The 112,034-nt window shown below is 72.4% G+C and carries 106 protein-coding genes (2 of these 106 cut by a window edge); 53 read left to right on the forward strand and 53 right to left on the reverse strand.

What is annotated here, in order from left to right:
• The 3 genes from H4J02_RS00280 to H4J02_RS00290 all read left to right on the forward strand — a co-directional run.
• Positions 1–1,061: the 3' portion of a M13 family metallopeptidase gene (locus H4J02_RS00280; RefSeq protein ID WP_187675160.1), read on the forward strand. 913 nt of this gene lie to the left of the window's left edge; 1,061 of the gene's 1,974 nt are visible here — the last part of the coding sequence; its start codon lies off the left edge, out of view; its stop codon occupies positions 1,059–1,061.
• Positions 1,062–1,093: 32 nt separating this feature from the next.
• Positions 1,094–1,963 (forward strand): serine hydrolase, encoded by an 870-nt coding sequence (locus H4J02_RS00285; RefSeq protein WP_262406146.1) that lies wholly within the window; start codon positions 1,094–1,096, stop codon positions 1,961–1,963.
• A gap of 299 nt (positions 1,964–2,262) precedes the next feature.
• Positions 2,263–4,707, forward strand: a complete 2,445-nt coding sequence (locus H4J02_RS00290) for a hypothetical protein (protein ID WP_187675162.1) — start codon at positions 2,263–2,265, stop codon at positions 4,705–4,707.
• A gap of 69 nt (positions 4,708–4,776) precedes the next feature.
• Here the strand turns inward: H4J02_RS00290 and H4J02_RS00295 are convergent, their stop codons facing one another.
• On the reverse strand, positions 4,777–5,955 hold the full coding sequence (locus H4J02_RS00295) for a glutamyl-tRNA reductase (protein ID WP_262406147.1): 1,179 nt from the start codon (positions 5,953–5,955) through the stop codon (positions 4,777–4,779).
• 107 nt (positions 5,956–6,062) lie between these two features.
• Between H4J02_RS00295 and hemE the strand changes: the two genes are divergently transcribed.
• From hemE to H4J02_RS00350, 11 genes are all read left to right on the forward strand, one after another.
• A complete protein-coding gene (gene hemE / locus H4J02_RS00300; RefSeq protein ID WP_187675164.1) occupies positions 6,063–7,136 on the forward strand; it encodes a uroporphyrinogen decarboxylase in 1,074 nt (357 codons plus the stop codon).
• Positions 7,123–8,394, forward strand: a complete 1,272-nt coding sequence (locus H4J02_RS00305) for an NAD(P)/FAD-dependent oxidoreductase (protein WP_187675165.1) — start codon at positions 7,123–7,125, stop codon at positions 8,392–8,394. The genes hemE and H4J02_RS00305 overlap by 14 nt, the downstream gene beginning before the upstream one ends.
• A gap of 56 nt (positions 8,395–8,450) precedes the next feature.
• Positions 8,451–8,807, forward strand: a complete 357-nt coding sequence (locus H4J02_RS00310; protein ID WP_187675166.1) for a YtxH domain-containing protein — start codon at positions 8,451–8,453, stop codon at positions 8,805–8,807.
• 10 nt (positions 8,808–8,817) lie between these two features.
• The gene (locus H4J02_RS00315; protein ID WP_187675167.1) at positions 8,818–9,243 is read left to right on the forward strand and encodes a phage holin family protein; all 426 of its coding nucleotides are present in this window, start codon (positions 8,818–8,820) and stop codon (positions 9,241–9,243) included.
• Positions 9,236–9,475, forward strand: a complete 240-nt coding sequence (locus H4J02_RS00320) for a DUF3618 domain-containing protein (protein WP_187675168.1) — start codon at positions 9,236–9,238, stop codon at positions 9,473–9,475. Before H4J02_RS00315 ends, H4J02_RS00320 begins: the two co-directional genes overlap by 8 nt.
• 145 nt (positions 9,476–9,620) lie before the next feature.
• On the forward strand, positions 9,621–10,316 hold the full coding sequence (gene hemQ / locus H4J02_RS00325; RefSeq protein ID WP_187675169.1) for a hydrogen peroxide-dependent heme synthase: 696 nt from the start codon (positions 9,621–9,623) through the stop codon (positions 10,314–10,316).
• A 2-nt stretch (positions 10,317–10,318) separates the two neighbouring features.
• Positions 10,319–11,485, forward strand: coding sequence for a ferrochelatase (locus H4J02_RS00330; RefSeq protein ID WP_187676356.1), 1,167 nt, complete (start codon positions 10,319–10,321; stop codon positions 11,483–11,485).
• Positions 11,428–12,396 (forward strand): hydroxymethylbilane synthase, encoded by a 969-nt coding sequence (gene hemC / locus H4J02_RS00335; RefSeq protein ID WP_187675170.1) that lies wholly within the window; start codon positions 11,428–11,430, stop codon positions 12,394–12,396. Before H4J02_RS00330 ends, hemC begins: the two co-directional genes overlap by 58 nt.
• Positions 12,393–13,181 (forward strand): uroporphyrinogen-III synthase, encoded by a 789-nt coding sequence (locus H4J02_RS00340; RefSeq protein ID WP_187675171.1) that lies wholly within the window; start codon positions 12,393–12,395, stop codon positions 13,179–13,181. Before hemC ends, H4J02_RS00340 begins: the two co-directional genes overlap by 4 nt.
• 11 nt (positions 13,182–13,192) lie before the next feature.
• Entirely contained in the window at positions 13,193–14,161 is a 969-nt protein-coding gene (hemB, locus tag H4J02_RS00345) for a porphobilinogen synthase (RefSeq protein WP_262406149.1), read from the forward strand.
• Positions 14,162–14,166: 5 nt separating this feature from the next.
• Positions 14,167–15,528: a glutamate-1-semialdehyde 2,1-aminomutase gene (locus H4J02_RS00350; protein ID WP_187676357.1), complete on the forward strand. Its 1,362-nt coding sequence runs from the start codon at positions 14,167–14,169 to the stop codon at positions 15,526–15,528.
• A gap of 571 nt (positions 15,529–16,099) precedes the next feature.
• Here H4J02_RS00350 and H4J02_RS00355 read toward each other — a convergent pair.
• From H4J02_RS00355 to H4J02_RS00370, 4 genes are all read right to left on the reverse strand, one after another.
• Positions 16,100–16,516, reverse strand: a complete 417-nt coding sequence (locus tag H4J02_RS00355) for a DUF1304 domain-containing protein (protein WP_187675173.1) — start codon at positions 16,514–16,516, stop codon at positions 16,100–16,102.
• Positions 16,517–16,521: 5 nt separating this feature from the next.
• Positions 16,522–17,499 (reverse strand): MDR family oxidoreductase, encoded by a 978-nt coding sequence (locus H4J02_RS00360; protein WP_187675174.1) that lies wholly within the window; start codon positions 17,497–17,499, stop codon positions 16,522–16,524.
• A gap of 692 nt (positions 17,500–18,191) precedes the next feature.
• A complete protein-coding gene (locus tag H4J02_RS00365) occupies positions 18,192–19,589 on the reverse strand; it encodes a serine hydrolase (protein WP_187675175.1) in 1,398 nt (465 codons plus the stop codon).
• Between the two features lie 3 nt (positions 19,590–19,592).
• Positions 19,593–20,618, reverse strand: coding sequence for a 6-phosphofructokinase (locus H4J02_RS00370; protein WP_187675176.1), 1,026 nt, complete (start codon positions 20,616–20,618; stop codon positions 19,593–19,595).
• 110 nt (positions 20,619–20,728) lie between these two features.
• On the opposite strand from H4J02_RS00370, the gene H4J02_RS00375 reads away from it, so the two are divergent.
• From H4J02_RS00375 to H4J02_RS00390, 4 genes are all read left to right on the forward strand, one after another.
• Positions 20,729–21,073, forward strand: coding sequence for a DUF4190 domain-containing protein (locus tag H4J02_RS00375; RefSeq protein WP_187675177.1), 345 nt, complete (start codon positions 20,729–20,731; stop codon positions 21,071–21,073).
• 201 nt (positions 21,074–21,274) lie between these two features.
• Positions 21,275–21,541: a DUF4190 domain-containing protein gene (locus tag H4J02_RS00380; protein WP_187675178.1), complete on the forward strand. Its 267-nt coding sequence runs from the start codon at positions 21,275–21,277 to the stop codon at positions 21,539–21,541.
• 90 nt (positions 21,542–21,631) lie between these two features.
• Positions 21,632–22,540 (forward strand): DNA-3-methyladenine glycosylase, encoded by a 909-nt coding sequence (locus tag H4J02_RS00385; RefSeq protein ID WP_187675179.1) that lies wholly within the window; start codon positions 21,632–21,634, stop codon positions 22,538–22,540.
• 124 nt (positions 22,541–22,664) lie between these two features.
• Entirely contained in the window at positions 22,665–23,222 is a 558-nt protein-coding gene (locus tag H4J02_RS00390) for a thioesterase family protein (protein ID WP_187675180.1), read from the forward strand.
• Between the two features lie 89 nt (positions 23,223–23,311).
• Here the strand turns inward: H4J02_RS00390 and H4J02_RS00395 are convergent, their stop codons facing one another.
• From H4J02_RS00395 to H4J02_RS00410, 4 genes are all read right to left on the reverse strand, one after another.
• Positions 23,312–24,859, reverse strand: coding sequence for an NAD(P)/FAD-dependent oxidoreductase (locus H4J02_RS00395; protein ID WP_187675181.1), 1,548 nt, complete (start codon positions 24,857–24,859; stop codon positions 23,312–23,314).
• Positions 24,860–24,954: 95 nt separating this feature from the next.
• Positions 24,955–25,560, reverse strand: coding sequence for an SDR family NAD(P)-dependent oxidoreductase (locus H4J02_RS00400; protein WP_187675182.1), 606 nt, complete (start codon positions 25,558–25,560; stop codon positions 24,955–24,957).
• Positions 25,557–26,966, reverse strand: coding sequence for a DUF6421 family protein (locus H4J02_RS00405; RefSeq protein ID WP_187675183.1), 1,410 nt, complete (start codon positions 26,964–26,966; stop codon positions 25,557–25,559). Before H4J02_RS00405 ends, H4J02_RS00400 begins: the two co-directional genes overlap by 4 nt.
• Positions 26,967–27,340: 374 nt before the next feature.
• Positions 27,341–27,838, reverse strand: coding sequence for an ASCH domain-containing protein (locus H4J02_RS00410; protein WP_187675184.1), 498 nt, complete (start codon positions 27,836–27,838; stop codon positions 27,341–27,343).
• Between the two features lie 53 nt (positions 27,839–27,891).
• Between H4J02_RS00410 and H4J02_RS00415 the strand changes: the two genes are divergently transcribed.
• Entirely contained in the window at positions 27,892–28,815 is a 924-nt protein-coding gene (locus tag H4J02_RS00415) for an AEC family transporter (RefSeq protein ID WP_187675185.1), read from the forward strand.
• 121 nt (positions 28,816–28,936) lie between these two features.
• Here the strand turns inward: H4J02_RS00415 and H4J02_RS00420 are convergent, their stop codons facing one another.
• The 7 genes from H4J02_RS00420 to H4J02_RS00450 form a co-directional block, all read right to left on the reverse strand.
• Positions 28,937–29,758: an alpha/beta fold hydrolase gene (locus tag H4J02_RS00420; protein ID WP_187675186.1), complete on the reverse strand. Its 822-nt coding sequence runs from the start codon at positions 29,756–29,758 to the stop codon at positions 28,937–28,939.
• Positions 29,759–29,797: 39 nt separating this feature from the next.
• Entirely contained in the window at positions 29,798–31,258 is a 1,461-nt protein-coding gene (locus tag H4J02_RS00425) for an APC family permease (RefSeq protein ID WP_187675187.1), read from the reverse strand.
• A gap of 137 nt (positions 31,259–31,395) precedes the next feature.
• Entirely contained in the window at positions 31,396–32,760 is a 1,365-nt protein-coding gene (locus H4J02_RS00430; protein ID WP_262406150.1) for an LLM class flavin-dependent oxidoreductase, read from the reverse strand.
• Positions 32,757–33,941, reverse strand: coding sequence for an acyl-CoA dehydrogenase family protein (locus H4J02_RS00435; RefSeq protein WP_187675188.1), 1,185 nt, complete (start codon positions 33,939–33,941; stop codon positions 32,757–32,759). Before H4J02_RS00435 ends, H4J02_RS00430 begins: the two co-directional genes overlap by 4 nt.
• Positions 33,941–35,170, reverse strand: a complete 1,230-nt coding sequence (locus tag H4J02_RS00440) for an acyl-CoA dehydrogenase family protein (protein WP_187675189.1) — start codon at positions 35,168–35,170, stop codon at positions 33,941–33,943. The genes H4J02_RS00435 and H4J02_RS00440 overlap by 1 nt, the downstream gene beginning before the upstream one ends.
• A 180-nt stretch (positions 35,171–35,350) precedes the next feature.
• Entirely contained in the window at positions 35,351–36,388 is a 1,038-nt protein-coding gene (locus tag H4J02_RS00445; RefSeq protein ID WP_187675190.1) for a Ca2+-dependent phosphoinositide-specific phospholipase C, read from the reverse strand.
• Positions 36,389–36,447: 59 nt separating this feature from the next.
• On the reverse strand, positions 36,448–37,290 hold the full coding sequence (locus tag H4J02_RS00450; protein WP_187675191.1) for a helix-turn-helix transcriptional regulator: 843 nt from the start codon (positions 37,288–37,290) through the stop codon (positions 36,448–36,450).
• Between the two features lie 102 nt (positions 37,291–37,392).
• On the opposite strand from H4J02_RS00450, the gene H4J02_RS00455 reads away from it, so the two are divergent.
• Together H4J02_RS00455 and H4J02_RS00460 are read left to right on the forward strand one after the other, a co-directional pair.
• Entirely contained in the window at positions 37,393–38,157 is a 765-nt protein-coding gene (locus H4J02_RS00455; RefSeq protein WP_187675192.1) for an SDR family NAD(P)-dependent oxidoreductase, read from the forward strand.
• Positions 38,158–38,217: 60 nt separating this feature from the next.
• Entirely contained in the window at positions 38,218–38,607 is a 390-nt protein-coding gene (locus H4J02_RS00460; protein ID WP_187675193.1) for a RidA family protein, read from the forward strand.
• 10 nt (positions 38,608–38,617) lie between these two features.
• Here the strand turns inward: H4J02_RS00460 and H4J02_RS00465 are convergent, their stop codons facing one another.
• Entirely contained in the window at positions 38,618–39,454 is an 837-nt protein-coding gene (locus H4J02_RS00465) for an exodeoxyribonuclease III (RefSeq protein WP_187675194.1), read from the reverse strand.
• Between the two features lie 131 nt (positions 39,455–39,585).
• Between H4J02_RS00465 and pyrE the strand changes: the two genes are divergently transcribed.
• Positions 39,586–40,140, forward strand: a complete 555-nt coding sequence (gene pyrE / locus H4J02_RS00470; protein WP_187675195.1) for an orotate phosphoribosyltransferase — start codon at positions 39,586–39,588, stop codon at positions 40,138–40,140.
• Positions 40,141–40,152: 12 nt separating this feature from the next.
• Complete coding sequence (locus H4J02_RS00475) at positions 40,153–41,898, forward strand: septum formation family protein (RefSeq protein WP_187675196.1); 1,746 nt, start codon at positions 40,153–40,155, stop codon at positions 41,896–41,898.
• A gap of 36 nt (positions 41,899–41,934) precedes the next feature.
• On the opposite strand, the gene H4J02_RS00480 is transcribed toward H4J02_RS00475, so the two are convergent.
• The 7 genes from H4J02_RS00480 to H4J02_RS00510 all read right to left on the reverse strand — a co-directional run bounded on the left by H4J02_RS00480 (position 41,935) and on the right by H4J02_RS00510 (position 48,756).
• Positions 41,935–42,720, reverse strand: a complete 786-nt coding sequence (locus H4J02_RS00480; RefSeq protein ID WP_187675197.1) for an HAD-IIA family hydrolase — start codon at positions 42,718–42,720, stop codon at positions 41,935–41,937.
• A 66-nt stretch (positions 42,721–42,786) separates the two neighbouring features.
• Positions 42,787–44,001 (reverse strand): cobalamin-independent methionine synthase II family protein, encoded by a 1,215-nt coding sequence (locus tag H4J02_RS00485; RefSeq protein ID WP_187675198.1) that lies wholly within the window; start codon positions 43,999–44,001, stop codon positions 42,787–42,789.
• 152 nt (positions 44,002–44,153) lie between these two features.
• On the reverse strand, positions 44,154–45,068 hold the full coding sequence (locus tag H4J02_RS00490; protein ID WP_187675199.1) for a site-specific DNA-methyltransferase: 915 nt from the start codon (positions 45,066–45,068) through the stop codon (positions 44,154–44,156).
• Positions 45,069–45,103: 35 nt separating this feature from the next.
• Complete coding sequence (locus tag H4J02_RS00495; RefSeq protein ID WP_187675200.1) at positions 45,104–45,577, reverse strand: SRPBCC family protein; 474 nt, start codon at positions 45,575–45,577, stop codon at positions 45,104–45,106.
• On the reverse strand, positions 45,574–45,942 hold the full coding sequence (locus tag H4J02_RS00500) for a helix-turn-helix transcriptional regulator (RefSeq protein ID WP_187675201.1): 369 nt from the start codon (positions 45,940–45,942) through the stop codon (positions 45,574–45,576). Before H4J02_RS00500 ends, H4J02_RS00495 begins: the two co-directional genes overlap by 4 nt.
• 89 nt (positions 45,943–46,031) lie before the next feature.
• On the reverse strand, positions 46,032–46,715 hold the full coding sequence (locus H4J02_RS00505; protein ID WP_262406151.1) for a response regulator transcription factor: 684 nt from the start codon (positions 46,713–46,715) through the stop codon (positions 46,032–46,034).
• Positions 46,708–48,756 carry a sensor histidine kinase gene (locus H4J02_RS00510; RefSeq protein ID WP_187675202.1) on the reverse strand — a complete coding sequence of 683 codons (2,049 nt, stop codon included), beginning with the start codon at positions 48,754–48,756 and terminating at the stop codon, positions 46,708–46,710. Before H4J02_RS00510 ends, H4J02_RS00505 begins: the two co-directional genes overlap by 8 nt.
• 169 nt (positions 48,757–48,925) lie before the next feature.
• Here H4J02_RS00510 and H4J02_RS00515 point away from each other — a divergent pair, with 169 nt between their 5' ends.
• The 3 genes from H4J02_RS00515 (at position 48,926) to H4J02_RS00525 (ending at position 51,442) form a co-directional block, all read left to right on the forward strand.
• Positions 48,926–49,537: a hypothetical protein gene (locus tag H4J02_RS00515; protein ID WP_187675203.1), complete on the forward strand. Its 612-nt coding sequence runs from the start codon at positions 48,926–48,928 to the stop codon at positions 49,535–49,537.
• Positions 49,534–50,694 carry a hypothetical protein gene (locus tag H4J02_RS00520; protein ID WP_187675204.1) on the forward strand — a complete coding sequence of 387 codons (1,161 nt, stop codon included), beginning with the start codon at positions 49,534–49,536 and terminating at the stop codon, positions 50,692–50,694. The genes H4J02_RS00515 and H4J02_RS00520 overlap by 4 nt, the downstream gene beginning before the upstream one ends.
• Positions 50,695–50,785: 91 nt before the next feature.
• The gene (locus H4J02_RS00525) at positions 50,786–51,442 is read left to right on the forward strand and encodes a TrmH family RNA methyltransferase (RefSeq protein WP_262406152.1); all 657 of its coding nucleotides are present in this window, start codon (positions 50,786–50,788) and stop codon (positions 51,440–51,442) included.
• Between the two features lie 118 nt (positions 51,443–51,560).
• On the opposite strand, the gene H4J02_RS00530 is transcribed toward H4J02_RS00525, so the two are convergent.
• From H4J02_RS00530 to H4J02_RS00540, 3 genes are read right to left on the reverse strand one after another with little or no spacing between them, the layout of a single operon-like run.
• Positions 51,561–53,276, reverse strand: coding sequence for a YhgE/Pip family protein (locus tag H4J02_RS00530; protein ID WP_397420141.1), 1,716 nt, complete (start codon positions 53,274–53,276; stop codon positions 51,561–51,563).
• Between the two features lie 11 nt (positions 53,277–53,287).
• Positions 53,288–53,878, reverse strand: a complete 591-nt coding sequence (locus tag H4J02_RS00535; RefSeq protein ID WP_187675206.1) for a hypothetical protein — start codon at positions 53,876–53,878, stop codon at positions 53,288–53,290.
• The gene (locus tag H4J02_RS00540; protein ID WP_262406153.1) at positions 53,875–54,516 is read right to left on the reverse strand and encodes a TetR/AcrR family transcriptional regulator; all 642 of its coding nucleotides are present in this window, start codon (positions 54,514–54,516) and stop codon (positions 53,875–53,877) included. The genes H4J02_RS00535 and H4J02_RS00540 overlap by 4 nt, the downstream gene beginning before the upstream one ends.
• 200 nt (positions 54,517–54,716) lie before the next feature.
• On the opposite strand from H4J02_RS00540, the gene H4J02_RS00545 reads away from it, so the two are divergent.
• Together H4J02_RS00545 and H4J02_RS00550 are read left to right on the forward strand one after the other, a co-directional pair.
• Entirely contained in the window at positions 54,717–56,000 is a 1,284-nt protein-coding gene (locus H4J02_RS00545) for an adenylosuccinate synthase (RefSeq protein WP_187675208.1), read from the forward strand.
• Positions 56,001–56,028: 28 nt separating this feature from the next.
• Entirely contained in the window at positions 56,029–56,319 is a 291-nt protein-coding gene (locus H4J02_RS00550) for an acylphosphatase (RefSeq protein WP_187675209.1), read from the forward strand.
• Between the two features lie 200 nt (positions 56,320–56,519).
• On the opposite strand, the gene H4J02_RS00555 is transcribed toward H4J02_RS00550, so the two are convergent.
• The 4 genes from H4J02_RS00555 to H4J02_RS00570 are packed head-to-tail and all read right to left on the reverse strand — an operon-like array spanning position 56,520 to position 60,329.
• Positions 56,520–57,977, reverse strand: coding sequence for a cation acetate symporter (locus tag H4J02_RS00555; RefSeq protein ID WP_187675210.1), 1,458 nt, complete (start codon positions 57,975–57,977; stop codon positions 56,520–56,522).
• The gene (locus H4J02_RS00560; protein WP_262406154.1) at positions 57,974–58,390 is read right to left on the reverse strand and encodes a hypothetical protein; all 417 of its coding nucleotides are present in this window, start codon (positions 58,388–58,390) and stop codon (positions 57,974–57,976) included. The genes H4J02_RS00555 and H4J02_RS00560 overlap by 4 nt, the downstream gene beginning before the upstream one ends.
• The gene (locus H4J02_RS00565) at positions 58,387–59,139 is read right to left on the reverse strand and encodes a LytTR family DNA-binding domain-containing protein (protein ID WP_187675211.1); all 753 of its coding nucleotides are present in this window, start codon (positions 59,137–59,139) and stop codon (positions 58,387–58,389) included. Before H4J02_RS00565 ends, H4J02_RS00560 begins: the two co-directional genes overlap by 4 nt.
• On the reverse strand, positions 59,136–60,329 hold the full coding sequence (locus tag H4J02_RS00570) for a sensor histidine kinase (protein WP_187675212.1): 1,194 nt from the start codon (positions 60,327–60,329) through the stop codon (positions 59,136–59,138). Before H4J02_RS00570 ends, H4J02_RS00565 begins: the two co-directional genes overlap by 4 nt.
• Before the next feature lie 172 nt (positions 60,330–60,501).
• Here H4J02_RS00570 and H4J02_RS00575 point away from each other — a divergent pair, with 172 nt between their 5' ends.
• Both H4J02_RS00575 and H4J02_RS00580 read left to right on the forward strand, forming a co-directional pair.
• Positions 60,502–60,852, forward strand: coding sequence for a DUF485 domain-containing protein (locus H4J02_RS00575; protein WP_187675213.1), 351 nt, complete (start codon positions 60,502–60,504; stop codon positions 60,850–60,852).
• Positions 60,849–62,462 carry a cation acetate symporter gene (locus H4J02_RS00580; protein ID WP_187675214.1) on the forward strand — a complete coding sequence of 538 codons (1,614 nt, stop codon included), beginning with the start codon at positions 60,849–60,851 and terminating at the stop codon, positions 62,460–62,462. Before H4J02_RS00575 ends, H4J02_RS00580 begins: the two co-directional genes overlap by 4 nt.
• A gap of 48 nt (positions 62,463–62,510) precedes the next feature.
• On the opposite strand, the gene H4J02_RS00585 is transcribed toward H4J02_RS00580, so the two are convergent.
• Positions 62,511–62,810, reverse strand: a complete 300-nt coding sequence (locus tag H4J02_RS00585) for a hypothetical protein (RefSeq protein ID WP_187675215.1) — start codon at positions 62,808–62,810, stop codon at positions 62,511–62,513.
• 46 nt (positions 62,811–62,856) lie between these two features.
• Here H4J02_RS00585 and H4J02_RS00590 point away from each other — a divergent pair, with 46 nt between their 5' ends.
• Together H4J02_RS00590 and H4J02_RS00595 are read left to right on the forward strand one after the other, a co-directional pair.
• Positions 62,857–63,510: a GNAT family N-acetyltransferase gene (locus H4J02_RS00590; RefSeq protein WP_397420142.1), complete on the forward strand. Its 654-nt coding sequence runs from the start codon at positions 62,857–62,859 to the stop codon at positions 63,508–63,510.
• Positions 63,511–63,606: 96 nt separating this feature from the next.
• Positions 63,607–64,626, forward strand: a complete 1,020-nt coding sequence (locus tag H4J02_RS00595; RefSeq protein ID WP_187675217.1) for an alpha/beta hydrolase — start codon at positions 63,607–63,609, stop codon at positions 64,624–64,626.
• On the opposite strand, the gene H4J02_RS00600 is transcribed toward H4J02_RS00595, so the two are convergent.
• The gene (locus tag H4J02_RS00600; RefSeq protein WP_187675218.1) at positions 64,550–66,157 is read right to left on the reverse strand and encodes a DHA2 family efflux MFS transporter permease subunit; all 1,608 of its coding nucleotides are present in this window, start codon (positions 66,155–66,157) and stop codon (positions 64,550–64,552) included. The two genes, H4J02_RS00595 and H4J02_RS00600, sit on opposite strands and share 77 nt — an antisense overlap.
• Before the next feature lie 59 nt (positions 66,158–66,216).
• Here H4J02_RS00600 and H4J02_RS00605 point away from each other — a divergent pair, with 59 nt between their 5' ends.
• From H4J02_RS00605 to H4J02_RS00615, 3 genes are read left to right on the forward strand one after another with little or no spacing between them, the layout of a single operon-like run.
• Complete coding sequence (locus tag H4J02_RS00605) at positions 66,217–66,657, forward strand: MarR family winged helix-turn-helix transcriptional regulator (RefSeq protein WP_187675219.1); 441 nt, start codon at positions 66,217–66,219, stop codon at positions 66,655–66,657.
• A 9-nt stretch (positions 66,658–66,666) separates the two neighbouring features.
• The gene (locus H4J02_RS00610; RefSeq protein WP_187675220.1) at positions 66,667–67,014 is read left to right on the forward strand and encodes a chorismate mutase; all 348 of its coding nucleotides are present in this window, start codon (positions 66,667–66,669) and stop codon (positions 67,012–67,014) included.
• Positions 67,011–67,940 (forward strand): SDR family NAD(P)-dependent oxidoreductase, encoded by a 930-nt coding sequence (locus H4J02_RS00615; protein ID WP_187675221.1) that lies wholly within the window; start codon positions 67,011–67,013, stop codon positions 67,938–67,940. Before H4J02_RS00610 ends, H4J02_RS00615 begins: the two co-directional genes overlap by 4 nt.
• 177 nt (positions 67,941–68,117) lie before the next feature.
• On the opposite strand, the gene purL is transcribed toward H4J02_RS00615, so the two are convergent.
• Positions 68,118–70,469, reverse strand: coding sequence for a phosphoribosylformylglycinamidine synthase subunit PurL (gene purL, locus H4J02_RS00620; protein ID WP_187675222.1), 2,352 nt, complete (start codon positions 70,467–70,469; stop codon positions 68,118–68,120).
• An 82-nt stretch (positions 70,470–70,551) separates the two neighbouring features.
• Between purL and H4J02_RS00625 the strand changes: the two genes are divergently transcribed.
• Positions 70,552–71,112, forward strand: coding sequence for an alpha/beta hydrolase (locus tag H4J02_RS00625; RefSeq protein ID WP_187675223.1), 561 nt, complete (start codon positions 70,552–70,554; stop codon positions 71,110–71,112).
• Here the strand turns inward: H4J02_RS00625 and H4J02_RS00630 are convergent.
• Complete coding sequence (locus tag H4J02_RS00630; RefSeq protein ID WP_187675224.1) at positions 71,109–71,651, reverse strand: PadR family transcriptional regulator; 543 nt, start codon at positions 71,649–71,651, stop codon at positions 71,109–71,111. The genes H4J02_RS00625 and H4J02_RS00630 overlap by 4 nt on opposite strands.
• Before the next feature lie 52 nt (positions 71,652–71,703).
• Between H4J02_RS00630 and H4J02_RS00635 the strand changes: the two genes are divergently transcribed.
• The 4 genes from H4J02_RS00635 (at position 71,704) to H4J02_RS00650 (ending at position 74,777) form a co-directional block, all read left to right on the forward strand.
• On the forward strand, positions 71,704–72,105 hold the full coding sequence (locus H4J02_RS00635) for a hypothetical protein (protein WP_187675225.1): 402 nt from the start codon (positions 71,704–71,706) through the stop codon (positions 72,103–72,105).
• A gap of 105 nt (positions 72,106–72,210) precedes the next feature.
• Positions 72,211–73,155 (forward strand): GlxA family transcriptional regulator, encoded by a 945-nt coding sequence (locus H4J02_RS00640; RefSeq protein WP_187675226.1) that lies wholly within the window; start codon positions 72,211–72,213, stop codon positions 73,153–73,155.
• A 117-nt stretch (positions 73,156–73,272) separates the two neighbouring features.
• On the forward strand, positions 73,273–74,271 hold the full coding sequence (gap, locus tag H4J02_RS00645; RefSeq protein WP_187675227.1) for a type I glyceraldehyde-3-phosphate dehydrogenase: 999 nt from the start codon (positions 73,273–73,275) through the stop codon (positions 74,269–74,271).
• A gap of 101 nt (positions 74,272–74,372) precedes the next feature.
• Positions 74,373–74,777, forward strand: coding sequence for a DUF1801 domain-containing protein (locus H4J02_RS00650; RefSeq protein ID WP_187675228.1), 405 nt, complete (start codon positions 74,373–74,375; stop codon positions 74,775–74,777).
• Between the two features lie 34 nt (positions 74,778–74,811).
• Here the strand turns inward: H4J02_RS00650 and purQ are convergent, their stop codons facing one another.
• The 6 genes from purQ to purD form a co-directional block, all read right to left on the reverse strand.
• On the reverse strand, positions 74,812–75,516 hold the full coding sequence (gene purQ, locus H4J02_RS00655) for a phosphoribosylformylglycinamidine synthase subunit PurQ (RefSeq protein WP_187675229.1): 705 nt from the start codon (positions 75,514–75,516) through the stop codon (positions 74,812–74,814).
• Positions 75,516–75,761: a phosphoribosylformylglycinamidine synthase subunit PurS gene (locus H4J02_RS00660; protein ID WP_187675230.1), complete on the reverse strand. Its 246-nt coding sequence runs from the start codon at positions 75,759–75,761 to the stop codon at positions 75,516–75,518. Before H4J02_RS00660 ends, purQ begins: the two co-directional genes overlap by 1 nt.
• A gap of 38 nt (positions 75,762–75,799) precedes the next feature.
• Positions 75,800–76,576, reverse strand: coding sequence for an SGNH/GDSL hydrolase family protein (locus H4J02_RS00665; protein WP_187675231.1), 777 nt, complete (start codon positions 76,574–76,576; stop codon positions 75,800–75,802).
• A gap of 35 nt (positions 76,577–76,611) precedes the next feature.
• Positions 76,612–77,496, reverse strand: coding sequence for a VOC family protein (locus H4J02_RS00670; protein ID WP_222942195.1), 885 nt, complete (start codon positions 77,494–77,496; stop codon positions 76,612–76,614).
• 387 nt (positions 77,497–77,883) lie between these two features.
• On the reverse strand, positions 77,884–78,777 hold the full coding sequence (locus tag H4J02_RS00675; protein WP_187675232.1) for a phosphoribosylaminoimidazolesuccinocarboxamide synthase: 894 nt from the start codon (positions 78,775–78,777) through the stop codon (positions 77,884–77,886).
• A complete protein-coding gene (purD, locus tag H4J02_RS00680; protein ID WP_187675233.1) occupies positions 78,774–80,060 on the reverse strand; it encodes a phosphoribosylamine--glycine ligase in 1,287 nt (428 codons plus the stop codon). Before purD ends, H4J02_RS00675 begins: the two co-directional genes overlap by 4 nt.
• Positions 80,061–80,261: 201 nt before the next feature.
• Between purD and H4J02_RS00685 the strand changes: the two genes are divergently transcribed.
• Both H4J02_RS00685 and H4J02_RS00690 read left to right on the forward strand, forming a co-directional pair.
• The gene (locus H4J02_RS00685) at positions 80,262–80,627 is read left to right on the forward strand and encodes a sterol carrier family protein (protein WP_187675234.1); all 366 of its coding nucleotides are present in this window, start codon (positions 80,262–80,264) and stop codon (positions 80,625–80,627) included.
• 227 nt (positions 80,628–80,854) lie between these two features.
• Complete coding sequence (locus H4J02_RS00690; RefSeq protein ID WP_187675235.1) at positions 80,855–81,259, forward strand: hypothetical protein; 405 nt, start codon at positions 80,855–80,857, stop codon at positions 81,257–81,259.
• 75 nt (positions 81,260–81,334) lie between these two features.
• On the opposite strand, the gene purF is transcribed toward H4J02_RS00690, so the two are convergent.
• Positions 81,335–82,792, reverse strand: a complete 1,458-nt coding sequence (gene purF, locus H4J02_RS00695; RefSeq protein WP_187675236.1) for an amidophosphoribosyltransferase — start codon at positions 82,790–82,792, stop codon at positions 81,335–81,337.
• A gap of 173 nt (positions 82,793–82,965) precedes the next feature.
• On the opposite strand from purF, the gene H4J02_RS00700 reads away from it, so the two are divergent.
• Together H4J02_RS00700 and purM are read left to right on the forward strand one after the other, a co-directional pair.
• A complete protein-coding gene (locus H4J02_RS00700; protein ID WP_187675237.1) occupies positions 82,966–84,999 on the forward strand; it encodes a cadherin-like beta sandwich domain-containing protein in 2,034 nt (677 codons plus the stop codon).
• 74 nt (positions 85,000–85,073) lie between these two features.
• Entirely contained in the window at positions 85,074–86,201 is a 1,128-nt protein-coding gene (gene purM, locus H4J02_RS00705; protein ID WP_187675238.1) for a phosphoribosylformylglycinamidine cyclo-ligase, read from the forward strand.
• Positions 86,202–86,327: 126 nt separating this feature from the next.
• Here the strand turns inward: purM and H4J02_RS00710 are convergent, their stop codons facing one another.
• On the reverse strand, positions 86,328–86,531 hold the full coding sequence (locus tag H4J02_RS00710; RefSeq protein WP_187675239.1) for a DUF3073 domain-containing protein: 204 nt from the start codon (positions 86,529–86,531) through the stop codon (positions 86,328–86,330).
• Between the two features lie 98 nt (positions 86,532–86,629).
• Positions 86,630–87,031 (reverse strand): PGPGW domain-containing protein, encoded by a 402-nt coding sequence (locus H4J02_RS00715; RefSeq protein ID WP_262406156.1) that lies wholly within the window; start codon positions 87,029–87,031, stop codon positions 86,630–86,632.
• A 71-nt stretch (positions 87,032–87,102) separates the two neighbouring features.
• Here H4J02_RS00715 and H4J02_RS00720 point away from each other — a divergent pair, with 71 nt between their 5' ends.
• Together H4J02_RS00720 and H4J02_RS00725 are read left to right on the forward strand one after the other, a co-directional pair.
• A complete protein-coding gene (locus tag H4J02_RS00720) occupies positions 87,103–88,203 on the forward strand; it encodes an FAD-dependent oxidoreductase (RefSeq protein ID WP_222942196.1) in 1,101 nt (366 codons plus the stop codon).
• Positions 88,204–88,343: 140 nt separating this feature from the next.
• Complete coding sequence (locus tag H4J02_RS00725; protein WP_187675241.1) at positions 88,344–89,462, forward strand: glycosyltransferase family 4 protein; 1,119 nt, start codon at positions 88,344–88,346, stop codon at positions 89,460–89,462.
• Positions 89,463–89,484: 22 nt separating this feature from the next.
• Here H4J02_RS00725 and H4J02_RS00730 read toward each other — a convergent pair whose 3' ends face one another.
• The 3 genes from H4J02_RS00730 to H4J02_RS00740 all read right to left on the reverse strand — a co-directional run bounded on the left by H4J02_RS00730 (position 89,485) and on the right by H4J02_RS00740 (position 94,242).
• Positions 89,485–91,371, reverse strand: coding sequence for an amylo-alpha-1,6-glucosidase (locus H4J02_RS00730; RefSeq protein ID WP_187675242.1), 1,887 nt, complete (start codon positions 91,369–91,371; stop codon positions 89,485–89,487).
• A gap of 112 nt (positions 91,372–91,483) precedes the next feature.
• Positions 91,484–93,529 carry an APC family permease gene (locus H4J02_RS00735; RefSeq protein WP_187675243.1) on the reverse strand — a complete coding sequence of 682 codons (2,046 nt, stop codon included), beginning with the start codon at positions 93,527–93,529 and terminating at the stop codon, positions 91,484–91,486.
• A 32-nt stretch (positions 93,530–93,561) separates the two neighbouring features.
• Positions 93,562–94,242: a GntR family transcriptional regulator gene (locus H4J02_RS00740; protein ID WP_187675244.1), complete on the reverse strand. Its 681-nt coding sequence runs from the start codon at positions 94,240–94,242 to the stop codon at positions 93,562–93,564.
• Positions 94,243–94,394: 152 nt separating this feature from the next.
• Between H4J02_RS00740 and H4J02_RS00745 the strand changes: the two genes are divergently transcribed.
• Positions 94,395–95,126, forward strand: a complete 732-nt coding sequence (locus H4J02_RS00745) for an alpha/beta fold hydrolase (RefSeq protein ID WP_187675245.1) — start codon at positions 94,395–94,397, stop codon at positions 95,124–95,126.
• 87 nt (positions 95,127–95,213) lie between these two features.
• Positions 95,214–95,855 carry a hypothetical protein gene (locus tag H4J02_RS00750; RefSeq protein WP_187676364.1) on the forward strand — a complete coding sequence of 214 codons (642 nt, stop codon included), beginning with the start codon at positions 95,214–95,216 and terminating at the stop codon, positions 95,853–95,855.
• Between the two features lie 7 nt (positions 95,856–95,862).
• On the opposite strand, the gene H4J02_RS00755 is transcribed toward H4J02_RS00750, so the two are convergent.
• The 3 genes from H4J02_RS00755 to H4J02_RS00765 all read right to left on the reverse strand — a co-directional run bounded on the left by H4J02_RS00755 (position 95,863) and on the right by H4J02_RS00765 (position 99,025).
• Positions 95,863–97,503: a hypothetical protein gene (locus H4J02_RS00755; protein WP_187675246.1), complete on the reverse strand. Its 1,641-nt coding sequence runs from the start codon at positions 97,501–97,503 to the stop codon at positions 95,863–95,865.
• A gap of 83 nt (positions 97,504–97,586) precedes the next feature.
• Entirely contained in the window at positions 97,587–98,228 is a 642-nt protein-coding gene (locus H4J02_RS00760) for a PadR family transcriptional regulator (protein WP_187675247.1), read from the reverse strand.
• On the reverse strand, positions 98,225–99,025 hold the full coding sequence (locus tag H4J02_RS00765) for a DUF4097 family beta strand repeat-containing protein (protein WP_187675248.1): 801 nt from the start codon (positions 99,023–99,025) through the stop codon (positions 98,225–98,227). The genes H4J02_RS00760 and H4J02_RS00765 overlap by 4 nt, the downstream gene beginning before the upstream one ends.
• Positions 99,026–99,179: 154 nt before the next feature.
• Here H4J02_RS00765 and H4J02_RS00770 point away from each other — a divergent pair, with 154 nt between their 5' ends.
• Complete coding sequence (locus H4J02_RS00770; protein ID WP_187675249.1) at positions 99,180–99,923, forward strand: TipAS antibiotic-recognition domain-containing protein; 744 nt, start codon at positions 99,180–99,182, stop codon at positions 99,921–99,923.
• A gap of 165 nt (positions 99,924–100,088) precedes the next feature.
• Here H4J02_RS00770 and H4J02_RS00775 read toward each other — a convergent pair whose 3' ends face one another.
• The gene (locus H4J02_RS00775) at positions 100,089–100,736 is read right to left on the reverse strand and encodes a YitT family protein (RefSeq protein ID WP_262406157.1); all 648 of its coding nucleotides are present in this window, start codon (positions 100,734–100,736) and stop codon (positions 100,089–100,091) included.
• A 62-nt stretch (positions 100,737–100,798) separates the two neighbouring features.
• On the opposite strand from H4J02_RS00775, the gene H4J02_RS00780 reads away from it, so the two are divergent.
• Positions 100,799–102,217 carry a PLP-dependent aminotransferase family protein gene (locus tag H4J02_RS00780; protein ID WP_187675251.1) on the forward strand — a complete coding sequence of 473 codons (1,419 nt, stop codon included), beginning with the start codon at positions 100,799–100,801 and terminating at the stop codon, positions 102,215–102,217.
• A gap of 201 nt (positions 102,218–102,418) precedes the next feature.
• On the forward strand, positions 102,419–105,541 hold the full coding sequence (locus H4J02_RS00785) for an efflux RND transporter permease subunit (RefSeq protein WP_187675252.1): 3,123 nt from the start codon (positions 102,419–102,421) through the stop codon (positions 105,539–105,541).
• 2 nt (positions 105,542–105,543) lie between these two features.
• Here H4J02_RS00785 and H4J02_RS00790 read toward each other — a convergent pair whose 3' ends face one another.
• Both H4J02_RS00790 and H4J02_RS00795 read right to left on the reverse strand, forming a co-directional pair.
• On the reverse strand, positions 105,544–106,119 hold the full coding sequence (locus tag H4J02_RS00790; RefSeq protein ID WP_187675253.1) for a hypothetical protein: 576 nt from the start codon (positions 106,117–106,119) through the stop codon (positions 105,544–105,546).
• 65 nt (positions 106,120–106,184) lie between these two features.
• Positions 106,185–107,162 carry an alpha/beta hydrolase gene (locus tag H4J02_RS00795; protein ID WP_187675254.1) on the reverse strand — a complete coding sequence of 326 codons (978 nt, stop codon included), beginning with the start codon at positions 107,160–107,162 and terminating at the stop codon, positions 106,185–106,187.
• A gap of 259 nt (positions 107,163–107,421) precedes the next feature.
• On the opposite strand from H4J02_RS00795, the gene H4J02_RS00800 reads away from it, so the two are divergent.
• Complete coding sequence (locus H4J02_RS00800; protein ID WP_187675255.1) at positions 107,422–109,443, forward strand: DEAD/DEAH box helicase; 2,022 nt, start codon at positions 107,422–107,424, stop codon at positions 109,441–109,443.
• A gap of 328 nt (positions 109,444–109,771) precedes the next feature.
• On the forward strand, positions 109,772–112,034 hold the 5' portion of the coding sequence (locus tag H4J02_RS00805; protein ID WP_187675256.1) for an ExeM/NucH family extracellular endonuclease. 1,736 nt of this gene lie beyond the right edge of the window; the window shows 2,263 of its 3,999 coding nt (coding positions 1–2,263); it begins with the start codon at positions 109,772–109,774; the stop codon falls past the right edge of the window.

Raw genomic sequence — 112,034 nt, forward strand, 5'->3', positions numbered from 1 at the left:
CCAACTTCGACTTCTACGGCACGACGCTCACGGGCCAGCCCGAGATGCGCGCCCGCTGGAAGCGCGGCGTCTCGCTCGTCGAGGGTGCGATGGGCGAGGCCGTCGGCAAGGTCTACGTCGAGCGCCACTTCAGCCCCACCGCGAAGACCGCGATGGACGAGCTCGTCGCCAACCTCGTCGAGGCGTACAGGCAGTCGATCGAGACGCTCGACTGGATGACGGATGCGACGCGGCAGCGCGCGCTCGAGAAGCTCGCGAAGTTCACGCCCAAGATCGGCTACCCCGCGAAGTGGCGCGACTACTCCTCGCTCACCGTGGTCGCATCCGACCTCGTCGCGAACGTGCGGGCGACCGCGGCGTTCGAGTTCGCGCGCGAGCTCGGCAAGATCGGCAAGCCGATCGACCGCGACGAGTGGTTCATGACGCCGCAGACGATCAACGCGTACTACAACCCCGGTTTCAACGAGATCGTGTTCCCGGCGGCGATCCTGCAGTACCCCTTCTTCGACGAGAACCGGGATGCGGCGGCCAACTACGGCGCGATCGGCGCGGTCATCGGCCACGAGATCGGGCACGGCTTCGACGACCAGGGCTCGCAGTTCGACGGCGACGGTCGCCTCACCGACTGGTGGACCCAGGAGGACCGCGCGGCGTTCGAGGAGCGCACCTCGAAGCTCATCGCGCAGTACGACGCGCTCGAGCCGGCGCAGCTGCCCGGGCACCACGTCAACGGCGCGCTCACGATCGGCGAGAACATCGGTGACCTCGGCGGCCTCGGCATCGCGTGGAAGGCGTACCTGCTGTCGCTCGACGGTGCGGAGCCGCCCGTCGTCGACGGGCTCACGGCCGCGCAGCGGTTCCTCCTGAGCTGGGCGCAGTCGTGGCAGATCAAGCTGCGCGACGAGGAGGCCCTCCGCCTGCTCTCGATCGATCCGCATTCGCCGAACGAGTTCCGCTGCAACCAGATCGTCCGTAATCTGGACGTGTTCTTCGATGCCTTCGGAGTCACCCCCGACGACGCTCTCTGGCTCGAACCCGACGACAGGGTCACCATTTGGTAGATACCCCCGTGCTCCCCGGACGGCGCGCGCGTGTGCAGCAGGCACGAGCGCCGCGCCACCGCGCGGAGCGCCCGGAGCCGAGCTTCGCGGGGGCCTTCCAGGCCCTCGGCGAACTCGCCTACGGGGGGGCGCAGGTGTCGGCGTCGGTCATCGACCTCGACTCCGACGAGCGCGTGCTCTCCATCGACGACCGGATCGTGCTGCCCACGGCATCCGTCGGCAAGATCCTGCTGCTCATCGAGGTGTCGGCGCGGCTCTCGGAGCAGGCGGTGCCGGCGATCGAGGTGCTCGACAAGACCCCGAAGGACTCGGTCGGCGACTCGGGACTGTGGCGGCACCTGCAGGCGCGGTCGCTTCCGCTCGCCGACGTCGCGACGCTCGTGGGTGCCACGAGCGACAACCTCGCCACGAACGTGCTGCTGCGCGAGGTGGGGCTGGATGCCGTGCGCGCCCGCACCGAGGAGCTCGGCCTCCTGCGCACCGCCCTGCTCGACCTCGTGCGCGATACGCGCGGACCGGATGACGCCCCCCAGCTCTCGGTCGGCTCGACCGCCGAGCTCGCGTGGCTCTTCGCGGCGCTCGCGCGCGGCCGCGTCGTGGATGCGCTGACCTCGTCGCGCGTGCTCGGCTGGCTCTCGCTCAACACCGACCTCTCGATGGTCGCGAGCGCGTTCGGCGTCGACCCGCTCTCGCACCGCGGCGTCGACCACGGCCTGCAGCTCGTCAACAAGACGGGGACGGATGCGGGGGTGCGTTCCGAGGTCGGCATCCTCCGCGGTCCCCGCCGCGGCGTCGCCTACGCCGTCTCCGTGCAGTTCGCGGACCGCTCGATCGCGGCGCGGTTGCGGGTGCTCGACGCCCTGCGGGCGGTCGGGTTCGACCTGCTCGAGTACGTGTACTGAGGCGGAGGCTCCGCTCGTTCAGAGTGGTCGGTCTACCCCTCTTATCCACAGATCGCACTGAGGGTCTTGCGCCCCCCATATGGGGGCCCCTATCTTCATGAGCACCACGCAGGTTCGAGCCGTACCCGCGGATCCCACCTCGTCCGGCGTGACACCCCCGCAACACCCCCCACCCCCCACATCCGGATCGTCCCCCGATTCGTTCGCTTCCCACACCGGTACGTCCGGCGCGCCCGAATCGTGGGTCGTCCTTGCCCGCGCGCCGCCATACGCGCGGGTCCCCCTGCAAGGACCCCACCGTGCTGAAGAAGTTCCTCGCGACGTTCGTCGCCGTCCTGCTCACCCTCGGCCTCTCCCTCGTGGCCACGTCCCCCGCGGTCGCCGCATCCGACGGCAGGCCCAGCCCCGGCAAGGGCTCGAGCGACCATCGCTCGGGCGACAACCGCTACGGCGGGTCGAACGACGGCACCAAGTCGTCGACACCGCCGAAGCAGACTCAGGCACCTGCACCGGCACCCGCTCCGACCCCGGCGAAGTTGAGCCCCGCGCCCGCGCCGAGCCCGACGAAGAGCACGCCGCCCGCGCAGCAGAAGTCGACCGGGCCGTCGACGCAGCGGAAGTCGACGACGTCGACCCCTCAGAAGTCGAGCACCTCGACGAAGTCGACGACGCCGACGAAGCTCTACGGCGTCGCGATCTACGTCTACAAGAAGCTCGACCCGACGAAGGATGCGTCGTGGTCGAACTCGGGTCCGCAGAAGCTCCTCCTCCAGGACGTCGACAACACGAGCAAGGAGACCAACACCTGGTACACCTCGCTCGACCCGGCGCTCCTCGGTGACATCTGCGGCCCCGGCTGGGCCGTTCAGCAGGACAAGGTGTCGTTCACCGGCTCCTTCTCCTTCCCGTCGGCGATCACCCCGCCGGCCGACAACATCGGCTGGCCGCCGCTCTACGACGCCAAGCACCAGAACCTCGAGAAGCTCGTCCAGGTGCCGACCTGCGCCCCGCCGCCGGCGCCGTGCATCGACACGTCGGCCGTGAGCTACACCTACGACGCGGCGACCAACAGCGGCGTCATCACCGTCGCCCCGCGAGACGGGTCGAACGGCCGGCTCTGCAAGCCCTTCTACGTGACTGCCACGAGCTGGAAGTACCTCACGGCCGCGGCCTGGCCGCAGAAGCTCGACCAGGTGCAGAAGCTCGGCCCCATCTCGGAGCCCGGCAGCTACCCCTACTCCGCACCGGTGACGTGCGGCCAGGGCGACATCTACGCCTCGTGGTCGGCCGACGACCCGACGCTCGACCCCACGCCTTACCTCTACGGACCCGACAGCCCCTTCGACGAGAAGTTCCTGCACGACATGGGCTTCACGGGCACGAAGCCGACGTACATGAACACGCAGTTCGGCTGCAACGTGCTCACGGTCGACGTGCCGAGCACTCCCCCGAGCTGCGAGGCCGACGGCGGCTACACGCTGCCCGAGGTCGAGCACGTCACCTGGCACGTGGGCGGCGCGGCGGTCGAGCCGGGCGACTACACGGCGAGGGCGGGCGACGAGGTCGCGATCACGGCCGTCGCCGACGAGACGTGGGTGCTCAAGGGTGGCAAGAAGGACAAGACGTCGAACCTCTGGACGCTCACCTGGACCCTCGACTTCCCCGAGCCGGAGTGCGAGCAGGCGCGCGCGGTCGTGCCGAAGTTCGAATGGGAGAACCTCTCGTGCGACGCCGAGGCGGGCGGCAGCTACACGCTGCCCGACATCTCCGGCGTGACCTGGCTCGTCGACGGCCTCCAGGCAGACCCCGACACCTACACGGTGACCGGGCCCCGCACGGTGAACGTCCAGGCGGTGCCCGACCAGTCGAACGGTCCCGTGGTCTTCCCCGGGGACGCGAAGACCACCTGGACTCTCAAGTTCACGGCCTCCTCCGACTGCCTCACCCTTACGGGCTCGAGCGTCACCGGCACGTGCGAGGCGGACTCCCCCTGGATCCACTACACGGTCACCCTCACCGACCCGTATGACCAGAGCACGACCCGCGACGCGCGCCTCATTCTGGCCGCGAACGGTGAGAGCGTCACGCTCGACCTCGGCACGATCCCCGACGGCGCGACGACGCTGACCGGCAAGGTGCTCTGGCCCGGTGCGAGCGTCGACCCCGACACGGGTGCGGCCAACGGCTGGCCCGGGTGGGAGCTCGTGGGCGGCGAATGGCGGCCGACGCCGGGCAACTACGCGTGGACGCGCGTCATCACCGACGCGACGCTCGAGGTGAACCCGTCGCTCGTCGTCTCACTCACCTACCCGCCGGCCACACCCGACTGCGACACGCAGCCGCCGCAGGACCCGCCGACCCTCGGCTCGTTCCCGACCAACGCACAGCTCGCCGAGCAGTGCACGGCCGACGGCCGCGCCGTGCTCACCCTCGGCCTCCTCGACGGGGTCTCGTTCTTCGAGGACGTGAACTACTTCATCGACGGCGTGCCGGCCGCGAGCTCGACGGTGGCCCTCTCCCCCGGCACCTACCGGGTGACGGTGACCGTCAAGAACCCGAGCGACGGACTCGACGGCCCCACGGCGTGGAACGTCACCGTCCGCGGCGGCGACGTCTGCGGTGAGCTCGAGACCCTCGCGCTCACCGGCTTCGACGGCGGCTACCTCGTGGCGCTCGCGGCGATGATGCTCGCTGCAGGCGCGGCGATCCTGGTCACCGGCCGCCGCCAGCGAGAGGCCGACTGAGACTCCGGATCCCGTCCGCTGCAGGGGCGGACGGGGTCCGGGCCCTCCGGTGAGAGCCCGGAGGCGCGGTCAGGCAGTCGACGCCTCGTCGGCAGCCGCGGACCGCGGCTCCGGCTCGACTCCGTAGACAGCGGCAAGACCCGCGACGAAGTCGCTCAGGCGACCCTCCGCCGCCAGCTCGCGCGCGCGCTCCGACGGACCGTGCATGAGCACCCCCGCGAAGTGACGCAGCGCCGACTCGACGGAGCCGTCATCGCCACGGGCGCGCGCGCGGGCGACCTCCGCCTCGAGCATCGCGTCCACATGGCGGCGCAGGGCGACGATCGCGGGAGCGGCCGCGGCATCCGCGGCGAAACCCGCAGCCGCATCGCCCACCACGGCGTGCGCGGGGCCCGCGAGCTCCGGCAGCGGCGCGTGCAGCGCCAGCAGCTCGAGGTCGATGAGCTCGACGCCCGGCACGGCACCCACCGCCGGGTCGACGTTGCGCGGCAGCCCCAGATCGATCACGAGCAGCGGATGCCCCGCGGTCACATGCTCGGGCGAGATCGTGTAGCGGGCCGTGCAGGTGACCACGACATCCGCGCCGGTGAGCGCCTCACGAAGCTCCCCCTCCGCGCGCACGCCGTACTTCGCGGCGAACATCTCCGCGCGGCCGGTCGCCGAGAAGACGCTCACGTGCTCCGCCCCGCGGCTGCGGAGGGATGCGATGGTCGTCGCCGCGTAGCGGCCCGTACCGACGAGCAGCACGCGCACCTGCGCCCAGTCGGGAACGCGCGACGACGCGAGGTCGAGCGCGAGCCGCGCCACGCCGCGGTCGACACGGCTCTGATCGGCCACCCCCCGCACGACGCGCGAGGTGCGGGCCGCCTGCTGGAACAGCCGGTCGAGCGCACCCGTCATGGTGCCGGCAGCGCGCGCCTCCCGAGCCGCGCGCTGCACCTGTCCCGCGATCTCCTCCTCGCCGACGACCATCGACTCGAGGCCCGCCGTCACCGCGAAGAGGTGACGCACGGCGCTCACCCCGAGGTGCGTCGCGGCGACGGCCCGCAGCTGCTGCGCGTCGTCGGGCGAGTCGGAGGCGATCGCCGCGGCCACCGCCTCGGCCGCCACAGCATCCGGAGCGGCGAGCGGGTCGTCGAGGTCGAGGTAGGCCTCGAAGCGATTGCACGTCGACAGCACCACGACCCCGCGCACGAAGTCGTGGCGGGCGAGCCGGTGCGCCGCCTCGGCGGCCGGGATACGGGACACCCGGTCGAGGAGATCGAACCCGGCGTTGCCGTGATTCGCCGTCAGACAGAACAGCACGCAGACCATGGTACGAGGTGCCTCCCTAACGGGGGCCGACAGCCCGGGACATGGGGGAGGATGGAGGAGTGCTTCCCCCGTCCCACCCCCTGACCGACGGCCGTACCTCGGCATCCGCCTTCATCCGCGCCGTGCGCGGCGAGCGGCCCGAGCGCACCCCCGTGTGGTTCATGCGGCAGGCGGGGCGCTCGCTCCCCGAATACCGGGCGTCGCGTGCCGGCGTCGACATGCTCGACGCCTGCCTCACGCCCGAGCTCGCCGCTGAGATCACGCTGCAGCCCGTGCGCCGGCACGGCGTCGATGCCGCGATCCTGTTCAGCGACATCGTCGTGCCCGTGCTGCTCGCGGGCGTCGACGTGCGCATCGTGCCGGGCCGCGGACCCGTGCTCGACGAGCCGATCCGCACGGCGTCCGACGTTCTGAAGCTCCGCCCCATCGACCCGGATGTGCTCGCACCCATCTCGGAGGCGGTGCGCCTCACGGTCGCGGAGCTCGGCGAGACACCCCTCATCGCGTTCGGCGGCGCACCCTTCACCCTCGCGTCGTACCTCGTCGAGGGCGGCCCGTCGAAGGACCAGCTGCGCGCCCGCTCGCTCATGTACTCCGACCCGCACACCTGGGCGGCGCTGCTCAACTGGTGCGCGGATGTCACGGGCGCCTTCCTGCGCGCCCAGGTCGAGGCCGGCGCGAGCACCGCCCAGCTGTTCGACTCGTGGATCGGCTCGCTCTCGCGCCGCGACTACCAGCGCCGCGTCGCCCCGCACTCGAAGCGCGCGCTCGACGCCCTGCGCGGCCTCGAGGTGCCGAAGCTGCACTTCGGCGTCGGCAGCGGCGAGGTGCTCGACCTCCTCCCCGGGCTCGGGGCGGATGCGATCGGCATCGACTGGCGCATCCCGCTCGACGAGGCGAGCGCGCGGCTCGGCGGCGGCATCCCGCTGCAGGGCAACATCGACCCCGCGCTGCTCGCGGCGCCCTGGTCGGTGCTGCACGCGCACGTCGAGGACGTACTCGACCGCGGCCTGGCCGCGCCCGCACACATCGTCAACCTCGGCCATGGCGTGCCACCCGAGACCGATCCCGACGTGCTCACCAGGATCGTGGAGCTCGTGCATGCCCGCCGCTGAGCGCGTCGTCATCGTCGGCGGGGGAGTAGCGGGTCTCGTCGCCGCGCGGGCCCTCGTGCTCGCCGGATGCGAGATCGAACTGCTCGAGAAGAGCGAGCGGCTCGGCGGTCAGCTGACATCGCATTCCGTCGCCGGAATCGAGCTCGACGCGGGCGCGGAGGCGTATGCCGTCCGCGGCGATGCGGTGCCCACGCTCCTGCGTTCGCTGCATCTCGCCGACGACATCGTGCACCCCGCGAGCACGCCCGCGTGGCTCCACCGCGCCGACGGCAGCGCCGTGCCGCTCCCCGCGACGAGCCTTCTGGGCATCCCCGGCGTGCCCCTCGCGCAAGACGTGATCGATGCCATCGGCATGGGTGCCGCCCTCCGCGCGCAGCTCGACAACCTCCTGCCCGGGCTCGTCGCGTCGAAGGCGCAGAGCGTCGGCGAGCTCGTGCGCCGCCGGATGGGGCAGGCCGTGCTCGACGGCCTCGTCGCCCCCGTCGTGCGTGGGGTGCATTCCGTGTCGCCCGACGAGCTCGACCTCGACCGCGCGGCGCCGGGGCTCCGCGGGGCGCTCCTCCGGCAGGGCAGCCTCGCCGCCGCCGTGCGCTCGCGCCGCGAGTCCGCACCGGCGGGCGCCGCGGTCGCGTCGCTGCGCGGCGGCCTCCACCGCATGGTCTCCGCGCTCGTCGCCGACCTCGACCGCTTCGGGGTGCGCGTGCGCACGGGTGTGGAGGTCACCGAGGTCGACGCCGACGGCGCGAGAACCGCGGCCGGCGAGCGCGTCACCGGCGAGGTGCTCCTCGCGGCCCCGCTCCGCGCCGACGCACCCCGCACGCGCGTCACCGTCGCGACGATCGCGGTCGACGCGCCCGAGCTCGCGGATGCGCCGCGCGGCACGGGAGTGCTCGTCGCGGCGGGCGCTCCGGATGTCGCGGCTCGCGCGCTCACGCACCTCACCGCGAAGTGGGAGTGGATCGCCGAGAGCACCCCCCTGCAGTTCCTCCGCCTCTCCTACGACGAGGGAGTCGAGGTGACACCCGAGCTCGCGCGGCGCGACGCCGAAGCGCTGCTCGGCCGCCGCATCCCCGCCCCCGTCGACTCCGCGGTCGTGCACTGGGAGCGTGTGGGGCGACGCGTCGACGCAGAACATGCCATTGACGGAATGCGTCGGGTGGGGGAGGCTGAATCCGGAACCGGGCTCGCCACGGTGATCCCTTACGCCCTCGACGTCGCGAACGCAATCCCCTCCGACGCCGACGGGCGCCAGGACTAGTCTGAACGCAGCCCCCGAGATCACCGCGTGTCGGGACGTGGAGAACGGAGCATCGCATGAAAGGCAAGATCCTCTTCGTCGCCGGACTCGGCGTCGGATACGTGCTCGGAACGCGCGCCGGACGCGAGCGCTACGAGCAGATCAAGTCGGCCGCCGCCAACCTCTGGAACGCGCCCGTCGTGCAGCAGCGCGTCGACGACGTGCAGGAGTTCGTGAAGGACCACGCGCCCGAGGTGGCCGAGTTCGTCACCGACGGCGCCAAGAAGGTCGTGGCGCAGGTGTCGGGTCGTGGCAGCACGACCAGGAAGTCGACGTCGCGGTCGAACTCGAGCACGGGCTCCAAGTCGTCGAGCTCGTCGAGCTCGTCGGGGTCGTCGGGCACGAAGAACTCCGCGTCCGGCTCCAAGTCCTGAGGGAGGGGTCATGACCGACCCCCGCACCGGAGCGAAGCCGCGCAAGCGCTCGCTCATCGAACTCATCACGAGCCTGCCCGATCAGGTGCAGGAGCTCGTGCGCCGCGAGATCGAGCTCGTCAAGACCGAGCTCGTCGAGAAGCTGAAGGCCCTCGGCGTCGGCGCCGGCCTCTTGCTCGGCGCCGTCATCACGCTCATGTTCTTCATCGGCGTGCTGCTGACGCTCGCGATCATCGGCCTCAGCTACGTCATGCCCGACTGGGCTGCGGCCCTCGTCGTCGCGGGCGTGCTCCTGATCGTCGCGGTCATCCTCGCCCTCGTGGGCTACCGCATCCTCAAGACCGGCATCCCCCCGGTGCCGACCGAGGCCATCGCATCCATCCAGAAGGACATCCTCGCCGTGAAGGGCGAGGGGAGACGAGGCACTGATGTCTGACGCAACCGAAGCCGCCAAGGCCGCCGCCCGCAAGGCCCGCCACCAGCTCGCCGACACCCTCGACGAGCTCGAGGGCAAGTTTGACGTGCCGAAGCGCACGGGTGAGCTCGTGGAGAAGGCCAAGGTCGCCTACGAGAAGAACCCCGTGCCGTGGATCGTGGGCGGCGCCGCCGTCGCGATCATCGCCGTGGGCCTCGTCGCCTGGGCGATCTTCGGCGGCGACGACGACTGAGCCCTCTGGCGCGGCGATAATCCGCCGCGCGCGCCGAGATCGCGCACGAGCGCGGTCGCGCGCGATCTCGAGTGCGCACACCGCCGCGTAGCACGAGCGCTGATCTCGATTCGCGGGTAACCCGTTTGAGGGAGAGGATGGGGTGGTGACGTACGCCCCCACCGTCCCGTCCGACAACAGCAGCGAGAGCCCGAGCGGGTTCGCGCTCTGGGCCGTGTGGCGCCGCGACCCCGGCGCCCGCGGTGCCGCCGACACGAGCGGGCTCGCGGATGCCGTGGCCGCCGTGGAGGCGGACGGCGTGAGCGTCCGCGGCTTCTACGACGTCTCGGGTCTCCGCGCCGATGCCGACCTCCTCGTGTGGCTCACGGGCGACACGGCCGAGGGTCTGCAGGCGGCCGTGCGCAGCATCCGCCGCGTACCCGCGATCGCCGGGCTCCTGCCGACGTGGAACGCCCTCGGCGTGCACCGCGAGGCCGAGTTCAGCCGCGCCCACGCCCCCGCCTTCCTGCGCGGCCTGCCGCCGAAGGGCTGGGTCACCGTCTACCCCTTCGTGCGCAGCTACGACTGGTATCTGCTGCCCGACGACGAGCGGCGCGGCATGCTCGCCGATCACGGCCGCAAGGGCTCGGAGTACCCGGGCGTGCAGGCGAACACGGTCGCGAGCTTCGCGCTCGGCGACTACGAGTGGATCCTCGCCCTCGAGGCCGACGAGGTGACCGAGCTCGTCGACCTCATGCGCCACCTGCGCAAGACGGATGCGCGCCTCCACATCCGCGAGGAGGTTCCGTTCTTCACAGGGCGGCGCATCGAGCTCGACGAGGTCGCGGAGGTGCTCGCGTGACGATCACGAACGGCGAGGCGCCCGGCATCCTCGCGGCCACCCCTGCCGCGGCGAGCGGGGCCGAGCACGTCGAGCAGCCCGTCGCGTACGACGCGATCGTGCTCGCGGGCTTCGGCGGACCCGAGGGGCAGGACGACGTCATCCCCTTCCTCCGCAACGTCACGCGCGGACGCGGCATCCCCGACGAGCGCCTCGAGGAGGTGGCGCACCACTACCGCCACTTCGGCGGCGTGAGTCCCATCAACCAGCAGAACCGCGAGCTCAAGGCGGCGCTCGAGGCGGAGCTCGCCGAACGCGGCATCGACCTGCCCGTGCTGTGGGGCAACCGCAACTGGAGCCCCTACCTTGCAGAGGCGCTGCAGGAGGCGCACGAGCGCGGCTACCGCACCCTCATCGGGCTCGCGACGAGCGCATACTCGAGCTTCTCGAGCTGCCGCCAGTACCGCGAGGACTTCGCGATCGCCCTCGAGCAGACGGGCCTCGGCGACGAGCTGCGCATCGACAAGGTGCGGCAGTTCTTCGACCACCCGGGCTTCGTGACGCCGTTCGTCGAGGGGGTGCGCGACGCGCTCGCCGACCTCGTCGAGCGCGGTTTCGCCGACGACGAGATCCGCGTGCTCTTCGCGACCCACAGCATCCCGACCGACGACGCCCTGCGCTCGGGCGACCGCACGGTCGACTACGGCCCCGGCGGCGCCTACGCGGCGCAGCACCTCGCGGTCGGCGAGGTCGTCATGCGCGAGGTCGGCTCGCACGTCGCGTGGGAGCTCGTCTACCAGAGCCGCTCGGGCCCGCCGACGCAGCCGTGGCTCGAGCCCGATGTCAACGACGTCATCGAGGGCCTGCCCGCGCAGGGCGTCAAGGCCGTCGTGATCGTGCCGCTCGGTTTCGTCTCCGACCACATGGAGGTGCTCTGGGACCTCGACACGGAGGCCACCGAGACCGCCGAGGAGCACGGCCTCGTCGCGATCCGCACGCCCACGCCGGGCACGCATCCGGCGTACGTCGCGGGACTCGTCGACCTCGTGCTCGAGCGCGTGAACGGCACGGCGACCGCCGAGCGGCCGGCGCTCACGCCCTACGGACCGTGGTTCGACGTGTGCCGCCCCGGATGCTGCGAGAACGTGCGCGCGGGGTTCAAGCCCGCCATCGCGGGGGTGGCACCGTGACGCTCCGGCTGGGAACCCGGGGCAGCGCGCTCGCGCTCGCCCAGGCGGGCGCCGTCGCCCAGCGGCTCGGTGCCGAGCTCGTCGTCATCGAAAGCGAGGGAGACCGCACGAGCGCGCCGCTCGCCGATCTCGGCGGTGCCGGTGTGTTCGCCGCGGCCCTGCGCGAGGCGCTCCTCGCGGGCGAGGTCGACGCCGTCGTGCACTCCTACAAGGATCTGCCGACGACGCCGCTCGACGGGCTGACGGTCGCGGCCGTGCCGAAGCGGGCGGATGCGCGCGACGTCGTGTGCGCCGCGGGCGGTCACGACCTCGACAAGCTCCCCGCGGGCGCGCGCGTCGGCACCGGTTCGCCGCGGCGCCGGGCACAGCTGCTGCGGCGACGTCCCGATCTCGACGTGGTCGACATCCGGGGCAACATCGACACCCGGCTCGGGCGCGTCGGCGCGGACGACCCGGAGCGCCGCCTCGACGCCGTCGTGCTCGCGGCGGCCGGCCTCGACCGCCTCGGGCGCACCGACGCCGTCACCGAGTGGCTGAGCCTCACCTCGTGGCCGACGGCGCCCGCCCAGGGCGCGCTCGCCGTCGAGACCCGCACGGGCGACGCGAAGACCGTCGCGAAGCTCGAGCACAAGCCGAGCCGCCTCGCCGCCGAGGCCGAGCGCGGCGTGCTCGCGCGGCTCGAGGCCGGATGCGCGGCGCCCCTCGGCGCATCCGCTCTCTTCGAGGACGGGCTGCTCTTCCTCTCGGCGCGCGTGTACTCGCTCGACGGCTCGGAGCACCTGACCTCGTCCCACGCCCTGTACCCGGAGGACTCCCGCGACCCCGCGGGCGAGCTCGCGGCGCGCGTCGCCGACGAGCTGCTCGACGCGGGTGCGGCGGACCTCGCCCCGCTCGGAGGGAGGCGCCTGTGAATCCCGACGCAGGCCGCTCAACAGAACCGAAGTCGACGAAGCCCCTCGCCGGATGGCGCGTGCTCGTGCCGCGCGGCGGCAAGTGGGGCGACTCGGTCGCCGCGACCGTGCGCAGCCACGGCGGCATCCCCGTCATCGCGCCGCTCATCAACTTCGCGTCGACCGACGACCCGACGACGCTCGCGAACGCCCTGCACGAGCTGCAGGACGGGCAGTTCGCGTGGCTCGTCGTGACGAGCGCCACGACCGTCGACGTGCTCAACGCGCAGCGGGTGAAGGTGCCCGAGGGCACGCGTATCGCCGCCGTCGGCGAGACGACCGCGGCGGCGCTGCAGCTCGCGGGCTACCGGGTGGACTTCGTGCCGGGCTCGGACAACTCGGCGCGCGGGCTCGTGAAGGAGTGGCCCGACTCGGGCATCCGCGGCCGCGTGCTCATCCCGCAGTCCGACCTCGCCGAGCCGACGCTCGTCGCGGGGCTGCAGAAGCTCGGCTTCGATGTCGAGTTCGTGCAGGCGTACCGCACGGTCGGGGTTCCGGTGTCGCCGGATGTCGCGCGCGACGTGGCCTCCGGTCGCATCCGGGCGATCCTCGTGACCTCCGGCTCGGTCGCCCGCCAGGTGGCGGAGCAGCTCGCGCCCCTGCCGGATGACACGGTCGTCGCGTGCATCGGCCCGCGCACCGCGTTCGACACCCGCGCGGCCGGTCTCACGGTGCACGTCATCGCCGAGGAGCGCAGCGCCGACTCGCTCATCGACGCGCTCGTCGAGTACGCGGAGGCGGAATGAACGGCCGACCGATGATCCGCCCCCGCCGCCTGCGGCAGAGCCCCGCGTGGCGTCGGCTCGCGCAGGAGACGCGCATCGCGCCCGCCCAGCTCGTGCTGCCCATGTTCGTGGCGGAGGGCGCCGACGAGCCGCGACCCATCGCATCCATGCCGGGCGTCGTGCAGCATTCGCTCGACTCGTTCCGGGCTGAGCTGCAGCGCGCAGCCGAGGCGGGCATCGGCGGCGTCATGCTCTTCGGCGTGCCGCTCGAGAAGGACGCGAGCGGATCGGGCGCGACCGACCCCGACGGCATCCTCAACGTCGCGACGCGCATCGCCGCCGCCGAGGTGGGCGACGCGCTCGTCGTGCAGACCGACCTGTGCCTCGACGAGTTCACCGACCACGGCCACTGCGGCGTGCTCGACGCCGACGGCCGCGTCGACAACGACGCGACGCTCGTGCGCTACCGCGAGATGGCGCTCGCGCAGGCGCGCGCGGGCTCGCAGCTCGTGGGCCTCTCGGGCATGATGGACGGCCAGGTCGCCGCCGTGCGCGCGGCCCTCGACGCCGACGGCGCGTACGACGTGCCGATCCTCGCCTACGCGGCCAAGTACGCATCCGCCTTCTACGGGCCGTTCCGCGAGGCCGTGCAGTCGTCGCTCGTGGGCGACCGCCGCAGCTACCAGCTCGACCCCGCCAACCGCCGCGAGGGGGCGCGCGAGGTGGAGCTCGACCTCACCGAGGGCGCCGACATCGTCATGGTGAAGCCCGCCATGAGCTACCTCGACGTGCTCGCGGATGCCGCGGCCGCGTCGCCCGTGCCGGTGTGGGCGTACCAGGTGTCGGGGGAGTACGCGATGATCTCGGCTGCCGCAGCGAACGGCTGGATCGACCGCGACCGCGCGATCGACGAGTCGCTCGTGTCGATCGTGCGCGCGGGGGCGGATGCCGTGCTCAGCTACTTCGCCGTCGAGGCGGCCGAGCGCTGGGCGCGCGCGTGAGCGGCGTGGGTGCTGGGGGCGCGGGCGGCAACGAGGGCGCGTTCGCGCGTGCGCAGGCGGCGCTGCCCGGCGGGGTCAACTCGCCCGTGCGCGCCTACGGCTCGGTCGGAGGCACGCCCCGGTTCCTCGTGTCGGCCCGCGGGCCGTACGTGACGGATGTCGAGGGCCGCGAGTACGTGGACCTCCTCGCGTCGTGGGGTCCTGCGCTGCTGGGGCACGCGCATCCGGAGGTCGTCGCCGCCGTGCAGGAGGCCGCCGCGCGCGGGCTCTCGTTCGGGGCCTCTACGCCCGCCGAGACGGAGCTCGCCGAGCTCGTGCGCTCGCGGCTGGGGGTGGCGAGCGGCGTCGAGAAGGTGCGGCTCGTGTCGACCGGCACCGAGGCGACCATGACCGCGATACGCCTCGCGCGCGGCGCGACCGGGCGCGACCTCGTCGTGAAGTTCGCGGGGCATTACCACGGGCACTCCGACGGGCTGCTCGCTGAGGCCGGATCGGGCGTCGCGACGCAGGGTCTGCCGGGCTCGGCCGGCGTGCCGGAGCCCGTCGCGGCGCAGACGCTCGTGCTGCCCTACAACGACCTCGACGCCGTGCGTGCGGCGTTCGTCGCGCATCCGGGCCGCATCGCCGCCGTCATCACGGAAGCCGCGGGCGCCAACGCGGGCGTGCTCGCGCCCGAGCCCGGCTTCAACCGCGCGCTGCGCGAGCTCGTGCGGGCCGAGGGCGCGCTGCTCATCCTCGACGAGGTGCTCACCGGCTTCCGCGTCGGCCCCGCCGGCTGGTGGGGGCTCGAGGGCGCCGCCGAGGGTTGGGCGCCCGACCTCTTCACCTTCGGCAAGGTCGTCGGCGGAGGGATGCCGCTCGCCGCTCTGGGTGGGCGCGCGGAGCTCATGGACCTGCTCGCGCCGCTCGGGCCCGTGTACCAGGCGGGCACCCTCTCCGGGAACCCGCTCGCCGTCGCGGCGGGGCTCACGACGCTGCGCCTCGCCGACGCGGCCGTGTACGCGCACGTCGACGCGGCAGCGGATGCGGTGGCCGGCTGGGTCTCCGAGGCGCTCGCCGCCGAGGGGGTCGCCCACGTCGTCTCGCGCGCGGGCAGCCTGTTCTCGATCGCGTTCCGCGCGCGGCCTGTGCGCGACTACGCGGATGCGAAGGACCAGGAGGCGTGGAGGTACGCGCCGTTCTTCCACGCGCTCCTCGATGCCGGCGTCTCGGCGCCGCCGAGCGTGTACGAGGCGTGGTTCCTCACCGCCGCGCACGACGACGCGGCGCTCGCCCGCATCCGTGCGGCGCTGCCCACGGCGGCGCGTGCGGCGGCTCGCGCTACCGCGCCCACCTCCACCCCCGCCGCCCCTCCGTTGGTTGAGTAGCGCCGCGCGCGAAGCGCACGACCTCTCCATCGCTGGTTGTAGCGCCGCGCCGCGCGCCCGCGCGGCACGACGCGTATCGAAACCCTCGCACCACGTATCAACAGCGGGTCAAGGGATGCGAAACCTCCGCACGTCATCCGTCCCTCGGGTTTCGATACGCCGTGCGTCACGCCCTGCGGGCGCGGCGCGCGGCACTCAACCAGCGGTGAACACGCACCGAGCGTGCCGCTCCCCGCTTCCCGCCTCTCGCTGGTTGAGTAGCGCCGCGCGCGAAGCGCACGACCTCTCCATCGCTGGTTGAGTAGCGCCGCGCCGCGCGCCCGCGCGGCACGACGCGTATCGAAACCCTCGCACCACGTATCAACAGCGGGCCAAGGAATGCGAAACCTCCGCACGACATACGCCCCTCCGGTTTCGATACGCCGTGCGTCGCGCCCTGCGGGCGCGGCGCGCGGCACTCAACCAGCGGTGAACCCGTTTCCCGCTGGTCGAGTGCGCGCGGCCGCGCGCAGCGCGACCACGCGTGTATCGAGACCCCACGTCTGATGACCTGCGGAAGCGTCAGCGGCGCTCAACCGGCGGTGACGCGCGTCAGCGCGAACCCGAGTGCCACGACCGCGACGAGCGGCACCGCGCCCTGCACGAGGGCGGCGCGCAGCATCCGTCGGTCGGAACTGACGAGCACGAGCGCCGCGAGCACCATGCTGATGCACGCGAAGAGGGTGAGCACGAGGCCGGCGAGGTCGAGCCCCGACCACAGCAGCACGAGCCCGACGACGACGCCGAGCGCGAGGAACAGGTTGTAGAACCCCTGGTTGTAGGCCATGACGCGCATCGTCTCGGCGTCGGCCTCGCTGCGGATGCCGAAGGTGCGGCGGGTGGAGGGTCGCATCCAGAGCACGCTCTCGAGCACCCAGATGTAGACGTGGATGGCCGCGGCGATGCCCGCGAGCACGGACCCGATGGTGACGACCGCGGTGACGTCCATGCGGGTCAGTCTTGCACGCGCACCGCGATCCGCCCCCGGGTGTCGCCCGCGAGGATGCGGCTCGCCCAGCCGGGCACGTCGTCGAGGCCGATCTCGGTCGTGAGGCTGTCGAGCAGCCCCACGTCGAGGTCGCGCTCGAGGCGCTCCCACACGCGGGTGCGCGTCACGAGCGGCGCCTCGACCGAGTTGATGCCCAGCAGGTTGACGCCCCGAAGGATGAAGGGCATGACGGTCGTGGCGAGCTCGGGACTCTCGACGAGGCCGCACGCGGCAACCGATCCGCCGTAGCGGGTCTGCGCGAGGAGGCTCGCGAGGGTCGTGCCGCCGACGACGTCGACGGCGCCGGCCCAGCGGCTCGCCTGCAGCGGCTTGCCGGCCTGCTGCAGCTCGGCGCGGTCGAGGAGGTCGGATGCGCCGAGTCGCTCGAGGTAGCCGCGGTCGTCGGGGTGGCCGGTCGCGGCGACGACGCGACGTCCGGATGCGGCGAGCAGCATGACGGCGATGGAGCCGAGTCCGCCGGTCGCCCCGGTGACGACGACGTCGCCGTCGGGGATGTCGTTGTGCTCGAGCGCGAGCACGGCCTGGGCTGCGGTGAAGCCGGCGGTGCCGATCGCGGCGACGCGGCGCATCCCGAGCTTCTCGGGCACGCGCACGAGGTCGTCGCCCTCGACGCGGGCCCGCGTGCTGTAACCGCCATTGCGGGTTTCGCCGAGCCCGCCGCCCGTGAGCACGACCTCGTCGCCCGGCTTCCAGCGGGCGTCGCCCGACTCGACGACGGTGCCGACGACGTCGATTCCCGGGATGAGCGGCGAGATGCGCGCCACCCCGCGATCACCGCGGAGGGCCAGGCCGTCCTTGAAGTTGAGGCTCGAGTAGGCGACGTCGAGGAGCACCTCGCCGTCACCGAGCTCCGACTCGTCGACATCGACGAAGCGGGCCTCGGCGCCCTGGTCGTTGCGGGTTACCTGCAGTGCGCGCACCATGCACGAGAGCCTACGGGGCGTCGCCGCTTCCGCCGGTTGAGTGGCGCCGGGCGCGGAACGCACGACGCGTATCGAAACGCACCCCTTCTCCGTTGGTCGAGTAGCGCCGCGCCGTGCGCAAAGCGCGCGGCACGACGCGTATCGAAACCCTCGCACCCGCGTATCGAGAGCGGGGCATGGATGCGAGACCTCCGCACGTCATACGTCCCTCGGGTTTCGATACGCCGCGCGTCGCGCGCTGCGCGCGCGGCGCGCGGCACTCAACCAGCGGTGAACGCGCGCCCCCTCTCCCGCTGGTCGAGTGCGCGCGGCCGCGCGGAGCGCGACCACGCGTGTATCGAGACCCCACCTCTGATGACGTGCGGAAGCGCCCTCCTTCTGCTGGTTGAGTAGCGCCGCGCGCGAAGCGCACGACGCGTGTCGAAACCCTCGCACCGCGTATCGACAGCGGGTCTGGGGATGCGATCCCTCCGCACGTCATACGTCCCTCGGGTTTCGATACGCCGTGCGTCGCGCCTCCGGCGCGGCGCGCGGCACTCAACCAGCGGTGAACTCGCCCCCGGACGCAACCAGCGGTGAAGCGCTTGGTGTGCGCGGGGTGAACCGTGGACGCGGCTCACGCTCCCACCGGGAGAGAGCGCGCCGCGGGGATCGCGGCGCCAATGCGCGGTCGGACCGGGACGACGCGGCGGTCAGTCCGCCGCCACCACGTCGAGCTTCTGCACTACGGGGGCCGCGTGCGGGGTCATCAGCAGGCGGCAGCGCAGGGCGCCGCGGGGGCCGCGGAGCTCCCAGGTGGCGTGGGCCGGCGACTCGTGCGTGAGAGGCCCCGCATCCGTCACCCCGCCGACGTCGGCGAGCAGCGCACGCAGCGACGCCTCGCGACGCGCGAACGGCACGTCGAGGTCGACGCACGCGTCGAACATCGCCGGGTCGCCGAGCGAACCCTCGACGAGCGAGGTGCGCAAGGCGGATGCGGCCGCGACGGTCTCGGGCCACGGAGCGAAGGCGGGCGGCTCGGGGGCGGCGGGCATCGCATCCGTCACCCCGAAGGCGTCGTCGAACACGGCGTCGACGGCGGGCGTAAGCGCCGTGTAGGTCGCGTTCTCGAACACGACCGCACCGACGCCGGAGCCCTGCTCCCACTGCATGCGCGTCGTGAAGCCGGGGTAGCCGCCGCTGTGGCCCACGAACACCCGCCCGAACGAGTCGCCGCGCAGCGTGAGCCCGAGGCCGTACGCGCTCCACACTCCACCGCCCGCGGGGTCGCCCGCGATCGGGGTCTGCGGATGCCGCATCCGCTCGACGAGGCCTGCGGGCAGCACCGCGCCCGCGTCGATCGCGCCCGACAGCACGCCGCACCAGCGAGCGAGGTCGGTCGCGGTGCTGAACAGGCCGCCGATGGGCGAGAACGCGCCGGGCGTGCTGAACGGCAGCGGCTCCCAGGTCTGGGTTCGAGCGTCGCGTCCGCTGTCGGCCCCGGGCCGGTAGCCCGTGACCACCCCGCCGACGCTCTCGTCGAAGCCCGTGCCGGTCAGGCCGAGCGGCTCGAGCAGGCGCGACTCCACGACACGGCGGAACGGCATCCCCGCGCGAGCCGCGACGATGCGCCCCACGATCGCGTAGCCGAGGTTCGAGTACTCGAAGCGCTCGCCCGCGGGCCAGATCGCCCGCACGCCCTCGCCGAGCAGCGCCGCGAACACGTCGTGCGGCAGCGACTCCTGCCGGTCGGCCCAGGGGTCGTCGGTCGGGAAGCCCGCGCGCATCGCGAGCGCGTCGAGCACCGTCGGCTGCCGCGCATCCGGCCCCAGGATGCGCAGGGGCACGTCGAGCGCGTCGGCGAGCGGCTCGTCGAGGTCGAGCAGGCCGTCGGCCTCGAGCAGCAGCGCGGTCGCCGCCGTGAAGCTCTTCGTGCAGGAGGCGATGCGGAACGCCGTGCGCTCCGCCGCCACCGGCAGGTCACCGGATGCGACGACCGCCTCGAGCGCGCCCCCCGCGAATACTCCCCGCACCTGCGCAGGCGCGGTCACGCCGACGCGCGCGTCGAGTCCCCGCGCGAGCGCCTCCTGGAGACGCGCCGTCGACGTCACGGCTCAGCCGAAGAGGATCGCGGCCTCGTCGTACCGCGACTGCGGGACGGTCTTGAGGCGACCGAGCGCATCCTCGAACGGCACCGTGACGATCTGGGTGCCGCGCAGGGCGACCATCTTGCCCCACGCCTCCTCGAGCACGATGTCGACGACGGCCATGCCGTAGCGGGTCGCGAGCACGCGGTCGTACGCCGTCGGGGTGCCGCCGCGCTGGATGTGGCCGAGCGTCGTCGCGCGCGTCTCGATGCCCGTGCGCTCCTCGATCTCGGGGGCGAGCATGTCGCCGATGCCGCCCAGGCGGGGGCGTCCGAAGGCGTCGAGTCCGCGCTCCGAGTGGGCGTCGTCCATCGTGTCGAGCTTGAAGCCCTCCGCGACGACGACGAGCGGGGCGCGGCCGCGGGCGCGGGCCGAGTTCATCCACTCGCAGATCTCGTCCATGCTCGTCTTGCGCTCGGGGATGAGGATCGCGTGCGCGCCGGCCGCCATGCCCGAGTGGAGGGCGATCCAGCCGACGTGGCGGCCCATGACCTCCGCGACCATGCAGCGACCGTGCGAGTCGCCCGTCGTGCGGAGGCGGTCCATCGCCTCGGTCGCGATCTGCACCGCGGTGTCGAAGCCGAACGTGTAGTCGGTGGCCGAGAGGTCGTTGTCGACCGTCTTGGGCACGCCCACGATCTGCACGCCCTCATCCGTGAGCCGCTTCGCGGCCGCGAGGGTGCCCTCGCCGCCGATCGCGATGACGGCGTCCATGCCCGTGTCGGACATGACCTCCTTCACGCGCTCCACGCCCCCGTACTCGAACGGGTTCGTGCGCGAGGTGCCGAGGATCGTGCCGCCCTGCTTGCCGATGCCCATGACCTGGGGGCGGCCGAGGGGGTGGATGTCGGCATCCACGAGGCCCTTCCATCCGTCCTTGATGCCGACGAACTCGATGTCGTCGTGCTGAGTCAGGCCCTTGAGGACGGCGCCGCGGATGACCGCGTTGAGTCCGGGGCAGTCGCCACCGCTGGTGAGGATTCCGATCTTCACCCGCCCATCATGCCCTGTTTCCGGGCACGCCTCGCACTCGGCGGCCGTCGCCGTCGCTAGAGTTCCCCTGTCCGATCCGTCCGGGCATCCACCACACCCCAAGGAGCGTCATGACCGACCCCAACGTCCCCGACCCCGCCGCTCAGCCTGCGCCCGCCGCGCCGGCCGCGCCCGCAGCCGCCCCGGCCCCGGGCACCAGCTACCCCGGCAAGACCCTCGGCATCGTGGGCCTCATCGCGAGCTTCCTCGTCGCGATCGTCGGCCTCATCCTGAGCGCCATCGCCCTCTCGCAGTCGAAGAAGGCCGGCTACAAGAACACGCCTGCCAAGGTGGGCCTCATCCTCGGCATCATCTTCTCGATCCTGTGGATCCTGTTCTGGGTGCTGTGGGGCGCGCTGTTCGCGGCGATCGTCTCGAACTGCCCGGAGGTCGCCCCCGGTCAGTACGTCTGCTGATCTGAGCCACCCCGAAGGGGCCGGTGCGGAGCGATCCGCCCGGCCCCTTCGTCGTCGTCCGTCGTGCGGCGTCATGCCGGCGTCATCCCGCGACATGGGGAGTTCTGACGGGTCATTCCACTTCCTCCTGTACCCCGCGGCTCGCTAGGCTGCCCCAGTGGTCGATAACCCGACCCACCACCACCTTCTTCAAGGAGCGAAATGTCCAACCTCCAGCAGGCCCCCGCGGGTACCGACTACCCGGGCAAGACCCTCGGCATCGTGGGCCTCATCCTGGTGTTCTTCACGAACATCATCGGCCTCATCGTGAGCGCGATCGCGCTCAACCAGTCGAAGCAGGCCGGCTACAAGAACACCCCCGCCAAGGTCGGCGTGATCCTCGGCATCATCTTCGTCGCGCTCGGCGTGCTGTTCCTCATCCTGTGGTTCGGTATCTTCGCCGCCGCGTTCTCGGTCAGCAGCTACTGAGCCCTTCGCGAGAGGCCCGCACGGTTCGCCGTGCGGGCCTCTCCGCGTTCCTGGGAGGGCGGGTCGGCGCCCGGGGTTAGCCTGGCCCGGATGGATCCCGTCGTCACGCGCTACGCCCCGCCCCGGAGGCTCGAGCTGCGGCACGCCATCAAGCCCCTCGCCCAGGGCCGCACCGACCCCACCATCCGGCACGACGCCGACGGATGGTGGCTCACGCTGCGTCTCGCGAGCGGCATCGCGACGCTCCTCTTGCGCCAGCGGACGGATGCCGTGGAGGCCCACGCGTGGGGCCCGGGCGCCGACGAGGCGGTCGCGGGGGTGCCGGCGCTGTTGGGCGACGGAGACGACGACTCCGGGTTCGAGGCGGGGCGGCATCCGCTCGTCGCACGCCTGCACCACGAGACCCCCGGCCTGCGCCTCGCCCGCACGGGGCGCGTGCTGCCGGCGCTCATCCCGAGCGTGCTCGGGCAGAAGGTGACGGGCATCGAGGCGAAGGCCGCGTGGCGTCAGCTCGTGACGCGGCACGGCGAGGCGGCGCCCGGGCCCGCGCCGCTCGGCATGCGCGTCGTGCCGACCGCGGCGGTGTGGCGCCGCATCCCGTCGTGGGAGTGGCACCGGGCGGGGGTGGGCCCGCAGCGCTCCGACACGCTCATGCGCGTGTTCGCGGTCGCGGAGGGGCTCGAGCGCTGTGCCGGGCTCGCGACCGACGACGCCGCCCGTCGACTGCGCACGGTCGCCGGCATCGGCCCGTGGACGATCGCCGAGACGCTGCAGCGCAGCCACGGCGACCCCGACCGGGTGAGCGTCGGCGACCTGCACCTGTGCAAGCGCGTCGGAACCGCGCTCGCGGGACGCCGCGTCGACGACGACGGCATGTTCGAGCTGCTCGAGCCGTGGCGCGGCCACCGACAGCGCGTCGTGCGGCTCATCGAGGCGGCCGGCATCGGCTACGAGCGCCACGGCCCGCGGCTGGCGATCCCCGAGCACCGCACCCGCTGAGCACGCCGCCCCCTCGCTGGGTGAGTGGGCGTCCGCACGACGGCGTATCGAAACCCCGCGGCCCCGTTGTCGCGCGCCGACAACGGATTCGGTGCCCCGCTCACGAAAGGTCTAGCGTTCCCGGGTGGGAATCATCCGCCGTCTCTCTCGTCTCGCCTGGCTCTCGACCCGCGGCCCGAAGCTGCCGCCGCTCGGCCTCTACGACGTGTGCCACTCGCCGCGTCGCGTCATGCCGGGCGATCTCGACGAGCTGCGTCACATGAACAACGGCGCCTACCTCACCAACCTCGACCTCGCGCGCGTCGAGCTCGTCGTGCGCACGGGTCTGTGGGACCGCCTCAAGGAGGCCGAGGTCTACCCGGTCGTGTCGGCGCAGACGATCTCGTACCGCAAGTCGCTCGAGCTCGGCCAGCGCTACGTCATCGAGTCGCGGTTCCTCGGGCTCGACGAGCGCTCGGTGTACGTCGAGCAGCGCTTCGTGGTCGACGGCGAGGTGTACGCGCGCGCCCACATCCAGGCCCGCTTCCTCTACCGCAAGGGCGGCACCGTGCCCATGGACGAGCTCGGCCGCATCACGGGCATGGACCCGGCCGCCCACCCCATCCCGGAGTGGCTGCACGACTGGGCCGCCCAGGTGCGCATGCCCTCGACGCGCACCCCGGCGCCATCCACCTGGGAGTAGTCACCCTTCGCTGAGTGGTCGGTTTCTGGCCTCAAACCGCCGGTTTGAGGCCAGAAACCGACCACTCAGGGGATGCGGGCGCGCACACCTCAGCGGTCGAGCACGGCCATCGCGGCGTGGTAGCCGCCGAGGCCCGAGACCGCGCCACCGCGGCGGGAGCCGGAACCGCACACGAGGATGCGCTCGTGCTCGGTCGCGACGCCCCAGCGCTCGGCGGGCGTCGAGAGCGACTCGTCGTCCTCCGCCCACGGCCACGAGAGCGGCCCGTGGAAGATGTTCCCGCCCGGCATGTTGAGGCTCTGCTCGAGGTCGCGCGTCGTCGCCGTCTCGATGCACGGTCGCCCCTCCGCGTCGCGCAGCAGCACGCCGTCGATCGGCTCGGCGAGCACCGAGTCGAGCGAGCGCACCACGGCGGCCTGCAGCTCGGCGCGCGCGGCATCCGGGTCCCGTCCGTCGAGCAGGCGGTCGGGAGCCTGCAGCGCGAACACCGTGAGGGTCTGCGCCCCCGCCGCCTGAAGCTCGGGCGACAGGATGCCGGGGTCGGTGAGCGAGTGGCAGTAGCTCTCGAGGGGCATCGGGTCGGGGATGCGGCCCGCGGCCGCCTCGGCGTGGGCGCGGTCGAGTGCGGCGAAGCCCTCGTGCACGTGGAAGGTGCCGGCGAACGCGGCGGTCGGGTCGGCGGCGGTGTCGCGCAGCCGGGGGAGGCGCTCGAGCAGCAGGTTGACCTTCACCTGGGCGCCCTCGGGGCGCGCGCCCTCGCGCCCGAGCAGACGGTCGAGCACGTACGGCGCGACGCCCGAGAGCACGACGTCCGCCACGACACGGTGCTCCTCGTCGCCGTGGCGGTAGGCGACCTCGCCGTCGGGGGTGACGGAGGTGACCTCGGCATCCGTCAGCAGCTCGGCGCCGGCCGCGCGGGCCGCGCGCGCGAGCGACCCCGACACGGCGCCCATGCCGCCCACGGGCACGTCCCAGTGCCCCGTGCCGCCGCCGATCACGTGGTACAGGAAGCAGCGGTTCGCGGCGAGCGTGGGGTCGACGGAGGGCGCGAAGGTGCCGATGAGCGCGTCGGTGAGCACGACGCCGCGCACGAGGTCGTCGGCGAAGCGGCGCTCGACGGTCTCGCCGATGGGCGCCTCCACGAGCTCCGCCCACACGCGGTCGTCGCCGACGGCGCGTCGGGCCTCCGAGCGGGTGAGCAGCGGATCGGTCACCGTCGGCCAGACGGCGGCCGCGAGTCGAGCCGTGTCGTCGCCGAACGCGCCCCAGGCGTCCCAGTCGGATGCTGCGCCGATCGCCGCGAAGCTCGCCGCGGTGGCATCCGCGTCGCCCGTGTCGACGAGCAGGCCGCGGTCGGTGCCGGGCAGCGGCGTGTAGGAGGAGTAGCGGCGACGCGCGAGCTCGACGTCGAGCTTCAGGTCGCGGCGGATGCGCTCGGGCAGCAGGCTCACGAGGTAGGAGTAGCGCGAGAGGCGTGCGCCGACGCCCGGGAACACCTCGGCCGAGATCGACGCGCCGCCCAGGTGGTGCTGGCGCTCGAGGAGCAGGACGCTGCGGCCCGCCCCCGCGAGGTAGGCGGCCGCGACGAGCGCGTTGTGGCCGCCGCCGATGATGACGACGTCGTGCTTCGGGGTCATGTCAGCAGTATGTCTTGCGCGAGGTGGTCTCGAGACGCGTCGCTTCGCGGCGCTCCTCGACCACCTTGGAACCCACGTGGCCGAGGAACGCGGCGTCAGACCACGACGCGGGCGCCGTTGACGGCGGCGGCGGGGGAGTCGATCCAGTCGACGAGCCGGTCGGCGAGCACCGCCGGGGGTGTGCCGTCCTCGCCGATCGAGCGCACGACGAAGACGGTCGCGGCGCCGTCGGCCTCCGCGAGCCGGTCCGCGAGCTCCGCGACGAGCTCCTCGGCATCCGCCTTCGCGCGCGCGTACGAGCTCGTGGGCTCCGCATCCGGATCGACCGCGGTCGAGCTCACGATCGCGAGCCGCCCCTCGGATGCCGCGAGCTCGGGCTCGAAGGCCGCGATGACGTTGTCGAGCGCGTCGACGAGCCGCGGCCGCAACCACGCGTCGGCCTCGGGGGTGTCGCCCGGCTTCCAGCCTCCGACGAGGTGCAGCACGGCGTCGACCCGGCGGTGCGCCGAGACCACCTGGGCGGCGAGCTGCCGCGCGGCCCCCGCATCCGTGAGGTCGGCGACGTGCCGGTCGGATGCCGCGACGGTGTCGAGGCGGCCCCCGTCCGTGCCCACCGCGATCACGGTGTCGCCGCGGTCGCGGAGCCGGGCGCACGCCGCCCGCCCCGCGGCGCCCGTGGCGCCCGTGACGACGACGATCACCCCGTGATGCCCTTCGTCGACTCGATGACGTCGGTCATCTTCTTGCCGAGCGCCTCGTAGAACATCGAGAGCGGGAACTCGTCGTCGAGCACCGCATCCGTGTAGCCCTTCGGCGGGCCCGCGAGCACCTCGTCCGACAGGCCGCGAGCCCAGACGGATGCGGGATGCGGCTCGAGCGTCGACCGCACGAGCTCGTACGCGGCGAGCCAGTGGGCGGTCTTCGGGCGGTCGATCGAGCGCCAGTAGAGCTCGTCGATCTTGTCGGAGAGCGCGATGACGGCGGCGGGCACCTGGTCCCAGTCGAAGGCGAGCTGGGTGTCGGTCCAGTGCAGCACGCCGCGCTGGTGCAGCCAGGCGAACAGCAGCTGGCCGCCGAGCCCGTCGTAGTTGCGCACGCGCGAGCCGGTGAGCGGGAAGCGGAACAGGCGGTCGAAGAGGATCGCGTGCTGCACATGCCGGGCGCGGTCGCGCGTGCGCTCGTCGGCCGTCTTGTCGGCCTCGAGCTTGACGCACTCGCGGAACGCCGTGAGGTCGCAGCGCAGCTCCTCGAGCGAGTAGAGGAAGAACGGCATCCGCTGCTTGATCATGAACGGGTCGAACGGCAGGTCGCCGCGCATGTGCGAGCGGTCGTGGATGAGATCCCACATGACGAAGACCTCCTCCGCCAGGTGCTGGTCGGCGACGAGGTCCTGCTGCGAGGGCAGCAGCTCGAGCTTCGTGATGTCGGCCGCCGCCTCCGTCACGACGCGGAAGCGCGCGCCCTCGCGGTCCTGGAAGATCGCGCCCCACGTGAACGCGGGGATCTCGCGCATCGCGACCGTCTCGGGGAACAGCACCGCCGAGTTGGTGTCGTAGCCCGCCGTGAAGTCGATGAGCCGCAGCGAGATGAACAGCTTGTTGCCGTAGCGCTCCGCCTCGAGCCGCTCGATGAACTCGGGCCAGATGACCTCGACGATGAGCGCCTCGACGTGGCGGTCGGGCGAGCCGTTCTGCGTGTACATCGGGAACACGACGAGGTGACGCAGGCCGTCGACGCGGTGGTTCGCGGGGTCGAACGCGACGAGCGAGTCGAGGAAGTCGGGCACGCCGAATCCGCCCTCCTCCCACTTCGCGAAGTCGCCGGGCAGCGCCGCGAGGTACGCGGCGTCGTGCGGGAAGGCGGGCGCGAGCGCGCGGATGGCGGCCACGATCGCGGCGACGTGGTGGCTCGCCGCGGCGTGGTTCGCGGGGTCGGGGATCGAGCCGTCCTTCTCCTGCAGGGCCTGGATGGCGGTCGCGGCCTCCTTGAGCTGCGTCCATGCGGCGCTCTGCTCGGCGGTGGAGGCGTCCCCTTCGACGAGCTCAGGACAGCGCTCGACGACCTCCGGTTCTCCGATGATGGACGGGGTCTGGGCGATCGTGGTCATGGCGCCTCCTCTCGGGTTCGAGCCTAGGAACGATGGTTGTGCGGAGGGGTGCAAACGGCGCTCGTTTCTTGCGTCGACGCACGATTCCGCGCAGGTCTGAACAGTTTCGGCCGATCAGGGCGCGGCGAGGGATGCCGTGAGCCGCTTCGCGAGGTCGCGTACGGCATCCGAGAGCTCGGCGGGCTGCTCGATGGCGAATGGCCGGTCGACGGCGGCGATGGCGGCCGCCACCCAGTCGAGCGATCGGCCACGTGTCGACGACGGCCGCGTTCCCGGATGCCGCGCCCCGGCCCGGGAGCGGATCGACCGTCATCGTGGAGTTCCTCGTCTACACGCCGCCCGCCGCGGAGTGAACGGCGACGCGGTCTGGTGGCTCAGCCCTCCGAGCGCCAGACCACGTCGAAGCGCTCGAACACGATGTCCATGTGCTCGGTCCACGTGAAGCCGAGGCGCTCGCCCGCCCGGGTCCAATAGCGGCTGTGGCCGGCGCGCCACGACTCGAGCGTGCGGTCGTCCTCGCCCTCGTCGTACGCGAAGCGCTCGTCGACGCTCGTGAACGGCCCGATCCGCAGTTCGGTGCTGCGCAGGATGGCGCGCGGGGCGCCCGTCGAGTCGCACGCGATCCAGTGGCTGCCGACGCGGGGCAGCGGCTGCCCGTCCGCGAGGTACTCGGCGACGAGGCCCGCGGTCGCGCGCTTGGGCCCGTTGAGCACGAGGTCGAGCAGCTCGTCCGTGAGCTCGGGGTGGTCGCCGAACTGCTCGACCGACGGCGGCTCGGTGTCGAGCGCCGTCTCCGGATGCGCGGCCGCGTACTCCGCCCAGAGGGCGGCTGCAGCGTCGTGGTCGACGGGGGCGTTCTCGGTGCGCGACATGGCGGGAATCGTACTCGCGCGAGCGCGGCCGGGGCGGACCGTAGGCTGGCGGCGTGGGTGGCGTGCTGATCGGTTTCGCGATCATCGCCGTCGTCATCCTCACGGGCTACCTCGTCGCGCGCTTCCGCGTCATCGGGCCCGAGGCCCACCAGGTGCTCAGCCGCCTCGCGTTCTTCGTGCTGTCGCCCGCGCTGCTCTTCACGGTGCTCGCCGAGGCCGACCTGCATGCGCTGTTCTCGCGCCAGCTGCCGGTCGCCGCGGTGGCCGCGGTCGTTCCGATGGCGGTCTTCCTCGTCGTCGCGCTCGTCGTGTGGCGCCGGAAGGTGCCGGATGCGACGATCGGCGCCCTCGCATCCGGGTACCTCAACGCGAACAACATCGGCATCCCGGTGGCCGCGTACGTCGTGGGCGACGCGGCCGCGTCGGCTCCCGTGATCCTGCTGCAGCTCATCGTGTTCGCGCCGATCGCGCTCACGGTGCTCGACGTCACGACGTCGGGGCGCGCGTCGCTCGGCCGGATCCTGAGTCAGCCCGTGCGGAATCCGCTCATCATCGGCTCGGTGCTGGGCCTCGTCGTGGCGCTCGCCGACATCGAGCTGCCGGAGCCCGTGCTCGCGCCGTTCGAGCTCGTCGGGGCGGCGGCCGTGCCGATCATCCTCATCAACTTCGGCATGTCGCTGCACGGCCGCAAGCTGCTCGACGCGCCGGGGTCGCGGCGGGACGTCGTGCTCGCGGTCGCGCTCAAGCTCGCCCTCATGCCCGTGGTGGCGTGGGCGGCGGCGCGATTCCTGTTCGGGCTCGAGGGGCACGACCTGTTCGTCGCGGTCGTGCTCGCGGCCCTCCCGACGGCGCAGAACGTCTTCAACTACGCGCAGCGCTACCGGCGCGGCGAGGTGCTCGCGCGCGATGCCGTGCTGCTCTCGACCCTGCTCTCGCTCCCGGTCATCGTGATCGTGGCGGCCCTCCTCGCCGCCTGAGCCGCCCCGCGGCGCGAGTCAACCCGCCCCGGGGGCGCGAGTCACCCTCCGCTGAGTGGTCGGTTTCTGGCCTCATTCGGTCGGTTTAGGGCCAGAAACCGACCGGTCAGCGCATGGGGCGTCAGAGGTGGTGGCGGGCGAGGAAGTCGCGCAGGTGGGCGGTGAAGCGCTCGGGGTGCTCGACGCTCGGCAGGTGGGCCGAGTCGGCGTAGCGGCACTCCTCCGCACCCGGGATGCCGGCGAGCAGCAGCCGCGCGGCGACCCTCGCATCCGTCACGTCGTGGTCGCCGATCACGACGAGCGACGGAACCGCGATCTCGGCGAGGCGGTCGATCGCCGGATGCGCGGGCGGCGTCGCCGTGCCCGCGAAGTCCCAGTGCGCGGCGCCAACGTTGAGCTCGATCGCGCGCTCGACGAACGCCGGGTCGACATCGTCGAGGTCGCGGTCGGGGCCGAGGTCCCACAGCTGCACCTCGATGCGCACGAGCGCGTCGACGTCCTCGGCGGCCTCCGCCTCATCCATCGCCTTCTCGAGCTCGCGCTCGTTGGGCGTGTACTCGATGTCGTCGTCGGTCATGCCGCTCGGATTCGCGCCGATGACGACGAGGCCCGTGACGCGGTCTGGATGCGCGAGGGCCGCGTCGATCGCGAACCTCCCGCCGCGCGACGCCCCCACGAGCACCGCGCGCTCGACCTCGGCGGCGTCGAGCACGCGCAGCAGGTCGTCGGTCTCCGAGTAGGCGACGGCCTCGCCGGGGGAGCCGCCGTAGCCGCGCGTGTCGTAGCGCACGACGCGGTGGTCGGATGCGAGGTCGTCGAACTGCGGATCCCACATCGCGCGCGTGGCGACCCCCGCGTGGACGAACGCGACGGCGGGCGCAGAGGGGGCCCCTGCGACGTCGAAGGCGAGCGTCGCACCCGGAACCGACACGGCGGGGGGCATGTCGCCACACTAAGCGACATGCCCCCCGGAGGCCAGGGCTCAGTCGAGCTCGACGCGCTTCCGCACGCGGCCGACGATCGGGCCCGCGATGAACGCGAGGGCGAGCAGCGCGAGCACGCCGAACGAGAACGGCCCGTAGCTCTCCTCGCCGACGAGCACCGGCAGGTTGATGAGGATGATGGTGAGGAACCCGAGCAGCGCGACGAGCGCGAGCAGCGGCGCGACGAGGCGGCGCCACAGGCTCACGTCGTGCTGCTCGCGCCGGAAGATGCCGATGACGGATGCGGTCGTCAGCACGAGCAGCAGCACGAAGCCGACCGACGAGATGCCGCCGAGCCACGTGTAGAACTGCGTGATCGGGTCGAGCTGCAGCAGCACGGCCGCGACCGTGAGCGCGCCGACGATGGCTGCCGTGACGAGCGAGGCGCGCGACGGCGAGCCGTGACGCTCGTGCGCGATCCCGAGCTTCTGGGCGAGCACGCCCTTGCGGGCGAGCGAGTAGAAGTAGCGCGTCGAGATGTTGTGGAACGACAGAATGCACGCGAAGAGGCTCGTGACGAAGAGCACCTGGATGATGTGCCCGCCCACGACGCCGAGGTACTGCTCGGTCGTGTCGGCGAGGATCCCGCCCGGGTTGTTCGCGGCCTCCTCGACGACGGCGCTCTGCCCGACGCCGCTGATGAGCGCCCAGCTCGAGATCGCGTAGAAGACGCCGATCGAGATGAGGGCGATGTAGGTGGCGCGTGGGATGGTGCGGTCGGGGTCCTTCGCCTCGTCGCGGAACACGGCGGTCGCCTCGAAGCCGATGAAGCTCAGGATGGCGAACAGGATCGCGAAGCCGGGGGCACCCGACACGATCTCTGCGGGGTTGACGAGGCCGTTCGAGAAGCCCTCGGGGCCGCCGCCCGAGAAGATCACGGCGGCGTCGAGCGCGAGCACGATGAGCACCTCGCCGATGAGCAGCACGGCGAGCACGCGGCCCGAGAGCTCGATGTTGAAGTACGCGAGCACCGAGACGATGACGAAGCCGACGGCCGCGTAGGCCCACCACGGCACGGCAGGCAGGCCGTACGACTGGAGGAGGCTGTCCAGCCCCGGGCCGAACAGGCCGAAGACGCCCGCCTCGAGCACGAGGTACGACAGCAGCGCCGAGAACGCCGTGCCGAGGCCCGCACCGCGGCCGATGCCCTTGTCGACGTACGCGTAGAACGCGCCGGCGCTGCGCACGTACGGCGTCGCGGCGGTGAAGCCGACGGCGAAGAGCAGCAGCACGCCCGTGACGACGAGGTAGGTCGTGGGGAACCCAGCGCCGTTGCCGAACGCGATGCCGAGCGGCACGGGGCCGCCGATGACACCGAGCGGCGAGGCCGCCGCGACGACGATGAAGACGATGCTCGCGACGCCGAGCGAGCCTCGCAGCTTGCCGACGGATGCGCGCTCCGGGGCGCCGTCGCCCTCGGCGGCGGTCGGCTCGGCCGGGCGCGTGGTGGTCGTGGTCATGGGTGGGTCCTTCGGGGGTTTCTGCGGGTGAGCGCCGGGTTCTCCGCGACGCGATGCGGCACGCTACCGCGGCATCCGTGCTCCGCGGAGGCTGTGTGACGGGCCGCGACGAAGCGTTACGGACCGTGTCGCCTGCGTTACGCCGTGTGGCGGTGGGAGGCGCCGACGTGCTCGTCGACGAGGCGGGGTCCGCGGCCGGAGAGCTTCTCGCGGAGGGTCCCGCCGCGCGGCGTCGCGGGCCGACGACCGCGCCTGCGCAGCTCGGGGACGAGCAGCCCCGTGAGTTGCTCCCAGCCCTCCGGCGCGACCGTCGCGGCGAGGTTGAACCCGGACACGCCCGTCGTCTCGACGGTGCGCTCGAGCACGTCGGCGACCGTCTCCGGCGAGCCGACGACGACCGGCCCGTCGCCGCCGATGCGCGCGTAGTCGGCGATCTCCCGCGGCGTCCAGACGCGGCTCGGGTCGGCCGCCGTGAAGGCGTCGACGGCCGATTGGATCGCGTCGCTTCCCTGTGCCGCGAGCGGCGCATCCGGGTCGAGCTTCGAGAAGTCGATGCCGGTCCAGCCCGAGAGCAGCACGGCGGCGCCGACGGGGTCGGCCCACTCGAGGTAGTCACGGTAGAGCGCCTCGGCGGCGGCATCCGTCTCGGCGAGGATGACGGTCTGCTGGTTGATGACGGGCACGCTGTCGGGGTCGCGCCCCGCCTCGGCGACGGCGGCGCGCACCGCGGCCACCTGCTTCGCGAGCACGGCGTCGCTCGGGGCGGCGACGAAGACCGCCTCGGCGTGACGTGCGGCGAAGCGCAGGCCACGCGGCGACGCGCCCGCCTGGAACAGGAACGGCGTGCGCTGCGGCGAGGGCTCGGCGAGGTGGATGCCGGGCACGCGGAAGAACTCGCCCGCGAAGTCGATGGGGCGCACGCGCGCGGGGTCGACGTAGACGCCGGATGCGGCGTCCGCGACGACCGCGTCGTCGGCCCACGACCCCTCCCACAGCCGGTAGCAGACCTCGAGGTACTCGTCGGCGATGTCGTAGCGCCGGTCGTGCGCGACCTGCCCCGAGACGCCGAGGTTGAGCGCGCCGCTCGAGAGGTACGAGGTGACGATGTTCCAGCCGATGCGACCGTTCGTGAGGTGGTCGGCGGTCGACATGCGCCGGGCGAACGGGAACGGGTGCTCGAACGACACCGACGCCGTCACGCCGAAGCCGAGCGTCTCGGTGACGGATGCCATGGCCGGCACGAGCTGGAGCGGGTCGCCGACCGGCACCTGCGCGCCGGAGCGGAGGGCGGCATCCGGCGACCGGCCGTAGACGTCGTAGACGCCGAGCACGTCGGCGAGGAAGAGCACGTCGATGCCGCCCGCCTCGAGCGTGCGCGCGAGGTCGAGCCAGTGGTCGAGCGTGCGGTAGCCGCGCGAGCGGTCGCGGGGGTGACGCCAGAGCCCCGAGGAGAGGTGGTTCGGGGTGTTCATGCTGAACGCGTTGAGGATGATCTCGCTCACGGCGCGGCCCCCTTCGGCGGCACGCCGACGTACCACTCGTAGGGCGGCTCGGCGTCGTTGACGACGGCGTCGCCCACGATGCGCGCCTTGAACGCGACGGGGTTGTGCGACGCGACCGTGCGGGCGTTCCGCCAGTGGCGGTCGAGGTCGCGCGCCGAGCTCGTGGCGGATGCGCCGAGCACGTCGAAGAGCGCGGTCGCCTGGCGCAGGGCGAGCTCGGTCACGGTTACCTGGGCGCGCGAGACGGCGAGCTCGGCGTCGCGCTTGCGGTCCGCGACCGTCGCGGGGTCGGCCCCGCGCGCATCCGCCGCCTCCTGCACGGCCCGCGCGGCGTCGAGCGCGATGGCGCGCGTCGCCGCGGTCGTGGCGGAGAGGCGCCCGATGACCTCGAGCAGCTGCGGGTCGCGGCGGCTCTCGGAAGCGGTGCCGTGGCTGTAGACGCGGGCGCGCGTGCGCAGCTCGTGCACGGCGTCGCGCTCGGCCTCCTGCGCGATGCCCGCGAGCACCGCGACCAGCACGAGCTGGTAGAGGGCTGTCTGGTACGGGAAGCGGTCGGCGAAGTCGAACACGTCGGCGGGGTCGACGTGCGCGCCGTCGAACACGGTCGTGCCGCTGCCCGTGAGGCGCTGGCCGAAGCCGTCCCAGTCGTCGGTGACGGTCACGCCGGGCTGTTCGCGTCGCACGAGCGCCGCCACCTCGACGCCGTCGGGCCGCACGGCGTTGGCGTCGATCCAGTCGGCGAAGATGCTGCCCGTCGTGTAGTACTTGCGGCCCGTGATCGCGTAACCGCCGTCGGGGGTCGCGTCGAGGCGGGTCGAGACGGCGCCGAGCGCCACGTTGCCGATCTCGGTGACGGCGTTGCCCACGAGCTCACCCGCCGCGAAGCGCGCGAGCCAGCGGTCGCGGTCCGGCCCGTCGGGGGCCCACAGGCGGTCCTCGACGAACGCGAGGTGACCGCGCAGCGCCTGCGGCACGTTGGGGTCGGCGGCGGCGATGTCGATGAGCGCCGCCGCGAGCGCGACGACGTCGGCACCGGCCCCGCCCGCATCCGTCGGTACGCGCAGCGCAGGGAAGCCCGCCTCGCGCAGCCAGTCGAGCTGCTCGAACGGCAGCGTGCGTTCGCGTTCGCGATCGACGGCACCCTCGCGGATGCGGGCGATCGCCTCGTCGAGGCCGGCCATCAGGTGTAGAGCGAGACGGGCTGGAGGCGGCCGTCGAGGTAGTGCGCCCCGACCTCGATCGACTTGTAGTCGACGGGATCGTGCAGCGTGTAGGTGCGGACGTTGCGCCAGAACAGGTCGAGGCCGATGCGGTTCGCGGTCGCGGATGCGCCGGTCACCTCGAAGACGCGCGAGGTCACCTCGAGCGCAGCGCGCGTCGACGCGACCTTGAGCGCGGCGATCTCGACCTCGATGCGGCCGCGGTCGTCGGCGGTCGTGTCGGCGCCGAGAGCGACCGCCTCGTCGAAGCGGCGGGCCAGCTTGTCGGCGAGGGCCTCGACGGCGACCGTCTGCGCGACGAGCTCGCCGAGCACGCGGTGCACGGTCGGGTCATCGGCGTAGCGGTCGACGCCGGCGAGGAACCACGCGTTCGGCCGGGCGAGCACGAGCTCGCGGGCCTTCTCGAGCGCCGCCTGCGCGCCCGCGAGGTAGACGTTCGCGAGCAGCAGCTGCACGCCGGGCGTCACGAGCGACGCGAAGGGCTCGTCGCGGTCGACGCCGATGACGTCGGCCTCCGTGATGCGCACATCCGTGAACCGGATCGAGCCGCTCGCCGAGGCGCGCTGGCCGAGGTGGTCCCAGTCGTCCGGGTGCTCGACGCCCGCGCGGCTGGACTCGAACGCGAACACGACGAGCTCGCCGTCGTAGCGGCCGCCCTCGGCGATCGCGCCCGAGATCACGACGTCGGTCGCGGCGGCGCCCGTCGCGAAGCGCTTGAGACCGTTCAGCAGGTAGCCGTCGCCGTCGGCGACGAACGAGAGGTCGGGGCTCACGGGGTTGAAGGCGTCGCTCCAGAACAGGTTCGCGGCGGCGGAGGCGCGGTACCAGCGCTCGCGGCCCTCCGGGTCGCCGTAGAACGCGACGCACGCCTGGTTGAGGTAGTGGTAGCCGAGGATCTGCCCGAGTGAGGCGTCGGCGCGCGACACCGTGCGGATGACGTCGAATGCCGTCTCCCAGTGGGCGCCGTGGCCGCCGTTGTCGGTCGGCACGACGAGGTTCGCGAGGCCGGATGCGCGCAGCACCTCGAGCGCCTCGCGCGGGTCGCCCGTGCGGTCGCGCTCGAGGGCGCCGGGCCGCAGCTCGTCGGCGACGCGCTCGGCCACCTCGCGCCAGTGCGCGAGCTCCTCGGCGGATGCGGTGCCCGACCAGGGCGTGCGGGCGAGTGCGGGTGGGCTGGTCGCGATGCTCATGGGTGGTGCTCTCGGGGTCGACGACGGGGTTGCCCCGTCATGCTCTCCGGTCACCGCGGGTGCCGTCGATGCGTGCCGCAACACGACGACACCGGGTGCAACATCCCGTAATCCCCGTCCATAGTTCCCGTTCCGCGTGTTCGCACCCGTTCCTTCGGGAACAAACACGCGGAACGGGAACTATGAGGGGTCAGGGGTGGCTCGCACGAGGGTTCCGCCGGGGAAGGCGGCGACGTAGTCGGTGCCGTTCTGGGGCTCCGAGGGTGGGAAGTCGGTCGAGAGGATGCCCGCGCCGGAGGCGAGCGCATCCGCGAGTCGGGCCGCGCTCGTGACGAGCTCCGCGTCGGCGCGCGTGCGCACGATGACGCCCTGCGCGGTGAGGGATGCCACGAGCGGGTCGGCGGGGTCGTCGACGATCGCGAAGCGCGCATCCGCCCCGCCCGTCTGGGAGGACGTGAAGAGACTGCGGCCCTCGAGTCCGGGGTGGCCGTCGAGGTAGACCTCGCGCACGTCTTCGTTGTTGCCGAAGTAGAGCAGCACGCGATCGCGCATGTCGCCGACCGTCGGCCACTCGCCGCCGTCGAGGTCGCCGGGCGCGAAGAGCCGCGAGCCGAGCGCGCCCGCGACGAGCTCGTCGAGCGCGTCCGCCGCATCCGCGTCGAACGCCCGCAGGCGCGGGTCGAGGAACATGTAGTCGGCCTTCACCTCGACCATGACGCTGATCGGCAGGTGGTCGGTGTTCCGCTCCGACCACAGCGCGATCTCCTCGAGCGCGAGGCCGAAGTCGGTCGCGGTGGCGCGGTTGGCGACGAGCGGCACGTGGCTCATCGTGAAGCCCGAGCCGTCCCAGCGGATGTCGAGCTCGAAGCTGCGGATGCCCGCGTCGAGCTGCTCGGTGAGGGTCGCGTGCTCGTACTGCAGCGCGGGCGCCTCGGCCGGCTCGACGAGGCGGATCACCTCGGTCTGCAGCCACGTCGGCTGCAGCACGTAGCTGTTGTGGGTGGCGATGACCTGCAGCTCGTCGAACGGAAGCGCGTCGAACTCGTGAGTGTCGCCGGATGCGGTGGACGTGGCATCCGCAGCACGCAGCTGCTCCATGCGCGAGGCCTGGTTCCGGGCCGACTCGTCGCCGAGGTAGAGGAAGTGCACGACGAGCCCGCCGAACGCGAGCACGACCACCCCGAGCACGATGCCGACGATCCGCAGCGTCTTCTTCACTCGACCCCCCCAGGTCTGCGGGCTCCGTCGCCCGCGGGTCCACCGTAGCGACAGCGGGCTCAGCCGGCCGCGAAGCTCTGCGTTCCGATCACGGCGAGCAGCTCGAGCTTCTCGGCGTCGGGCGTGCCGGGGAAGGCCGTGAACACGAGCAGCCGCTGCCCCGTGTCGGTGTCGAGCAGCGTCTGGCAGTCGAGCGTCAGCTCCCCGAGCTCCGGATGCGCGAAGCGCTTCGTGCGCGGATGCTTCGCGGCGACCTCGAGCTCGGCCCACCGCTCGGCGAACTCGGGGCTCGTCCCGAGCAGCGCCCGCACGACCTCCGCGGCCCGCGAGCGCTCGCCCGCACGAGCCGATGCCGCCCGCAGTTCGGCGACGAATACGCGCTCGTGCTCGGGGTGGTCGTCGGCGACGTAGACGTCACGCGAGGCGGGGTCGGCGAACCAGCGGTAGACGGTGAAGCGCTCGAGGCCCTCGCGGGTCTCCATGTCGCCGAGCAGCGCCTTCGCGGGCGCGGTCTGCGCGAGCGTCTCGCCGAGCTCGCTCACGACCTGGGCCGGGGTGTCGGCGAGGCGGTCGAGGATCCGCAGGAGGGCGGGCGCGACGTGCGTGCTGCCGGCGCCGCGCTCCGGGGCCGGGTGCCCCGCGAGGCGGAAGAGGTGGTCGCGCTCGTCGGTGCCGAGCCGCAGCGCGCGGGCGAGCGCGCCGAGCACTTGCGTCGAGGGCTGCGGGCCGCGCGCCTGCTCGAGGCGGTTGAGATAGTCGGTCGAGATGCCCGCGAGCTGCGCCACCTCCTCGCGGCGCAGTCCCGGCGTGCGGCGGCGCGGTCCGCGGGAGAGACCGACGTCCTCGGGGCGCAGCGCCTCGCGGCGGTGCCGCAGGAACTCGGCGAGCTGCTCACGATCCATGCCCGCCATCCTCTCCCCGCCGACGGGCGCGTGCCAGGGATCGCGGATCCCCCGATGAGCCGGGCCTGGTTGCCCGTGCGTGGCGCGCCGACGCTGGGTGGCATGAACGCATCCCGCATCACCCTCATCACGGGCGGCTCGCGCGGCATCGGCCGCTCCGCCGCGCTCGCTCTCGCCGACGCCGGCTCCGACGTCGTCATCACCTACCGCTCCGAGGCGGATGCCGCTGCCGCGGTCGTCGCGGACGTCGCCTCCCGCCGCCGCACGGCGGTCGCGCTGCAGCTCGACACGAGCGACCCCGACTCGTTCCCGACCTTCGCCGAGCGCCTGCGCGACGCGTTGCGCGAGACGTGGCACCGCGACGGATTCGACGCCCTCGTCAACAACGCGGGCTTCTCGGGCGCGACGACCCTCGGCACGATCGACCGGGCCACGATCGACGCGCTCGTCGCCGTGCACTTCACGGGCGTCGTGCTGCTCACGCAGGAGCTCACGCCCCTGCTCGTCGACGGCGGCGCCATCCTCAACGTCTCGACGGGCCTCACGCGCTTCATCGCGAACCCCACGGCATCTGTCTACTCGGCGATGAAGGGCGCGATCGAGGTGTGGACGAAGTACCTCGCGCAGGAGCTCGGGCCGCGCGGCATCCGCGTCAACGCGATCGCGCCGGGCGCGACGGCCACCGACTTCTCGGGCGGTGTCGTGCGCGACAACCCGCAGCTGCGAGCGGGGCTCGGGCAGACGGTCGCACTCGGACGCGTCGGCGAGCCCGACGACATCGGCGCGGCGGTCGCCGGCATCCTCGACCCGCGGATGTCGTGGGTCACGGGCCAGCGCATCGAGGCCTCGGGCGGGCAGCGACTCTAGGCGCTCGCGGATCCTCGCCGGGGGTGGACGGTGTCGGCGGACGGGAGCAGACTGCCCGGCATGACCGACACCGTCACCCCCGTCGACCCGCCCCAGCTCGTCACGAGCCCCGCCTTCGCGCAGGGCATGATCGTGCCGCCGGGTCCGCTGCTCTTCGTCGGAGGCCAGAACGGCATCGACGGCGAGGGAAAGCTGCTCAAGGGCCTGCGCGCCCAGACCGAGCAGGCGCTCCGCAACGTCAAGGCCGTGCTCGCCGAGGCGGGCACCGGGCCCGAGCACGTCGCGAAGCTCACGATCTACCTCACGACCGGCGTCGACCCGAACGACGCCTACGCCGCATCCGCCGCCGAGTGGACGACCCGCACGGCCGTCACCGTCATCGGCGTGCCGATGTCGCGTCCCGGCGTGCTCGTCGAGATCGAGGCGATCGCCGCGATCCCGGCCGCGTGAGACGCGCCGCCTAGAAGATCATCGGGCGGTCGTCGTCGCTGTCGCCCATGTCGAGGTCGACCACGACCGGCACGTGGTCGCTCGGACCGTCGCCCTTGCGCTCCTCGCGGTGGATGGATGCGTCGACGACGCGCTCGGCGAAGGCGTGCGAGCCGAGGATGAAGTCGATGCGCAGCCCCTCGTTGCGCGGGAAGCGCAGCTGCTTGTAGTCCCAGTAGGTGTAGCCCTCGGGACGGATGGGGCGCACGACGTCGGTGAGGCCGGCCGCCTCGAGCGCCGCGAACGCCTCGCGCTCGGGAGGCGAGATGTGCGTCGAGAGGCCCGGGATGAGCGACGGGTCGCCCACGTCGGACTCGAGCGGGGCGATGTTGAAGTCGCCCATGAGGGCGAGCGGGAGGTCGGGGTCGGCGGTGAGCCACTCGCGCACGTCGGCCGTGAGCGTCGCGAGCCAGTCGAGCTTGTAGGCGTAGTGCGGGTCGCCGAGCGCACGTCCGTTCGGCACGTAGAGGCTCCACAGGCGCACACCCTCGACCGTGGCGCCGATCGCGCGGGCCTCGATCGGCACATCCGGGCCCTCGTGCCCCTTGAGGAAGCCCGGCTGGCCGGGGAACCCGACCTCGACGTCTTCGATCGCGTGGCGCGCGGCGATCGCGACGCCGTTCCACTGGTTGAGGCCGTGCAGCACGACCTCGTAGCCGGCGTCCTGGAACGCCTCGAAGGGGAACTGCTCCTCCTTGCACTTGATCTCCTGGAACGCGACGACGTCGACGTCTTCGCGCAGCATCCAGTCGATCGCGCGGGCGTGACGGGTGCGGATCGAGTTGATGTTCCAGGTGGCGATGCGCATGCGCTCAACGGTAGCGCCCGCCGGTGTCGGTCAAACGCTGCAGCGTCAGCCCCCGCGCGGGTGTGATCTCTGCCGCGTGACGGTAAGCGCTACAGCGTTTGGGAACCGGATCGCGCTCTAGGCTGGAGGCCGTGACCGACGCCCGCACCCAGCTCATCGAGCACATCACGAACGAGGCCGTGTTCCACGGCGACTTCACGCTCACGAGCGGCAAGAAGGCCAGCTACTACATCGACCTGCGCAAGCTGAGCCTCGACCACCGCGTCGCGCCGCTCATCGGCCAGGTCATGGTCGACCTGCTCGAGCAGGTGCCGAACGTGGATGCCGTGGGCGGCCTCACGATGGGCGCCGACCCGATCGCGTCGGCCGTGCTGCACCAGGGTGCCGCGCGCGGTCTGACGTACGACGCGTTCGTCGTGCGCAAGGAGCCGAAGGACCACGGACGCGGCCGACAGGTCGAGGGCCCCGACCTTGCCGGCAAGCGCGTCGTCGTGCTCGAGGACACCTCCACGACCGGCGGCTCGCCCCTCAAGGCGATCGAGGCGCTCGAGAAGGTCGGCGCGGAGGTCGTGGCCGTCGCGGTCGTCGTCGACCGGGCCACCGAGGCGCAGGAGCGCATCGAGGCGGCCGGGTACCCGTATCTCGCCGCCATCCGTCTCTCCGACCTCGGACTCGAACCGCAGTAGTCTCATCCGGCCATGAACGACCGACCCCGCGACGACGCCGAGCAGTCCCCGAGCGACTGGCTCGCCGCCCAGTTCGGCGCCCCGGGCGACTCCGCGGACGCGCCGAGTGCGCCGCCCGTGCCGCCTGCCGCGTCGGTGCCTCCTGCGCCGCAGGGTTCGGTGCCGCCTGCGGGCTCGGTGCCGCCTGCGGGCTCGGTGCCGCCTGCGGGGCCCGCGGATGCCGCGTCGGGCTTCAACTGGAGCCTGCGTCCCGGCGCCTCGGCCGGTCCCGTGACGGGCGCCGGTGCCGGTGCGGGTGCGGGTGCCGGTGCGGGTGCGGGTGCTCCGGATGCGGCCGCGCCCGATCCCTTCGCGTCCGCCGAGCCGACGACCCCCCTCACGCCCGCGTGGCTGCCCGGTGCTGGTCCGGTGCTCCCCGATGAGCCACCGCGGTCGCGCCGCTCCGCACCCCCGACGCCGCCGGGCGTGACGCCGACGGCGAGCGTTCCGCCCACGGCACCGCCGCCCACGGCACCGCCGCCCACGGGAGCGCCGCAGACGGGAGCGCCGCAGACACCCGCCGGCACAGCCGGCCCGCAGCTGCCGCCGCCGTCTGTGGCGCCGGTGCCCCCGCCGACGTCTGCCGCGCCCGTTCCGCCCGCGTCCGCTGCGCCGGTGCCCCCGCCGACCTCGGCTGCACCGGTCCCCCCGCCGGTCTCGGCCGCCCCCGTGCCGCCGCCCGTGTCCGCTGCGCCAGTCGTGCCCCCCGCCCCCGTGCCGCCGCCCGCATCCGCCGCGCCCGTGCCGCCGCCGCTCGTCGAGCCGCCGGCACCCGAGGAGACGCCGACCGTCGCGTGGAGCCCGCCGACGTCGCCGCCTGCTTCGTCGTGGGACCAGCCCACGCAGGCGATGGCCGTGCCGACGCAGGCCACGCCCGCCCAGCCCGCGGTGCCGTTCCCCCAGCCGTCGATCCCGCCGCAGGCCGCGGCCGACCTCACGGCGACGGAGATGATGGGGTCGGCGTCGATGGCGCACGACTCCTCGACGACCTCGGCGCTCGAGGCGCTCTTCGGCGAGGAGAACTTCCGCGACTACACCGCCGAGCCCGCGCCCTCGGAGTCGCCCTTCGCGCGGCGCGAGGAGCCGGCCGCACCCGTCGACGCGGCGGCCGAGCGCGGCGAGATCAGCCGCACCCAGAAGATCCTGCTCGGCGTCGCGGGCGGACTCGTCGCGATCATCGCGCTTTTCGCCCTCTTCCTGCTCGGCACGACCCTCGGCGCGCTCGCCGAGCCGGCGCCGCAGCCGAGCGCGAGCGGATCGCCGAACCCCACGTCGAGCGCGAGCGTGCCGCCGCTCGCCGACGGACCCGTCGAGCCCGGCGTGTGGGCCTGGAACGAGCTCGCCGGCGGCGAGTGCCTCGACCCCTACGAGGGCGCGTGGGAGGCCGAGTTCACGGTCGTGGACTGCGCCGACCCGCACCCCGCGCAGCTCGCCTACCGCGGCACCGTGCCGCCCGCCGTCGAGGGCGCGCCCGACGAGGCCTACCCGGGCGCCGAGGCGCTCCTCGCCCAGGTGCAGGGGCTGTGCGCCGCCGCGGGCGTCGTCGACCTCTCGGTCGCGTGGCAGTTCACCGACCTGCAGGTCGAGGTGGCCTACCCGGCCACCGAGGAGCAGTGGGATGCGGGCGACCGCGGGTACTTCTGCTTCGTGAGCCGCGCATCCGGCGAGCCCCTCACGGGCTCTGTCGCCATCGCGCCCGCACCGCCCGCCGAGGGCTGAGCCACACCCGGAGCGCCGCCGAGGCCAGCGCAGCCGCTACGGCAGCAGCTCGTGCACGCCCGCGAGAGTCTCCGACGGGCGGAACGGGTAGCGCTCGATCTCGGCCTGATCGCTGATGCCCGTCAGCACGAGGATCGTGTGGAGGCCCGCCTCGATGCCCGCCACGACATCCGTGTCCATGCGGTCGCCGATCATCGCGGTCGTCTCGGAGTGCGCGTTGATCTTGTTCATCGCGGAGCGGAACATCATCGGGTTGGGCTTGCCGACGACGTAGGGGTCCTTGCCGGTCGCCTTCGTGATGAGCGCTGAGATCGCGCCCGTGGCGGGCAGCACGCCGTCGGACGACGGGCCCGTCGCATCCGGGTTCGTCGCGATGAAGCGCGCGCCGTTGTTGATGAGGCGGATGGCCTTCGTGATCGCCTCGAAGGAGTAGTTGCGGGTCTCGCCGACGACGACGTAGTCGGGCCGCGTCTCGGTCATGACGAAGCCGGCCTCGTGGAGGGCCGTCGTGAGCCCCGCCTCGCCGATGACGAAGGCCGAGCCGCCGGGGATCTGGCTCTTGCAGAACTCGGCCGTCGCGAGGGCCGAGGTCCAGATGCGCTCCTCGGGCACCTCGAGGCCGGATGCGCGCAGGCGCGCCGCGAGGTCGCGCGGCGTGAAGATCGAGTTGTTGGTGAGCACGAGGAACGGGGTGCCCGCCTCGACCCAGTGGTGGATGAGCTCGGGGGCGCCCGGGAGGGCCTGGTTCTCGTGCACGAGAACGCCGTCCATATCGGTGAGCCAGCACTCGATGTGGGGGCGGGCGTCGTGGCGTGGAGTCATGTGCCCAGCGTATCGACGGGCGCCGCCGCGATGACGGCGCCCGTCGCGGATCAGCCGATCAGCCGTTCAGCCGAAGAGCCGCTCGGATGCGATGCGCGCGCCCTCCGTGAGCGTCTCGAGCTTCGCCCACGCGATCTGCGGGTGCACGCGGCCGCCGAGGCCGCAGTCGGTCGACGCGATGACGTTCTCGGGGCCGACGAGCGCGGCGAAGGCCTCGATGCGGTCCGCCACGAGCTCGGGGTGCTCGACGACGTTGGTCGAGTGGCCGACGACGCCGGGGATGATCTTCTTGCCCGCGGGCAGCTCGACGTCGCGCCACAGCTTCCACTCGTGCTCGTGACGCGCGTTCGCCGCCTCGAACGAGTACGCGCCCGCGTCGACCGAGAGCATGAGGTCGATGATGTGACGGAACTCGAGGTCGGTCGTGTGGGGTCCGTGCCAGCTGCCCCAACAGAGGTGGTAGCGGATGCGATCCTGCGGCAGGTCGCGCAGCGCCCAGTTGAGCGCCTCGATGTTCTCGCGCGAGAACGCGCGGTAGTCCTCGATGCTCGGCTCGGGGTTGATCTGGTCCCAGTTCTCGGCGAGCGAGGGGTCGTCGATCTGCAGCACGAGGCCCGCCTCGATGATCGCGACGTACTCCTCGCGCAGCGCCTCGGCCCACGCCCACACGTAGTCCTTCTCGGTGGCGTAGTGCTGGTTGAGCACGCGCGCGGCCGAGCCGGGGGCGATGCTCGTGATGAAGCCCGTCTCGAGGCCGTTGGCGGCGAGTGCGGCTTGGAGGTTGGACACGTCGGCGGCGACGGCCTCCTGGCCGATGTAGCTGAGCGGTCCGGTGGCGCTCGGGAAGGGGGTGGCGACCCGACCCGTGGGGATCGTCTCGGCATCCGCGTAGGCCTCGGCGAAGGCGTGACGGTCGCGGCGGTCGGTGAACGAGGTGAGGCGGATGTGCCCCGGCTCGGAGTGCACGGGCGCCTGGTTGAACGCGTTCTCCTCGGTGAGCGAGAGGCCCGAGACGCGCTGGAACGAGTACGACCACCACGCGCCGTAGTCGACGGCGCTCGACATGGCCTTGCCGAACTCGCCGTCGCCGACGAGCGTGAGCCCGACCTCCTTCTGCCGCGCCACGAGCCCGCCGACGGCGTCGGCGACGAGCGCGTCGAACTCGGGCGTGCGCTGCAGGGTGAAGCCGTCGTCGGCGAAGGTGCGGGCCTGGTTGGCCGCGATGAGCTCGGGCGTGCGCGGGAGGCTGCCCGCGGTCGTGGTCTCGATGCGCCCTGTCATGAGCGACTCCTTTTCGTGTGCGGCTGACGCCGTGTCGGATGGGAATCGCAGGCGGTGCCCGGTTCGGTCCCGGACGCGAGGCTTCGCTTGATGCTCTGCGTGCCTCCATCCTGCGCCTCTTGCGGGATGCGGGGAACCTCGATGACGCAGTGCTACGCGGGCGAGGTGGCGGGCGACGCGGATGCGGCGGCCTCGGCGCGCAGGAACCGCGCCCCCGCGAGCCGCGTGCGCATGACGCCCACGGCATCCGGGTTCGCGTCGACGAGCAGGTAGCGCCGTCCGAGGGCGGATGCGACGGCGCCGGTCGTGCCGGACCCCGCGAAGAGGTCGAGCACGGCGTCGCCCGGCGCGCTCGACGCCTGCACGATGCGCCGCAGGATGCCCTCGGGCTTCTGCGTCGGGTAGCCGGTGCGCTCGGCGCCGCCGGTCGCGACGATCGTGTGCCACCACACGTCGGTCGGCAGCTTGCCGCGCTCGACCTTCTCGGGCGTCACGAGGCCGGGCGCCATGTAGGGCTCACGGTCGACGGTCTCGTTGTCGAAGTAGTACGCGGCCGGATCCTTGACGTAGACGAGGATCGTGTCGTGCTTGGCGGGCCAGCGCCGCTTGCTCTTGCCGCCGTAGTCGTAGGCCCAGATGAGCTCGTTGAGGAAGCAGTCGCGGCCGAAGAGGGCGTCGAGAGCCACCTTCGCGTAGTGCGCCTCGCGGTAGTCGAGATGCAGGTAGAGGGTGCCGCGCGCGTCGAGCAGCCGCCACGCCTCGGCGAGGCGCGGCTCGAGGAAGCCCCAGTAGTCCTCGAAGCGGTCGTCGTAGCCGTAGAGGGTGCGCGTGACGGTGCGGTAGCGCTCGCCGCCGTAGCCCGTGCGGTCGCCCTCCGGGTCGCGCACGGTCTGCACGGCACGGTGCCTCTGGGTGCGGCCCGTGTTGAACGGGGGGTCGAGGTAGACGAGGCGGAAGCTCTCATTCGGCAGCGTGCGGGCCACCTCGAGGTTGTCGCCGAGCACGACGGTGTCCGGGCTCGTGGCATCCCACGAACCCGGACCCCAGGTGTCGTCCGCGGCGGGCATGGGCCGAGATTAACAGCCCGGATGCCGAGGTCGCGTCAGGCGGTGACGATCGCCTCGAGTCGGTCGTAGCCCTCGCTCATGCCCGTCTCCATGCCGGAGGCGACCATGCCGTCCCGGGCCTGGAGGGTTGGGTAGACCGCGTGGCCGCGGAGGCGCGTGCGGCCGTCGCCGAGGTCCTCGAAGGTGAGCGACTCGATGCTCACGACGTCGGGGAAGCCGAGGAACTCGAACGTCTGCACGGCGTACTCGTTCTCGCGCACGGTGTGGAACGTGCCGCGGAAGCCGTACTCGTTGCCCTCGGGGTCGCGGTGCACGTAGTGCCACGTGCCGCCCGAGCGGAAGTCCCACTCCTTCATGTCGGCGACGTAGCCGTCGGGCCCCGACCACTGCGCGACGAGCGCGGGGTCGCGGTGGGCGGCGAACACCCTCGCGACGGGCGCGTCGAACTCGCGCTCGAAGTCGATGTACGGCAGGCCCTCGGGGGCCGTGACCGTCAGTGCGTTGCTCATGATTCCTTCTCCTCAGTGGCGCCGGGGGCGCCGTCGGCGGATGCGAGCAGGGCGTCGAGGCTGCGGAAGCGCCGCTCCGTCTCGAGGCGGTAGCGGTCGATCCATGCGGTGAGCCGCTCCAGTGCGGCGGGTTCGAGGTGCACGGGCCGACGCTGCGCGTCGCGCGTGCGCGTCACGAGCCCCGCCTGCTCGAGCACCTGGATGTGCTTCGACACGGCCTGAAGGCTGATGTCGAAGGGCTCCGCGAGCTCGTTGACCGTCGCCGCCCCGCGGCTGAGGCGCGCGATGATCGCCCGCCTCACGGGGTCGGCGAGGGCGAGGAACGCGCGATCGAGCCGTTGGTCGGCACCTGTCTCGTCATCCACTATTCAACTATATCATTGATCAACCGATCTGTTGAACAAGATAGGAGCGCGGATCGCATCCGTCAACCCTCGATTCGGGCAGACGGATGTCAGAGCTTGCCGAGACCCGCCTCGCGCGCCATCACGACGGCCTCGCCGCGGTCGTCGACGTGGAGCTTCGTGAAGATCATCGACACGTGGTTGCGCACGGTCTTGGGGGAGAGGAAGAGGATCTGCGCGATCTGCGGATTGGTGCGGCCCGCGGCGATGAGGTCGAGGATCTCGCGCTCGCGCGGCGTGAGCTGCGGGAAGGGCGTCGCGGATGCGGGGGCCGAGGCGCGCGCGAAGAACTCCGCGACGCGACCCGCGAGCGCCGCGCCGAAGATGACGCCGCCGCCCGCGACCGAGCGGATCGCCTGCGCGATGTCCTCCTGGCTCGCCGCCTTGAGCAGATAACCGCGCGCCCCGGCGCGCATGGCCTGCAGCACCGACTCGTCGTCCTCCGACATCGTGAGCACGATGATGCCCGCGCCCGGGTCGTCGGCCACGATGCGCCGCGTCGCCTCGACGCCGTCCATGACGGGCATCTGGATGTCCATGACGATGACGTCGGGCCCGTGCTCGCGGGCCGCCTCGACCGCCTCTGCGCCGTCGCCCGCCGCCGCGACGACCTCGAAGCCCGGGATCGAGCCGAGCAGCAGCTCGAGCCCGTCGCGGTAGATCGGGTGGTCGTCGACGAGCAGGATGCGGATGCGCGATTCCGACTCGGATGCCGCGGCTGAGCGCTCAGGCACGGGCTGCCTCCTTCAGGGCCCCGCGACGCGGGATCGTCGCGCGGATGGTGGTGCCGGCGCGGCCGCTCGAGACGACGAGCTCGCCGCCGAGCTCGGCCGCGCGCTCGCGCATCGAACGCAGGCCCACACCCGCGGGCGCGTTGCGCGGGATGCCGCCGCCGTCATCGACGATCTCGACGACGACCGACTGCTCGTTCTCGGAGACCGCGAGGCGCACGGTGCGTGCGGCCGCGTGGCGGCGGGCGTTGTTGACCGCCTCGCTCGCGATCCGGTACACGGCGACCTCGATCGCGGGCGGCGGCGTGCCCTCGAGCGCGTACCCGAGGCTCACGATGGGCCCCGTCTCGTCCCACGAGTCGCACACGCGCTCGAGCGCGGCGCGGAGGCCCAGGTCGTCGAGCGTCGGGGGGCGCAGGTCGTGCACGATCCGGCGGATGTCGCCCACGGCATCCGTCACCGTGCGCGAGGCGACCTCGAGGATGCGGTCGGCCTGCGCGGGGTCGTCGGCGGCCACGTTGCGGGCCGCGTCGATGCGCACCTTGACGGCCGCGAGGGCGGGGCCGAGGCCGTCGTGCACGTCGCGGCGCAGGCGGCTGCGCTCCTCCTCGCGCGCGAGCACGAGCTCCTCGCGGCTGCGCTGCAGCTCGACGTTGAGCACCGTGGCGCGCACGGCGGCGGCGGCCTGGCGCACGACATCCGCGAGCAGGCGCTCGTCGCGGCGCGAGAGGCGCGAGCGCCGCGGGGGTGCCATCTCGAGCTCGCCGATCGCCTCGCCGCGGTAGGTGAGCGGCAGGATCGTCGTCTCCGCCTGCGGCGTGCCATGGCTGGCCGAGAGCAGCGAGCCGTCGGGCTGGTCGACCCGCACGGCGACGAACGGCGACGCGAACGCGCGGGCGACGGAGCGCACGACGTGATCGAGCTGGTCGTCGGCGTCGTCCGAGTGCTCGAGGCTGTCGGCGAGACCGGCGACGACGCCGTACGGGTCACCGCGGCGCCCGTAGACGATGCGCGTGATCCACGCGAGCAGCGGCTCGCGCAGGGGCGCGGATGCGATGAGCACGATGATCGCGGCGACGAGCGCGACCGTGTTCTCGCCGAGCACACCGCCCACGACGGCGAGCAGCGCGACGTCGACGAGCACGACCGCGACGAGCAGCAGGCCGTAGAGGATCGTCCAGCCGATGACACGGTCGATGCTTTCGAGGCGGTAGCGCAGGATCGCGATCGCGACGGCGACGCACATGACCGCGACGGCGCCGACGAGCGCCATCTGCCACACCGCCCACGGCGCCACGAACGGCACCCCGACGAGCACGATCACGAGCAGCACGCCCGCCCAGGCGATCCACCGCAGCTGACGGCGCAGCTCCTCGCCGGCGCCGAAGCGCCGTCCGATGAGCACGAGCACACCGAGCACGGGGGCCGTGAACATGCACACGTCGAGCACGCGATCGATCGCGATCCAGGTGTCGAGGTCGAGCGGGAGGCCCCAGCCCGGGCGGAACCACGGGCGGATGTCGGGGTCGGCTCCGCCGTAGGTGGCGGCGAGCACCTCCCATGGCTTGAGCACGTTGCCGAGGAGCGGGAGCACTCCGGCGACGATCGCGACCGATCCCACCGCTCGGAGGGGGCGGCTGCGGGGCAGGCGGCCGTCGGGGAAGAGCACGAGCACGAGCGGTACGGCGACGATCGTCGAGTCGAAGAGCCGCTGGTTCACGAAGAGCGCGGCCTCGGCGAGCGGCGCATCCGTCCACAGGCGCGCAGCGATGCCCACCCACGCGGATGCGAGCGCGCCGACCGAGCCGAGCACGCCGAAGCCGAGCAGCACGATCGCGATCGGATGCCACGCGACCCGCATGAGCAGCACGGCGCCGGTGATCGCCATGGCGAGGTGCGAGAGGCCGGTCCACCCGGGCGCGACAGGACCCACCTCGCCCGCGTCGGCGAGCACGAGGTCGAGGGCGATGCCCCCCGCGACGCACGCGATCGAGACGACGAGCCCGACGGCGCCCGTGAGGCGGGCGGCGGCGCGGGCGGTCATGCGGTCCATCGTGGCAGAGGGGTGTCCCACGAGACCCGCGACGAACGTCCCATTTCACCCGGGACACGACTCGTGAGACGTCGTGATGAGGGCCCTTCGCACCTGGGACGGGTGCTCGGGAGTCTCGGAGGGCCGGAGAGACCGGCTCCCCTGACTCGAGGAACCCATCATGACCACCACCACTACAGCGACGCCGCTCCCCGAGCGCGCGTCCGCGACCCCCGCATCCGGTGCGGCGGGCCTCGTCCGCGCCCTCGGCGCCGGCTCGGCCCTGCTCGTCGCCGCCCACCTCGTCATCGCGATCATGTACGTGCCGCGCTGGCCCGAGAACCTCGCCCTCGTCTCCTGGTCGGCCGTCGCCGTGCCGCTCGCGCTGCTCGCGATCGGCGTCGCGATGTGGCTCACGGGGGCGGCGTCGCGCCTGCTGCTCGCCGTGCAGCTCGTCGGCGCGCTCGCCATGACGGTCGTCTACGTGCTGGGCGCCGCCACGAACGACCGGATCTTCGCCGAGGATCTCGAGATGTGGGTGTCGATCGCGGCGCTCACGGGTCAGTACCTCGCGGCTCTCGGCGTGCTCGCGCGCGGCGCGTGGCGCGGCGTGCAGCGCGTGCTCCCCGTGCTCGGCGCCAGCTGGGCGACCGTCGTGCTGCCCGTCGCCGTCGCCTTCAGCGACTTCGAGGCCACCTGGTGGCCCTTCATCGTGTACGTGTGCGCGGGGCTCATCGTCAACGGCGTGGCGCTCGCGATCCGTCCCTCGGGCGGCGCGGAGGCGGCCCGATGACCCGTGGGATGCGCCGCGCGGCGCTCACGGGTGTGCTCGTCGCGGCGATCGCGGCGGCCCCGGCGACGGCGGCCCGCGCCCTCGATGAGGTGCCGGAGGTCCAGCCCGAGGTGACGGTCGTGGCGGATGCCGCGCTCGCCGAGGGCGACGACGACATGACGCCCCCCGTCATCACCGTCGGCGGCCTCGACACCTCGTGGGTGTACGAGCTCGGGGCCGAGTTCGCCCTCGAGTACACATGCACCGACCCCGAGTCGGGCATCGTGAGCTGCACCGAGGCCGACGGCCACCTGTCGGGCGACATCGTGCGCCTCTCGGTCGACGGACTCAACGTCTTCACCGTGACGGGCGTCAACGGCGCCGGCATCAGCTGGTCGGGCACCCTCCACGTGTGGGCGCAGATCCCCGAGCTCGTCTCGGTGCGCGCCATCTACGACCCGCACCGTCAGAGCCTCAACGGCTGGTTCGACGCCCCCATCTACGGCACCATCCGCGCGTGGCGTGACGACGAGCTCGCGATCCGCGACATCCACTACCGCGTCGACGGCGGCGAGTGGATCGTGACGAGCGGCTCGGAGGTGGCGGTGCCGTTCACCACCGAGGGCCGCTACCTGCTCGAGTACCTCGCGTTCGACGCCGACATGGGCTTCTCGACCCTCATCCGCCGCTGGATCGCGCTCGACTTCACGGCGCCCGCGATCTGGTACCCCGAGGGCATCGACGGAGGCGAGTTCCCCCGCGGGTACGAGCAGGCGCTGTGGGCGTCGTGCGAGGACCTGCTCTCGGGCGTCTACACGTGCGCGTTCGACGAGGGCGAGTGGCTGCCGACCGACGTGCCCGGCGAGCACACCGTGACCGCGCGCGGCACCGACGACGCGGGCAACGAGGTCGTGCGCGTGCTGCGGTACACGGTGCTCGGCGCCGAGGGCGAGGAGCCCGGCGACGACGAGCAGCCCGGCGGCGAGCAGCCCGGCGACGGCGGCGGTGTTTCGGGCGGGGTGTCCGGCCAACCCGCGCGCCCCGCGACCGGTGCGGGCGTGCTCGCCTCGACCGGAGTCGACTCCGGCGTCTGGATGCTCCTCATCGGCGGGCTCGCGCTCGTCGGCCTCGGCGCGGGCGCCACGATCCTCACCCGCCGGACCCGGCTGTCCTCCTGATACCGGCGGCGTGAGCGGGGGGAGGCGGTGTGGAGGCCGCCTCCCCCCACCCTTTTCTGCGGGCCGGATCTGCGTGCGGGACGATGGATGCGTGGAGTCACCCGTGGACGATGAGCGCGATCGCACCGACCGCACCGACCGCGCCCCCATCGGCGTCGGCCCGTGGCCGGGCGGCCGCGCGGCCTGGCCCGACGACCCTCGCTACGACCCCGAGCTGCTCGAGGGCGGCGACGCCCGCAATGTCGTCGACCGCTACCGCTACTGGCGCCTCGAGGCGATCGTCGCCGACCTCGACGCGCGGCGGCATCCGTTCCACGTCGCGATCGAGAACTGGCAGCACGATCTCAACATCGGGTCGATCGTGCGGAGTGCCAACGCGTTCGGCGCGGAAGCGGTGCACATCGTCGGGCGCCGCCGCTGGAACCGCCGCGGGGCGATGGTGACCGACCGCTACCAGCACGTGCTGCAGCATCCGACGGTCGACGATCTCGTCGCGTGGGCGCGCGAGCGCGGGCTGCCCCTCGTGGCGGTCGACAACACCGAGGGTGCCGTGCCGGTCGACGCGTTCGCCCTGCCGGAGCGCTGCGTGCTGCTCTTCGGGCAGGAGGGGCCGGGGCTCACGGATGCCGCGCTCGCCGCCGCCGACGCGCACGTCGAGATCCGGCAGTTCGGCTCGACGCGGTCGATCAACGCGGCCGCCGCCGCGGCGATCGTCATGCACGAGTGGGTGCGGCAGAACGCCGTCTGACGCCTACCCGCTGGTCGAGTGGCGTGCGGGCGCCTACCCGCTGGTTGAGTAGCGTGCGTGCGCCTTCACCGCTGGTTGAGTAGCCCGCGCAGCGGGCGTGTCGAAACCAGCCCGCGCCTCACCCCGCCAGCAGGCTCGCCTCGAGGTCGCGCAGCGTGCGGAAGTGCGTCATCCGCGTGACCCCGACACCTGCGATGACGAGCGCGCCGACCGTCCAGGCGCCGAGCACAAGCGCATCCGTGAGGGTGCGCGCGATGTCGCCGTCGTACATGAATTGCCGCACCGCATCCACGGCGAAGCCCATCGGCAGCACGTGGTGGAGCGCCGCGAGCGGCTCGGGCAGCGTCTGCCACGGGAAGGTGCCGCCGGCCGTCACGAGCTGCAGCACCATGAGCACGAGCCCGAGGAACTGCCCCGTCGACCCGAGCCACACGTTGAGCGCGAGCACGATCGCCGCGAAGCACAGCGACGCGAGCACGAGCGTGCCGAGCACCGCCCACGGCATCGCCATCGAGAACCCGAGCACGACGTTCAGCACGAGGAACAGCGCCCCCATCTGCAGCGCCCCGAACAGCCCCGGCGTGAGCCAGCCCGCGAGCGTGACCTTGACGGGCGAATGCAGCGCCGTGATCGCCCGAGGCGACACGGGCTTCACGATGAGGAAGAGCGCGTACATGCCGATCCACGCGGCGAGCGCCGCGAAGAACGGGGCGAGGCCCGCGCCGTAGCTGTCGGCCGCGGCGACGTTCGAGGTCTCGAGCGCGACGGGGTCGGCGATCGCGGCGGCCTGCGCGGCGCGGAGGGTGGCATCCGGGTCGGGGATCTGCGCGAGCCCCTCGCTCAGGCCGTCGCGCAGGGTGGCGGCGCCCTCGTCGAGGCGGGTCACGCCGTCGGCGAGCGACGCGGCACCGGATGCGGCGGTCGCGGCCCCGGCGGACAGCTGCCGAGCGCCGTCGGCGAGCCGGTCGATGCTGCCGACGGTCGACTGCACACGGGCGTCGACCGCGTCGACGGCGGTCGAGATCGGCGCGAGCCTCTCGAGCACGGCGTCGATCTGCTCCTGCGTGAGCCCCTGCTCGACGAGCGCCTCCGTGAGCGCGGCCCGCGTCTCGGGCAGGGCGTTCCGCACGCGCGTCGCGGCATCCGCGACCCGGTCGGCCGTCGCAGCGAGCTGCGTGTTGCCGTCGGCCACCTGCGCGGCACCCGCTGCGAGCTGGGCCGTGCCGTCGGCGAGACGCCGGGCGCCGTCGGATGCCGTGGCGGCCCCGTCGGCGAGCGCGGCGGCGCCGTCGGCCGCATCCGCCATGCCCGAGCGGATGTCGGCGATGCCGTCGAGCAGCTGCTGCGCCGCCTCCTCGACCACCTGACGCGCGATCGTCTGCAGCATCGTCGTGGCCGCGGTCTTGCCGATCGTCGACGCGAGGTAGGAGCCGGCGTCGTTCGTCGTGAGCTCGAGGCGCGCCTGCCGCGGGTCGTCGCTCGCGACCGAGAGCAGCGCATCCGTGAAGTCGGCGGGGATCGTGAGGGTGAAGTCGTAGCGCGAGGCCTCGAGCCCCTCCGCGGCCTCCTCGGCCGACACCTCGTGCCAGTCGAACGTGCCCGAGTCGAGCAGGCGCTCGGCGACCTCCGTACCCAGGTCCACGTGCTCGCGGTCGCGCTCGCCGCCCTCGTCGTCGACGACGAGGGCGACCGGCACCCGGTCGAGGTTCGCGTACGGGTCCTGGTTGGCCCACAGGTAGAGCCCGCCGTAGAGGATCGGGATGATGCACAGCGCCGCGAGGGCGAGGATCGCCATCGGGGTGGCGGTGAGGCGGCGCAGCTCCGCCTGGATCATGGCGCGGATCTTCACTCGGCGCTCCAGGGTTCGAGGGCCGCGAGGGCGGGGCGGCCGATGATCGCGAGCACCGCGACGCCGCGTTCGGCGACCGCCGCGAGGTGGGCGCGCCACGCCGACGGCTCGCCGCCGTGGCGGTCGGGCGCCACGACCACGAGCCCCGTCACGCCGGGGCGCAGGAGGGCGAGCTCGGTGAGCACCCGGATGCGCGTCGCGGGGGCGAGGTCGCCCATGCGCGTGCGCGCGTCGGCGGATGCGCCGAGCTGCTCGAGCGTGCGGGCGGCGGCGCGACGGGAGGGGAAGCGGCCCGCGAACATGAGCTCCTCGGCGACGACGGATGCGAGCGTCACGCCGGGCGGCGGCTCGCTCACGCGGGGCGCATCGACGAGAGCGATCTCGCGGCGCAGGCGGCGCGCATCCGCCTCGCCGTCGATGCGCACCTCGCCGCGGTCGGGGCGCATCCGTCCGCTCCCCAGGAGGCCGAGCACCGTGGGGCGCTCGCTCGTCTCGGCCTCGACGAGGGTGAGCTCGCCGCTCGCGAACGCGAGCGTCGTCGGCGGGAGCGCGTGGCCCTTCGCGGCACCCGCGAGCTCGACCCTCACGAGTGCAGCTCCGGCGTCGTGGCGATGAGCTCGCGCGCGGATGCGGCGTCGAAGCCGAGGATGCCGAGCACCGAGAGCGCCACGAGGCGCTCGCCCGTCGCGGCGTCCATCGGCGAGCGGGTGGCCTCGTCGAGCACCGAGAGCACGGAGCCCTCGACGAGGCGCGCGAGCGTGGGCGCGTCGATGTCGTCGCGCACACGGCCCGTCTGCTCGCCGACCGTCACGGCGTGGCGCACGCGGTCGCGCAGCGGCTGGAGCGCGAACGCGAGCTCGTGCTGGAAGGGGCCGCGCAGCGCGAACTGCGCCATGACGCGCACCGATTCGACCTGACGCCACAGAGTCACGCCGATGAGGGCGAGCAGCGTGGGCGGGTCGGGGTGCTCGATGCGCTCGACCGCGGCGAGCACGGTGCTCACGCGGTGGGCGAGGAGCGAGCGGATGAGGTCGTCGCGCGTCGCGAAGTGGCCGTAGACGGCGCGGCGGCTGAGGCCGGCGGCGCCCGCGATGGCGTCGAGGGATGCGTCGGGGTCACGGTTGAGCACGGTGCCCGCGGCCGCGAGGAGCGCGAGACGGTTCTGCTCGGCGTCGCGGCGGCGGCCGCGCTGGACCCCGGCGTCTGCGTCTACGAACGTGTTCACGTCGCGATAGTACGCCCGAACCTGCACACGCGTGTGCAACTTACACCGCCCTCCCAGCATCCGTCGTCCGCGAAAGTACGTACTTTGCGGCGGAATCGGGCCTCGAGGGGCGAAAAGTGCGTACTCTCGCGGACCTCACGCACTCAGGCGGGGTGGATAGGCTGGGGTGTAATCCCCAACGACCCCAAGGGAGAAGAGCTATGCCCGCGATCGTGCTCATCGGCGCCCAGTGGGGCGATGAAGGCAAGGGCAAGGCGACCGACCTGCTCGGCGACCGGGTCGACTACGTCGTCAAGTTCAACGGCGGCAACAACGCCGGCCACACCGTCGTCGTGGGCGACCAGAAGTACGCCCTGCACCTGCTGCCGTCCGGCATCCTGAGCCCCGGCGTCGTGCCCGTCATCGCCAACGGCGTCGTCGTCGACATCGAGGTGCTCTTCAGCGAGCTCGAGGCGCTCAGCGCCCGCGGTGTCGACGTGTCGAAGCTGCTCGTCTCCGCCAACGCCCACGTGATCACGCAGTACCACCGCACGATCGACAAGGTCACCGAGCGCTTCCTCGGCAAGCGTCAGATCGGCACCACCGGCCGCGGCATCGGCCCCGCGTACGCCGACAAGATCAACCGCGTCGGCATCCGGATGCAGGACCTCTTCGACGAGAACATCCTGCGTCAGAAGGTCGAGGGCGCCCTCGACGTCAAGAACCACCTGCTGCTCAAGGTCTACAACCGCCGCGCGATCTCGGCCGACGAGGTCGTCGACGACCTGCTGTCGTACGTCGAGCGGTTGCGCCCGATGGTCGCCGACACCGCGCTCGAGCTCAACCGCGCGCTCGACGCCGGCAAGACCGTGCTCTTCGAGGGCGGCCAGGCGACGATGCTCGACGTCGACCACGGTACCTACCCCTTCGTGACCTCGTCGAACGCCACCTCGGGCGGCGCCGCGACCGGCTCGGGCGTCGCACCCAACCGCTTCGACCGCGTCATCGCGGTCGTGAAGGCGTACACGACGCGCGTCGGCGCGGGCCCGTTCCCGACCGAGCTCTTCGACGAGTCCGGCGAGTTCCTGCGCTCCGCGGGCTTCGAGTTCGGCACGACGACGGGCCGCCCCCGCCGCACCGGCTGGTACGACGCCCCCATCGCCCGCTATGCGGCGCGCATCAACGGCGTCACCGACTTCGTGCTCACGAAGCTCGACGTGCTCACGGGCCTCGAGCGCATTCCCGTCTGCGTCGCCTACGACGTCGACGGCACGCGCTTCGACGAGGTGCCCGTCAACCAGTCGGACTTCCACCACGCGAAGCCCATCTACGAGGAGCTGCCCGGCTGGTCGGAGGACATCACCGGCGCCCGCAGCTTCTCAGACCTGCCGAAGGCGGCGCAGGACTACGTGCTCGCGCTCGAGCAGATGTCGGGCTCGCGCATGTCGGCGATCGGCGTCGGCCCCGGCCGCGACGCGATCGTCGTGCGCCACGACCTGTTGTAGGGGCGTCGGGGCGGCTACGGTTCCCTGCATGACGCAACTCGTGCGCCGCCGCGTCGTCGTCACGGGCGTCGTGCAGGGCGTCGGCTTCCGTTGGGCCGCCGCGGCCGAGGCGGAGCGTCTCGGTGTCGCCGGGTTCGTACGCAATCTCCCCGACGGCACGGTCGAGGCCGAGGTCGAGGGTTCCGCGGATGCTGTGGAGCGGATGCTCGAGTGGCTCGCGCAGGGTCCCCCCGCCGCATCCGTGTCGCGGTGCGACGTGACGGAGGTCGCAGCGGCGGGGGAGCGCGGCTTCCGCATCCGCGGCACTTCCGTTGGTTGAGTAGCGCCGCGCGCGGAGCGCACGACGCGTATCGAAACCCTCGCACCGACGTATCAAGAGCGGGCCATGGATGCGATCCCTCCGCACGTCATCCGTCCGTCGGGTTTCGATACGCCGTGCGTCACGCCCTCCGGGCGCGGCGCGCGGCACTCAACCAGCGGGAACCGTCGGCGACGCATCCCAGCGGCGAGCCGCGACCCCTACCGCTCCGGGAGGTGGAGGCGGGCGAGGAAGCGGTCGGCGCCGCGGGGGGCGCCGCGGCGGTCGAGGCGGGAGACGAGCACCATCGTGAGGGTCGCGAGCGGCACCGTCCACGCGGCGGGCTGCTCGACGAGGGCGCTCGCGACGCCCGCATCCCGCAGGAGCGGCCCGAGCAGGATGGCGGTTCCGCACGCGACGGCACCCGCGAGCATCCCGGCGACGGCGCCGCGTGCCGTGAGCCCGCGCCACCAGATGCCGAGCAGCAGGGCGGGGCACAGCGTCGAGGCGGTGAACGCGAACACGAGGCCGACCGACCCCGCGAGCCCCGCCGACTCGGTGACGGCGGCGATGACGAGCGGCGCGATGACCGACAGCACGGCGGCGATGCGGAAGCCGCGCACCGAGCCCGCGAAGAGCTCCTGGCTCACGACGCCCGCGAGCGACACGACGAGCCCCGACGACGTGGAGAGGAACGCCCCGAACGCGCCCGCGATGACGAGCGCCGTCACGGCCTCGGCCCACGGCGACGGCAGCGTCGCCCCGGGCAGCAGCAGGAGGAGGGCGTCGGGGTCGCCGGATGCGAGCTCCGGCAGGAAGACCCGCCCGAGCATGCCGATCGCGATGGGGAAGATGTAGAACGCCGACAGCAGGCACAGCACGATGAGCGTCGTGCGCCGCGCCGCCGGCCCGTCGGGGTTCGTGTAGAACCGCACGAGCACGTGGGGTAGCCCGAGGGTGCCGAGCAGGAGCGCGACGAGGAGCGAGACCGCGCGGTACACCGTGTCGGGGTCGGCGACCGCGAACGGCGGGAACGCCTCCGCGATCGCGGCTCCCGCATCCGGCGCCGCCCCCGGCTGCAGCAGCAGCAGGAACACGACGGGCGCTGCGACGGCCGTGAGCTTGAGCCAGTACTGGAACGCCTGCACGAACGTGATCGACCGCATGCCGCCCGCCGCGACGACGATGCCCACGATGAGCGCGACCCCGACCGCGCCCATCCAGCGCGGCAGCCCCGTCGTGATGCCGACCGTGAGGGCCGCGCCCTGCAGCTGCGGCACGATGTAGAGCCACCCGATGAGGATGACGAGCACGGATGTCACGCGCCGCACCCCGCGCGACTCCAGTCGCGCCTCGGTGAAGTCGGGCACCGTGTAGGCACCCGAGCGCCGCAGCGGCGCCGCGACGAACAGCAGCAGCATGAGGTAGCCGGCCGTGTAGCCGATGGGGAACCACAGGGCCCGCTCCCCCTGCAGCAGGATGAGTCCGGCGATGCCGAGCACGCTCGCGGCCGAGAGGTACTCGCCGCCGATCGCCGACGCGTTGAGCCACGGCCGCACGGTGCGCGACGCGACGTAGAAGTCGCTCGTCGTGCGCGAGACCCGCACGCCGAAGAACCCGATGAGCACCGTCGCGACGGTCACGAGCGCGATCGACGCGTAGCCGAGGGCGGGCGTCATGCGTCGTCCGCGAGCGAGCGGTAGCGCGCCTCGTTGCGGGTGGCGGTGCGCACGTAGAGCGCCGCGACGGCGATGAGCACGGGGAAGAGCCCCGCCCCGAGCACGATCCACGACACGGGCACCCCACCCACGTCGACCGTGTCGAGCCCCGGCACGAGGGCGAACACGAGCGGCACGGCGATGAGCACGACGACGAACGCGATCGCGCACACGATGCCGAGCCGCAGCTGCGAGCGGATGAGCGAGCGGATGTAGAGCCCGGCCGGGTCGGCGGCCGTCGCCCCCGCGGGCGGTCGGCTCCCCGCCTCGTCGTAGCGCGGCGCCGTGATGCGCACGCGCGGGGGCGGCACGCGCGGTGGCGGCACCTGCGCCGGCGGCACCCGCGCGGGCGGGGTCTCCGGGGTCTCGCTCATCCGCGAGCCCGCAGCCGGCGGGCGTCGAGCGCCTCGCGGAGGGCGGGGTGCAGGCGCCGCGAGACGGGCAGCTCGACCTGGCCGATCGTGACGGTCGCGTGGCCCGGTCCGCCGCGCAGGCGCGTGACGTGGTCGAGCTGCACGAGGTAGGAGCGGTGCACGCGCAGGAACCCGGCCTCGGCCCATTGGCGCTCGAGGTCGGAGAGCGGGATGCGCACGAGGTAGCTCGACTCGTCGGTGTGGAGGCGCGCGTAGTCGCCCTGCGCCTGCACGTAGCGCACGTCGTCGCGGCGGATCATGCGCGTCGTGCCGCCGAGCGTGACGGCGACGAGCTCGGGGCGCGGCACGGGTCCCGTCGCGGGCCCCGCCCGCATCCCGTCGATGACGCGGTCGAGCGTGCGCTCGAGCCTTTCGAGCCGCACGGGCTTGAGCAGGTAGTCGACGGCGGCGAACTCGAAGGCCTCGAGCGCCTGATCCTCGTCGGCCGTGACGAAGACGAGTGCGGGCCGGTGCTCGAAGCGGCCGAGGGCGCGCGCGAGGTCGAAGCCCGAGAGGCCGGGCATGTGGATGTCGAGGAACGCCGCGTCGACGGTGCGCTCGGAGAGCAGCCGCACGGCCTCCGCCCCGGAGGAGGCGCGGTGGATGGCGGCGACGCGCGGGTCCTGCCCGAGCAGGTAGGCGAGCTCGTCGAGCGCGGGCGGCTCGTCGTCGGCGATGAGCACGCTGATGCCGGCGCGGGTCTCGGTCATCCGGCGAGTCTCCCTTCGCTCGCGTGAAGCGGCTGCGACTTGGGCACGCGCATCGTCACGAGGGTGCCGGCGCCGACGTTCGTCTCGACGACGAGCCCGAAGTCGTCGCCGTACACCTGGCGCAGGCGCGTGTCGACGTTGCGCAGGCCGACGTGCTCGCCGCCCGCGCGGCCCGCGAGCACCTCGCGGGCGAGCTCGGGGTCGATGCCGACGCCGTCGTCCTCGACGGTGATGAGCGCGCACGCCCCGGCATCCGTCGCCGTGATCGTGACGCGCCCGCCGCGCTCGGTCGACTCGAGCCCGTGCCGCACGGCGTTCTCGACGAGCGGCTGCACGGAGAGGAACGGGATGACCGTCGCGAGCAGCTCCGGCGCGATCTGAAGCGTCACGTCGAGCCGGTCGCCGAAGCGCGCGCGCTCGAGCCGCAGGTAGCCGTCGACGCTGCGCAGCTCTTCGGCGACGGTCGTGAAGTCGCCGTTGCGCCGGAACGAGTAGCGCGTGAAGTCGGCGAACTCGAGCACGAGCTCGCGCGCCTTCGCGGGGTCGGTATGGATGAACGACGCGATCGCGGTGAGCGCGTTGTAGATGAAGTGCGGGCTGATCTGCGCGCGCAGCGCCTTCACCTCGGCCTCCGCGAGCGCGGCGCGGGATGCGTCGAGCTCGGCGAGCTCGAGCTGCGTCGACACCCAGCGCGCCGCCTCGCCCGTCGCCCGCACGAGGCCGGGCCGCGCGGAGCGGGCGAACGCGACAAGCGTGCCCGCCCGCACGCCGGTCACGAGGATGGGCGCCGACACCGCGTCGACCGCCTCGCGACCCTGGCCCAGGATGGCGCGGTGCAGCTGCGGCTTGGCCCCCGAGCGCGTCGCGATCGCGCGCGCCGCGGCCTCCCGGTAGGCCTCCGCGCCGTCGACCGAGAGCACCCCGTCGACGCCCGCGATCGCGAGCCCCTCGCAGTCGAGCATCGCCCGCAGGTCGCGTGCCGCGCGCACCGTGTCGCCCTTCTCGAGGCCCGCCCGCAGGTGCTCGGCGGCGCGCGTCGCGAGGTGCAGCGTCGTGAACCGGGCGCGCTCCGCCTCGGTGCCGAGCTCGCCGTGGCCGCGGGCGAGCCGGCGCGCGATCAGGTACCCCGCAAGCGCCAGCAGCGCGACGGCTGCTGCGATCGCGAGGCCGCTCAACAGCGACTCGGCCATGCAGGCCAGGCTAACCGCTCGCTCGTCGTGGGCACAGTGCCGCTCGTCGCACGCTGACCGCCGCCCGGCGACGACGAGCGGCACGACGGCGACGTCGGGGGGAGGAGGTTCCAGAGTGATGCGCAACCGACAATGGGCGCGCGACGATGCGTGCCCGGGATGAGGAGAGATGATGGGCGACGAAGCCCCCACCTCGGTCGCGCAGACGGAAGCCGACTTCGTCGGCATCCAGGGCTCCCCCGAATTCAAGGAGCTCAAGAAGCGCCACCGTGCGTTCGTTTTCCCCGTGCTGGCCCTAGCCCTCGTGTGGTACTTCGCATACGTGCTCCTGGCCGGCTACGCCCCCGACTTCATGGCGACCCCCGTGTTCGGGCTCGTCAACGTGGGGCTCCTGATCGGACTCGGGCAGGTCGCCACGACCTTCATCGTGACGATGCTCTACGTCTGGTACGCCAACAAGAAGCTCGACCCGATCGCGGAGCAGATCCGCGATGAAGCCGCCCAGGGAGGTGCGCGCCGATGACCCCCACCGCTGTGCTCGAGACGTCCACCTCGCCGGGTGAGCCGCTGCTCAACATCGCCATCTTCGGCGCGTTCGTGCTCGTGACGATGATCATCGTGTTCCGCGCGAGCAGGAACAACAAGACCGCCGCCGACTACTACGCCGCCGGTCGCTCCTTCTCGGGCCCGCAGAACGGCACGGCCATCGCGGGCGACTACCTGTCGGCCGCGTCGTTCCTCGGCATCTGCGGCGCGATCGCGATCAACGGCTACGACGGGTTCCTCTACTCGATCGGCTTCCTCGTGGCGTGGCTCGTCGCACTCCTGCTCGTCGCCGAGCTCCTGCGCAACACGGGCCGCTTCACGATGGCCGACGTGCTGTCGTTCCGCCTCAAGCAGCGCCCCGTGCGCATCGCGGCGGCGACGACGACCCTCGTCGTGTGCTTCTTCTACCTGCTCGCGCAGATGGCGGGCGCGGGCGGCCTCGTCTCGCTGCTGCTCGGCATCCCCGACAAGGTGGGCCAGGGCATCGTGATCGCCGTCGTCGGTGCGCTCATGATCATCTACGTGCTCGTCGGGGGCATGAAGGGCACGACGTGGGTGCAGATCATCAAGGCGTTCCTGCTCATCGTGGGTGCGGGCGTCATGACGATCTGGGTGCTCGCGATCAACGGCTTCAACCTCTCGACGCTGCTCGAGAACGCCGTCGCCACGGCCGGCAGCGCCGACATCCTCGCTCCCGGCAAGCAGTACGGCCTGAGCGACATCACGCGCCTCGACTTCCTCTCGCTCGGCCTCGCGCTCGTGCTCGGCACGGCGGCACTGCCGCACGTGCTCATGCGCTTCTACACGGTGCCGACCGCGAAGGAGGCCCGACGCAGCGTCGTGTGGGCCATCTGGCTCATCGGCATCTTCTACGTGTTCACGCTCGTGCTCGGCTACGGCGCCGCCGCCCTCATCGGTGCGGAGACGATCAAGGCCGCACCGGGCGGCGCGAACTCGGCGGCGCCGCTGCTCGCGTTCGAGCTCGGCGGACCGTTCCTGCTCGGCCTCATCTCGGCCATCGCCTTCGCGACGATCCTCGCGGTCGTCGCGGGCCTCACGATCACGGCCGCGGCATCCTTCGCGCATGACATCTACGCGAGCGTGTTCAAGAAGGGCAAGTCGGATGCCACGGACGAGGTCAAGGTCGCGCGCCGCACGGTCGTGATCATCGGCATCGTCGCGATCCTCGGCGGCATCGCCGCGAACGGTCAGAACGTCGCGTTCCTCGTGGCGCTCGCCTTCGCGGTCGCGGCATCCGCGAACCTGCCGACGATCGTGTACTCGCTGTTCTGGAAGCGCTTCAACACGGCGGGCGCCCTGTGGTCGATGTACGTCGGCCTCGGCTCGGCCATCCTGCTCATCGCGTTCTCGCCGGTCGTCTCCGGCTCACCGACGTCGATGATCCCGGGTGCGGACTTCGCGATCTGGCCGCTGTCGAACCCCGGCATCGTGTCGATCCCGCTGGCGTTCCTCGCCGGCTTGATCGCGACGCTCGCGTCGCGCTCGAAGGAGGACCCGGCCAAGCAGTCCGAGATGGAGGTGCGCTCTCTCACCGGTATCGGTGCGGAGAAGGCCACCCAGCACTGAGACTCGGCGGGGTCGGGTACGTGCCTGGCCCGACCCCGCCGGAACAGCTCACGCGGATGCGGCGCCCGCGACGATCGCGCCGATGATCGCGGTCGCCGCCCACCAACCGAGGGCGGCGGCCGCGATCGGCACGCCGAGGGCGAGCAGCCAGTCGATCGCACGCGGCGGCACGGGCTCGCCGGATGCCGAGAGCGGCATGGTCGTCGACGGGAGCTTCACGACCGGCTGACGGATGGCATCCTCGTCGACCGTGAACGGCCGGTCGTCGGCCCGCGTCCAGCCGAGGAACAACACGCGCGGAGCGGCCCGAAGCGACAGCACGAACGGGCCGCTCCGAGGAATCGCCATCCGGGTCCGACGAGACGCATGGCGAAAAGGTAGCGGATGCGAGGATATGGGCGTGAGCGCCACTCGACCGCCCCGTGAGCCCCTTGTCGGCCGCTACGTGCGGCTGGATCCGCTGAGCCCCGACGACTACGCCGGCCTGTGGCACGCCATCGGCCGCCCGGAGGTGTTCGCGGGCGGTTACGGCGGCGGCCTCGCGGGCCTCCCCGCCGACGAGTCGGCCTTCGCGGCGTGGGCGCCGGGCTACTTCCCCCACGAGCGCGGCATCACCTACGTCGTGCGCGTCGCATCCGGCCCCCACTCCGGCGAGATCGTCGGAACCTCAAGCATGGCCGACTTCGACGAGCAGAAGGAGGCCGCCCACATCGGCTGGACGGCGTACGACCCGCGCGTGTGGGGCACCCAGGTCAACGTCGAGGCGAAGCTGCTCATGCTCGGCCGCCTCTTCGACCACGGCTACGGCCGCATCAAGCTGCAGGCGGATGCCGTCAACGCCCGCTCGCGCGCCGCGATCACGAAGCTCGGGGCGCGGTTCGAGGGCGTCATGCGACGCGACCAGCCGCGCGCCGACGGCACGTGGCGCGACACGGCCGTCTACTCGGTGCTCGCCGAGGAGTGGCCCCACGTGCGCGCGGGCCTCGAGGAGCGCCTCGCGGAGTGGGGCGAGCGGCCCGTGCTGTTCCGCTCCGTGCCGAGCGACTGACGCGCCGCATCCGCCCCTCGAGGGCCCCTGATCTCCCGGAACTTCGGGACACCCGCCCCTCCCGCCCGGGACGGCCGGACTGCGACCGTGGTCGGCATGGACTGGAGACCGGATGTGCTCGGCGGCTTCGAGCAGCTGCCCCTGCCGCTGCGCCGCGACGAGGAGGGCGCCGTCGTGGCGACCCTCGTGCGTCCGACGGTCGCGCGGACGACCGCGTGGGGGCGTGAGCCGCACGGCTTCGCCCACGGCGTCGACGTGCTCTACGTGCACGGCTGGTCGGACTACTTCTTCCAGGCCGAGCACGCCCTCTTCTGGACGCGTGCCGGCGCGCGCTTCCACGCCCTCGACCTGCGCAAGTACGGCCGCAGCCTGCTGCCCCACCAGACCCCCGGCTACACCGAGGATCTCGCCGTCTACGACGAGGACATCTCGGCGGCGCTCGAGGCGATGGGCCGCGACGAGAACACGCGTCGTCCGCTCGTCGTCATCGGCCACTCGACGGGCGGCCTGACGCTCGCGCTGTGGGCGGCCCGGCATCCGGGCGCCGTCGACGCGATCATCCTCAACAGCCCGTGGCTCGAGTTCCAGGCGGATGAGCTGGGTCGCCGCGCGATCGCCCCCCTCGTGGCGCTCGGGGCGCGTCTCGGCCCGCGCGCCGCCCTGCCGGGCATCGACCGCGGCTTCAACACGCAGGCCTCCTCGCGCCTCTTCGACGGGGAGTGGGACTACGACCTGAGCTGGCGCCCGGAGCGCGGCTTCCCCGTGCACAGCGGGTGGCTCGACGCGATCCTCGACGGCCACGCGCGCGTGGCGTCAGGCCTCGGCATCGAGGTGCCGGTGCTCGTCATGCTCTCGGCCCGCAGCTGGCTGCAGCAGTCGTGGTCGGCGCGCATCTACGACTCGGATGTCGCCCTCGACGTCGACGGGGTCGCCGAGCGTGCCACGCGCCTCGGCTCGCACGTCTCGGTCGTGCGCCTCGACGGTGCGCTGCACGATGTGCTGCTGTCGCGGCGCTCCGTGCGCGCGTCGGCCTACGACGTCATGGCGCGATGGACGCGGACGTACCTTCCGGAGACGACGTCCGTCGATCAGCTGCTCGGCTCCCTCCGAGGCTGAGCGAGGCGAGCAGGCCCGCCACGAGGAAGCCCGCGGCCGTGAAGGTCGCGGCGCGGGTGGCCTCCGTGAACGCGGCGCGCGCCGCATCCGCCGCCTCCGGCGACTGCTCCTCGATCGCGGGGATCGCCGAGCCCGAGGAGTCGACGGCGACGTCGATGATCTGCTGCCGCACGTCGCTCGGCAGCTTGGCGGGCAGCCTGTCGTCGAGCTGGCCGGCGAACGAGGTGAAGAGCACGGTTCCGAGGATCGCGATGCCGAGCGCGGAGCCGACCTGCCGCGAGGTCGACTGCGTGCCCGACGCCTGACCGCTCGCGGCGACGGGCACATCCGTGAGCACGACGCCCGTGAGCTGCGCGGTCGCGAGACCGACGCCGAAGCCGTAGATCGCGAGGCCGATCGCGCTCTGCCACCACGGGGTGTCGGTCGAGATGAACAGCGCGAGGATGACGAGGCCCACGAGCTCGGCGGCGAGGCCCATTCGCACGATCGCGACGGGCGCGATCCTGCCGCTCATCGAGCCCGCGAAGCCCGAGGCGAGGAACGAGCCGCCCGCGAGGGCGAGCAGCAGAAGCCCCGTCTGGAGGGCGTCGTAGCCGAGCACGTTCTGCAGCCACAGGGGCAAGGCGAGGATGACGCCGAACTCGCCGAGCGACACGATGAGCGCCGCGACGTTGCCGTTGCGGAACGACGCGATGCGGAACAGCGAGAACGCGATGAGCGTCGACCTGCCCTGCCGCTCGCGGTGCGCGCCCCACGCGATGAATGCGACGAGGGAGAGCAGCGTGAGGCCGAAGATGAACGGGATCGGCGACACGTCGAGCGTCCAGAAGTCGGGGGCGCCCTTCTCGGTCGACCACCAGCCGAAGGTGCGGCCCTCGATGAGGCCGAAGACGAGGCTCGTGAAGAGCAGCACCGAGAGCGCGGCGCCCACGAGGTCGACGCGGCGGGCCGTGTCCGCCTTGGACTCGCGCACGAAGAGCAGCGTGCCGACGATGATGATGACGCCGAGGGGGAGGTTGATGCCGAACGCCCAGCGCCACGAGAAGTCGGTCGTGAGCCAGCCGCCGAGCAGCGGGCCGACGGCCGCCATGCCGCCGATCGTCGAGCCCCACACGGCGAACGCGATGCCGCGCTCGCGGCCCGTGAAGGTCGCGTTGAGGATCGAGAGCGTCGCGGGCAGGATCATCGCGCCGCCGAAGCCCTGCACGACGCGCGAGACGATGAGCAGGTCGCCCGTGGGGGCGAGGGCCGCGACGACGCTCGAGAGCGCGAACAGCACGACGCCGATCATGAGGAGGCGGCGGCGCCCGAAGCGGTCGGCGAGCGTTCCGAACACGAGCAGGAGGGCCGCGAAGACGAGCGTGTACGACTCCTGCACCCACTGGACCTGTGTCGACGTGATCGCGAGCTCGTCGACGACGGAGGGGATCGCGACGTTGACGATGGTCGAGTCGACGATGATGAGCGACACGGCGATCGAGATGAAGACGAGGCCGAGCCAGCGGTTCTTGTCAGGGGCGGGGGCGTTCACAGAGGGCTCCAAAATTAGTAAGCGTGCTGAATATCTTACGCTTGTCGAGGAGGGAACGCATGGCGGATGAGCTCGAGCACTGGCCGACCGGCCGCCTGCTCTCCGTCGCGGCGCGCCTCGTCGAGCAGCGCTGGCGCGAGCGCCTCGACGAGCACGGGCTCACCCACGCCGGCCTCATCGTGCTCCACCTCCTCGGCGCGGGACCGCAGACCTTGGGCGACCTCGCACGCGAGGCTCGCGTCACCGCGCAGACGATGGGCCGCACCGTCGAGAACCTCTCACGCGACGGTCGCGTGCGCATCGTCGTCGACCCGGCCGACCGCCGCCGCCGCCTCGTCGAACGCACCCCCATGGGCGCCGTCGCCCTCGAGCTGCTCGGCGGCGTCGAGGGCAGCATGTTCCCCGAGCTGGACGACCCCGAAGGATTCCGCGGCCAGCTGCTCGAGATCATCCGCTACGTGGGAGGCGACCCCGACATCCGCTACGGCGACGCCCGGTAACCTCGCCGTATGACCTCCGACGCGCCCGAGGACCCGCAGGCCGAGCTGAGCCGCTACCGGCAGAGCATCGACAACATCGACGCGGCGCTCATCCACCTGCTCGCTGAGCGGTTCAAGGCAACGCAGGCCGTCGGGCGGCTCAAGGCGGCGAGCGGCATGCCGGCCTCCGACCCCGCGCGCGAGCGCGAGCAGATCGCCCGGCTGCGGGCGCTCGCCGAGGAGTCGCACCTCGACCCCGAGTTCGCCGAGAAGTGGTTCACCTTCGTCGTCGCCGAGGTGATCCACCACCACGAGCGGCTCGCCGGCAACGGCGCCGGTGCTGGCGCCACGGCGGACGCCACCGCGCAGGGCGAGTGACCGCCCCGGCGGACTGGGACCCGCGCGCCCTGCCCCGGCTCGACGGGCGCACCGTCGTCGTCACGGGCGGCAACGCCGGCATCGGCTACTTCGTCTCGGAGCAGCTCGCCTCGGCGGGGGCGCGCGTCGTCATCGCGGCGCGCTCGGCCGAGAAGGCGCGGCTCGCGATCGACTCGATCCGCTCTCGGTTCCCGGAGGCCGAGCTCGCGCACGTCCCTCTCGACCTGACCTCGCTCGCCTCCGTGCGCGCGGCATCCGAGCGCATCGCGGAGTTCCGGCCTCTGCACGCGCTCGTGAACAACGCCGGCCGCGTCGTCGCGTCGCGGCGGCGGCTCGAGACCGAGGACGGCTTCGAGCTCACGGTCGGCGGCAACTTCCTCGGGCACTTCGCCCTTACGACGCTGCTGTTCCCCGCGCTCGCGGCCGACGGTCGGGTCGTGGGACTCGGCAGCGACTCGACGCGCATGGTGCGGCTCGAGCCGACGAAGCTGTGGTCGGAGCACCGCTACGGGGCGTTCCGCGCGTACGCGTACTCGAAGCACGCCGTGACGGGGTTCCAGCTGGAGCTCGCGCGGCGGCTCGCGGCGGCGGGTGACACGCGCCGCTCGCTGCTCGCGCACCCCGGGTGGGCGACGAGCGCCTACGCGGCGCGGCGCCCCGGCATCACCGACCGCGACCCGTGGCGCGGGCGCTTCTTCGAGACCCTCACGGGCTGGGTCGGGCAGGGCAAGGACCGCGGCGCCTGGCCCGTCGTGCGCGCCGTCGCCGACCCGGATGCCGCCAACGGCAGCTACTTCGGGCCGCGGTGGGAGCTCGCCGGGCGTCCGGTGCCCACGCGCCCCGTCGCATCCGCCGCTTCGCGCGAGTTCGGCGCGTGGCTGTGGGGCGACGCGGAGGTCAAGACGGGCATCCGCTTCCCGCTGTAGGCGGCACCCCCCTACCCGCTGGTTGAGTAGCCCGCGGAGCGGGCGTATCGAAACCCCACCGACGTCATACGTTCGTCCGGTTTCGATACGCGCCCTGCGGCCGCTACTCAACCAGCGGGAAGCGGCCGCTACTCAACCAGCGGGAGAGCGGCTGTACTCAACCAGCGGTGAGCGGCGTCACGCGAACCGCGCCCGCAGCGGCTCGCGGAACGTCGCCGCGAGCTCGTCCACGGACGCCGTGAAGACTCCCTGCACCTCGAGCGCGGGCTCGGTGTCGGTCACCCCGATGCGCAGCACGGGGTAGCCGCGGCCCTCGCACAGGCGCGTGAACTTGACGTCCTCCTCGCGCGGCACGGCGACGAGCACGCGGCCGGTCGACTCCGAGAAGAGCGCCGTGGCGAGGTCGACGCCGTCGCGCTCGAGCAGCTCGTCGAGGAACACGCGCGCACCCACGCCGAAGCGCAGCACGCCCTCCGCGAGGGCGATCGCGAGACCGCCGTCGGCGAGGTCGTGCGCGGCGGCGAGTAGACCCTCGTGGGCGGCCGCGGCGAGCAGCGCTCCGAGGTTCTTCTCGGCGTCGAGGTCGACGGCCGGCGGGCGTCCGCCGAGGTGGCCGTGCACGACGCCGGCCCACGCGGAGCCGTCGAGCTCCAGAGCGGTCGTGCCGAGCAGGTAGAGGTTGTCGCCGGCGTCCTGCCAGCCCGACGGCACGCGGCGTCCGACGTCGTCGATCGTGCCGAGCACGGCCACGACGGGGGTCGGGTGGATGGGCACGTCGCCCGTCTGGTTGTAGAACGACACGTTGCCGCCCGTCACGGGGATGCCAAGGGCGAGGCAGCCATCCGCGAGGCCCTCGACGGCGCGCGAGAACTGCCACATGACCTCGGGGTTCTCCGGGCTTCCGAAGTTGAGGCAGTCCGACACGGCGGCGGGCACAGCACCCGTGACGGCGACGTTGCGGTACGCCTCGGCGAGCGCGAGCTGGGCGCCCTGGTACGGGTCGAGGTAGCAGTAGCGGCCGTTGGCATCCGTCGCGAGGGCGAAGCCGAGCCCCGAGGACTCGTCGACGCGCACCATGCCGCCGTCGTCGGGGTAGCTGAGCGCCGTATTGCCGAGCACGTACTTGTCGTACTGCGCGGTGATCCAGCTCTTATCGGCGAGGTTCGCCGAGCCGAGCAGGCGCAGCGTCTGCTCCTTGAGCTCGCCGCCGTCCGTCGGGCGCGCGAGCACGGATGCGGTGTCGTCGTTCACGTGGTCGATCCACGTGGGGTAGGCGATCGGCCGCTCGTACACGGGGCCGTCGACCGCGACCGTACGCGGGTCGACGTCGACGATTGTCTCGCCCTTCCAGTCGATGACGAGGCGGCCGGTTCCGGTGACCTCGCCGAGCACGCTCGCCTCGACATCCCACTTGCGGATCACCGCGAGGAACGCGTCGAGCTTCTCGGGCGCGACGACCGCCATCATGCGCTCCTGGCTCTCCGACATGAGGATCTCCTCGGCCGTGAGCGAGGGGTCGCGCAGCAGCACCTCGTCGAGCACGATGTGCATGCCGCCGTCGCCGTTGGAGGCGAGCTCGGAGGTCGCGCACGAGATGCCCGCGGCGCCGAGATCCTGGATGCCCTCGACGAGGCCCTCGCGATAGAGCTCGAGGCAGCACTCGATGAGCACCTTCTCCATGAAGGGGTCGCCCACCTGCACGGCGGGGCGCTTGCGGCCCGAGCCCTCGTCGAACGACTCCGACGCGAGGATCGAGGCGCCCCCGATGCCGTCGCCGCCCGTGCGGGCGCCGAACAGCACGACCTTGTTGCCGACGCCGCGCGCGTTGGCGAGGTGCAGGTCCTCGTGGCGCAGCACGCCCACGGCGAGCGCGTTGACGAGCGGGTTGGCCTGGTAGATCGGGTCGAACCACGTCTCGCCGCCGATGTTCGGCAGGCCGAGGCAGTTGCCGTAGAAGCTGATGCCGCTCACGACGCCCGGCACGACGCGGGCGGTGTCGGGGTGGTCGAGCGCGCCGAAGCGGAGGGCGTCCATGACGGCGACGGGCCGCGCGCCCATCGAGATGATGTCGCGCACGATGCCGCCGACGCCCGTCGCGGCGCCCTGGAACGGCTCGACGTAGCTCGGGTGGTTGTGGCTCTCGATCTTGAAGGTGACGGCCCAGCCCTCGCCGATGTCGACGACGCCCGCGTTCTCGCCCATGCCGACCATGAGGTTCTTCGTCATCTCGGGGCTGACCTTCTGGCCGAACTGCCGCAGGTGCACCTTGGAGCTCTTGTAGGAGCAGTGCTCGCTCCACATGACGGAGTACATCGCGAGCTCGCCGCTCGTGGGCCGGCGCCCGAGGATCTCGCGGATGCGGTGGTACTCGTCGGTCTTGAGTCCGAGCGCCGCGTACGGCTGCTCCTTCTCCGGAGTGGCGATGGCGTTCTCGACGGTGTCGACGACGTGCGTCGAGGGGGTGCTCACGGGGGATTGCTCCTCAGAACGGGGCGAGCGGGAACAGGGCCATCCTACCGGCGCTCGCATGCGCATCCTTCGGGCGGGATGTCGTGCACGCGTGGCAGCGGATGCGCGGCGGCCGCCCCCCGCATCCGGCACTCTGGGACGCATGAGCCTCCGCCGCGTCGTCGTCCTGCACGGGTACACCGCGCACCCCGGCAAGCACTGGTTCGGGTGGCTGCGCGAGCAGCTCGCCCCGCTCGGGGTCGTGACCGAGGTGCCGACCCTGCCCGACACCGAGCACCCCGAGGCCGGCGCGTGGACGGATGCCGCGGTCGCCGCGATCGGGCGCGTCGACGCGTCCACGGCGGTCGTCGGCCACAGCCTCGGCACGATCACCGCGGTGCGCGCCCTCGGCCGCGTGTTCGACGAGCAGCCGGATGCGCGCCTCGGCTCCCTCGCGCTCGTCGCCCCGTTCGTCGACCCCGTGCCGATCTACCCCGAGCTCGACCCGTTCACGGTCGGGCTGCCGGAGCTGCCGGCGCTCGCGGCGCGCATCGACCGGCGGCTCGTCATCCGGTCGGACTTCGACCCCGAGGTGCCGATCGAGCTCGCGCCGCCCGTCGCCGCGGGGCTCTCGGCCGAGGAGGTCGTGGTGCCCGGCGCGCAGCACTTCTGCGAGTCGGAGGGCGTCACGGCGCTCCCGCCTCTCGTCGACTGGCTGCTCTAGCTGTCGATCAGGTGCTCGAGCGCCGCGAGGGTCTCCTCCGCCCACGCGATCGCCGCGCGCGCCGAGTACTCCCCTGCCGAGATGGTCATGAGCTGGTAGGGCGTATGCGCATCCGCTGGCCCCGCCTCGGTCGCCCGCCGCGCATCCGCGAGCACCTCGAGCTGCCGCTCCGCGAGGGCCCGGTGCTCCTCGACGAGCTCCCGGCACGCGCGCGCGCCGATCGCGTCGCCGAAGAAGAGCCGCAGCAGCATCCCGTTGCGCGGAGGCGTGCGAATGGGCGGTTCGCGCATGAGCTCGACGAGCCGCGCGCGCCCGGACGCCGTGAGTCGGTACGTCGACGAGCCCGTGCGCGTGCCGCCGACGGCCTCCACGTGACCCTCCTCGCGCAGGCGCGCGAGCGCGGGGTAGATCTGGCCGAAGCTCTCGCTCCAGAACGCGCCGAGGTGCTCGAGGATCGCCTCGCGCAGGGCGTAGCCGCTCATGGGACCGACGCTCAGGGCCGCGAGCACCGCGAGGTCGGTCTGGGTCGCGCGTGCCATGCTCCGACTATATCTGCTAGACATATGGATGTATCTGACAGAAAGGTCACGGATGCCGTCCCTGCTCCCGCTCATCGCCGCGGTCGCCGCCGCCGCGCTCTACGCGGGCATCGTCGCGTTCCAGCTCGCGCTCGCGGCGGGCGTGCCGTGGGGCCGCGCCGCCTACGGCGGGCAGCGCGACGACCTGCCGGCATCGATGCGCGTCTCGAGCGGCGTCGCCGCCGTCCTGTGGGCGGGCTTCGCGCTCATCGTGCTCCGCCGGGTCGGACTCGTCGGCTGGGCGCCGCTCCCGGATGCGTGGCTCCCTGCCGCCGTCTGGGTCGCCGCCGCGCTCGCGGGCCTCTCCGTCGTGCTCAACGCGATCACGCGCAGCCGCATCGAGCGCGCGATCTGGCTGCCCGCATCCGTGCTCCTGCTGGCAGCGACCCTCGCACTCGCCCTGACGGCGGGCTGAGGTTGGCGGTAATCTTGCGCTGACTGGCGTTCCGGCCACTGTCTGGCGAGGCGCGGATCCGTCACCCTGAGACACGGCCGTGATCGCGGTCGGAATGGAGGCGACATGCGGCGGCATCGGGTCGTCGTGCTCGTGCTCGACGGGGCGCAGCCGCTCGACGTCGGCATCCCCGCGCAGACCTTCCAGGCGCGCGACGAGCTGCCCTACGACGTGCTCATGTGCGGTGTCGAGCCGGGCGCCGTGCGCTCGGGCGAGGGGATGTCGTACCTCGTCGAGCACGGACTCGAGGCGCTCGAGCGAGCCGACACCGTCATCGTGCCGGGCTACCGCGAGCCCACCCGCCCGGTCGACCCGCGCGTCGTCGATGCCCTGCGCGCCGCCCGCGCGCGCGGCGCCCGGATCGCCGCGATCTGCACGGGAGTCTTCGCCGTCGCCGCCGCCGGCCTCCTCGACGGTCGCCGGGCCACCACGCACTGGCGGCACGCGCCCGACCTCGCGCGGCTGCACCCGCAGATCGACGTCGACGGCAGCGTGCTCTTCATCGACGAGGGCGACGTGCTCACCTCGGCGGGGGTCGCATCCGGCATCGACCTGTGCCTGCACCTCATCCGCGCCGACCACGGCGTGCGGATGTCGAACGTCGCCGCCCGCAGGCTCGTCGCGGCGCCGTACCGCAGCGGCGGGCAGTCGCAGTACATCCCGCGCTCGGTGCCGGAGCAGCTCGGCGACCGCTTCGCGGCGACCCGCGCGTGGGCGCTCGAGCGGCTCGGCGAGCCGCTGACCGTGCCCGACCTCGCGCGGCACGCGGCCGTCTCGACGCGCACCTTCTCCCGCCGCTTCGTCGAGGACACCGGCTACACCCCGCTGCAGTGGATCCTGCGGGCGCGCGTCGACCTCGCTCGCGAGCTGCTCGAGCGTACGGAGCTCCCCGTCGACCGCGTGGCGGCGGATGTGGGCCTCGGCACGGGCGCGAACCTGCGGTTGCACTTCCACCGCATCCTCGGCACGAGCCCGAGCGAGTACCGGCACATCTTCGCCCGCGCGTCCTGAGGCGGACGCGGCGCCGCTGGCGCGAAGCTCGCGCATCGTGGCCGTCGCGCCCCTGTCGCGGCGGTGAGCGCGACGCGACCGTGGAGGGGTAGCAACCGCTCCACGGAAGGAAACACCATGACCACGCGCGTCGCCATCAACGGCTTCGGCCGCATCGGCCGCAACGTGCTGCGCGCTCTCCTCGAGCGCGACACCGATCTCGAGGTCGTCGCCGTCAACGACCTCACCTCGTCCGAGACGCTCGCACAGCTGCTGCGCTACGACTCGACGCTCGGCCGCCTCGGCCGCCCCGTCGAGGCGGGCGACGACCACCTCGTCGTCGACGGCCACCGCATCGCCGTGCTCGCCGAGCGCGAGCCCGCCGCGCTGCCGTGGGCCGAGCTCGGCGTCGACGTCGTGCTCGAATCGACCGGGCGCTTCACCTCGGCGGATGCCGCTGCCGCGCACCTCGAGGCGGGCGCCGGTCGCGTGCTCGTGAGCGCGGCATCCGCGGGCGCCGACGTGACGATCGCCTACGGCGTGAACCACGACGAGTACGACCCCGAGCGGCACCGCATCGTGTCGAACGCGTCGTGCACGACGAACGCGCTCGCCCCGCTCGCGCAGGTGCTGCACCGCGTGGCCGGCATCGAGGCGGGCTTCATGACGACCGTGCACGCCTACACGCAGGAGCAGAACCTGCAGGACGGCCCGCACCGCGACCTCCGCCGCGCCCGCGCCGCCGCCGTCAACATCGCGCCGACGACGACGAACGCCGCGACCGCGATCGGTCGTGTGCTGCCCGAGCTCGACGGCCGCCTCGACGGCTACGCCATCCGCGTGCCCGTCGCGGTGGGCTCGCTCGTCGAGCTCAACGTCACGGTCGAGCGCGAGGTGACCGTCGACGAGCTGCACGCGGCCTATCGCGAGGCCGCCGAGGGCCGACTCGCGGGCGTGCTCACCTACACCGATGACCCGCTCGTCTCGACCGACATCGTGGGCGACCCGGCCTCGTCGATCTTCGACGCGGGCCTCACGAAGGTGCTCGGCCGCCACGTGAAGGTCGCATCCTGGTACGACAACGAGTGGGGCTTCTCGAACCGCGTCGTCGACACCCTCACCCTCCTCGCCCCCTGACCCAGGTCCGCGAGAGTACGTACTTTTCCCCCGAAATGGCCCCTCAGCGCCGCAAAGTACGTACTCTCGCGGACGGTGGCTCGCGGGCGTAGCCTCGGGGCATGGCGATCAAGACCCAGCCCACGGACGCCGACGTCACCGCGTTCCTCGACGCGGTTCCGGATGCGCGGCGCCGCTCCGAGGGGCACGCCGTGCGCGAGCTCATGGAGCGTGTGACCGGCGAGAAGCCCGTCATGTGGGGGCCGAGCATGGTCGGTTTCGGCAGCTACGCCTACCAGGGCAAGGCGAGCTCGGGCGAGTGGTTCGTCGTCGGCTTCTCGCCCCGCAAGGCCGCCCTCACGATCTACGGCGTCTACGACGACTACGGCCCCGTCGATCCGCTCTTCGAGCAGCTCGGCACCCACACGACGGGCAAGGGCTGCCTCTACCTCAAGCGACTCGACGCGGTCGACACGGTCGTGCTCGAGACGCTCGTGCGGCAGGCGTGGGAGCGCGCGAAGCGCTGAGGTTCAGGCGGGCTGAGTCTCGGTGGGCTGAACCTCAGACGCGCGCGAGCACCGCGTCGATCGCCGACTGGAAGAACTTGAGGCCGTCGACACCCGAGCGCATCGCATCCGGCATGTCGGGGCCGAAGCCGGGCTCGGTCGCGTGCTCGGGGTGCGGCATGAGGCCCACGACGTTGCCGCGCTCGTTCGTGAGGCCGGCGATGTCGCGCAGCGAGCCGTTCGGGTTCGCGTCGAGGTAGCGGAACGCCACGAGGCCCTCGCCCTCGAGGCGGTCGAGCGTCTCCTCGGTCGCGATGTAGCCGCCCTCGCCGTTCTTGAGCGGGATGGTGATCTCGTCGCCGACCTCGAACGCGCTCGTCCACGCCGTCGACGCGTTCTCGACGCGCAGGCGCTGGTCGCGGCACACGAAGTCGCCGTGGTCGTTGCGGATGAGGCCGCCGGGCAGCAGCTGCGCCTCGACGAGGATCTGGAAGCCGTTGCAGATGCCGAGCACGGGCATGCCGGCGTTCGCGGCGTCGATCACCTCGGACATGATGGGCGCGTGCGCGGCGATCGCGCCGCAGCGCAGGTAGTCGCCGTAGCTGAAGCCGCCCGGCAGCACGATGGCGTCGACGCCCTGCAGTTCGTGGTCGGCGTGCCACAGCGCGACCGGCTCGGCACCGGCGAGCCGCACGGCGCGCTGCGCGTCGCGATCGTCGAGCGAACCCGGGAAGGTGACGACGCCGATGCGCACCGACATCAGGCGACCTCGACCTTCACGACGTCCTCGATGACCTGGTTCGAGAGGAACTCCTCCGCGAGGCGCTGCGCCTCGGCGAGCACGGCATCCGTGACCTCGCCGTCGACCGTCAGCTCGAACCGCTTGCCGATGCGCACGGAGCTGAACGTGGTCGAGCCCTGCTTGGCGATCGCGCCCGAGGTGGCCTTGCCGGCGGGGTCGAGGAGCTCGGGCTTCGGCATGACCTCGACGACGATGGTGGGCACGGACGACTCCCGGATGTTCGAGGGGCGGGGGAACGCCCTCAGTCTACGACGCGCGCATGCTCGAGGTCGGCGAGCCCGCGCGGCCACGCGTCCTCGATCGACCAGCGGGCCCAGTCGGAGTAGCCCGACGCCGAGGGGTGGAAGCGGTCGGATGCGAAGAAGTCCGGTCCGTAGGCGGGCGGCAGCTGGTCGGTCATCATCCAGCGCTCGTCGCGCGCGACGACCCGGCGGGCGGCCCGCTCGAGGTTGCGCGAGTGTCGGTAGAGGGTCGTGCGCAGGGGGTCGGGCAGCAGCTCGAAGCGCGCGAAGATCGGCAGGTTCGACACGAGGATGCGCGCCTCCGGCAGCCGGTCGCTGAGCGTCTCGAGCAGGCGGCGCAGGTCGCGCGCGAACGCGCCGGCGGATCGCGCGTGGAGGGCGTCGTTCGCGCCGAGGCTCACGAACACGAGGTCGGCGGGACGCGCGAGCGCGTCGGTGAGGTACCGGTCGAGGAACTGGCCCGTGTGCACGCCGTTCTCGCCGACCGCGCGCCAGATGACGCCACGGCCCGTGCGGGCGTGCAGCTCGCGCGCGAGCGCGCCCGGCAGCGCCTCGTCCTGCGTCGCGGCGCCGACGCCCGCGGCGGTCGAGTCGCCGATGACGGCGAGGCGCAGCGGGTCGGGGCCCTCGAGCTTGCCCTCCCAGGGGCGGGCGGCATCCGGCAGCTTCTCGACGTTCGCGAGCAGTGTGCGACGCTGGGCCAGGATGCGGGCCCCGTGCAGCACGAGGAACGCGCGGCTGGCGCGCAGCGCGCGGGGTTCCACGGGGTCGGTCACGGTGCGAGTGTAGGTGAGGGATCCCGCAGCTTCGCTCAGCCGCGGCCGGGCGTCGTCACGAGGATGCGGTTGGCCCACGGGTCCTCGAGCTCGACCGTGCGGCCGTCGTCGCGGGTCTCGATGCCGAAGTGCGCGAGACGCTCGCCGAGCTCTCCGAGCGCGTCGGCATCCGGCACCTCGATGTCGACGCGGCCGAGGCCGAGCGTCTGCTGGCGGCGGCCGGCGCCGCGCGAGTTCCACACGTTCATGGCCATGTGGTGGTGGTAGCCGCCCGCCGACACGAACACGGCCTGGTCGGGGATGCTGATGGTCTCGTCGAAGCCGAGGCGGTCGACGTAGAAGGCGCGGGCGCTCGCGGTGTCGCCGACCGAGAGATGCACGTGGCCGACACGCGCGTCGCCGGGGAGCGGGCCCGCGAGGCCCTCCTCGGTGAGGTTCTCCTGCAGGAAGCGGTTCGGGTCGAGGTAGACGGTGCCCATCTCGATCGTGCCGTGCACCCAGCTCCACTGCGTGCGGTCACGGTCCCAGTAGAGCTCGACGCCGTTGCCCTCGGGGTCGTCGAAGTAGAACGCGTTCGACACGAAGTGGTCGGACGAGCCCGTGAAGGTGCCCGGATGCTTCTGCGCGACCGAGTAGACGGCCGCGGCGAGCGCGGCCTTCGTGTCGAAGAGGATCGCCGTGTGGAACAGGCCCGCCTCGCGCGGCCCGGCGTGCCGCAGCTCGGGGGTGTGCACGAGGATCACGACCGGGCGGTCGCCCTCGGGCGTGCGGCGGCCGAGCACGGTGCGGGGACCGGATGCGTCGAGCTCATCGAGCCCGACGGCGTCGCGGTAGTAGCGCGTCATCGCATCGAGGTCGGCGACGTTGAGGGTCACCGCGCCCATGGCGGTGTCGTGAGCGAGGCGGGGCGTGTCGGTCATGGCACGTACAACAATACTTGATGCGACAACTATTCCGACAGTGTTGCGGGGGCGCGCACCCCCGCTGGGCGTCACCGCTCGTGACGCGGGCCGCCGCTGTACCGCTGGTTGAGTGCCGCGCGCCGCGCCCGCAGGGCGCGACGCACGGCGTATCGAAACCCGAGGGACGTATGACGTGCGGAGGGATCGCATCCCGTGGCCCGCTGTTGATACGCGGGTGCGAGGGTTTCGATACGCGTCGTGCCGCGCGGACGCGCGGCACGACGCTACTCAACCAACGGAGAGGCGCGAGTTTCGCTACTCAACCCACGGAGAGGCGCGAGTTTCGCTACTCAACCCACGGAGAGGCGCGAGTTTCGCTACTCAACCAACGGCGTGAGGGCGACGCTACGCCGTCAACCGCTCGATGAGCTCGCGGTACCGCGCCGCCGTGCGCTCCACGATCTCGGCGGGCAGCTCGGGCGGGGTGCCCGTCTTGTCCCAGTTGGCCGCGAGCCAGTCGCGCACGATCTGCTTGTCGAAGCTGTCGAGCCGGTGCTCGCCGCCGGCCGCGTAGAGCTCGGCATCCCAGTAGCGCGACGAGTCCGAGGTGAGCACCTCGTCCGCGAGCGTGATCTCGCCCGTCTCCGGGTCGCGTCCGAACTCGAACTTGGTGTCGGCGAGGATCACGCCGCGCGCCTCGGCGATCGCCGACGCATCCGCGAACACCCGCAGGCTCAGCTCGCGGATCGCCGCCGCATCCGCCTCTCCCACGAGCTCGACGGTGCGCTCGTACGAGATGTTCTCGTCGTGCTCGCCGAGCGGCGCCTTGTAGGCGGGGGTGTAGATGGGCTCGGGCAGGCGGTCGCCGTTCGACAGCCCGGCGGGCAGCGGGATGCCGCACACCGCCTGAGTCTGCTGGTACTCGGCCCAGCCCGAGCCGACGAGGTAGCCGCGAACGACCGCCTCGATGGGGAACATGTCGAGCCGCTTCACGAGCATGGCGCGCTCGGCGACATCCGGGGGCAGCGGGGTCTGCAGGGCGGCGAGCCCGCCGCGGGTCGGCTCGACGAGGTGGTTCGGCACGCCGAGCCGCCCGAACCACCACAGGCTCAGTTGCGTGAGCAGCGCCCCCTTGCCGGGGATGCCGGGCTCGAGCACGTGGTCGAACGCGCTCACGCGATCGGATGCGACGACGAGCGCGCGCCCCGGCTCGGTGTCGGAGAGGTAGAGGTCGCGCACCTTGCCCGAGTACTCGTGGCGCCAGCGCAGCGCCTCGAGCCGCGGGTCGCCGGCGCTCATCGCACGACCCGCTCGGCGATGTCGCGGCGGTAGTGGCCGCCCTCGAGACGGATGCGGCCGAGCGCCTCGTAGGCGGCGTCGCGCGCCGCGCGGAACCCGTCGCCGCGGCCGACGACGCCGAGCACGCGCCCGCCCGTCGCGACGAAGCGGTCGTCGGAGACCGCGGTGCCCGCGTGCAGGATCGTGACGCCGGGCACCTGGGCGGCATCCGCGAGCCCCTCGATCTCGCGGCCCGTGATGGGGTCCTCGGGGTAGCCCTCGCTCGCGAGCACGACGACGACGGCGTCCTCGTCGGAGAAGGTCGGATACGGCAGCCGACCGAGCCCGCCGGTCGCGGCCGCGAGCAGCAGTTGCGAGAGCGGGGTCGTGAGGCGCGGCAGCACGACCTGCGTCTCGGGGTCGCCGAAGCGGGCGTTGAACTCGATGACGCGCACGGCGCCGCCGCCCGGGCCCCCTTCGTCGGTGATGATGAGGCCGCAGTAGAGGAGGCCGATGAACGGCGTGCCTTCCTCCTCGAGGGCGCGCACCGTCGGCAGGGCGATCGTGTCGAGCACCTCGTCGACGAACGCGGCCTCGGCCCCCCAGCGGTCGGCGAGCCACGGCAGCGGCGAGTAGGCGCCCATGCCACCCGTGTTCGGGCCCTCGTCGCCGTCGTAGGCGCGCTTGTAGTCCTGGGCGGGGCTGAGCGGCACGACGTCGTGGCCGTCGGCGAGGAAGAAGAGCGACACCTCCTGGCCCGAGAGGAACTCCTCGACGAGCACGGGGCCGTGCTGCAGGTAGTACTCGCCGTGGGCGAGCGCCGCGTCGCGGTCGGTCGTCACGAGCACGCCCTTGCCGGCGGCGAGCCCGTCGGCCTTGACGACGTGCGGGGCACCCAGCTCGTCGAGAGCGGATGCGAGCTCCTCGCCCGTCGTGGCGCGCACGGCCCGGCCGGTCGGCACGTTCGCCTTCTCCATGATGCGCTTCGCGAACGCCTTCGAGCCCTCGAGCGCGGCGGCCGCCTTGCCGGGGCCGAACACCGGCACGCCCTTCGCGCGCAGCGCATCCGCCACCCCCGCGACGAGCGGGGCCTCGGGGCCGACGACGACGAGCTCGATGTCGTTGTCGAGCGCGTACTGCGTGACGATGCGGCCGTTGGTCGCGTCGAGCGCGACCGTCTCGACGCGCGCGGCGATGCCGGCGTTGCCGGGAGCGGCGGTGATCTCGTGCCCCGCGTCCTCCGCGAGGAGGGCTTCGACGATGGCGTGCTCGCGGGCACCGGATCCGAGGACGAGGATCTTCACCCGGACAGGCTACCCGGCCCGCGTCGGGTGGCCCCGCGCGGCGTCGGACGCAGCGGGCGGCGAAGTGCGCAGGTGGCGGGAGGAACTACCCCCACCCGGCGCTGCGTTCGCCGCCCGGTCGTGCGGGTGCTCCCGCCGCTCGTGTCGTTGCTCCCGCCGATGGCACGCCGCGTGCGGGACGGCGCGGGGTAGCGTCGTCCCGTGGCGGTGAAGCGGCGGATCGGCGGGGATGCGGGGCGCGCGGCCGTGCGCGCGTGGCAGGGCGGCGCGGACGACCGGCAGACGACGGCGACGGCGGTGAGGTTCCTGCTCGAGCAGCTCGCGAGCGACCACGAGGGCAACTCGGTCGAGGTGCGCGTGCCGCCGTTCGGTGCGACCCAGGCGATCGAGGGTCCGCGGCACACGCGCGGCACCCCGCCGAACGTCGTCGAGACGGATGCCGTCACCTGGCTCGAGCTCGCCACGGGCGCGCTGACATGGGATGCCGCGGTCGCGGACGCGCGCGTCTCCGCCTCGGGTACGCGCGCCGACCTCTCCGAGGTGCTCCCCATCCGCTGGGGCGCCTGAGCGGACGCGCTCTCCCGCCGGGCGGTGGCGCCGCGCTTTACCGCTGGTTGAGTAGCCCGCGAAGCGGGCGTATCGAAACCCCACGAACGTCTGACGCCGGTCGGGTTTCGATACGCGTGCGGTCGCTTCGCGGCCGCTCGCTACTCAACCAGCGGTGATGGGTGATCCGCGCGTGCGGCGGGCAGCGGGTGCGGCGGGCGCCCAGGCCCGTGCGCGACAATGGAGGGGTGAGCGAGCCCGAGAACACCGCCGACGAGACGAGCGAGAGTGCGCCCGCCGCACCCGCGTCCGCGCCCGCCGCACCCGCACCCGCATCCGCGCCCGCCTCGGCAGAGCCCGCGCCCGCCCCCGCCCCCGCCCCCGTCGACGTCGAGCGCGCGAAGGTGCGCCGCGCCCCCAAGATCGGCGTGTTCCTCGTCGTGGGGGCCGCGCTCGGCGCGCTCGTGACGCTCATCCTCACGAGCCTGTTCCCCGCCGACCCGAACGTCGGGTTCGCCGCGACGTACGCCTACTTCCTCGTCTACGGCATCCCGCTCGGACTGCTCGTCGGCGGCGTCCTGGGCCTCGTGCTCGACCGCGTCAGCCTGCGCCGCTCGCGCGAGGTCGACGTCGAGCACCAGCGCGTCGACTGACGCTCAGACGCCCCAGACGCCCAGACGCCCCAGACGCACCGGCAGCACCCACCGCACCAGCCGCATCCGCCCCCGTCAGCTGAGCTGGTTGCGCTCGACCCACTCGAGGTACTCGGGTGTCACCGAGCCGGTGATGTACTCGCCCGTGAAGCAGCTCATCTCGAGGTCGGTGATCGACGAGCCCTCGAGGATGGCCGACTTCATGTCCTCGACCTCCTGGTAGATGAGGTAGTCGGCGCCGAGGGCCGTCGCGATCTCGGGGATCTTGCGCCCGGATGCGATGAGCTCGGCCCGCGAGGGCATGTTGATGCCGTAGACGTGCGGGTAGCGCACGGGCGGGGCGGCCGAGGTGAAGGTGACCGAGTTGGCGCCCGCCTGGCGCGCCATATCGACGATCTCCTTCGAGGTCGTGCCGCGCACGATCGAGTCGTCGACGATGAGCACGTTCTTGCCCTTGAACTCGCTCGACATGGCGTTGAGCTTCTGCTTGACGCTCTTCGTGCGCTGCTCCTGGCCCGGCATGATGAACGTGCGGCCGACGTAGCGGTTCTTGTAGAACCCCTCGCGGTACTCGATTCCGAGCTTGCGGGCCACCTGCATCGCGGCGGGGCGCGACGAGTCGGGGATCGGCATGACGACGTCGATCGCGCCCGACGGCGTGTACTTCGCGATCGTGTCGGCGAGGCGGTCGCCGAGGCGCAGACGCGCGTCGTAGACCGAGATGCCGTTCATGATCGAGTCGGGGCGCGCGAGGTAGACGTACTCGAACGAGCACGGGATGAGCCGCGGGTCCTTCGCGCACTGGCGCGCGTACAGCTCGCCCGAGCGCGTGATGAACACGGCCTCGCCGGGGGCGACATCCCGCACGACCTCGTAGCCGCCGTGCTCGAGCACGAGCGACTCGGATGCGACCACCCACTCTTCGCCCACGAGCCCGGCGCTGCGGCGGCCCAGGATGAGGGGGCGGATGCCGTAGGGGTCCCGGAAGGCGAGCAGGCCGTGTCCCGCGATGAGGGCGATCGCGGCGTAGGAGCCCTCGACGCGCTCGTGCAGAGTCTCGATCGCGTCGAACACCTGGTCGGGGTCGAGCTCGGCGCCGCGGATCTGCGCCTGCAGCTCGTTCGCGAGCACGTTGACGAGAAGCTCGGTGTCGGAGCTCGTGTTGAGGTGCCGGCGGTCGGTGTGGAAGAGCGCCTCGGTGAGCTCGCGCGTGTTCGTGAGGTTGCCGTTGTGCACGAGCACGATGCCGTAGGGCGCGTTGACGTAGAACGGCTGCGCCTCCTGCTCCTTCGATGCGTCGCCGCGCGTCGCGTAGCGCACGTGGCCGAGTCCCATGTTGCCGAGCAGGGTGCGCATGTCGCGCGTGCGGTACGCCTCGCGCACCTGCCCCTTGGCCTTGAACATGTGGATGATCGAGCCCTCGGCGGTCGCGATGCCCGTCGAGTCCTGGCCGCGATGCTGGAGGAGGGACAGGCTGTCGTAGACCTGCTGGTTGACGGGGCTCGATGAGACGATGCCGACGATGCCGCACATGCTGCGGGCTGCTCCTGTGGGTCGGGGGCGCGCACCGGATTGAGGTACGCCTCATCCTCCCACACCGATTCCGGATGCCGCCCGGGAGCGGCGTCGAGGTTGTCTCACCCCGTTCGGGGGCGATAGGGCTCTTCTGCCGGATCGGGGTACACCACCGCTGCTTGTATGGGCGGATGCCGCATACACGACGCCGGCCGACGCTGAAGTCGGTTCTCGCCCTCCTGCTCGCCTCCGTCCTCTCGCTCGGCGCCGTCACCGCGGCCCACGCGGCCCCGGGCCCTACGCTGAGCGGCCTGACCGTCTCGACGGGCGCGCTCGATCCGGGCTTCGCTCCCGGCGTGACGGAGTACACGATGGAGGTGCCGTTCGGCGTCACCTCCCTCTCCTTCACCCCCACGGTCGCCGACGCGGGATCCACGCTGAGCGTGTGGAACGGCAGCGCCACCGTCGCCCCCGCGAGCGGCACACCCGTGAACGCGACCCTGCGGCTCGGGGCGAACAGCTTCTTCATCTGGGTCGTCGACGCCTCGTCGGCGTCGACGCAGTACACGGTGAACGTCACCCGCCTCGCGCCGCCCCCGCCTGCCTACGACCCGCGCCTCACCTCGCTCACGGTCTCGGTGGGCACGCTGTCGCCTGACTTCGACCCCGCCGTGACGAGCTACCAGGTCGCTGTGGCGTACGAGGAGTCGCTCGTCACGTTCTCGGCGACCTCGACCGACACGGTGACCTACTACAACCCCGCCCGCCCCATGATCGGCGGCATGACCTTCATGCAGGTCGGCGGCAACCTGGTGCAGGTCATCGTGACGGCCGGCGACGGCACCACGACGCGCACCTACGACATCTCGGTCACGCGCGACACCGCCCCGACGGCGGATGTCGACCTGGATGCGTTCGAGCTGTCGGTCGGCGAGCTCACCCCCGAGTTCGACCCTGCGATCACCGACTACACCGCGAGCGTGCCGTTCGCCGTCCGCTCGCTGCAGCTCACCGCGTCGCCCTCCGACCCGGCCACGACGATGGAGCTCAACGGGGCGGCGCTCGCCGACGGCGAGCCGGCCACGGTCTCGGTCAACTACAACGGCGGAAGCGGGTACTCCGTCCGCGTCGTCGCGGCGAACGGGGCCGAGAAGAGCTACTACGTGCACATCACGCGCGAGCCCCCGTCGGACGACGCAGACCTCACGGCACTCAGCATCTCCGAGGGCACGCTGTCGCCCGACTTCGACAACGCCGAGACGGCCTACACGGCGACCGTGCCGTACCTCACGACCTCGGTGACCGTCACGGGTGTCGTCTCGGATGCCACGGCCATCCTGCGCGTGAACGGCGTCGACGTGGCGTCGGGCGCGGCATCCGCTCCAGTGCCGCTCGCCGTGGGCTCGAACACCATCGTGGTCTCCGCAACGGCCGAGGACGGCGTCACCGAGACCTCCCGCACGATCACCGTGACGCGCGAGGCGCCGGATCTCGACCTCGAGGAGCTCGCGGTCGACGGCTTCGACCTCACCCCCGAGTTCGACGCCTCGGTCACCTCCTACGCGGTCACCGTGCCGTACCTGACGACGTCGGTCGACGTCGCGGCTGCGGCCGTGGAGTCGGCGTGGGGTGTCACCATCGCGGGCGAGACCGGCCCGACGGCGAACGTCTCGCTGCCCGTCGGCACGACGACCGTCGTCGTGCGCGTGACCGCCCTGTACGGCGAGACGCGCGACTACACGATCGTCGTCACGCGTGAGGCCGCCGCGGCGGCCGTCGTCGACTTCGACCTCGAGTTCGAGGGCGGCGACCCGGCGGCGAACGCGCGCTTCGACGTCACCGCGCAGAACCTGCTCCCGGGCAGCACCGCGACGGTGACGATGCACTCGACGCCCATCGTGCTCGCGACCGCCCTCGTGGCGGGTGACCGCACGGTCACGATCTCGTCGCGGCTGCCCGCGTCGATCGAGCCCGGTGCCCACCGCCTCGTGTTCGAGGGCACGTCCGAGGACGGCTCGGCCGTGCAGGTGACGGCGTGGTTCACGGTGCTGCGGAACGGCACGATCGGCGCCGTCTCGCTCACGGGTCCCGTCGCCTACACCGAGGCGGCCCTCGCAGCCACGGGCGCGGAGGGAACCGGTGACGCGATGCTCGCGGCCCTGCTCCTGCTGCTCGGCGGCGCGCTGCTCGTGCGCGCCTCGACTCGTCGCCGCGCGCGCATCTGACCCGCGCGCGCGTCTGACCCCGAGGATGCCGGCGGCGGAGATCCCCGCCGTCGGCACCCGGGTACGCTGGGCGGGTGACGAGCGCCCCCGCATCCGGTTCCGCACACGGCGACGCGAGCTACGCGGCCGCCGGCGTCGACACGGCGGCGGGTGACCGCGCCGTCGAGCTCATGAAGGCCTCGGTCGCACGCACCCACGGCCCCGAGGTGCTCGGCGGGGTGGGCGGATTCGCGGGGCTCTTCGACGCATCCGCTCTCACCGGCTACCGCCGTCCGCTGCTCGCGACGAGCACTGACGGCGTCGGCACGAAGATCGCGCTCGCGCTCGCGGTCGACAAGCACGACACGATCGGCCAGGACCTCGTGGCGATGGTCGTCGACGACATCGTCGTCGTGGGCGCGAAGCCGCTCTTCATGACCGACTACATCGCCACGGGCAAGGTGCACCCCGAGCGCATCGCGACGCTCGTGGCGGGCGTCGCGCGCGCGTGCGAGGCGACGGGCACGGCCCTCGTGGGCGGCGAGACGGCCGAGCACCCGGGCCTCATGGCCGCCGACGACTACGACATCGCGGGCGCCGCCGTCGGCGTCGTCGAGGCGGATGCCGTGCTCGGCCCGGAGCGCGCGCAGCACGGCGACGTCGTGGTCGCGATCGAGAGCTCGGGGCTGCACTCGAACGGATTCTCGCTCGTGCGCCACATCCTCGACCAGCGCGGCCTCGCGTACACCGACACCTCCGACGAGCTCGGCGGGGTCGTGGGCGAGGTGCTGCTCGAGCCGACGCGCCTCTACACGGCGCCGCTGCTGCGCGTCATCGACGAGCTGCCGGGGGCCATCCACGCCCTCAGCCACGTGACGGGCGGCGGCATCGCCGCGAACCTTGCGCGCGTGCTGCCGAAGGGCGCGTGGGTCGAGCTCGACCGCTCGACGTGGAGCCCGCATCCGGTGTTCCGCACGCTCGCCTCGTGGGGCGGCCTGTCGCTCGGCGAGACCGAGTCGACGTGGAATCTCGGCGTCGGCTTCTTCGCGGTCGTGTCGGCGGATGCCGCGAGCTCGGTCGTGCGCGCGCTCGAGAACGCGGGCCTGCCGGCGTGGGTCGCCGGGCGCGTGTCGACGGCAGCCCACGACCTCTCGGGTTTCGAGCAGGGTGCGAAGGGTGTCGACGGCGGCGCCGTGCGCCTCGTCTCCGAGTTCGCGCCCTGACCTCGTCCGCGAGAGTACGTACTTTTCGGCGGGATAGCCCCGCGCGCACGGAAAAGTGCGTACTTTCGCGGATGCGGGCCGCAGGCGCGCGGGGAGGCGGGCGCTTGAGCGCCAGAGATCAGCCGATCAGGCGGTCTTGATGTCGTCCTCGTCGAGGTCGTCGTCCTCGTCGTCGCCGTAGGCGTACTCGGGCCACTTCTCGAGGTCCTCCTCGAGACGGGGGTTGCCGGCGAGCTCGCGCTGGAGCGAGTCGTAGTTGGTGTCCGGGCTGAAGTACTTCAGCTCCCGAGCGACCTTGGTGTGCTTTGCCTTCTGACGGCCGCGCCCCATGCGTGACCCCCTCGTTTCAGAGCTGAGATGAATGACGGAAAAACTCCGGGGAGTCTACCACGCGCGCCCCGTTCCGCCCGGGCTGGGCGCCGGATGCATCAGCCGTCGGCTGCGCGCCGCGCGGCCTTCTTCTTCCGGGCCTCCGCGACCTTCGCCGCGGCGGCCTTCGCGGCGGCCGTCGCCTTCGCGTTGACCCTCTTGGCGCCCTCGAACTCGGTGCCGAGCATCGCGAGTCCGCCGAGCGCCACGAGCGCGCCGGGGCCGGGCAGCGGCATGAGCACGACCCCGAGGGCGACGGTCGCCCCGCCCGTCACGCCGACGGCCGTGCGGTAGGCCTTGTCGGCCCGCGGGTTGCGGCGGATGCCCTCCCGCGCACCCCTCGCGGCCTTGCCCGCGGCGCGCTTGCCGCTCGCGAGGGCCGAGCCGACCATCCGTCCCGCGGCGGCGGCCGGGGATGCGGGGGCGCCCTCGAGGTCGTCGGGTTCGGGCGTCATGGACATGCCGAAAGGGTAGGGCGGGAGGCTGAAGATCGCCTGCCCTTTCACGCGCGATGCCGGGTAACGTGAGGCGGGTGACCGAGCGCCCGACCGACACCTCCGTCGTGATCGTGGGCGCCGGCCAGGCGGGCCTCTCGGTGGCCTACTACCTGCGCAAGCTCGGCCTCGACGCGGGCAACGACTTCGTCGTGCTCGACCGCGGCCCGGGGCCGGGTGGCGCGTGGCAGTTCCGCTGGGAGGCGCTGCGGCTCGGCTCGACGCACCGCGTCAACGACCTGCCCGGCATGGACGAGCTCGGGCTGAGCTTCGACACGGCCGACCGCGCCCTGCCGGCGCGCGAGGTGATCGCCGACTACTACCGCCGCTACGAGCAGCACTACGACTTCAAGATCGTGCGGCCTGCCGACGTCACGCGCGTCAGGGCGACGTTCGACGGCTTCGAGGTGACGTTCGACGACGAGTACGGCGACCAGACCTTCTCGACCCAGGTGGTCGTCAACGCGACGGGCACGTGGGGGGCGCCGTTCGTGCCGTGGTATCCGGGCATGAACGGGTTCCGCGGTCGTCACGTGCACACGGTCGACTACCGCGACGCCGAGGACTTCCGCGGTCAGGACGTCGTGGTCGTGGGCGGCGGCACGAGCGCGATCGGGTTCCTCATGGAGCTCGAGGGCGTCGCGGGTTCGCTCACGTGGGCCACGCGCCGGCCCATCGAGTTCCTCGAGGAGCAGGAGCTCAACATCGAGGGCGGCACGCGTGCCGTGACGCTCCAGGATGCGGCGGCGCGCGAGGGACGCGCCCTCCCGTCGATCGTCTCGACGACGGGCGTGCCGCGTACGCGCCGCATCCAGTCGGCGATCGAGCGCGGTCTGCTGAACCCGAGGCCCATGTTCGAGCGGTTGGAGGCGGATGGTGTGCGCTGGGCCGACGGAAGCTCCCAGCGGGCCGACGCGATCATCTGGGCGACGGGCTTCCGCCCCGAGCTGCGGCACCTCGCGCCCCTCAAGCTGCGCGAGCAGGCGGGCGGTGTGACGGTCGCCGGGGGCGCCGCCTACCGCAACGCGAACGTGTTCTTCGCGGGGTACGGTCCGACGGCATCCACGATCGGAGCCAACCGCGCGGGCCGCACGATCGCGCGGCAGGTCGTGTCGGCGCTCAGCTCGCTCGGCTACTGAGCGACGCCCGGGCAGGCCCTGCCGCATCGGGCTTCTTGCGCGTCGAAACGCGCGTTTGCTATACGAATTGACAGACATGACGTCCATCTCGGCGTAGAGGGGCGGACATGCGTCCTCCCCTCGGAAGGGAGGAGTACCTCATGACCATCACGGCCCCCGCCGCCCCCGCCGCCCGGGCCACCACATCCGAACCGCTGCGCATCGGCATGATCGCCCCGCCGTGGTTCGAGCTCCCGCCCCGTGGCTACGGCGGAACGGAGGCGGTCGTCGCCGCCCTCGTCGACCAGCTCGTCGCACGGGGCCACCACGTGACCCTCGTCGCGAGCGGACCCGCCCGCACGCGCGCGCAGCGTCACCTCGCGGTCTACGACGAACCGCCGTCGCACCTGCTCGGGCTCAGCCCCGTGCCCGAGGTCGTGCTCGCCGCGGAGGCATCGCGCCTGCTCGAGGAGCACGAGCTCGACATCGTGCACGACAACTCGCTGGCCGGGCCGCTGCTCGCGCGCTCGCGCAGCATCCCGACGGTCGCGACCATGCACGGGCCCGTCACCGGCGACAACGGCGACTACTTCCGCCGCCTCGGCTCCGCCGTCGAGCTCGTCGCGATCTCGCAGGCGCAGCAGCGGCTCGCGCCCGATCTCAACTGGGCGGGCACCGTGCACAACGCGATCGACGTCGCGTCGTTCACCTTCAACGACCGCAAGGACGACGAGCTGCTCTGGATCGGCCGCTTCAGCCCCGACAAGGGGGCTCACCTCGCGATCGACGCGGCCCGCGCGGCCGGCCGCCGCATCGTGCTCGCGGGCAAGCTCAACGAGCGCGCCGAGCACGAGTACTTCGACGAGGCGGTGCGTCCGCGCCTCGGGGCCGACGCCGAGTACCTCGGAGAGGCGGATGCCGCGCTCAAGCGCGAGCTGTTCGCACGCGCCGCGGCGCTCGTCTTCCCGATCCAGTGGGAGGAGCCGTTCGGCATGGTCATGGCCGAGGCGATGGCGAGCGGCACGCCCGTGGTCGCGACCCGTCGGGGCAGCGTGCCCGAGGTGGTCGCGCACGGCGTGACCGGGTGGATCGTCGACGAGGCCGACGAGCTGCCGGATGCCATCGGGCGCGCCCTCGAGCTCGACCCCGCCGCGTGCCGCGAGCGCGCCGAGCGCTGCTTCGACCTGCCGGTCATGGCGGAGGGCTACGAGCGTGTCTACCGCTCGCTCGTGGAGGGCGGCTCGGCCGTCGCCCGCAGCGAGACGGAGCTCGCGGCCTGACGCCCGCGGCCCGCGCGACGCCCTAGCGCAGGGCGTGGAGCACGGCGATCGCCGCCGCCGCGCTCCACGCCTGCGGCCGGCACGCGGCCGGGTAGGGCAGCGGAGCCGGAACCTCGGATGCTGCGTCGCCCGAGTACAGCTCCGGCATCCGGAACTCGAACGCGGCCGCCGCGCGCAGCAGGCCCTCTGCGAGCTCGGCGGCGTGGTCGCGGAGGCCGTCGGCCGCGAGGCCCGCGATCGCGATCGCGGTGTCGTGCGTCCACACCGAGCCGCCGTGATACCCGAGCGGCCAGTAGCCCGCCGCGCTCGTCGCCATCGTGCGCAGGCCGAACCCGCTCGAGAGCTCGGGCGAGACGAGCCGCTCGGCCACGAGCATCCGCTCGCGCTCGTCGAGCAGGCCCGTGCCGAGCAGGTGGCCGATGTTGCTCGTGAGCGAGTCGACGGGTCGCTTGGCGCCGTCGAGCGCGACGGCGGGGTAGGGGCCGTGCTCGTCCTCGACCCAGAAGGATGCGCGGAACCGCTCCGCGAGCCCGGCCGCCCACGCACGCCACGGCTCGCCGTCGCCCCCGAGCTCGTCGAGCAGCTCGGCCCCGCCCACGGCGGCCGCGTAGGCGTAGGCCTGCACCTCGCACAGCGCGAGCGCGCCCTCGGCGAGGCGTCCGTCGCGCCACTGCACGGAGTCGGAGCTGTCCTTCCAGCCCTGGTTCGAGAGACCGTGGCCCGTGGTGTCGAAGTACTCGAGCAGGCCGTCGCGGTCGGGGTCGCCCGAGTCGCGCATCCAGCCGAGCGCCGCCTCGAGCGCGGACCGGAACGGCGCGACCTCCTCGAGCGTCGCCCCCGCCCGTCGCACGTCGACGAGCAGCCGGATCCACAGCGCCGTCGCGTCGACCGTGCCGTAGTAGGTCGGCGGCAGCGCGACGCCCTCGCCCGGGATCGTGTAGCTGCCGCGCCGCAGCTCGTGCAGGATCTTGCCGGGCTGCTCGGCGCTCGGGAGGTCGTCGCGGCCGCCCTGCCGGTTGGCGAGCACGCGCAGGGTGTCGAGCGGCAGCCGCGTGCCGAGCGGCAGCAGGAAGCGCGCCGCCCAGATCGCGTCGCGCCCGAAGAGCGTGAAGAACCACGGCGCCCCCGCGGCGAGGAACTCGTGGCGGTCGCCCGCCGTGAGTCGCAGCGCGTCGAGGTCGTCGAGCGCGCGGCGCACCCAGCGCGCGAGGCGGTCGTCGACGCCCGTCAGCTCGGGCGTCTCCCACGGGGCATCCGCGGATGCCGCCCCCACGACGGCCGCGCGGTCGCTCGCCCGCAGCTCGCACGCGACACTCGCGGTGCCGCGCGCGGGGACGACGACGCGCCAGATGAGGCGGATGCCCTCGTCGGTGCGCGTGACGATCGCGCCGGGCGCCGTCACCTCCACCTGCACGTGCTCGTCGCCCCAGCGCGCGCCGGTCTCGGTCACGTCGACGAGCACCGCGAGCGGCACCGCGGTCCCCGCCTTCACTACCTGGAGGTCGGTGAGGTCGGCGTCGAGCTCGAGCACGACGTCGACGTCGAGGTCGCGGTCGAGGCGCGTCGCGAGCGCGAACTCGTGCCGCACCCCGTCGGCACGCACGACGCGCGTGAGCGTGCCGCGCACATCGGGGTCGGCTCCCGCCGCGTCGAGCGTGCGGTGCGCGGTCGTGAAGCGCACCTTCGAGGCGGAGTCGACGAGCGTGCCGACGTGCTCGCCGGGGATGCCGGCCACCGTGAGCCGCAGCCCCCGCACGACCCGCACATCCGACACCGCGATGCCGTCGATCGGCGCGCCGCCCATCGAGCCGTCGGGCCGCGACCACGCCTGGGCGGGAGCGCGCAACGCCACGACGGCGTCGTGGAGGAAGGGCTGGAAGGGCACTCCGGTCGCGGGGTGCGGGCTCATCGGGCGTCGTCTCCTGCGCTCGTCGAACGGCTCGGATGCCTCGGGCTCGTGAGGGCGGGGGAAAAACGTTAATAGGGGCTCGCGCCGCGATCAAACCGGCGCCGACGCGGCGTCAACGCCGCGGGGGCTTCGCTGCGCGCTGCGGCGCCCGCACGGGCGGGCGGATGGGCTCGCCGCGGCGATCCTGACCGGGGAGCGGCCGCGAGCGTCGTCCGTAGACGAGGTCGGACGAGTCGAGCAGCCACGGCACGAGGGCGACCACGACGCCGTGCACGAGCAGCAGCTTGTGCCGGATGCGGCGTGCCTTGTGGTTGTGCAGCGCGTTTTCCCACCAGTGGCCCACGATGTACTCGGGCAGGTAGACGGTCACGACCTCGGGCCCGTGCTCCTCGCGGTGGCGCTTGATGTAGGAGATGAGCGGCATCGAGATGTCGCGGTACGGCGACGCGATGATGCGCAGGGGGACTCGGATGTCGAACTCCGCCCACCGCCGCTCGAGCTCCTCGCTCGCCTCGTCGTCGATCGACGCGTGCACGGCCTCGATCGACGCGTGCCGCGCCGCGATCGCGTAGTCGAGGGCCTTGAGCACGGGCTTCGACATCCGTCCGACGAGCACGATCGCGTGGTCGCCGGATGCGCCGAAGACGGTCGTCGCGTCGGCGGCGATCTCGCGGTCGACATCCCGGTAGTAGCGGTTGACGCCGATCATGAGCGTGATGAGCACGAGCATCACGACGAACACGATCCACGCACCGTGCGTGAACTTGGTGACCGTCACGATGACGAGCACGGATGCCGTCATGAGTGCACCGAGGGCGTTGATCGCGAGACCGCGCCACACCGGGCCGGCAGCCTCCGAGCGCTCGCGCAGCACGCGCATCCAGTGCCGCACCATGCCGATCTGGCCGAGCGTGAACGAGATGAACACGCCGATGATGTACAGCTGGATGAGCACGGTGACGTTCGCCTGCGCCCCGACGAGCAGCACGATCGCGACGGCCGCGAGCGCGATGACGCCGTTGGAGTAGATGAGGCGGTCGCCGCGTGTCGCGAGGGCTTTCGGCGCGTAGCCGTCCTTCGCAAGCACCGAGCCGAGCAGCGGGAAGCCGTTGAAGGCCGTGTTGGCGGCGAGCAGCAGCACGGCCGCCGTCGCGGCCTGCACGACGAAGAACAGCACGCTGTTGTCGCCGAACGTCGCGGATGCGACCTGGGCGATGAGGCTGCGCTGCGGGTCGGTCGCGCATTCCTCCCATCCGATGAGGTCGCAGGGGTTCTCGGAGTACTGCACGCCCGTGAACAGCGCGACGGCCGTGAGCCCGGAGAACAGCACGATCGCGATCGCGCCCATCGCCACGAGCGTCCGCTGCGCGTTGCGGATCTTGGGGCGCCGGAAGGCGGGCACGCCGTTCGAGATCGCCTCGACACCCGTGAGAGCGGCGCATCCGCTCGCGAACGAGCGCAGCAGGAGCAGCACGAACGCCGCCTGCGTGAGCTCGTGCGCGCGCACCTCGTAGCCGGCGCTCTCGGCGATGGGGGCGTCGCCGAGGAGCATCCGCACGATCGCCGTGACGACCATGACGGCGATCGAGACGACGAAGAGGTAGGTCGGCACGGCGAAGGCCTTCGAGGCCTCGCGCACGCCGCGCAGGTTGATCGCCGCGAGCAGCACGACGAATCCCACGGCGAGCTCCACGCGCCACGGGTTGAGCGACGGGATCGCCGAGATGATGTTGTCGACGCCCGAGGCGACCGAGACGGCGACCGTGAGGATGTAGTCCACGAGCAGCGCGGCGGCCACGACGACCCCGGCGCGCTCGCCGAGGTTGCGCGAGGCCACCTCGTAGTCGCCGCCGCCCGACGGGTAGGCCCTGATGAGCTGCCGGTACGACGCGACGACCACGACGAGCAGGAGCACGACGCACGCCGCGACCCAGGGGCCGAGCAGCACGAGGCTCGAGCCCCCGAGCAGCAGGATCATGAGCAGTTCCTGCGGGGCGTACGCCACGGAGGAGAGCGGGTCGCTCGCGAAGATCGGGAGCGCGAGGTGCTTGGGCAGCAGCTGCCCGTCGAGCTTCTCGGTGGGGAGCGGGTCGCCGATGAGCCAGTTCTTGGCGGACCTCGGCGGTTCGGGTGGGGCGGTCTCGCCCTCAGGGGTCACGGCGGGCAACTCTACGCTTCCCGCGGCGCGCGTCAATGGGGGGTTCGTGAGCCCTCGTCATCAGGGTTCTCACCGGGGAAAAGGCTGCTCCAGGTCTCCTGCGCGAGCGCGGCAGCGGCCTCCGCGTCGCCCGCCTCGATGAGGTCGATGAGCTCGGCGTGACGTGCGAGCGAGCCCCAGCCCTCGGGTGAGTCGAAGCGCAGGCGCACGGCACGCTCGATGAGCGGCGCGAACTGGTCGAGCACGGTCTCGAGGATGCGGTTGCCGGCGACGCGCACGGGCACGCCGTGCAGTCGCTCGTCGGCGGCGAGGGCGGCATCCGTGTCGTGCGCCGCGATGGCGGCCTCGAAGGCGTCGTTCGCGGCGCGCATCTCGGCGATGTCGTCGGATGCGAGAAGCGGCACCGCGGTGCGCACGGCGAGCGCGTGCATCGACGCCACGACGTCGCGCGCCTCGCGCACGCGCTCGAGGTCGAGCGTGCTGACGACCGTCGAGCGACCGGGCCGCGCGATGACGAGGCCGCTGCGCGCGAGCTGCAGGAGCGCCTCGCGCACAGGCGTGCGGCTGCACCCGAGCCACTCGGCGAGTTCGCCGTCGCGCAGCTGCTCGCCGGGCGCGAAGGTGCCGTCGATGATCGCAGCGCGGAGGGTGCCGAGAACGTCGTCGCGCAGCAGGGTGCGGTCGACGCGGGCTCGGTCGCTCGGGATCGGCATCGGCTTATCTTGCGCACACTCTGCCGCGGTGCGCCACGCGTCTTGACGGGATTGCGGACTGAATGCAATATATCGCACATCGCGCGCGTTACAGCGGGCGACACCCCGACGACGAGACCTGGAGCCGGGGGCCTGACGAAAGGAACGAAGCCATGAGCACCACCCCCCAGACGATCGTCCTCGTGCACGGAGCCTTCGCCGAGTCCGCGAGCTGGAACGGGGTCATCCCGCGCCTGCAGCAGGCGGGCCACCGCGTGATCGCCGTCGCCAACCCGCTGCGCGGCCTCGCATCCGACGCCGCGTACGTGCGCAGCCTCCTCGAGAGCATCGACGGCGACGTCGTCGTGGCTGGGCACTCCTACGGCGGGAGCGTCGCATCCGAGGCCACCGCCGGCCTGCCGAACGTCTCCGCCCTCGTGTTCGTCGCGAGCTTCCTGCTCGAGCCCGGCGAGAGCACGGGCGAGCTCGCCGGCCGGTTCCCGGGCAACCTGCTCGGCACCGCCCTCGCGCCCGTGCCGTACCGCACGGGCGAGACCTCGGGCGACGACCTCTACATCGTCGACGAGAAGTTCAACGAGATCTTCGCGGGCGACGTCGACGGCGAGACCGCGGCCCTCATGGCCGCGACGCAGCGTCCGATCGCGGCTCAGGCCCTCGCCGACACCGCGACGCAGGCCGCCTGGACGGACACCCCCTCGTGGAGCGTCATCGCGACGCAGGACCTCGCGGTGCCGCTCGAGGCGTCGCGCTTCATGGCCGAGCGTGCGGGTGCGACCGCGGTCGAGATCGACGCCTCGCACGCGATCACGGTCTCGCAGCCCGAGGCCGTCGCCGAGGTCATCCTCGAGGCCGCCCGCAGCACCGTGCGCAGCGCCGTCCGGTGAGCCGGATGCCGTCGTCGCCCGCCGCATCCCTCCGGCGGGCGACGACGACGGATGCGCGGGGCCGCGCGCTCCTATGATCGTGCGGTGATGAGTGCACGCCGCAGACGACGCTGGCCGTGGATCGCGGCCGCGATCGTCGTCGTGCTGCTCGTGCCCGCGGCGATCCTCGGGCTCCCGATCCTGCTGCATCAGGACGGCGGATCCTCCAACCAGGAGACCCCCGTCGACGAGTGGCCCACGACGGTGACGGCGCGGGGCGACGACGGCCGCACGCGCGAGCTCACGGTGCTCTCGCCCGAGCCGGGCGGCACGGTCGACACCTCGGCGCTCGCGGTCGGCGACCGCATCGTCGTGAGCGGCACGGGCTACGACGCGGGCCAGGGCATCTACGTGGCCGTGTGCGTCATCCCGGAGCCCGGACAGCGTCCGGGGCCGTGCCTCGGCGGCGTGCCCGACCAGGAGACCGACGGATCGGCCGAGAGCTCGGGCGAGATCCAGTGGGCCCCGAGCAACTGGATCAACGACGACTGGGCGTGGAAGCTGTTCGGCGCGCGCCCGTTCGACGACGTCGCGACGGGCACCTTCACGGCCTACCTCGAGATCGTGGACCCCGTCGGCGAGAACTACGACTGCACGACGCAGCGCTGCGCGATCTTCACGCGCAACGACCACACGGCGCTCGGCGACCGCGTGCAGGACCTCTACATCCCGGTGGGGTTCGCGGGCTGATTCCGGCTCAGCTGGTCGAGGAGCGCCGCGAAGCGACGCGTCTCGAGACCACCGTCAGCAGCAGCCCCAGCACGAACAGCGCCAGTCCCAGCGGGAGCACTCCCGCATCGGCACCCGTCGCCGCGAGCGCGGGCTGCGCCGTCACGGTGATGGCGATCTCGGCGACCTGCACCCCGTCGCGCAGCAGCACGACCGTGTGGGCACCCGCCGGCGTGGAGGCGGGGATGCGGAAGGTCTGCGAGACCGTGCCGGCGGCATCCGAGGTGGCGGTGCCGAGCACGACGGGGGTGGAGTGCAGCTCGACCGTGTACTCCTCGTCGAGCAGCAGGCCCCAGGCCTGCACGGTGACCGTGTCGCCGGCCTGCACGCTCGTGACGCTCGCGGCCACGGTCGGCTTCGCGATCTTGCCGGTCGGCGCCGAGGCGATGACGTAGTCGTGGTGGTCGACGGCGTGTGCGGTGGCGGCGACGTAGACCACCTCGCCCACGAGGTCGTCGGTCATGGCGAGCGTCGCCTGGTCGGCCCCGGCGATCGGCGTGCCGTCTTCGAGGAACCACTGGTACGTGAACGAGTCGGGCACGGGCGACCAGGCGCTCGTGTCGACGGATGCGGTGAGCACCCCGCCGAGGGCGTTGCGTCCGGTGACCACCGGCGCCGCCCCGGGTGTCTGGTCGGCGAGCGCGACGGTGGCCGTGTAGGCGGATCCGAGCGTCACGTAGTCCTGGTAGTCGTCGCGCTCGAGGAGGGCGGTGGCGTAGAGCGGCTGCCCGAGGAGCGCGCTCGTCGGGGCGAACGTCGCTCCCGTGCCGACGATCATGCCGTCGGTGGTCCGCCACTGGATGGTGACGGAGGTCGGGGCCGGCGTCACGCCCGAGGCGTCGTAGCCGGCGCTGAAGCTCGTGCCGAGACGACCGGCGCCGGAGACCGTGGGCACCGCGGTGACGTTCGCGAAGGAGCCGAGGTGGGCGGTCTGCGAGAAGCTCGTCGACCACGTGGCGTCGAGGTAGCCGGCCAGGTGGGCGGTGACGACGGCGTAGAAGACGGAACCGGCGGAGACGTCGGCCGAGGTGATCTGGTATCCGCCGACGACGGCGCCGGATCCGCTTCCGACGAGCGCGTTGTCGGCGACGCGCCGCCACTCCCAGTCGTAGCCCGTGGGCGTGGCGCCCCACCCGGTTCCGGAGACAGTCAGCATTCCGCCCGCGACCGCCTCACCCGGCGCCGCCAACGTCGGCTGGGTGAACTGGCGTGCCGAGACGTGCGACCAGTTGCTGGTGAGGGTCGCGATCTGACCGTCATGAGGCCCCCCGCTGACCATGACCCGCTGCACGCCGTAGAGGTCGGTGCCGATGTCGTCGATCGTCGTGGTGTACCACTGGTCGTTGCTGAGCACCGCGCCATCGCTGACTCGGATCCACTGGGTGGATTTGAAGGTGAGGCCTGACGCACCCGGCAGCAGCGCGAGCATCGACGTGAAGCTGGACGATATCTGCACCTGGGTGCCCCAGGTGACGTTGGTGGGCATCGTCCAGGTGCCGGAGGGCACGTAGTCGGCCGCCTGGGCCGGCGCCGCCCCGAGGGCGACACCCCCGAGGGCGAGCGCGACGGCGGCGACGGATGCGGACAGGCGGCGGAGGGCGCGGGGCATGGAGGTGCTTTCGGGTAGCACGAACGGGGTACCCCCACGCTAGGCGCCGGGGGACGGCCCGCGCGCCCCCCGTGAGGGGGCGATCACCGCGCGCGCAACGCCGCCGTCACCTCGCGACGCACCTCGTCGAGCCGGCGGACGAGCAGCTCCGGCCCGTCGGTGCCGAGCGTTCCGGCGGCGAACTGCGTGCGCAATTCGGAGCGGAGGTCGGCGCGGAAGCTCGCGAGCGCGGCCTCGGCCTCGTGCATCGCGGCACGGGATGCGGCGCGGGCGTCGCGATCCTGCGCCGCCTCGGGGATCGCCTCGGCGCTGCGGATGCCGTGGCTCGTGTCGGTGCGCGCCTCCCGAGCCGCGGAGGCCAGGTCGGCCTTGAGCGAGCGCATCGCGTCGTTCACCGAGCTGCGCACCTCGTCGGCGAGCCGGCGCACCGAGTCGGTGACGTCCGTTTCGATCTCCGCGAGCTCGTCCTGACGCGACGCGAGTTCGGCGCGGCCGGCATCCGTGATCGCGTAGACCGTGCGGCGGCCGTCGGACTCCTTCGTGACGAGCCCCTCCTCCTGCAGCTTCGCGAGCCGCGGGTAGATGGTGCCGGCGCTCGGCACGTAGGTGCCGCCGAAGCGGTCGCCGAGCGACTGGATGAGCTCGTAGCCGTGCTGCGGGCGCTCGTCGAGCAGGCTCAGCAGGTAGAGGCGCAGGTGGCCGTGGGCGAAGACGGGCGGCGTCATGCGCGCACCGCGTGCAGGATGCTCACGTCGCCGCCGACCGTGTTGATGCGCACGTCGGCCCAGCGGCCGTCGAGCTCGCCGTGGCGGGCGGTGTAGCGGCCCTTGACGACGCTGATGCTCTGCGCGTCGAGCTGCAGCTTGCCGCCGACGGTCTGCACCGTGTAGCTCGCGGGCGTCTCGGGCTCGAAGCGGGCGGTGACCGCTCCTGAGACGGTGTTGACGTGCACGGTGTCGGGCACCCCCGCCGCGTCGAGCATGACCTCGCTCGAGACGCCGTCGACGTCGAAGCGGCTGATGGTGCCGGATGCGATGACGTCGCCCGAGACCGTGTTGACGCCGACCGCGCCCGTGTGGTCGCGCACCGTGACCTCGCCGCTCACCGAGTTGGCGGTGAGCTTGCCGGTGAGGCCGTCGGCGACGAGGTCGCCCGAGACCGTGTTGAGCGACGCATCCGTCTCGAGCCCCGCCACGAGCGCCTCGGCCGAGACGACGCCGAGGGTGAGGCCGATGTCGCGCGGCACGAGCACGCTCACCTCGGCCTTGATGGACGAGCCGAAGTTCTTGAAGGCGTCGATCCAGTTGTCCCAGCGCAGCTGCGGGTGGTCGATCTCGAGGCGGTCGCCGTCGAGCTTCACGAGCAGGTCGCGGCCGGTCACGCTGTGCACCTCGACGCGCACGCCCGGCTCGTCGTGACCGACGATGTCGACGTGCCCGCCGACGAGGCCCACCTTCAGTCGGCGGATGTTCTCCAGGTCGATCACCTTCGGGCCGTCGACGAGCCACTTCTCCTGAGCCATCGCGACTCCTCCTCACTCGAATCGAGATATATCGCGTCTCTCGAGAACTCACGATATATCGCGTCTCTCCACTTCGCAACACGATTCTCGGTTCGGCCCTTGCAGTTGACGCAGCGTCAACGTCTAACGTCGCTGCCAAGGGAAGGAGGACGACGTGGAACGCACGATCCAGGAAGTCGCCCGGCTCACGGGCGTCACGAGCCGCACGCTGCGGCACTACGACGACGTCGGGCTCGTGCGACCGAGCAGCGTCGGCGCCGGCGGCATCCGCCGCTACGACGCGGATGCGCTCGTGCGCCTGCAGCGCGTACTGCTGCTGCGCGAGCTCGGGCTCGGCCTCCCCGCGATCGCCCGCGTGCTCGAGGGGCAGACGGATGACGCCCACGCGCTGCTCGCACACCGCGAGTGGCTGCGTCAGGAGCAGGACCGCCTCGCCCGCCAGCTGGCGAGCGTCGAGGCGACCATCGAGGCACTGGAGGGAGGTGAGGAACCGATGGCAGAGAACATGTTCGACGGCTTCGACCACACGCAGTACAAGGACGAGGTCGAGCAGCGCTGGGGCAGGGACGCGTACGCGAAGTCCGACGCCTGGTGGCGCGGCATGAGCGACGCCGAGCGCGGCGACTGGCAGGCGCGGAGCGCGCAGCTCGGAGCCGACTGGATCGCCGCGGCCGAGTCCGGCATCGCGCCGGAGTCCGACGAGGCGCAGGAGCTCGCCCGCCGCCATGTCGAGTGGCTGGCCGGCATCCCGGGCACCCCGGGCGCCGACAGGGAGTACGTCGTGGGACTCGGCGAGCTGTACGTCGCCGACCCGCGCTTCGGCGCGAACTACGGCGGCGAGCAGGGCGCGGCGTTCGTGCGCGACGCGCTGCGCGTCTACGCGGATGCCCACCTGTAGAAGGCGACCCGCCCAGGGAGAGTGCGCCCGCGCATCCGTCTTCACCCGGATGCGCGGGCGTCGCTCACTGCGGCTGTCGCGCCTCGCGTCCGTTGCGGACGACGGCGACGACGGTCGCGACGGCACCCCAGAGGGCGAGCGCGGCGAGCGCGAGCAGGAGGAGCATCATGCGATCACCTCCCCTGCGGGTGCGGCGTCCGCCACGGGACGGGGGCGGGGTGCCTCGGGCACGTGGAAGAACGGGAGCGTCAGGCCGACGAGGGGGCCGATGAGGAGGGCGAAGGCCACGGTGCCGATGCCGACCTGGCCGCCGAGCAGCCACCCGACGGCGAGCACGGTGACCTCGATGCCCGTGCGCACGGCCCAGATGGGCCAACCCCAGCGGGCGTGGATGCCGGTCATGAGCCCGTCGCGCGGGCCGGGGCCGAAGCGCGCACCGACGTAGAGGCCCGTCGCGATCGCGAGCATCACGAGACCGCCCGCGAAGACGAGGCCCTGCATCCACCACTCGTGCTGCTGCGGGATGACGGCGAGTCCGATGTCGGCCGCCGGGCCGATGAGCAGGATGTTGAGCACCGTGCCGATGCCGGGCTTCTGGCGGATGGGGATCCACAGCAGCAGCACGACGGCGCCGACCGCGACGACGACGATGCCGAACCCGATGCCGGTCTGCGCCACGATGCCCTGCGTGAGCACGTCCCACGGGCCCACGCCGATGCCCGCGCGCACCATGGCGGCGATCGCCACGCCGTAGAGGAAGAGGCCGACGAGCAGCTGCGCGATGCGGCGGGTCCAGAGCAGGGTGGCGGTCACGGTGAACATCTCATCCGGCAATTGGCCCTTGAACAAGAAGCCAATCTGGCTACACTGGCCGCATGAACACGCTGTCGGCCCGCGCATTGGCCTTGCTCATGGTGGATTGGCGCCGCTCCGGCGGGCCGGCCTACCAGGCGCTCGCCGACCGCATCCGGCTCCTCGTGCTCGACGGCCGCATCCCGCTCGGCACCCGCCTGCCCGCCGAACGCGAGCTCGCGACCCACCTCGGCCTCAGCCGCACGACCGTGTCGGCCGCCTACGCCGAGCTGCGCGACACCGGCTACCTCGAGAGCGTGCGCGGCTCGGGCAGCACCGCGCGCCTGCCGCAGGACGCGTCGATCGACCTCGACCTGCTCGCGGATGCGCCCCTCGACTTCTCGAAGGCGTCGCTGCCCGCGCTCCCCGCCGTCGCGGAGGCCGCGACCGCCGCTGCCGCGCGACTCCCGAGCTTCCTGAGCGACAGCGGCTTCGACCCCTTCGGTCTGCTCGTGCTGCGCCGCGCCATCGCCGACCGCTACACCGAGCGCGGCGTGCCCACCGACCCCGAGCAGCTCATGATCACGGTCGGCGCGCAGTCGGCCATCCACCTCGTCGCGCGCACCCTGCTCGGCCGCGGCGACCGCGCGATCGTCGAGTCGCCCGGCTACCCGCACGCCTTCGACGCCCTCAAGGCCGCCGGCGCGCGGCTCGTGCCGGTCGCCGTCACGACCGACGAGGGCTGGGACGAGCTCGGCCTCGAGCAGGCCTTCCAGCGCACGAGCCCCACGCTCGCCTACCTCATGCCCGAGTTCCAGAACCCCACGGGCCGCACGATGGATGCCGCGACGCGCGCCAAGGTGCTCGAGCTCGCGGCGCGCGAGGGCACGACGCTCGTCATCGACGAGACGATGACGGGGCTCGGCCTCGACGGTCAGCCGCGCCCCGCTCCCTTCCCCGTCGCGCCGAACGTCGTCGTCATCGGCTCGGTCGGCAAGTCGATCTGGGGCGGCCTCCGCCTCGGCTGGATCCGCGCCGAGCGCGACCTCATCCAGCGTCTCGCGCGCGTGCGCTTCGCGAGCGACCTCGGCACGCCCGTGCTCGACCAGCTCGTCGTCGCCGAGCTCGTGCCCGACTACGAGCAGATCCTCGCCGGACGCCGCGCCTACCTGCGCCAGGGTCGCGACCACCTCGCGAAGCGCATCCGTCAGCAACTGCCGGAGTGGCGGATGCCGCACGTCGAGGGCGGGATCGTCGCGTGGGTCAACATCGGCGCGCCCGTGAGCTCGCAGCTCGCGCTCGCCGCCCGCACCGAGGGCCTCGTGATCGGCGCCGGCCCCCGCTTCGGGCTCGACGGCGTCTTCGAGCGCTTCCTGCGCATCCCGTTCGGCATGCCTGCCGACCAGCTCGACCGCGGTGTCGACGCGCTCGCGGCGGCGTGGAACTCGGTCACGCGCCGCGGTCTGCGCCTCGACGACGCCAACCTCGCCCACGTCGTCTGACGCTGACCGGTCGGTTTCTGGCCTCAAACCCCGGGAATGAGGCCAGAAACCGACCAGTCAGCGGAGGGTGACCCCCAGCGGATTGGAAGTTAAGGGCCCCTCGCGGCTGAAATACTGAGCGCGGGCACGGTGCCGTGCCGCCTACCCGAGCCGCGATCGCGGCATCCGCAGCACCACTGCATCCAGCACCCCGGGGGAACCGTGTCTCTGCTCTCCGTGTTCAGCCTGCGCAACCGCGCACTGATCGCCCTGCTCACGATCGTCGTCGCGATCTTCGGGGGCTACGCGCTCACCGCGCTCAAGATGGAGCTGTTCCCCTCGCTCACGCTGCCCAACGTCACGGTCGTCACGACCTACCCGGGCGCGAGCCCCGACGTCGTCGAGGAGTCGGTGTCGACCCCCATCGAGACGGCGCTGCAGGGCATCGAGGGCCTCGAGGAGACCTCCGCCACGTCGTCGTCGGGCGTCTCCACGGTGCAGGCCTCGTTCACCTACGGCACGGACCTCACGCGCGCCGAGCAGAAGGTCGAGCTCGCGATCGGCCGCATCTCGTCGCAGCTTCCCGACGCGGTCGACCCCACGGTCGTCACCTTCTCGCTGAGCGACTTCCCCATCGTGCAGCTCGCCGTCACGAGCGACCTCGAGCCGGCCGAGCTCGCCGGCCGCCTCGCCGACATCGCCGTACCCGAGCTCGAGCAGGTCGCCGGCGTGAGCTCCGCGTCCGTCTACGGCGCCACCGGCCAGCGCATCACGATCACGCCGGATGCCGCCCTCCTCGCGGGGAACGGCCTCAGCACCCAGGCCATCCGCGACGCCCTCAAGGCGAACGGCGCCCTGCTCGCCGCGGGCCAGATCGACGAGGACGGCAAGACCCTCACGGTGCAGGCGGGCACGCGCATCGAGTCGACCGACGAGCTCGGCGCCCTGCCGCTCGTCGGCTCCGGCCTCACGATCGCCGACGTCGCATCCGTCGAGATCACCGAGAACCCGGTCACGGGCATCTCGCGCGTCAACGGCGAGCCTTCCCTCACCGTCGCGATCACCAAGACCCCCGCCGGCAACACGGTCGACGTGTCGCACGGCGTGCAGGAGAAGCTCGCCGAGCTCGAGGAGGCCCTCGGCGGCAACACGACGTTCTCGGTCGTGTTCGACCAGGCGCCCTTCGTCGAGCACTCGATCGAGTCGCTCGCGACCGAGGGCCTGCTCGGCCTCGCCTTCGCCGTCGTCGTGATCTTCCTCTTCCTCTTCTCGGTGCGCTCGACGCTCGTCGCGGCGATCTCGATCCCCGTCTCGGTGCTCATCACGTTCGTCGCGATGCTCGCCACGGGCTACTCGCTCAACGTGCTGACCCTCGGCGCCATCACGATCGCGATCGGCCGCGTCGTCGACGACTCGATCGTCGTCATCGAGAACATCAAGCGGCACCTCGGCCTCGGTGCCGCGAAGAAGGATGCGGTGCTCGTCGGCGTGCGCGAGGTCGCGTCCGCGATCACCGCCTCGACCGTCACGACGGCCGCGGTGTTCCTGCCGATCGCGCTCGTCGGCGGCCTCACGGGCGAGCTGTTCCGCCCGTTCGCGCTCACGGTGACGATCGCGCTCGCGTCGTCGCTGCTCGTCGCGCTCACGATCGTGCCGGTGCTCGCCTACTGGTTCCTCAAGGCCAAGCCGCACCACGCGCACAACGCGGCCGAGGCGGAGGCGCCCGCGCACGACGACCTCGACGCGGAGCTCGCGAGGCCGGACCGCCTGCAGAAGGCGTACCTCCCCGTCATCCGGTGGACCGTCGCGCATCCCGTCGTCACGCTCATCTCGGCCGTCGTCGTGCTCGGCATCACGCTCGCGCTCGTGCCGATCGTGCCCACGAACTTCGTCGGCAACTCGGGCCAGAACACGCTCTCGGCGCGCCAGACGCTGCCCGCCGGCACGAGCCTCGACGCACGCGACGAGGCCGCGGCCCAGTTGGAGGAGAAGCTCGGGGAGGTCGACGGCATCGAGACCGTGCAGGCCACGATCGGCTCGAGCGGCGGCCTCAGCATCGCCCTCGGCTCGCTCTTCGGCGGCGCCGAGGCCAACACCTTCTCGATCACGACCGAGGAGGGCGCCGACCAGGAGCGCATCCGCGCCGACGTGCAGGACGTCATCGACGGCATGGGCGACGACGCCGGCGAGATCACCATCTCCTCCGGCAGCACCGGCTTCTCGAGCGACATCGCGATCGAGATCACCGCGCCCGACGCCGAGACGCTCCGGGAGGCGACGGATGACGTGGTCGCCGCGATGCGCGACCTCGACGTCGCCCAGCAGGTCGAGTCGAACCTCTCCGCCACGCAGCCCTACATCGCGATCGACGTCGACCGCGAGAAGGCGGCGGCGCTCGGCCTCACCGAGGTCGCTGTCGGCGGCATCGTCGCCGAGGCGATGCTGCCCGTGCCGGTCGGCTCGGTCGAGTTCGACGGCGACAACCTCTCGATCTACATCGCCAACACCGCGAAGCCCACGACCGTTCAGGAGCTGCGCGACTTCGTGCTCTTCGCGACGCCGCTCGGCCCCGTGACCGTCGGCGACGTCGCGACGGTCGAGCAGGTCGACGGGCCCGCGTCCATCTCGACGCAGCGTGGCATCCGCACGGCGAGCGTCTCGGTGACGCCCGCGACCGCCGACGTCGGGTCCGCCTCGGCCGCGGTGCTCGCCGAGCTCGAGTCGCTCGAGCTGCCGGGTGGCGTCAGCGCCACGATCGGCGGCGTCACGAGCGACCAGGAGGAGGCGTTCACGCAGCTCGGCATCGCGCTGCTCGCCGCGATCCTCATCGTCTACACGGTCATGGTGGCGACGTTCCGCAGCCTCCGGCAGCCGCTGCTCCTGCTCGTCTCGGTTCCGTTCGCGGCGACCGGTGCGATCCTGCTGCAGCTCGCATCCGGCATCCCGCTCGGCGTCGCGTCGCTCATCGGCCTGCTCATGCTCATCGGCATCGTCGTCACCAACGCGATCGTGCTCATCGACCTCGTGAACCAGTACCGTGACCGCGGGCTCGCCGTGAACGACGCGCTCGTGCACGGTGCCAGCCGGCGTCTGCGCCCGATCCTCATGACGGCCCTCGCGACGATCTTCGCGCTCCTGCCGCTCGGCCTCGGCCTCACCGGCCAGGGCGGCTTCATCTCGCAGCCGCTCGCGATCGTCGTCATCGGCGGGCTCATCTCGTCGACCGTGTTGACGCTCGTGGTGCTCCCCTCGCTCTATTCGCTCGTCGAGGGCGCGAAGGAGCGTCGCGAGGCGAAGCGCGCGACGAAGGATGCGGAGGCCGCGGCGCCCGTGCCGGTGGGCTGAGCTCAGTCCTCCGAGTGCGGGGTGAGGGTCATCGACTCGTTCCACTCGGGAACGCTCGGATAGACGTAGTGGTACCCGATGCTCGTCACCGGCGAGCCGACGGGGGTGAGGGTGATCTCCCCCTGATCGACGCAGGCCGCGTCGTCGACCGTCTCGACGAACGTGATGGTGGTCTCGGTGCGCGCCGTCTGCGCCCACGTGAAGCCGCACAACCCGGGGTACTCGCCGACGGCGGGTGCCGTGGTGCCGTCGTCGGTGATCGTCACGACGATGCCGTACGACTGGGGGATCTGGCCGGCCCACACGCCGGCCACGGTGACGGCCGGCGTCGGCGTCGGGGTCGGGGTCGCGGTGGCGGAGGCGGCTGCGGGCGAGCAGTCGTCCGCGGCCTGCGCGGGGGCGGGAGCGCCGAGCGTGCCCACGGCCACGAGCGCGCCGATCGCGAGCAGGCCCAGCACACCGTGACGGACGCGGCCGGAACGCCAGACGACGGCGACACCGATGGCGACGAGCAGGACGGCGCCGAGCGCGATGAGCGAGGTGTCGGTGGAGCCGGTGGCGGCGAGGCACTCGGGCATGTGCGTTTTCCCCCTGTTGAGTTCGATCAGGCTCACACGAGGGGCACGGAAGTCCCCTCTGCGAATCACTGTTCGTCGTCGGCCTCGACGAGGGGGAGCACCTGCGGAGTGAGCGTGCGCTCGTAGAAGTCGAGGATGCGCTCCTTGAGCCCGTCGTCGATCATCGCGATCGAGTGCAGGCGGCCCTCGACCTGCACGAACGTCGTGTCGACCCCGACCCCGCGCAAGGTTCGCACGAGGATGCGCGCCTGCTCGAGCGGGATCATCTCGTCGGTCGAGTGGGCGACGAGGAACGGCGGGTCGGTGTCGTCGACCCACGTGTTGGGCGACGCCGCGAGGGCGAGCGGGCACTCCATCGTGGCGACGCATCCGAGGTAGGCGGCCTGCACGGGCAGGAAGTCGTCGGTCGCGGCGACGCCCGTGAGGTCGACGGGGGCCGAGAGCTCGACGACGGCCGCGACGCGCGACCCCGTGTCGAGCGGCCCCGTGCCGCGCGTGCCGAGCAGCGACACGAGGTTGCCGCCGGCGGAGCCACCGAGCGCGCCGATGCGGTCGGGGTCGATGCCGAACCGCTCCGTCTGCTCGGGCTCGCGCAGCCACTCGACGGCGGCGACGAGGTCGTCGATCGCCGCGGGGTAGGGGTTCGCGGGCGCGAGGCGGTAGTCGACGGCGAAGGTCGGGTAGCCGGATGCGCCGAGCCACTGGCACACGGCACGCCACGCGATGTCGTTCTTCGAGCCGCGGGCCCAGCTGCCGCCGTGGACCACGACGACGGCCGCCCGAGGTGGCTCGTCGAGCGGGTCGAAGTCGGGCGGCATGCACGCGTCGAGGAACAGCGGCTGCCCGTCGACGGCGCGATAGGGGATGTCGACCGTCGTCGGCACGGTCGGGTCGGTGGCGAGGTGGGGGTTGCTCGAGACGACGACCCCCTCGACCTCGACGTCCGCCTCGTCGCCGGTGGGGGCGCATCCGCCCGCCGCGAGCCCGAGCGCGCCCAGCACGAGGGCCGCGAGGGCGGCACGTGTCGGGTTCGCGGCGCGCATGATCGCACTACGGTAACCCCGCTTCGCAGCGATTCTCGGCGGATCCTCGGGTGGCACCGCTATGCTCGTGCGGTCGGCTCTCGACGAATCGCGGCTTGTCGCCGCGTCTTATGCACTGTGTAGGTCGAGCGGGCCGGATCGTCCACGCATCCGTGGACGAGGAATTCCTTGAGGAAAACGGCCCCGGCCCACCTGCGTCCGGGTTCTCGTCGCGTGCGTCTGCGCGCGGCGCACACTCATGAGCACCGGAGAGACATCCATGGCGTACAACGCCCGCGCGCCCCAGGGCGCCAAGAAGAACAACGCCCACAAGGGCGGCAAGAAGGTCGGCGGTCCGTCGGCGAAGCACCGCGGCTACCAGCCGGAGACGGATGCCGCCCGCGGCGGCAAGAAGCCCCGCTGGTCGAGCGAGCAGCGGGCCGCGTACGGCCACCCCGTCGAGCGTCCCCGCGGCAAGCGCACCGAGCGCGCCGAGGACGGTCGCCCTAACTGGGAGCCGCGCGGCAAGGATGCGCGTGCGTCCGTCGAGCGCGCCCCCGCGGCCCGCAAGCGCGACGGCTACGGCCGCGACCGCGACCGCTTCGTCCGAGAGGACGACGCGCCGCGCACGGGCGGCTACCGGGGTCGGGACGGCGCGCCGTCCTCCCGCAGCAACCACGCCGGCGATCGCCCGCACCGCCTCGCGGGCGACCGGCCGCTGCGTCGCTTCGGCGACGACCGCCCCCGCCGCTTCGAGGACGAGCGCCCGCAGCGCCGCTTCGACGACGAGCGCCCGCGTCGCAACGACGGCGAGCGCCCCCAGCGTCGCTTCGACGACGACCGTCCCCGTCGCGACGAGCGCCGACGCTACGAGTCGGACCGCCCGCGCTTCGAGCGCGACGACCGTCCGCGTCGCGACGACCGTCCCCGCTTCGAGCGCGACGAGCGTCCCCGCCGCGAGTTCGGCGACCGCCCGCGTCGCGACCGCGACGACCGCCGCTTCGACGAGCGTCCGCGCCGCGAGTTCACCGACCGCACCGACCGTCGCGACGACCGCGCCCCGCGCCACCACGTCGACGACGTTGTGCTCGAGCGCCTCGAGGCGCAGGCCGTCGAGGCGACCGAGGTCGAGAACGCGTCGTTCGCCGACCTCGGCCTCGGCCAGAACATCGTCCGCGCGCTCGCCGAGCTCGGCGCCGAGAGCCCGTTCCCGATCCAGGCGGCGACGATCCCGGATGCGCTCGCGGGTCGCGACGTGCTCGGCCGCGGCCGCACGGGCTCGGGCAAGACGATCGCCTTCGGCGCCCCGCTCGTGGAGCGCCTCCTGCAGATGCAGGCGGGCGACCAGAAGCGCCGCGAGTTCGGTCGCGCTCCGCGCGCGCTCATCCTCGCGCCGACGCGTGAGCTCGCCCTGCAGATCGACCGCACCGTGCAGCCGATCGCGCGCAGCGTGGGCCTCTTCACGACCCAGATCTACGGCGGCGTGCCCTACGCACGTCAGCTGGGCGCCCTCGAGCGCGGAGTCGACATCGTGATCGGCACGCCCGGTCGCGTGCAGGACCTCGCCGACTCGGGCCGTCTCGACCTGTCGAACGTGCAGATCACGGTGCTTGACGAGGCCGACCACATGTGCGAGCTGGGCTTCGCCGAGCCGGTCACCGCGATCCTGAATCACACCCCCGACGGCGGCCAGCGCCTGCTGTTCTCCGCGACCCTCGACAAGGGCGTCGCCGAGATCGTCGATGCGTACCTCACCGACCCCGCGGTCTACGAGGTCGCGGGCGAGGACCAGGCGAGCTCGACGATCGAGCACCGCGTGCTGCTGCTCGACCAGCGCGACAAGCAGGAGGTGCTCATCGAGCTCGCTGCGGGTCCCGGCAAGAAGCTCGTGTTCGCGCGCACCCGCGCGTTCGCGGAGCAGCTCGCCGACCTGCTCGACGATGCGGGCATCCGCGCCGAGTCGATCCACGGCGACCTCACGCAGTCGCGCCGACAGCGCGCGCTCGACAAGTTCGCGAACGGTCGCGTGCAGGCGCTCGTGGCGACGGATGTGGCCGCGCGCGGCATCCACGTCGACGACGTGTCGCTCGTGATCCAGGCGGATGCGCCCGACGAGTACAAGGCGTACCTGCACCGCGCGGGCCGCACGGGCCGCGCCGGCAAGGAGGGCACCGTCGTGACCCTCGTGCCGCGCAACCGTCGCCGCCGCACGGAGGACCTGCTCTCGCGCGCCGAGATCGTGGCCGAGTGGACGCCCGTCGTCCCGGGCGACGACATCATCCGCGAGCTCGCCGGCCGCTGATCCTGTTGTGCAGGGCTTCTGCTGTTGTGCAGGAGTCCCGCGCGGTTCTGCAGGAGATCGAAGCGCGTGGCCTGAGTTTCCAGGCCACGCGCTTTCGCGTTGGCGGGAACTCCTGCACAACAGCGAACTCCTGCACAACAGCGAACTCCTGCACAACAGCATCCGCGCGCAACCCCCGTGCGCAGATGAGCGGCGCATGAACAGCGGATGACGCGCTCGCGCGGGCTCTTGCGCGATGTCGGCGCCGCGCGATAGGGATGGAGCGGCCCCCAAACGGGGGGTAACCCGACCAACGCTGTCCCCTTCGAACAACGGAGCACCGCGCGTCATGTCAATTCAAGAACCCTCCGAGGCGTCGCGCACAGGAGCGCGCCGCCGCCTCGCAGCCGTCGCCACGGCGGCCGCAGCAGCCCTCGGGCTGACCTCCCTGAGCGCGACCCCCGCGCTCGCCGCCGACGTCACCCACACGATCGCCGAGGTGCAGGGAACGGGTGCCAGCACCCCGCTCGCCGGCCAGACGGTCACGGTCGAGGGCGTCGTCACGGGCTACTACGCCGCCCCCTCGAACTACCGCGGTCTCTATCTGCAGACCGCCGGATCGGGCGGCGACACGGACGCCACGCCCGGCGCATCCGACGGCCTCTTCGTCTACTTCAACCAGGCCTACCCGCCCGTCGCCGTCGGCGACCTCGTGCGCGTCACGGGCACGGCGGGCGAGAACGGCGGCCAGACGCAGATCACGGCGACCGTCGCATCCGCGTTCGAGCTGCTCGAGGCGGGAGCCGGCCTGCCCGAGGCCACGCCGCTGCCCGACACCGTCGTCGGGCCCGACCGCGAGGCGTTCGAGGGCATGCTCGTGCAGCCGACCGGCGACTACCGCCTCGCGTCGAGCCACGAGCTCTACAACTTCGGCTCGCTGTGGCTCTCGGCGGGCGGCGAGCTCGTCAAGTCCACGGAGACGACGGATGCGGGCCCCGCCGCCGACGCGATCGCGGCGGCCAACCTCGCGCGGCGCCTCATCGTCGACGACGGCTACTCGATCCGCGTCGACAACAGCCAGCACCTCGGCGACCAGCCGTACTTCACGGCCGACACGGTGGTCCGCAACGGCGACCGCTTCGTGGCGCCCGAGAAGGCCATGGTGCTCGGCTACGGCTTCGACGCGTGGCGTCTGCAGCCGCAGGTGCCGATCACCGACGCGAGCGACGCGTCGTACAAGCCGACGTTCGAGTCGCTCAACCCGCGTCCCGCATCCGCCCCCGAGGTCGGCGGCGACGTGCAGTTCGGCGCGTTCAACGTCTTCAACTACTTCACGACGTTCGGCGGCGACGCACGCGGCGCCGCGAACGCGGAGCAGTTCGCGAAGCAGAAGGCCAAGATCGTCTCGGCCATCAACGGCCTCGGCGCGGATGTCGTGGCGCTGCAGGAGATCGAGAACTCCGTCGAGCTGGGCGAGCCGGTCGACGAGGCCCTCGCCGACCTCGTCGCGGGTCTCAACGCCGCAGCGGGTGCCGGAACGTGGGACTACGTGCCCACGCCCGACGTGCTCGCGGTCCCGGGCGCGAACGACATCATCACGACGGCGATCATCTTCAAGCCGTCGGTCGTGACGCCCGTCGGCGACAGCTTCGCCGACACGGATGCCGTGTGGGACATCGCGCGCAAGCCGATCGCCCAGACCTTCGATGTCGGGGACGACCGTCTCGTGACGGTCGTCGTGAACCACTTCAAGTCGAAGTCGCCGCCGAGCGGCAACACGGCGCCCGAGCCGGCGGACGGCCAGGGCTTCTTCAACGCGGAGCGCGTCGTGCAGGCCGAGCGCCTCGCGGCCTTCGTCGGCGGCATCACGGCCGACCCGGAGAAGAGCTCCGACGTCATCCTGCTCGGCGACTTCAACGCGTACGGCCAGGAGGACCCGATCCAGGCGCTCACGGGCGCGGGCTTCGTGGACCTCGTGTCGACGAGGGCGGCGGGTCAGTACACCTACACCTTCAACGGCGAGCTCGGCTCGCTCGACCACGCGCTCGTCACCCCGTCGCTCGCGGCGTCGGTCACGGGCGTCGGCGTGTGGGGCATCAACTCCGCCGAGTGGAGCGACCGCGGCTACGCGTTCGGCGCCACCGACGGAACGAGCCCCTATCGCTCGAGCGACCACGACCCCGTGGTCGTGGGGGTCAGCAGCGTGCCGCCCCCGGTCACGATCGACCTGCTGAGCATCAACGACTTCCACGGTCGCCTCGAGGCCTCCTCGACGACCGCGGGTGCCGCAGTGCTCGGCGGCATGGTGCGCTCGTACGAGGCGCAGAACCCCAACACCCTCTTCGTGGGTGCGGGCGACCTCATCGGAGCCTCGACGTTCACGTCGTTCATCCAGCAGGACCAGCCCACGATCGACGCCCTCAACGCGATCGGCCTCGACGCGAGTTCGTTCGGCAACCACGAGTTCGACAAGGGACGCGCGGATGTCGACGAGCGCATCCTCGAGGAGGCCGACTGGCCCTACCTCGCGGCGAACCTCTACGACCGCGCGACGGGCGAGCCCGCCTACCAGGAGTACGAGCTGCGGGAGTTCGACGGCGTCACGATCGGCT

Source organism: Protaetiibacter sp. SSC-01 (assembly GCF_014483895.1).
Taxonomy (GTDB): domain Bacteria; phylum Actinomycetota; class Actinomycetes; order Actinomycetales; family Microbacteriaceae; genus Homoserinibacter.

What these genes read in the sequence shown, in the direction of transcription:
- hemE (WP_187675164.1), top strand. Translation starts at nt 6,063, where the DNA reads ATGGGGGAGGATGGAGGAGTGCTTCCCCCGTCCCACCCCCTGACCGAC.
- H4J02_RS00305 (WP_187675165.1), top strand. Translation starts at nt 7,123, where the DNA reads ATGCCCGCCGCTGAGCGCGTCGTCATCGTCGGCGGGGGAGTAGCGGGT.
- H4J02_RS00310 (WP_187675166.1), top strand. Translation starts at nt 8,451, where the DNA reads ATGAAAGGCAAGATCCTCTTCGTCGCCGGACTCGGCGTCGGATACGTG.
- H4J02_RS00315 (WP_187675167.1), top strand. Translation starts at nt 8,818, where the DNA reads ATGACCGACCCCCGCACCGGAGCGAAGCCGCGCAAGCGCTCGCTCATC.
- H4J02_RS00320 (WP_187675168.1), top strand. Translation starts at nt 9,236, where the DNA reads ATGTCTGACGCAACCGAAGCCGCCAAGGCCGCCGCCCGCAAGGCCCGC.
- hemC (WP_187675170.1), top strand. Translation starts at nt 11,428, where the DNA reads ATGCTGCGAGAACGTGCGCGCGGGGTTCAAGCCCGCCATCGCGGGGGT.
- hemB (WP_262406149.1), top strand. Translation starts at nt 13,193, where the DNA reads ATGATCCGCCCCCGCCGCCTGCGGCAGAGCCCCGCGTGGCGTCGGCTC.
- H4J02_RS00355 (WP_187675173.1), bottom strand. Translation starts at nt 16,516, where the DNA reads ATGGACGTCACCGCGGTCGTCACCATCGGGTCCGTGCTCGCGGGCATC.
- H4J02_RS00360 (WP_187675174.1), bottom strand. Translation starts at nt 17,499, where the DNA reads ATGGTGCGCGCACTGCAGGTAACCCGCAACGACCAGGGCGCCGAGGCC.
- H4J02_RS00375 (WP_187675177.1), top strand. Translation starts at nt 20,729, where the DNA reads ATGACCGACCCCAACGTCCCCGACCCCGCCGCTCAGCCTGCGCCCGCC.
- H4J02_RS00380 (WP_187675178.1), top strand. Translation starts at nt 21,275, where the DNA reads ATGTCCAACCTCCAGCAGGCCCCCGCGGGTACCGACTACCCGGGCAAG.
- H4J02_RS00385 (WP_187675179.1), top strand. Translation starts at nt 21,632, where the DNA reads ATGGATCCCGTCGTCACGCGCTACGCCCCGCCCCGGAGGCTCGAGCTG.
- H4J02_RS00395 (WP_187675181.1), bottom strand. Translation starts at nt 24,859, where the DNA reads ATGACCCCGAAGCACGACGTCGTCATCATCGGCGGCGGCCACAACGCG.
- H4J02_RS00405 (WP_187675183.1), bottom strand. Translation starts at nt 26,966, where the DNA reads ATGACCACGATCGCCCAGACCCCGTCCATCATCGGAGAACCGGAGGTC.
- H4J02_RS00410 (WP_187675184.1), bottom strand. Translation starts at nt 27,838, where the DNA reads ATGTCGCGCACCGAGAACGCCCCCGTCGACCACGACGCTGCAGCCGCC.
- H4J02_RS00420 (WP_187675186.1), bottom strand. Translation starts at nt 29,758, where the DNA reads ATGCCCCCCGCCGTGTCGGTTCCGGGTGCGACGCTCGCCTTCGACGTC.
- H4J02_RS00425 (WP_187675187.1), bottom strand. Translation starts at nt 31,258, where the DNA reads ATGACCACGACCACCACGCGCCCGGCCGAGCCGACCGCCGCCGAGGGC.
- H4J02_RS00435 (WP_187675188.1), bottom strand. Translation starts at nt 33,941, where the DNA reads ATGGCCGGCCTCGACGAGGCGATCGCCCGCATCCGCGAGGGTGCCGTC.
- H4J02_RS00440 (WP_187675189.1), bottom strand. Translation starts at nt 35,170, where the DNA reads ATGAGCATCGCGACCAGCCCACCCGCACTCGCCCGCACGCCCTGGTCG.
- H4J02_RS00450 (WP_187675191.1), bottom strand. Translation starts at nt 37,290, where the DNA reads ATGGATCGTGAGCAGCTCGCCGAGTTCCTGCGGCACCGCCGCGAGGCG.
- H4J02_RS00455 (WP_187675192.1), top strand. Translation starts at nt 37,393, where the DNA reads ATGAACGCATCCCGCATCACCCTCATCACGGGCGGCTCGCGCGGCATC.
- H4J02_RS00460 (WP_187675193.1), top strand. Translation starts at nt 38,218, where the DNA reads ATGACCGACACCGTCACCCCCGTCGACCCGCCCCAGCTCGTCACGAGC.
- H4J02_RS00465 (WP_187675194.1), bottom strand. Translation starts at nt 39,454, where the DNA reads ATGCGCATCGCCACCTGGAACATCAACTCGATCCGCACCCGTCACGCC.
- H4J02_RS00475 (WP_187675196.1), top strand. Translation starts at nt 40,153, where the DNA reads ATGAACGACCGACCCCGCGACGACGCCGAGCAGTCCCCGAGCGACTGG.
- H4J02_RS00480 (WP_187675197.1), bottom strand. Translation starts at nt 42,720, where the DNA reads ATGACTCCACGCCACGACGCCCGCCCCCACATCGAGTGCTGGCTCACC.
- H4J02_RS00485 (WP_187675198.1), bottom strand. Translation starts at nt 44,001, where the DNA reads ATGACAGGGCGCATCGAGACCACGACCGCGGGCAGCCTCCCGCGCACG.
- H4J02_RS00490 (WP_187675199.1), bottom strand. Translation starts at nt 45,068, where the DNA reads ATGCCCGCCGCGGACGACACCTGGGGTCCGGGTTCGTGGGATGCCACG.
- H4J02_RS00495 (WP_187675200.1), bottom strand. Translation starts at nt 45,577, where the DNA reads ATGAGCAACGCACTGACGGTCACGGCCCCCGAGGGCCTGCCGTACATC.
- H4J02_RS00510 (WP_187675202.1), bottom strand. Translation starts at nt 48,756, where the DNA reads ATGACCGCCCGCGCCGCCGCCCGCCTCACGGGCGCCGTCGGGCTCGTC.
- H4J02_RS00515 (WP_187675203.1), top strand. Translation starts at nt 48,926, where the DNA reads ATGACCACCACCACTACAGCGACGCCGCTCCCCGAGCGCGCGTCCGCG.
- H4J02_RS00520 (WP_187675204.1), top strand. Translation starts at nt 49,534, where the DNA reads ATGACCCGTGGGATGCGCCGCGCGGCGCTCACGGGTGTGCTCGTCGCG.
- H4J02_RS00530 (WP_397420141.1), bottom strand. Translation starts at nt 53,276, where the DNA reads ATGATCCAGGCGGAGCTGCGCCGCCTCACCGCCACCCCGATGGCGATC.
- H4J02_RS00545 (WP_187675208.1), top strand. Translation starts at nt 54,717, where the DNA reads ATGCCCGCGATCGTGCTCATCGGCGCCCAGTGGGGCGATGAAGGCAAG.
- H4J02_RS00550 (WP_187675209.1), top strand. Translation starts at nt 56,029, where the DNA reads ATGACGCAACTCGTGCGCCGCCGCGTCGTCGTCACGGGCGTCGTGCAG.
- H4J02_RS00555 (WP_187675210.1), bottom strand. Translation starts at nt 57,977, where the DNA reads ATGACGCCCGCCCTCGGCTACGCGTCGATCGCGCTCGTGACCGTCGCG.
- H4J02_RS00560 (WP_262406154.1), bottom strand. Translation starts at nt 58,390, where the DNA reads ATGAGCGAGACCCCGGAGACCCCGCCCGCGCGGGTGCCGCCGGCGCAG.
- H4J02_RS00565 (WP_187675211.1), bottom strand. Translation starts at nt 59,139, where the DNA reads ATGACCGAGACCCGCGCCGGCATCAGCGTGCTCATCGCCGACGACGAG.
- H4J02_RS00570 (WP_187675212.1), bottom strand. Translation starts at nt 60,329, where the DNA reads ATGGCCGAGTCGCTGTTGAGCGGCCTCGCGATCGCAGCAGCCGTCGCG.
- H4J02_RS00575 (WP_187675213.1), top strand. Translation starts at nt 60,502, where the DNA reads ATGGGCGACGAAGCCCCCACCTCGGTCGCGCAGACGGAAGCCGACTTC.
- H4J02_RS00580 (WP_187675214.1), top strand. Translation starts at nt 60,849, where the DNA reads ATGACCCCCACCGCTGTGCTCGAGACGTCCACCTCGCCGGGTGAGCCG.
- H4J02_RS00585 (WP_187675215.1), bottom strand. Translation starts at nt 62,810, where the DNA reads ATGGCGATTCCTCGGAGCGGCCCGTTCGTGCTGTCGCTTCGGGCCGCT.
- H4J02_RS00590 (WP_397420142.1), top strand. Translation starts at nt 62,857, where the DNA reads ATGGGCGTGAGCGCCACTCGACCGCCCCGTGAGCCCCTTGTCGGCCGC.
- H4J02_RS00595 (WP_187675217.1), top strand. Translation starts at nt 63,607, where the DNA reads ATGGACTGGAGACCGGATGTGCTCGGCGGCTTCGAGCAGCTGCCCCTG.
- H4J02_RS00605 (WP_187675219.1), top strand. Translation starts at nt 66,217, where the DNA reads ATGGCGGATGAGCTCGAGCACTGGCCGACCGGCCGCCTGCTCTCCGTC.
- H4J02_RS00610 (WP_187675220.1), top strand. Translation starts at nt 66,667, where the DNA reads ATGACCTCCGACGCGCCCGAGGACCCGCAGGCCGAGCTGAGCCGCTAC.
- purL (WP_187675222.1), bottom strand. Translation starts at nt 70,469, where the DNA reads ATGCGAGCGCCGGTAGGATGGCCCTGTTCCCGCTCGCCCCGTTCTGAG.
- H4J02_RS00625 (WP_187675223.1), top strand. Translation starts at nt 70,552, where the DNA reads ATGAGCCTCCGCCGCGTCGTCGTCCTGCACGGGTACACCGCGCACCCC.
- H4J02_RS00630 (WP_187675224.1), bottom strand. Translation starts at nt 71,651, where the DNA reads ATGGCACGCGCGACCCAGACCGACCTCGCGGTGCTCGCGGCCCTGAGC.
- H4J02_RS00635 (WP_187675225.1), top strand. Translation starts at nt 71,704, where the DNA reads ATGCCGTCCCTGCTCCCGCTCATCGCCGCGGTCGCCGCCGCCGCGCTC.
- H4J02_RS00640 (WP_187675226.1), top strand. Translation starts at nt 72,211, where the DNA reads ATGCGGCGGCATCGGGTCGTCGTGCTCGTGCTCGACGGGGCGCAGCCG.
- gap (WP_187675227.1), top strand. Translation starts at nt 73,273, where the DNA reads ATGACCACGCGCGTCGCCATCAACGGCTTCGGCCGCATCGGCCGCAAC.
- H4J02_RS00650 (WP_187675228.1), top strand. Translation starts at nt 74,373, where the DNA reads ATGGCGATCAAGACCCAGCCCACGGACGCCGACGTCACCGCGTTCCTC.
- purQ (WP_187675229.1), bottom strand. Translation starts at nt 75,516, where the DNA reads ATGTCGGTGCGCATCGGCGTCGTCACCTTCCCGGGTTCGCTCGACGAT.
- H4J02_RS00670 (WP_222942195.1), bottom strand. Translation starts at nt 77,496, where the DNA reads ATGACCGACACGCCCCGCCTCGCTCACGACACCGCCATGGGCGCGGTG.
- H4J02_RS00675 (WP_187675232.1), bottom strand. Translation starts at nt 78,777, where the DNA reads ATGAGCGCCGGCGACCCGCGGCTCGAGGCGCTGCGCTGGCGCCACGAG.
- purF (WP_187675236.1), bottom strand. Translation starts at nt 82,792, where the DNA reads ATGTGCGGCATCGTCGGCATCGTCTCATCGAGCCCCGTCAACCAGCAG.
- H4J02_RS00700 (WP_187675237.1), top strand. Translation starts at nt 82,966, where the DNA reads ATGCCGCATACACGACGCCGGCCGACGCTGAAGTCGGTTCTCGCCCTC.
- H4J02_RS00710 (WP_187675239.1), bottom strand. Translation starts at nt 86,531, where the DNA reads ATGGGGCGCGGCCGTCAGAAGGCAAAGCACACCAAGGTCGCTCGGGAG.
- H4J02_RS00715 (WP_262406156.1), bottom strand. Translation starts at nt 87,031, where the DNA reads ATGTCCATGACGCCCGAACCCGACGACCTCGAGGGCGCCCCCGCATCC.
- H4J02_RS00725 (WP_187675241.1), top strand. Translation starts at nt 88,344, where the DNA reads ATGACCATCACGGCCCCCGCCGCCCCCGCCGCCCGGGCCACCACATCC.
- H4J02_RS00730 (WP_187675242.1), bottom strand. Translation starts at nt 91,371, where the DNA reads ATGAGCCCGCACCCCGCGACCGGAGTGCCCTTCCAGCCCTTCCTCCAC.
- H4J02_RS00740 (WP_187675244.1), bottom strand. Translation starts at nt 94,242, where the DNA reads ATGCCGATCCCGAGCGACCGAGCCCGCGTCGACCGCACCCTGCTGCGC.
- H4J02_RS00745 (WP_187675245.1), top strand. Translation starts at nt 94,395, where the DNA reads ATGAGCACCACCCCCCAGACGATCGTCCTCGTGCACGGAGCCTTCGCC.
- H4J02_RS00750 (WP_187676364.1), top strand. Translation starts at nt 95,214, where the DNA reads ATGAGTGCACGCCGCAGACGACGCTGGCCGTGGATCGCGGCCGCGATC.
- H4J02_RS00755 (WP_187675246.1), bottom strand. Translation starts at nt 97,503, where the DNA reads ATGCCCCGCGCCCTCCGCCGCCTGTCCGCATCCGTCGCCGCCGTCGCG.
- H4J02_RS00760 (WP_187675247.1), bottom strand. Translation starts at nt 98,228, where the DNA reads ATGACGCCGCCCGTCTTCGCCCACGGCCACCTGCGCCTCTACCTGCTG.
- H4J02_RS00765 (WP_187675248.1), bottom strand. Translation starts at nt 99,025, where the DNA reads ATGGCTCAGGAGAAGTGGCTCGTCGACGGCCCGAAGGTGATCGACCTG.
- H4J02_RS00780 (WP_187675251.1), top strand. Translation starts at nt 100,799, where the DNA reads ATGAACACGCTGTCGGCCCGCGCATTGGCCTTGCTCATGGTGGATTGG.
- H4J02_RS00790 (WP_187675253.1), bottom strand. Translation starts at nt 106,119, where the DNA reads ATGCCCGAGTGCCTCGCCGCCACCGGCTCCACCGACACCTCGCTCATC.
- H4J02_RS00795 (WP_187675254.1), bottom strand. Translation starts at nt 107,162, where the DNA reads ATGCGCGCCGCGAACCCGACACGTGCCGCCCTCGCGGCCCTCGTGCTG.
- H4J02_RS00800 (WP_187675255.1), top strand. Translation starts at nt 107,422, where the DNA reads ATGGCGTACAACGCCCGCGCGCCCCAGGGCGCCAAGAAGAACAACGCC.